We start from the raw sequence: 108,116 nt of genomic DNA on the forward strand, positions 1-108,116 counted from the left end.
GTGAATATCGAATATGAATTGCCGAAGGCAGCATGCACTGGCGAAGCAGGCATGCGGGTGAGGCATGGTCAAAATAGACATGATTTTTGAATCCGCCGGCTCATCTTGCTGGCGGTACCGACATCACGAGAGCGCCGTAAACTCTCGCCAGAGGGGCCCGGCACCAGAGGTTCGGTCGCGGCGGCCGGCAAACCGGGGCCGCGGGACCACGCTGTTTTTCCCTGAACGTCCGAAGATCGTCAAGAGGCGACGCAGCTTCAGCGCAGTCACACCAAATGTAGGTGCTGTCGCAGCGCCCGCCAATGGCGCAAGAGCATTGAGCCTGCGGCATTTTCGGCATGCCCGCGGAAACGCGGCCGATGCAAGGCAATGTTGAGATCGAAACAAGGAAAACTGGTGCTGCTAGAGAGATTTGAACTCTCGGCCTCTCCCTTACCAAGGCTAGGCACCAGCTTTCGCAACGCTATGAATTACATATATTTCCAGCGTCAGAATTGGTGGCGTGCACGTGTTTTGCACTATTCTCCAAGTCTGCGCTTTGTCTCCTTATCGATCTGCGGATAGTCCTTGAAAAGGTCGATACCCTTCTCCGGATCATAGCCAAGATCCTTTTGAGCCTGTTTAAAGGCCCGCTCTTTAATCTCGTCCTGCCCAAGCTTGTAGAAACTCAGCATCAGGCCGGCGTCCAACTTGATACCATGGTGATTGAGGGCAGCGCCAAAGGCTTCCGCAAACTCCTTGGGCTTGAACCAGTTTTTCTCTCCGAGCTGCAATACCCAGTCCCAGAGCGGACCGTCACCACGCTTCTCGGCGTAGTTTCCGTATATCTCGTAGCTGTAGCCCGCGTGGTGAACCATCCTGTTTTCATAGACCGTCCACTCGCTGTTCTTAAATACAACCTTCGTCATGCGTACTTTGCTCCGTTTTCCTTCTTCCCCCACTTCACCAGCCGCCTGGACCAGTAGGTCGGGTCTTGCCACCATTCGAGCGCGCGCCATGCCGACGGTACCGGCAGGGTGTTGATCGCCTCGATCAGCGGCTTCTGCGGCACGTGCGTGTAGTGGCGGCTCATGTCGTCCGCGGCGTGGCCGAGGATCTGGTCTTTGACGTGCGGATGGACGCCGGCGACGACCAGTTCCGTCGAGACCGTGTGGCGGGCCGTGTAGGGCGAGACGTCGGTGATGACGATACCCTGCTTTTTCAGGCGCTCGCGCGCTCCCCTGATTGCCGAGGAGAGCTGGCCACCGAATTCCTCTGTCGGCGGATACGGGTCGCCCTTGTGGGTGCGAAAGAGGATGCCGCCGCGCTTCACCAGGCTGTCGAACAGCGGTACGAGGAACTCGTGCAGGGGCACGCCGCGAGGCTCCCCCGTCTTGCTGTTCTTCAGGGTGATCCACCGCCCTTCAATGTCGACATCCTCGGCCTCGAGGGTGAAGAGCTCGATCGGGCGCATGCCGGTATAGAAGAGGGCGGTCATCAATTGAGCCGGAGCCGGGGACATGGCCCCGACGAACAGTGCGGCGCGATCGTAGGCGACGGGTCGTGTGCCCGCGCGCTCGCGCTTGAGGATGGCGACGTTGGTACCCTTCGGCTTGCGCGGCCGGCGCCACTGCCGGGGCTCTGCCCACTGGTTGGTCACCGCATAGGACCAGACCGCAATGAACGGCGTGTAGCATTGGCGGTTGCGCGTCTCGGCCGAGGCGGTTGGAAAGAGAATGCGGGCGGCGTTGTCGAGATCGGCCTGGCCGAGATCCTTGAGAAGCTTCCCTCGGAAGTGCGCGGCGATCCCGGAAACCTTCCCGGATCGCGAAACCTTGATCAGGAAGCGGGGCGACCCGCCGGCGTCCAGATAGGCGTTGGCTGCCTCTTCGAAGGTTACGAGGGCTTTCTTGCCGTGGATGCTCTCTTCGAGCATTCTGGCTTCGGCCTTGATGCGGATTTCCTCTGCGACTTTCTGGTCGCGTGTGCCAGTAGATTCGAAAAGGCTTTGTCCGCGGACCGTGCCGCGGATGTACCAGTAGTCCGATCCTTTTCGGCGGGTGAGCTTGAGGGGCATCTCAACACGTTCCAGATTGCGAGTATGTCGCTATCGCTGAAGAGCAGATCGCGGCCGACGATGCTACACAAACCTTCGCGGCGCGCAACCTTGGCGATGGCCTTCGTCGAGGCCCTCAGCTGGTCCGCCGCTTCCGCGAGGGTGTGAACATTCCCGATCGGTCCGGTTGACGCAGTCATCGGCCCCCTCCCTGCACCTCGATATTCAGGAGATGGGCGGCGAGGACGGCGCCGGCCGGGCAGGGTGTGGCCGCGATGATCCGGCCGTTCGATGTCTCGAAGACGGCGGAGCAGACGAAGGTCACGCGGGCATGCCGGCTCGCGATATCGATATCCATCTCAACCTCCACGCCGCCGCAGCACGGGCAGCGGCCGAGGTCGCGAAGCTTGGCGACATAAGCGTCAGTCACGGTCGAGGCCCTCCGATTTGCGGGAACCGGCGCGCTGGCGGACGACCAGCGCGATCCCTCCGGCAATGGTGACGATGAAGACGACGGCGAGGAGCGGGGAGGTCATAGCTTTCGCCCGGTCGCTGTGAAGACTTCGTCAATGTCTTCGATCGCCAAGTACCCGACACTACTGGCCTTTGCATGCAGCGCCGCCTGCAGGCGCTCGTTTTCGGCGGCGAGGTCGGAAGTCATTGTTGCTAACGAAACGACTTCGAAACGGCCATCGCTGAACTCGTACTCAGGACGAACCCAATAGGCGCCGTCTTGTAGCGATCGATAGATGGTTACCTTTTCGTTGTCCAAGTCGCCATCGACTTGCAGGCGACCACGGGCGATGACCTCGTACGTCGTGCCACGCTTCTTGTGCCGCACAACCTCCCGTTCCCCCACCGGCATGGCCGCAAGGGCGGTGGCGAGGGCAGTACGGATTGTTTCGTCGGGGATGCCAGGGCGCGAACGAGAGAGAACGCTATCGGCGCGGTCAACCATCTCATCAGTCACCATCTGACACGGGACAGCAGAAAGCGCTGCGACGAGGATGCGCTCCACCTGCATCTTGTTCAGACCCAACGCCGCCTTCCAGCCTGCATCGATCATTTCTAATGTCGGTCTCATGGTGTCACCTTTCGCAGGTTCTTCTCGCTGTCGACGAAGGCGCGGGCGGCGCGGAGGTGACCGACCGTGACGACCGGCTTCCATGTTTCTTCACCCGGGAAGCCGGTAGCATTGAACAAGAACGGATGATCGTCAGGGATGCGCAAGAACCCGTCCGGCAAACCGTCTGCCGTCGTAACCGATGCGAACGGCTCCATCAGCTTCACTGCTTCGGCGAGACGGGCTTCAGCGGCGATGGCGCGGGCGTGGAGGGCTAGCTTCTCGTCTGGACCTGCCTTGGTGGGGCGCTGGCCAAACTTACCTTTGCCCGTCTCGCTGGCGATATCCGCCATCCTGAGATCGGCGTAGAGGCGCATGGCGGTAGCGATATGCAGCGTATCCCGATGCCCGCTCGGCGCGATCTTCAGCGCGGAGAGGATGAGGTGATCGGCGACAAGCAGCCTGAGCTGATCGAGAGCGTATCTGAGGTTTCTCATGGCGCCACCTTCCGCAGGTTCTTCTCGCTGTAGATATGGCAGAAGGAGCCGCCGCCTTCGGCCTGGTGCTCGACGACGAATCGGATTGCGCCGTTCTTCATGGCGAAGACGGCGCGGACCTCGCCTCTGGCCGTGTAATCGCCGGTGTGCTTCTCGACCTGCTCGCAGATGGAGAATGTGGGCGGGATGCCATCATGCATGGCGGTCAGCATCTCGTCGAAGGCCTGCTGCCTGCCGCGCTCGAAGGCGCGATCGGTTTCCAGCCGGAGGCGCCGTGTCGTGTAGCGCGGCTTTTCCTCGTCTCCGAACCAGGCGACGAGGGCGGCAGTGAGCGCCTCGGAAATAACCCGGCGCGCGATCTCTGCGACCATTCTGGCATGCCCAAGGCGATAGTCCGGATCGGACCGCTTCCAGACAGTATGACATCCCGGCTCTCTTCTCTGATCGAGAATGTAGAATGCCGTGCCGTCGTAGAAGCCCTGAAGCGCCCACTCGGCCGCCTCCCTTGCGGTGGCAAAGGCCACGACCATCTCGTCGGTGCCTTCGAACTGCACGTTCGTTGCATTCGTCATCTCCGCCGCCTACCGTTCATCGCCAGACCCGCGGAGCGCGTCGCGCTGCGACCGGTCGTGCAGTTTCCTGAGGTTGGTGAGCGCGACTGCGGAGAGGTTTATGCCGAGTTCGTTGCAGGCGGCCGAGAGATACCAGAGGACATCGCCGACCTCCTTGATCAGCAGTTCCCGGCGTTCCGGTTCGAGATGGACGCGATCGGCGAAGGCCATAAGCCCGTCGTCGCGCATCGCCTTGCCGACGTGCTCGGCGAATTCGCCGGCCTCGCCGTTCATCTTCAGCGCGACATAGGCGAGGCCGAGCGGCGTTCCCCGGCCGGGATAGATGGCGCTTTTCGTGGCGATCCACTGGTAAAGATCGAGAACGTTATCGGTAAGATCAACGGCTTCATCGAAGACGCTCACGTCTCCGCTGTCGATCTGATTGATGCTCCTGGTCATCACTCTCTCCCTCAGGTCCGCATCGGCATCAGCACGATGAGGTTTTCAACATGGTCGCCGTCGGCGCGCAGCACGGCCGGGCTGCCGGCGTCGGTCATCGACATGGTCACCGTGCCGTCGGGCAGGTGGGTGAGTGCGTCGAGCACGTACTTGCCGTTGAAGCCGATCATGATTTCGGCCTGGCCTTCGTGCGGCAGGCTCTCTTCCGAGCTGCCGGCGTCCGGATTGGCCATGGAAAGCGTCAGTTGCCCGCCCGCGAAGGAAAACTTGATCGCCCGGCCGCGATCGGTCGCGACCGTGCCGACGCGGTCGACGGCGGCGCGCAGCTGCGGCCCCTCGATCTCGACCAGCACCGGCCCCTCGGCCGGGATCACCCGCCGGTATTCGGGATAGGTCCCGTCGATCAGCTTCGAGGTGACGGTGACGCCGGGAAGCTCGAAGCGGATATTCTCCTCCGAGCCGGAGACGGAAACGACCGCCTCCTTGCCGGCGCCGGCGATGATCTTCGAAAGGAGGGAAACGGTCTTGCGCGGGATGATGACGCCGGCAAGCTCGCCATCCGCGCCCTCGGCCGTGACGAAGCGCTTGGCGAGCCGGTGGCCGTCGGTCGCGACCAGCATCACTCCGGCCTCGGTGGCATGGAAGAAGATGCCGTTCAGATAATAGCGCGTCTCCTCGGTGGAGATCGCGAAGGCGACGGCGCCGATCGCCTCCAGCAGCGCCCTGGCCGGGATGTCGCGCCGCCAGGCGATGTTGCCGGCGGGCAGCGTCGGGAAATCGCCCTCCGGCAGGACCTGGAGCGAGAAGATCGAGCGGCCGGCCCGCAGCTTCACGGCGCCCATGGCAGGGTCTGCCGCGGTGATTGCGGCATCCGCGCCGTCCGGCAGCTTGCGGGCGATCTCGCGCAGCAGGTGCGCCTGCACAGTGAACGGGCGGAAATCCGCCGCGAGCTCGGCCGGGAAGGCGAGCGAGGCCTCGATATCCATGTCGGTCATCCTGAGGATCGGCTTTCCATCGCCGCCGCGCTCGAACAGCACGTTCTGCAGGATCGGGATGGTGCTGCGGCGCTCGACGATATCGGCGACGAAGGCGAGGGCACTGGTGAGCGCGGTCTTGCTGACGGTCAGCATGGGGATATCTCCAGATTTTTGCGCCAGTCGAAGAGGCCGAGCGCGCCTTTGACAGAGATGAAGGGAACTGCCCGCGGATTGGCGAGCACGAAGCCGTAAGGACCGAAGAACCAAGGGCTCGGGTGGTGGGTCACCACGTCGACGAGATCGGCAACGCCGATGATGCCGCCGCGCCGGATAGCATCGAAGGCAGGGATATCTTTGATGCCGAGCGACCATACGAACTGTCTGGTTTCGGCATATTCGGCCATCGTCATGCCTTTGGCAGCATGGATGCAGATCGGGCCGCGCAGGTTCGTCGACCACGAGCGGTTCTCGACTGGTTTCCCGGCGTGCAGGATTGCCCATGCCCATGGCTGGCGGATGGAAAGGGCGAGCTTTGGAAGGTCGTCCATCGCTATGCGGCTCCTCTGATGCCGAGCAGGCGGGCGATCGCCATGCGCCCGGCGCTGGTCGGTTTGATGTTCGGAAGTTTTCCGTTGATCAGGCCCTTGTCGCGCAGGGCCTCGACGACCTTCGTGGTGAAGCGGCGGTCGCCGATGACGACGTAGCCCGCCCGCCGGGACTGGTGCCGGTAGCGACCGATTCCGGTGAGCGCCGCCTGCTCGGTGAGCGTGAGGTGCTTTTCAGGGTCGATGACGGCCGGGTTTTCGGCGAGCGGGATCATGGCTCTTTCTCCCGTCAGCCCGTCACGCCGCCGGCCATTTCCGGCTTGCCGCAGTAGGCGGGCAGTTCGGTCGCGGTCGAGGCGGTCAGCAGATCCCGCTCGATCTGCTGGGTGACGTAGACATCCGGCCGATAGAGCTTGAAGGTCCAGACCACGCTGCCCGCCGACACGCGGTAGCGCAGGCGCACCGGGATGCGCGTCGTCTCGCCCATGAAGAAGGGCGGGATGGACAGGATGAAGAGGCCAGGCACGGAAATCTTGTTGCCCGCCGCGTCCTTGTGCTCCTCGTCCCAGGTGATCTCGCCTTCGCCGCTCTGCAGAACGACATTGTTCTTCACCCGGCTCGAGACATTCACCTGAAGTCCGCGCGAGAGCGCGACCATCTGGTTCGGCCAGGCCACCTTGAGGCCGAAGCGCTCCTTGAAGTCTTCATCTTCGGCGGTATCCGGCGAGGAGAGGTCGGGCAGGTGGTTTTCGATCCACTCGGCAAATTCGGACTGATTCATCGTCACGCCGTCCTGCGCGATCCATGCCTTCCATTCTTCCGAGAGCGGGAAGGCGTAGTGGATGCGGTGCTTGCCGTTGTCGGCGCGCGCCTTGTCTTCGAGGTCGTGATAGTCGATCACGGCGGTGAGCGAGGGCTTGCGCCAGTCGGTGTCGGCGAAGATCACGCTATTCCCCGTCTTGTGGCGGTCGACGAGGTCGATGAAGCTCTGCAGCGTCTGCACGTTTGCAGTGCCGCTCTTGCGGACGGGGTGCGTCCGGTATTCCTCGATCAGCGCCTTGACGCTGACCGCCTTGCCGGTCTTGCGGTCGATGAGGATAGGGAGTTCTTTCGGGAGGCCAAGGTCGGCTATCCCCTCGATATCGACCCTTGCCAGCGTCGTGCCGGCATCGTCGATGATCTTGCGCAGCGCTTCGATGTCGACCGCCGGCGCGAGCTGCGCGACTGTCGCTTCGAGTGTGGTTTCGTCCGTCTTCATGCTTCTCTTCCTTTTTCGGCTTGGGGAGGGGCTTACTGGCGGTGGGCCTCGATCGCCCGGGGCCCGCCGAACATGTCGTGCTGGGCGGGGTGCTCGGTCGAAAGCGCGCCGTCCTCGGTCGTCCAGAAGACGTCCATGCGGCGCGGTTCCTTCGGCAGGGTCGAGGCGATGTCGTTGGTGATCTGCACCATCATGTTCTCGACCGAGAACTTCATCTTGAGGGTCAGCGACCCGGAGAACTTCTTCTTCGGATTGTCTTCCGACAGGTGGTGCAGCTTGCCGATCACCTTGGCGATCTCGACATTGAGATCGGATTTCAGGTCGCCGTGCTCGAGCACGGCAATCAGGGTATCGGCATCGCGGATCAGTTTCATGCTCACAGGCGTGCTCCTTGGCTGGTTTCAGGTCTGGGTGGCTTGCGCGAGCGACAGGGATATTCGACCCTTGATCCAAGGGCTGTCGTCGCCTGTCCGGTTGCGGCAGTATTCGCGGAACCCAGGTGCGGCGAGGTTTTCCTTCTGTGTCCCCCATTTCAGGTTCGACGGTCGGTTGTTGGCGGAGTTCTCGTCGCCATGGATGCAGATGCTATCGGCGTGCGGGCGCGGGCCGTGGAAGCCTTCGCAGACAAGTTGATGAACTTTGTAGGTCTTGCCTTTGTAGACGACGATGAAGCGCGCATCTTCCTTGCTCCAGACGCCGAAATGAGGCTCCCCGCCATATTGGCGAACACCACCATTCGGCATCGACGCCATGTATGGGGCAACCATGACCCGGCCTTCACTGGACACGAGTAACTGCGGGGCCGACGGTACGATTTTCCATATCTCGCCAATCATCCGCGCCACTCCGGAGCGAATGGAATGTCGTCGTCGAGATCGCTGGAGAAGCTCGGGCCGGTCGCGCCGCCGGAAGGAGTGCGACTGCTTTCGCGCCCATAGTCCTCGGGGCTGCCGGCCGGCGGCGGGCGGTTGCCGCCGCCAGGCGAGCCGAGCAGCGTCAGGTTGCAGTGGAAGCCGTTCAGCACGACCTCGGTCGTGTAGCGGTCCTGGCCGCTCTGGTCCTGCCACTTGCGGGTCTGGAGCTGGCCTTCGAGATAGACCGCCGAACCCTTCTTCAGGTATTGCTCGGCGACCTTGGCCAGCCCCTCGACGAAGATGACGACCGAGTGCCACTCGGTCCGTTCCTTGCGGTCGCCGGTCACCTTGTCGCGCCACGTCTCGGAGGTGGCGACGCGCAGGTTCGCGATCGGCCGGCCGTCCTGGGTGCGGCGGATTTCCGGGTCGGCGCCGAGATGGCCGATCAGGATGACCTTGTTCACACTTCCCGCCATCAGCGTGCCTCCGTCTTGAAACCGGCGCAGTGGTTCACGGCGGTGATGATGAGACGGCGGGTGGCGTCGGCGTCGGCGTCTTCCCGCTCGCTGTTGACGTCGACGGTGAAGACGTGGTTGCCGCCGGCGTCGAGCACCGAGCCCATGTCGTCCGGATCGGGTGCTAACGGCAGCCTGTAGCCGCGCTCGCGCAGCTCGTTTGCATAGAGATCCGGCGAGACCAGATCGAAGAAACTACGCTCAGTCATGATCGGCTTCCTTCCGGATCGCGCGAGTGCGCTTGTTCCAGGCGCGGATCGCGGCGCGGCCGCCGGGCTCGTCCTCGTCGCCGTCATTGTCTTCAGGATATTGGGTCGGTCCCTTCGCGCTGCACGCGTTGCAGAAGACGTAGGCGGATGAGAAATCGCGGCGCTCGACGAAAGCGTCCGACTGGCCGCAGAATGGGCAGGGTTTGAGCTTCGGGAGACGCCTAGCCATGGGACACCCCCGAAGCCAAGCGGACACGTGACGCGGCAATGAACCGGCCGAAGGTGAGTTCCGACCAGCTGTCGCTCACCTCCAGCCATTTGCGGTACTTGGCGTTTGCGAAGGACGTTGCGGCGATCGTTTCGGCCGCGCCTTCAAAGGTCACTTCGAAAAGTCGCCACGGGTCGCGTATGGATTTCAGGTGATCCGCCAGCTCTCGGCGACCATCCTCGGTGACTTCGAAACAGGTCAGCGATCCACCGTTCGTTCCGGCCTCGCGCCAGAATGGCGATGCTGCCATGGCACGGCCTTCGTCGCAGTCGGAATCGATGAAGTACCGGTTGCGATAGGTTTCCTGCAGCGGGAAGATCGGACGGCCAAGTGCGTGGTCTATGGCGTCCATCATGCCGTCTTCGAGAAAGCGGTTGATGGAGGGATTAGCCATGGGAGACGTCCTCCTCTTCCGCTTCTTCCCAGTCGCAGCCGGTGACGAAATTGGCGTCGGCGAAATCCAGCGTGTCGAGCACGTGGAAGAGGGCGAGCGCGAGGCTCAGCGTCGTCTGCGGACCGGTGATCGCGCGCGGGTCGCCGGAGAGAACGGAGCGAGCGAGGCCGCGGGCGCCGTCGATGTCGATCGGGCCGCAGACCTGCAGGCCGGCCGCATCGACCAGCACCGGAGAGCCGGAGCGGAACTCCGCGATGAGCGCGTTATACTGCTTGTCGATGCCGACCTGCATGGAGCCGGCGTGTTTCGTGACCGCGATGCGGTGGCCGTTTTCGAACGGCGCGTGGGTGCCGGTGATTTCGATATGGGTGGTCATTTTCCCTTCCCTTCGCGGAATTCGGTCAGCGACACGTGGGCGGCGTGCACGGCGCTCGCCTCCATCCGCCGCTCGTAGCCGAGCAGGCGGTCGAACATGGCGATGAAGGCCTCCTCGGCCTTCATCGCCCCCCATGGGCGGATGGCGCCGGTGAGTTTTGGAGTGGGGGATTTCAGCGCCGGCAGCTTCGCCTTCACCCATGCGGCGCCGTTGCTGCCGAAGAGCGCCACCGCCTCGGCATACAGCATCCGCTCGTCCATGGCGGCGACGGTGGTGCGCATCCGCTTCGACCAGGCGGCAGGTGCCGGCAGGCCGGCGGCGGTGTAGATCGCCCAGTCCCAGCCGTCGCGGATGGCGCGATGCACCCGGTCGTAGGCCGCCGCCGCTTCTTCTCCGCCAGCCATGCGGATCGCCGTGCGTTCGAGGCTCTGCACCGGGCGCGTCTTGTCGCCGACGAAGGACTCGTGGCCATCGTGGAGAAGGAAGAGCGCGGCGAGCAGCTCGTCGCCGCCCTCGTTGAGGATCGCCTGTGCGCCCATGGCGCAATGCTGGGCGACCGAGTAGCCGCCGTGCGGGGTGCCGTTGAAGCGGGCGATGCGCGAGAGCCGCGCGGCCATGATGGAGAAGGAGACCTCCTCGGCCATCGGGGCGGCGAGGTCCATCAGGCTGCCGTCGGCGCGGAAGCTGTCGATGCGGGTGCGGCAGAGGCGAACCGTCATTCGGCGCTCCATGCCTGCAGCTGCGGGGCAGGGCGCACCGCCAGCCGGTTCACCGAAGCGAGCAGAGTGAAGCTGCCGGCGGCGAAGCAGAGGCCGGTCACTGCGGCGACGAGCATCATGTGGGAAAGCGAAACGGGCGCCGACCGCCGGGGAGGCTCGGCGATCGGCGCCGGCACGCGCGCGCCGAAGGGGGTGAAGTGATCGCCCCCTTGATCTTGCACGCGCTGCGCGCAAGGATGAACCCTTTCGGGGGCATCGTGCAGTGAGGGGGAAGTCCATGACGGACGAAGAGAGAAACGAGAAAGACAGGCTCGCGCAGGAACTGATCGAGGAGCTGCTTGGCCAGCAGTTTGCGGCGGAAGCTCTACTGACGCAATTGATCTGGAAATGGGCGCTTGGTCAGTCTCACCCTCCGACGGAGCTTGCAGCATTCTTCCGACCCGTCGAGGAGCAGATGCAAGCTCTAGAGCGAGCACATCCAACTCGGCGGATGAAAGCGGCGCGAGCGCGCACGCGAGAGATCGCCGAAGAGCTCGGGCGGCTTCTTCATCACGAAGCCTTGCGCCGAACAGGCGGGCAAGGTCAGGTCCAGTAGGCGTCGGGTGCATTTGCCTCTGCTCTCCGTTCTGTCCGGAAAGCCGCCGCGACCGGGGTTCGTCGCGGCGGCTCCTGGGTAGGTCATCCCGATTGGGTGCGGGACAGAGGAAGTGAAAGCATATCTTTCATTATTCCGCAAGAGGAAAGATATGCTTTCACTCTTGATAATGTTTAGGAGAACCGGAAATGGCCACACTGCTCGCACTGATTGCTGCGGCGTTTATTCTCAACGGCACGATGACATCGCTGGTAGCGGAGAGCGCGCTGCACCAGCTGCTGGCCGCAACCTACATCGTCGGCGGGTTCATCATGATGACCCTAGCCTTGGTCGCAGGGAGGGTCGCCAGGGTCGTTGAGGTGCTCGCCAAGGCGGCGCCGCACGCGCCTGAAACGGTGCAAGCGGATGAGCCTCAGACGATGACTATACCCGCCCGCCGCGCAAAGGCTCCCGACGATTCTGCTGCGAATAGTGGGGAGGGGCAGCAAATCAGGCATATGCTGATTTGTCGGAACTGCGGCCGCGAGAACCCTCCGACCTCGAAGCTTTGCTTTTGCGGCATGCCTCTCAATTCATAGGGGCGAGGTTGGCGGCGCTGAAACGCCCACCGCTCTACTTCCTCGCAATATGCCCGCAGACGCGACCGATGACCGTGAGTTTGGCCAATTCGACGGTAAATGTTTCCAAAGCCGGGTTGTCGGAGATGATGCGCACGAGTGCCGGTTCTGAGAACGGCACGCGTTGGAGGCGCTTGATCTGCGGTTCCGAATAGCCGTCGCTGATCGCATAGACCGTGTCCGTTACGAAATGGTTCTGTGACAAGTCGATCAGCACGCGGTCGCCGGGCAGGTAGGTCGGGGTCATCGAGTCTCCGACAACCTCCATGACGATCGTATGGTTCGGTGATGCCTTGATTTCTGTTCGCAGGTACGCCGATGGGAACACCCACTCTGCCACAATTCTGTGGCCCGATACCGTCCCGTTGGAAACCGGCAGGGAGATGATCTCGCCGACGGCCCCCTGGCCCGCGCCAAGCTTGCTATCGAGTTCCGGAAGTGCACCCTCCAAACCTGGCCTCCACTGCTCCCGGCTATAGCTCGGAATGTGGTCGATTTCGTCGGCTGCGGCGTCGGGGTCAAAGGAGGAGATGAGTGCCGGTTTGCTCGCTGAAAGCATGCTGCCGCGGTTATAGGCGAGCCAATCCAGACTGACGCCGGAAACCTTGCATATGGCTGCCATGCTGTCGATGCCGACTTCCTTGCCCAGTTCCCAATTGCCGACGGCGCCTCGGGTCACTCCTTTGGCTTCCTTGCTCAGAAGCTGAGCAAATTTCTCCTGTGACGACAGCTTGAGAACCTCGGTTCTGACGCGTCGTATTCGTTCGCCGCGTTCGGCGTCAATCTTTCTGGAAGAGGTCATTGTGGCACTATGCAACATGAAAGGCGACCTTTCATCGAAAGAGGTGCTTGCATAAGAACGAAAGATATGCTTTCAATTCACGCATGAACGAGGCATGTGAACGAGCAAAGCAGCAGGCTGGCGGCCCAAGCGCTCTCGCGAAAGCGATCGGTGGCGTTACGTCGCAAGCCGTCTCTCAGTGGCAACGGGTCCCCGCAAATCGGGTTCTCGATGTCGAGCGCGTTAGCGGCGTTTCCAGGCACGAGCTTCGCCCGGATATCTACGGGCCAGTGGGCCAGGAGGCTGCCGAATGAGCCGATCATACCGACACATGCTGGACGCGTGCGCCCCTTATGTGATGGCGGCGCCATCACTTGATATCCCGCGCGATCGTGGCATTGCGAAACAAGGCATGAAGCGACTGGCTCGCCCATTCATGGCTGCGCATGGCTTCTTCCGGCATCTTTCCGTCGGCTATCTTCGACGCCTCGGCGTGGAGAAGCACCGCGTCCGCCCGGCGTTCGAGATCGGCAAGGGACACGCGTTCCGAAAGGAGCGTTTGCAACATGGTTTCGAGGGCCTGGATGCGGCCGGCCAGCCGGGCACTCAGCTCAATGAAGGCTTCAACCGGCACGTAACCGTCTTCGTCTTCCGGGTTTGGCGTTTCGCTGTTCATTTTAACATGTCCTTTCGTCGTGTTTCCAAGGAGGCTGCCGAATGAGCCGATCAACCCTGCTGGGCATCCCCGCCAAGATGATGGAGCGCGTGCGTTTCGGTCTGGTCGGCTATTTTGAGTGCGAGCTTCGCATATTCGGCTTCGCCAAACGCTTTCGGATTGGTCAGCCGCTGCGAAAACCGCTCCCGGATCGCTACGAAAAACTGCGTACGGAAGGCGGGAGGCTCTTCGAACTGGATGCTGTAGGCGCCGAGAAGCTCGATCAGCATCGTTTCGAGGACCGTGCAGCGCACGAAGGTATCGTTGATCAGGTCTTTGTCGTCCCGGGTGAATGGCAAGGCCGAGGTCATAAAGGCGTCTCCAGTGCGGAACTTTTCGCAGCCTATCATCAAATGGCCATGACTCCATCGGACAGGCCTGCGTTGGTCTCGAAAACATGCTGCGGTCCCCCGTAGTTATCTGTCCCGCCCTTAAGCGGCGGGCTTCGCCCTTGCTGGCGGGCCCCTGTTGATGGGCTGACCCTACGCGCGGATGCCCGCGCCTTCACCGAATGATTTTCGATCTTTCATTCCTTGATTTTCAGGGAGGGTTTCGTGCGTGCAATTACCCACCACATCGCCACGGCGCTGAAGGACGCGACACGGCGTTCGATCAAGGCAGCCGGCGGGCCGGAAAGCTTCCAGCACGTCACACGTGTGCGGCAGGGGCGGCTTTCCTGCTACGGGCTGACCGGTGAGGACTACGAGGCGGATTTCATTCCGCTCGATGTCGCGCTCGAAGCCGATCTCGAGGCCGGCTCCCCGATCATCACCAGCGAACTCGCCCGCCTGCTCGGCTACCGGCTGGTGCCGGCCGAGGCGGAACCGAGAGTGTCAAGCCTCACCCACCGCGATGTCAGCCGGCTTTCGCTGGAGTTCGATGACGTGCGCCGCGCCGCCGCGGAGGCGCTCGAAGACGACCATGTCGACCATGGCGAACGCCGCGCGATCCGCCGGCAGGTCGACGAGCTGAAGAAGGCGCTCGCGGAATTCGAGGGAAAGCTGGGGGAGGGCGCATGAAGGCCCGTCCGGACCTGCACTTCGTCGAGGGTCTCGGCCTTGCCGAGATCGACAGCGCCGCGCCGATCGTCGTCGGCCGCGGCCACCCGACGGACCTTGCCGCACAGATCACCATCGAGCGCGGCGGCGACTGGCGCCGCCAAAACGGTCTGACGGTGCGGACCGCGAGCGAGGCCTGGCCGAAGGGAGCGGACAAATGAACTCGGTGACCGTCCGGCTCCAGTCCCGTGCGCTGGTCGAGGCCGCAAGGCAGCATGCGGAGCGTCTCGGCTGCTCGCCGCAGAAGCTGTGCCACGCGATCGTGGCGATCGCGCTGCGGTCCGACCTCGTCGATAGCATTCTCGACGGCGACGCGCCGGACGACATCTGTGGGCGAGGGGTCAACCCCTGTGCATGGCCGATGGGGACGAGCCAAAAGCGGGTGCTCGACCTCATAGCCTCCGGAGCGAACGAAGAGGGCAATTTCTGCGGCTCCTACGATGAGATCGGCGCCGCCACCGGCATGACCAGCAAGGGCGAGGTCGCGACCGTTCTGCGCAAGCTTCGCAGGCGCGGCGAGATCGAGCAGGTGCGCAAGGGCACCAACGGCAAGCCATCGATTTGGCGGATCAGGAGCGCCGGGGAATGAACGCGCCCGACTACCACGGGCGCGAAGCAGCGCCGACGGATCTCGAACCGAGAGTTTTCCTCGGTGGGCGGGTGACGCTCTATCCCGGAGACTGCATGGATGCTCTGGCCTCGCTACCGGAGAACAGCATCGACAGCGCGGTGATGGACCCGCCTTATCATCTGACGAGCATCGTCGATCGGTTCGGCAAGGATGGCGCGGCAGAAGCCAAGTCAGGTCGGACAGGCGCGTTCAAGCGCGCCTCTGCGGGGTTCATGGGCAAAGCGTGGGATGGAGGCGATATCGCCTTCCAGATCGAGACGTGGAGGCAAGTGCTCCGCGTGCTGAAACCCGGTGGATATATCCTCGCCTTTGCGTCAACGCGCGGGTTTTGGCGCATGTCTGTGGCGATCGAGGACGCCGGGTTCATTACGCACCCGCTGATCGCATGGGTCTTTGGTTCGGGTTTTCCAAAGGCGACCCGCCTCAAGGCCGACGGTTACGACGGCTGGCGCTACGGCGGGCAGGCGCTCAAGCCGGCGATAGAGCCAATCTACATGGGGCAGAAGCCCTTCAGTGAAAAGACTGGCACGGCGAATGTGCTGAAGCACGGCACTGGCGCCGTGAATATCGATGGCTGCCGAGTTCCGACTGACGAGACAATCACCGCCACTCGCAGCATTGCGCTGGGATCGTCTGGTGCTGGAGTCTTCGGGGCAGCGAAGGTTCCTGGCGTTTATGAACAGAAGGAAGGCGGTCGGTGGCCGGCAAACCTCATTCACGACGGCAGCGATGAGGTCGTCGCCGCATTCCCGCAGACAGAAAGTGGGACTGGAGCGATAAAGCGCGACACCGGAGCCGACCGCAACGGAAATACGGGCGTGGCCTACGGCTGTGAAAGCCGGCCGGCTGGCACTGAGATGATCGGCTACGGCGACGCCGGGAACGCGTCTCGCTTCTTCTATTCGGCCAAAGCCGACGCGGATGACCGAATAGGCTCCAGGCATCCGACCGTAAAGCCGGTTGACCTGATGCGCTACCTCGTCCGGCTGGTCACGCCTCCGGGCGGCACGGTCCTCGACTGCTTCGCCGGGACCGGGACGACCGGAGAGGCGGCATGGCGAGAAGGCTTCAATGCCGTCCTGATCGAGCGCGAGCCGGAATACCAAGCCGATATCGCAGAGAGGATGCGTCTCTGCCTCTCCGGAACTGACGAAAAGAAGCGGGAGATCATCAAGCGTCGCGGGCTTGTAGACGAGAACGCCGGGCCACTCTTCGGGAGTGTCAAATGACCCCCGACATCCGCCTCTACGTCGTCACCGACAACCCGCAGCTTGCGGCCGTCGAGCTCTTCGCGGTCGACCTGCCGTTCATCCCGGCCTGGGTGAAGATGGTGACGGCGCACGCCGACCTGATGGCGATCCCGACCGGTGCGCGGGTGATGCCGAGCTGGCACGGGAAGCGATCGCTCCTCGAGGACCTCTGGACCGAGGAGCGGGTGACCCGGCGCTTCCGCGACGGCTGGGACGAAAACCGTGCCGAGATCGCCGGCTGGCGGGCGCGGCGGCATGCGCATTTCCTCGCCACCTGCTGCGACCAGTCGGGCGCGCCTGTCGCGCAGGTCTCTTCCCGCCCGGCCGCGCCGCCGGCCGTCGCCGAATCGGCATCGCAGACCGCCGGCCAGACACCTGAACCCGGAAAGACGCCGGCCCCCAGAAAGACGAGGTGGACATGACCATGCTGCTTTTCGGCGAGGTCGAGATCGGCCCGGAACGCTTTGCCGCCATGGCGCCGCATCTTCGCAGCGAGGCGGTGCGGCTGCTCTCCGACGCCGGTTATGGCTGGAAGCGGATCTGCGCGGCGCTCGGGATCGACGCCGACACTTTCACCGCGCTCTACAAGTCGCGCCATGCCTTCCGCGTGGGCAAGCCGGACCGCGCCTTCCCGGCCGACGAGGACGGCGAGCGGAACCTCGTCGAGCAGGACACGCTGCAGGCGGCGATCCTCGCCGTGATCGCTGAGGAGGGCGGGCGCATCGCGCTTTCCTTCGCGGCACTCGCCGGGCGCATGGACGCGCCGAAGGAGCGGGTGATCTATGCCGTGCACCGGCTCGCCGCCAAGGGCCTGATCCAGAAGACCGGCGGCGGCGGACGCCGGGCCGTGGTCTGGTCGCTCACCCGCAAGGGCCAGCGGTTGGCGGCGGAAACAACGGGGGACGCGCCATGACCGGGAAGGACAATCAGCCGGCGATCCTCCTCGTCATTGCTCCTTATGTCGATCTCGGCCGGGAGCATGTGCGCAGCCATCTCGGCCTCGGGGCAGCACTCGCGCTCGGCCGGGTACGCGTCGTCACCGATCCGTGCGGCCTGCGCGGCTGGCGGATCGGAACGCTGGTCGAGGATAGCCTCTGGCCGACGCTGAGCCCGGATTGCCGGGCCGATTTCCGTGTCGCGCTCGACGTCTACATGTCCACCGGCCGGCTTCGCTACGCGACGGCGGACGACATGATCAAGCTGCTGGACGAGGTGCTGGCATGACACTCGTCTACGGGTCCGTTTGCTCCGGCATCGAAGCCGCAACGATGGCCTGGCATGTGCTTGGGTGGAAACCTGCGTTCTTCTCCGAGATCGAGGCCTTTCCGAGTGCGGTGCTTGCACATCACTACGGCTCCAACATGCCGGGCGAGCCGCTTTCGAAGAACGGAGTTCCAAACCATGGCGACTTCACGCAAATCACGGCAGATGCCGGGCCAGTCGATGTTCTTGTTGGAGGTACCCCCTGCCAAAGCTTCAGCGTCGCAGGAAAGCGCCTCGGACTGGATGATCCGCGCGGCAACCTCGCCCTCGAATATCTCGCACTGGCTCGCCGCCTGCACGCCCGCTGGTTCGTCTGGGAAAACGTCCCCGGCGTCGTTTCCTCTGTCACGGATGAAGAGGACGGTGAAGGCGGTGTTCGATCCGGACTTGAAGGCCGCGAAGCCGGAGACGAATGGGTTGAGGAAAGTGATTTTGCGACCTTTCTCTCATTCGTTCGGGAATGCGGGTATGGGTTCGCCTACCGGGTTCTTGACGCTCAATATGTCAGAGTGGACGGGTTTGGGCGGGCTGTTCCTCAAAGACGACGGCGTGTGTTCGTTGTCGGATATCTTGGAGACTGGCGACGTGCCGCGGCGGTATTACTTGAGCCCCAAGGCATGCGCGGGGATCCTGCGCCGCGCAGGGAAGCGGGGCAAGGAATTGCCCCTACAATTGCAAGCCGACCTACAGGCGGTGGCGGGCTCGGAACAGACTTCGACCTCGACGGAGGACTGATCAGCCGGGCCTTCGGCGGCGGCAATACCTCCGGACCTCTCGACGTCTCGACGGCCCTGACGGCCCTGACGGCCCACGGTCACAGGATCGATTTCGAAGTCGAGACATTTGTCGCGGAAGTGGCGCCTACGTTGAACGCGGGCGGTAATGACACTGGTGGCGAGCGGCAGCCGGGGACGACGGCCGACACCGCGACAATGCTCGTCGCGCATACGCTCTTGACTAAGGAAAACGACAGCCACGCTGCTGACCTCGACACCTATGTTGCGCACACCTTGAAGGCCGAAGGTTTCGACGCATCCGAAGACGGAACTGGAAGGGGTACACCGATCGTGCCTGCGGTGGCCGCGCCCTTGACGCTGGCCATTCGCGGTCGTGCTGGTGATCCAGACATCGAATGGCGGCAGGATGGTACCGCTAACGCCATTCTTACGCCTAACGGCGGGCGGGCGGGTGTAGGCGTCGGGGCCATAGCTTTTGCTCATCAGGCCGGCGGCAAGCAGACGACGCTCGGCTACAGCGACGACGGCAGCGTGCAAACGCTTTCTGCTCACCAGACGCCGGCCATAGCCCATCCGTGGGCCGTCCGCCGGCTGACGCCACGCGAGTGCGAGCGGCTGCAGGGCTTTCCCGACGATTTCACCGACGTGCCGTGGAACGGCAAGAAACATGCGGCCGACGGACCGCGCTACAAGGCGCTCGGAAATTCGATGGCGGTCAACGTCATGCGCTGGATCGGCCGTCGCATCGACCTCATGGAAAAGCTGGCCGCGGAGGGGAAGATATGACCCTACTCCGCAGCCTCCAGGCCGATCACCAGGCGCTTGCCCATGGCGGCGAGTGCGGCCGCGAGCATCGGCAGCTTGGTCGGCGTATCCGGATCGAGGATCCGGCGCACCTCCTTCTCGTCCCGGCCGAGCCGGCGGGCGAGCTCGGTGCGGGTGAGGCCCGCCTCGATGAATGTCTCGATCACCGCGATCTTCGCCGCGACCTCCGGGTCGGGCGAGATCATCTCGCCGCTCGCCTTCGCTTCCGGCAGGGGGCGCTTCATCTCCAGATAGGTGAGGAGCGCGACACCCAGCGCATCGGCCGCCATCTCCCGCGCGTCGGCCATGTCCTCGCCCTCGGTGATCGCCTCCGGCACGTCGTCGAAGGTCGCGACGAAGCCGCCCGGCCTTTCCGTCGGCTCGAAGCGGCAGGCATAAGCAAAGGTCTTCATTGTCTTCTCCGTTCCGGCCGCGATCGGCCTCTCTCTCATGCCAAGCAGCGGGGAGGGGCTCATTTGAGCCCCAGCCCCTTCCTGATCTTCGACGCCGTCTTCGGGTCTATCTCCCGGCTCGGGAGGGTCGTGAAACGGTCGCCTATGAAGACCGTTACATGCCCGCCCTTGCCCTTCGATTTGTTGACCCGGAAGGAGAGGCCAAGGGCTTTGGCTTCCTCTCTCAGCTCGGCGTTGAAGCGATCCCGCTTGTCCATGTCGATCTCCGTTTCAATGAAAACACTATCGGACATTTTTGTCCGAATGTCAACAGGCGTCGGACATTTTTGTCCGATTTCTTGGCCGTTGAAATTTGCCATGGCAGGGGGGCGCGCATGACCGACGCCCTCAAAGATTTCATCGAACGCGCCCGCGCGGTGTCCTTCGACAGGGCGCTCGGCCTCGTCGGCCTCGATGCGCCGGAGCGTGGGGAGTATCAGGGGCCGTGCCCGCAATGCGGCGGGGATGACCGGTTTTCCGTCAACCGGGCAAAGGGCGTGTGGAACTGCCGCCAGTGCGGCGGCGGGCGCGACGGCATCTCGCTCGTCGCGCACTGGAACCGGCTACCGCGCAAGGGCTACGGTTTTCTCGAAGCGTGCTCGCTGCTGCTCGACGAGGACATCCCGAAGGGCGGCGAGCGCGAGACGGCGGAACAGAAGGCCGAGCGCGAGGCGCGGATCGCTGAGGACGGGCAGCGTTTCGAGCGCGACCGCAAGAAGGACAATCCCTTCCGCGACCGCGACATCCGCAAGGCGCGCGGCATGTGGCAGAACGCCGTCGACTGCCTCGGCGCGACGGACGCCGCGCACGAAGGCCACCGCATCATCAGCGCCTACATGTTCGCCCGCTCCGGCTTCTGGATGCCGGGCGGGCTCTTCGAGAACGCCCGTTTCCTCGCCGCCTGCGGCTACTATCACGGCGAGGACAGGGCCGGGCGCTCCCTTTGCATCCATTCCGGGCCGGCCATGGTGCTGCCCTTCGTCGATCCGGCGGGGCGCGTCGTCGGCTCTCACCGGACATGGTTCGACCTCAAACGGCCGGAGGCGAAATACCGGCCGGTGCTCTGGGGTGTCTCGAAGGAAGGCAAGATGGCCGGGCTGAAGGACTGGGACGAGCCGACCGAGACGGCGATCGCCGCCGGGCATTTCGAGCGGCTGGCGACCAAGAAGATGCTGGGCGAGAAGAAGGGCGCGATGATCCCGCTCTGCGGCGATCCTTCAGCCGGACGCTGGGTCGTCGGCGAGGGGATCGAGAACGTCATGGCCTGGTGTTGCGCCGAGGGCGTGCGCGCCGACACCTTCTATTGTTCGGCCGGCGACCTCGGCAACCTCTCCGGCCCCCGCGACAGGGAGAGCGACTTCTTCCACCCTGAGATCCTAGACGAGGACGCGCGCGGGCGAAAGCGCCGCCGCAAGGTGCAGGGGCCCGTGCCGGACCCGCAGCAGACGGCGGAAGACGCGTTGCAGGTGCCCGACCACGTCGCCTTCGTCGGCCTCGTCGCCGACGGCGACAGCGAGCCCTATTTCACCGCCTCGGCCATGGCGCGGGCAGAAGCCCGCCTCGGCCGGGACGGGCGGACGATCGAGACTTGGTGGCCGCCGCGCGGCACGGACTGGGCGAAAGCGATCCTCGAAGCGATGCGGGAGGCGGACGATGCGTGAACCTCGCTTCTGGCTCTGGATAACGCCGGTCATCACCGGAGCCATCGTCGCCCGGATCAGCACCGAGACGTTCGGGGGCTGGCCCGGCTTGTCCGCGGCGTTTTCCGTGTCCCTTGCCGGATACGCCCTCTTCAATTTCATCCTCAATCGCCACTGGACCCGCAAATGACAGACACGAAGAAGAGCGGCGGCGTGCCGGAGGCTGTCCGGCGTCTGCTCGCGCAGGCACAAGGGGCGGGGGCGACGGGCTTTCCGAACCCGGACCCTTTGACCGTGGAAGAAGCGGAGCCCGATGAAGCTTCCCTCGAACTCTCTCCGGAGGAGCTGACCGAGGAGTGTGCTCGCGAGCCGGAGACGGACATCGGCAATGCCCGGCGAATGATCGCCCGGCATGGCGACGACATTCGCCACGTGACCCATGTCGGCTGGCACGGCTACACCGGAGGGCGCTGGCTCGAAGACGCATCCGGAGCGGTGGTGCGACGGCTCGCCCACAAGGTGGCCGAATGGATCGAGGAAGAGGCGATCCTGCTCGACTGCGACGACAAGGAGCGGGCGGCGATCGAGGCCGGCCGTCTGGCGCTCGAGCGGATGAAGGAGATGGGCAAGCCGCCGTCCGTGCGCGAGGAGGCCGACCAGGAGCGTCTCGCCGAGCTCGACCGGCTGATTGCCGAAGCGGCCGAGGCGGAAGTCGAGAAGGTGCGGCTCGGCCGCCCCAAGGCGGACTGGCCGGACGACTATCACGAACTGCACCGGACGCTGAAAGAGAAGGTCAAGAAGGGTGCCGCGGCCGAGCGCGAAAAGCGCAAGATGCTCGACGCGACCTCGGCATGGACGACGGAGCAATATGCCGAATATGCCCGGCTGCAGAAGGATGTCGAGGCGCTCGACAAGGCGGAAGGCAATCGCACGGGGCGAATGTCGTCCCGCCATGCATGGGCGAAGCGCAGCGCCTCGACCAGCGCGATCAACAACATGCTGACCGAGACCGCGCCTTACGTCTCCTGCGAGGTGAACGAACTCAACCGCGATCTCTACGCGATCAACTGCGAGTCGGGAACGCTGCGCTTCCACCAGGTGGAAGAGGACGGCAAGCGGCACTGGCGCGCGCGGCTCGACCCGCACCGTCCGCCCGACCTCATTTCGAAGCTCGCCAATGCGGTGGTGGACCGCGTGGCCGCCGCGCCGCAATTCGAGGCCTTCCTGAAACAGGTGATGCCGAACGTCGACCTTCGCCGGTTCCTGCAACGCTTCATGGGCTACTGCCTGCTCGGCAGCACGGCCGAACAGTGCCTGCTGTTCTTCTATGGTGCCGGCCGCAACGGCAAGTCGACCTTCGTCGACGTGATGATCGAGATCCTCGGCGACTACGCCGTTTCCATGTCGATCGACAGCTTCGCGGGCGACAAGCGCAGGGCTGGCGCCGAGGCAACGCCTGACCTCGCACGCCTTCCCGGCGCGCGCATGGTCGCGGCGTCGGAGCCGGAGATGGGGACGCACCTCAAGGACGCGCTCATCAAGACGCTGACCGGAGGCGAACCTATCCCGGTGCGACGGCTCAATCAGGACTTCTTCGAGCTGATCCCGCAGTTCAAGATCATTCTCTCCGGCAACCACAAGCCGATCATCCGGGACGATTCGGACGGCATCTGGCGGCGGGTGCTACTGGTTCCGTGGGAAATCCAGATCCCGGAGGCAGACGTCGACCGCGACCTGAAGCGCAAGCTCCTGAAGGAGCGCGCCGGCATCTTCGCATGGCTGGTGAAGGGCGCGCTCGACTATCTGGAAAACGGGCTCGGCGTCCCGGACGTCGTCAGGGCCGCCACCGCCGAGTATCGCGAGGAGAGCGATCCGATCGGCGCTTTCATCCGCAACGGCTGCCACGTGACCGGCACGGACGATGACCGGTCGAGCCCAGAGGACCTCTTCATCGGCTACTGCAATTTCGCCAAGCGGGAGGGCTTGTCGGAGTTCAAGCAGGCGACCTTCAACCGTCGCCTGCCGGACCAGCAGCGGAAGAGCTGGAAGGCCCCGGACGGCACAATGCGGCAGTTCCGCAAGGGCAAGAGCGGCAACACGATCTATTACGGCATCACCGTCAAGGCGGATTATATGGGCCGTCAGGGAGAGCCTCCGCCCGGCCGCTTCGACGACGAGCCGTTCCCGGAGGATTTCGGATGACAACGACCCGGACCCTTTGCCATGGTGCGTCCGCGCCGCGCCGCCGTCTTGCGCCCCTTCCTCCGAAGGGTTTGGGGTGGAAACGGGACGAAAGGGAAGCAGGCACAATCTGGCGCTTGTTTGCGTCCCTGTCAAAAGGTGCGGATTTTCAATCACTTATGACGCTAGGGAGGCTAGGGAGGCAAACCGCCGCCCTCGCATGGCGCGCGCACACGACAGCGGAAATGGAAAACCATGCGAGCGAGCCGGACAATATGAAATGAATTTCTGTTTGCGCGCGTCATGCGAGGGTCAAATTTATCTTCCCTAGCCTCCCTTCAATCCGGTCTTTTTGAAAACTCCAACAAAATCAAAGGCGGTTGAAAGCGGGTTTGGGACGCAAGCGGGAATATCAGGGAAGCAAGAGCCGAATTTGGGACGCAAAGGGTAGAGACGATGAAAACCGTGACAATCGAGGCCTTCCTGACCTGGGCCTTTACGCAGGAGCTCTGCAAGGTGGGCGGCGGAGACGGCCTGACGACGGTCGGGGCGTCGAACTGGTCGCTGACGCGGGATGTGGCGACGCTGGGCACGCTGATCGACCGCAGCCCGAACATCTATGGCGTGGTGCCCGGCTTCGTCGTCGACGGCGATCCGCATCCGGACGCTGTTGCGGCGGGCGAAGCGGTCCGTGGCCTCGCGCGCATCGGCTTCGAGATCCCGGAAGGCTGGGCGCCGTTCCCGGACTGGCCGGATGAGCACGGCCTCGTCGCACGCGAGGTGCGTCGCGTCGTCGACGAGGTGCGGGTGAAGGGCGACCGGCTCTCCGGTCGGCATCTCGTCGCGCTGGTCACGGGGGCGGCGATCCTCGGCCACGGCCCGGACTGGACGGCGGATTATCCCGGCCACCGCATGGTGATGAAGAACGGCCAGCCGGCATGGTTCGTCATGAAGAAGGCGAAGGACGCCTTCGGCCGCGTCTACGAATACGAGGCCGACGGGTTCAACCGCGTCAGTCAGCGACCGAGGAAGGGGGCATACCGGAGGTTCGAGCTGAAGAACATGATGAGGGGCACGGTGCTCGCCCGCCTCGACTGGCAGCTCTGGCAGGACGCGCTCGCGGTGCTCGCCGATGACCTGCAGGGGAGCCTTTCACACCACGCGATCGCGCCGTTTTCCGCCGACCGGCAGCCGTGGGCGAGGGTGAGAAAAGCGGTTGTTTCCGCATAAGTCATTGTAGCGGAAACGAAATCAGCCGTAGAGTTTGCTTTTGACGAGCGGCAGTTGTTTGACATAGCTTGACCACAGTGAAAAAGGTTCGGAAGGCCCGCTGGCGCAAACGCCCGGCGGGCTTTGCATTTGAGGGCGGGCGATGTCTCTGGTGCTCAAATGGCGGGACGTCTCGGGGATGCAACGCCTCGAGAACGCGATGGGCCGTTTGAGCGGCCCGCAACGGCATATGGCGCTTCAGCGGGCGGTCAATCATACCGGCGACAAGGCGCGCACGCAGGTGACGCGGGTTCTCGCCCGGCAGACAGGTCTGCCCTACGGCGTCATCAGGAAGGCGCTCAAGGTCAACAAGGCGGGCGGTGCCTCCATTTCCGACGGCGAGATTACCGTCAGGACGGACGCCAGTCTGGCCTACGTCATCACCTCGCGCGGCGGCGACATCTCGCTCAAGTATTTCAAGGCGCGTGAGACACGCGCAGGCGTGACCGCGGCGCCCTTTGGGCAACGGCAGTTGTTTCCGGGCACCTTCATCAAGGGTGGGCGGTTCCCGAACCGGGTGACCGCCAAGGGACTGAACGGCCACGTCTACAAGAGGACGGGCAAGGGACGCGGCCCGATCGAGCTGCAGGACTCGGGCGTCATCATCCCGGCCGAGATGGTATCGGGTGCATCGGCCGAAGCCTTCACCAACGTGGTCGAGGGCGAGCTTCCGAAGCGCACCATGCACGAGATCGAGCGTCTGGCCCCGGGCATCTTCGACTGACCCCACCCCCTAGGTTAGGGACCGTACCCCGCTCCCTCCCCCTGCGGGCGGAGAAGCGCCCGAGTTCTTGTCAGTCTGACGGGTCAGAAAGTTGGGTTAACGGGGTTAACGGGGTTAACGAGGCGGTTAACGCGGGTTATCGGATGGCGGATGTGATGTGGTCGATCGCGCGGATTGCTGCGCGGGACGGCGTTTCGAAGCCTGCCGTTTCGAAGACCGTAAAAAAGATGCTGGAGGCGAGGCCGGACATTCCAGTCGAGCGCGGAGCACAGGGTCAGGTCCTTGGCATCTCTCTCGCACACTATGACGAGTTCCGGCAACGGCATGTCAACCCGGCCAAGGCGACTGCCCCGCTCCGACCGATTGAGGGCAGTCTCGTCGATGGGCGCCGGCTAGCAGATCCACCACGTCTGGTGCCGGATCAGGACAGCTTCGAGGAGGCCCGGCGCCAGTCGGAATGGCTGAAGGTAGGCCGCGAGAAGATCCGGCACCAGGAGGACTGCGGACAGCTGGTGCGCCGCGACCGGCTTGAGGATGGGCACCGAGCCATCGGCGCCGAGCTGCTGTCGATCATTCGCCGCCTGCCGAACCGGGCTGACGACGTGGCGCTCGCGGTCTCGAAGGAGGGGGTGCACGGCGTGCGCGTCCTGTTGCGACAGATCGCTTTCGAGATCGGAAACCAGATGGCCGACAAGCTGGCCGAGCTCGCCGAGGCGGCACCCGAGCATGATCCGCTGATAGAGGACGAGGAAGCGTGACCATCCATCCCGGGGCTCTCAGGCTGGCGGCTTCGGTGCTTTCATCGGCGATCCGGCCGCAACCGCCCGTTCCTTTCGACCGCTGGCTTCCTCAAAACATCGTGCTGGTCGACGGCCCGAGGAAAGGCGAGTTCTGGTCGGCCGAGGATGCGCCCTATCTCGTCGAGATTGCGCAGTGTCTCAGCCAGGAGCATCCGTGCAATCTCGTGTCCGTGCGCAAGGCGCAGCAGACGGGCGTGACCATTCTGGCGCTCGCCTGGATGATCTACATCGCCGAGAACTGCCCCGATAATGCGCTCTACGGCGTTCCGGGCATCGACGCTCTGCAGGACATCAACTCCGGCAAGCTGCAGCCGCTCATCGACGAGTGGCAGCGCAAGACCGGAAAGCAGATCATATTCCCCACGACGAGTCGCTCTGGCGTCGGGTCGACGACATACGAGAAGAAGTTTCCGGGCGGGGCGATCTACCTCGCCAACGCCAACACCGTCATGGACCTCTCAGCCAAGACGACCCGCTACGGCGTCAAGGACGAGGTGTCCAAGTGGCAGCTGCTGCCGAACGGCGCTGATCCGGAAAACCTCTTCTTCGGCAGGTTCACGGCGTTCCGCCGGCAGAAGAGTTTCAAGATCCTCGAGCTGTCGACGCCGGAACTCGACAGCGGCGATGCGCTCGGCGAAGGACCCGGCCATTGCCGACTCGACCGGTCTTTCCGTCGGTCGGACCAAAGGTTCTGGCATGTCCGCTGTCCGGAGTGTGATACCGAGCAAGTGCAGGTTGATGCCAATCTGCTCATCGATCGCGGTCACCCGCACAAGACGGTGATGGCTTGCGTCAAGTGCGGGCATCACATCTCGGAAATGGAGCGGGTCCAGGCGGTTCGCGCCGGGCGGTACATACCCAGCCTGACGGGACCGGATCGCCATCCGGGCTTCCATGTCGACGCCTTCATGTCGCTGATGATGTCCTACGAGGCAATTGCCGAGGACAAGATCAGTTATGAGGCGAAGGGCGAGGCGGGCGCCAAGGACTATCATAACCTGGTGCTTGCCCTGCCATACCAGATGAAGGGCAATGCGCCCGATCATCAGCGATTGATGGAGCGGCGAGAGAACTACCCTGCCGGCACGATCCCGTCAGGCGGGCTCATCTTCGTCGCGGGCGCCGACGTACAGTCCTACGGCATCTATTGCGAGGGCGTGGTCTTTGGCGAAGACCGGCAGAGCTGGAACGTTTTCGCCGAGTTCTTCGAGGGGCCAACGGACAATCCGCAGACCGGGGCATGGGTACTTCTGGACGAATTCTGTTCGCAGGAATTCCCGGATGCCTTCGGCGTGCTACGCAAGATCGAGGCGCTCGCCGTCGACAGCGGCTACCGCACCAACCAGGTGCTGGAATTCTGCCGGCGCCGCCCCGATACCTACGCCATCAAGGGCCAGCCCGGTCGCGGTATCCCGGCGATCAGCGCGCCGGCAAAGAAGTCCGTCACCAAGCGCGGCAAACGCAAGCGCTACGGCTCGGCGATGAGCTGGAATGTCGGGACGTGGTCACTGAAGGCCGAGCTCTACGGCAACCTGCATAAGGTCGGACTACGATCCGGCGAGGCGGCCGATCCGCCGGGCTACTGCCACTTCCACATGGATCTCGGCGAAGAGTATTTCCAACAGCTGACGGCGGAGTACTTCCACCAGAAGCTGGTGAAGGGGAAGCTGCACGAGGAGTGGGCGCTCCGGCGCGAACATAACCATTTCCTCGACTGCCGCATCTATTCGATGGCCATGGCAGAGCACCTCGGCCTGTCCAGACTGACAAAAAGCCAATGGGCAGCGCTGAGAGCGAAGCGCGAACCGGAGACGGTCGCGGATCTGCTCTCCGCCGACAGCCAGGCCGTGATGGCAAGGCCGCAAGCGCCAGCCTCCGTCGATGACAGCGGCGAGGCAAAAGAGACGAAACAGCCTGAAAAGGCACGGGTCAACCGGTGGGCAAAGCGCAAATGACGGAAAAGACGAGGGTCAGGGTCAAGGCCGGGAGTTCGGCTGGGCCCACGGTCAGACCTGTCGGCCAGCCGTCGCAGCCGCGGCCTCGTGCTGCCTATATGCGCGATACCAAGTCCGGGGTGATCGCTTCGCGTCCTGCCTCGCTTCGCGAGCATCGTGACGAGGTGAGGCGTATTTATACGCGTGCCGCCGGTCTCGCGATGGACATGCTGCAGAATTCAGGACGGCTTCGCGGTGCGGCCGATCAGATCCTTGCCGATACCGTCGGCGTAGAACTGCAGCTCAACCCGAAGCCGCAGGTCGAGAGCCTCGGTTATTCGGCGGAAGAGATCACCGCGCTCGCCCGGGTCATGAAGCAGCACTGGAAAGTGCATTCCTGGAACCCGCTGGAATACGACTTTCGCGCCAAGGCGACGAATGCGCAGCATGTCGACATCGGCCTGCGCAACTGGATGGCTTTCGGAGAGAGCACCGGGATCTGCATCTACGTCCCGAAGGCACAGCGCCTGCCCGGTACGACGACAGGCTGGAAATTCCTGCTGATGTCGCCGAACAAGCTGACGCAGGACACCAGCGAGGTCGAGGGAATGTATCAGGGCGTCATTCACGACGCCCTCGGTCGACCGATCGCCTACCGTTTCGAAGAACGGCGCGACGGATTGCCCCAGAAGGTCACCTACGCGGCGCGCGACGCCGACGGGCGACAGCTCGTCATGCATGCCTTCGATCCGTTTTCTGCCGAGGACGTGCGCGGCCTGTCCCTGCTGGTGCCGAATTTCCGCAAGTACCTGATGGCGGAGAATGTCGACGACGCAAACGCCGAGATCCGGTTCCTTCAGACCGTCTATGCCGCGATCCTGAAAAGCGACAAGCCGAGCGCCGAAGCGTTCGAAGCCTTCGAGGCGATGACGGCCGCCGGGGCCGAAAATGTCGGTGAGTTCGCCGGCGATGTCGTCGATTACTTCCGGGCAAAGTTCGACCGGGCCGCAGAATCGGAAATTCGCATGGGTCCGGGCGCCGGAGTTTCGCATCTGGCTCCGGGCGAGGACCTGGAATTCAAGAATATCACGGCGCCGGGACCGGAGAACTCCGAGTTCATGGCCTCGCTGCACCGGGAAACGGCGCGCGGGCTCGGCATGAGCTATGGCGGCTATACGCTGGACTACACCAAGGCGACCTATGCCAGCACTAACATGGAGAATTCGGCGATCTGGCCGGTGACGCGGCGGCGAACCGACCGGATTGCGGCGCCGCACCAGCTGGTGCCCTATGCCAACGTGATCGACGAGGCCGTCGAAGAAGGGATTATCCCGATCAAGGGCGGTATTGAGGTCTATCGCGCCAATCGCGAGAAATTCCTCTGGGCGACCTGCAACGGCCCCGCCAAGCCGACGGCGGACGACGAAAAGCGTGCCAGAGCCGCGAGCGAGCGGATCGCCAACGGGAGTGGCGATCTCGAGGTGGAATGCGCAGAACTCGGCCTCGACCCGGAAGAGGTCTTCGAGAGCAGGCTTCGCTGGCACGAGAAGTACAAGGCGTCCGGAATGCCGTCACCGTTCGAGCGCGGGCAGGCCAGCAAGGCCGCGACCGCCGCGCAGGAAAACGCCAACCAGCAGGGAAACGCATGACGAATATGGTCAAGATCGACGGTGTCACCGTCGATGCGGACGATCCGTGCGCGCTATGGCAGGTGCTGTATTCCGCCAAGCTGAAGATGATATCCGGCGAGATCGTGCAGGAAATGACGATCCAGTCGCCGGTCACACGGGAGACGGTCGTCTTCTCACCCGGCAAGCTCGGAGCCCTCGACCAGGAATTGAACAGGCTCGCCGCAGCCTGCCAGGCCAAGACCAGTGGTCGCCGGCCGTCTCGCCGCTGGCAATTGAAGTTTTGAGGGTGTCGCCATGAGCTTTCGGTTTGCGCACGTGGCCCAGCGGCTGTTCGATACGCCGCTGATGTACGACCCGCGGAAGGCCGAGGCGTTCCTGCACGGGCTTGGGAGCCGGATCTCCGGCGATACGATCGTGATCACCAATCCGGAAGGAGCGATCGATCACATAGCCGGCGCCAACGGCCGACCGCTCGCAGGCAAGCTCGGCGGGCGCATCGAACGGGCCTATACGCGCAGCAACATGCTACCGTTCGACATGGTCGACAATGTCGCCATCATTCCGGTCGAAGGGAGCCTCGTGCACAAGGGAGGGTGGACTGGCAGCATGTCCGGCGAGACCTCCTATCAGGGGCTGCAGGCGCAGATCGCCATGGCGCGCAAGTCGAGCGCGGTGCGTGGCGTCGCGTTCGAATACGACAGTTACGGCGGCGAGGTGAACGGCGTTTTCGAGACGGCCTCCGGGATATCGCAGCTCTCGAAGGAGAAGCCGACGATCTCGATCCTGACGGACTGGGCCTATTCGGCCGGATACCTGCTCGCATCGCAAAGCCGTCAGATCGTCATGCCGCGTTACGGCGGGGCCGGGTCGATCGGGGTCATCATGATCCATGCCGACTATTCGCAGGCGCTCGACGACGCCGGCATCAGGCTGACGATCATCCGGTCAGGCAAGAAGAAGGCTGACGGCAATCCCTATGAGCCACTCAACGCCGAGATCGCCGGCAAATGGCAGGCGCAGGCCGACCTGATCCGGCAGGAGTTCGCCGGCGTCGTCGCGCAGGGCCGCAGTAACAGGATCACCAAAGCCAAGGCGCTCGCGACCGAGGCCGCCGTCTACGACGCCGGAGAGGCCGTCGCGATGGGGCTCGCCGATGCGATCGGCGATCCGGTCGAGGCCTTCGACGCCTTCGTCAGGGAAGTGAACCGGGGCTGACCGCCCGGCCATACCGCAGGAGACCATCATGGCAAGTCTGCTTGCTACCATCCGGGCCGCTGTGCGTCCCGGATCGCAACCCGATGCCCTCGACGCGATCGAGGGAGAACCGGATGCCTCGGCGTCCATCCTCGAAGAGCCTCATAGCGAGGCACAACACACCGGAGGTGACATGTCTGTGAACCAGACTGTGGCCGGTGCAGCGCAGGCTGCAACCGAAACCATCGCCGCCGTTGCCGCCGCATCCGGTGGTAACGACGGCTTCAAGGCAGCCGTGGATCGCTTCAGCGCGGTCCTCGGCGCAGACGGCATCAAGGGCGATGCCAGGCGAATGAGCGCCGCGCTCGACCTCGCCACGGCTTCGCCCGATATGGCCGCGGACGCTGTCGTCTCGTTCGTGACCGACAACGTCCCGGCCAGCACGACCGCGGCCGCGCCCGACGGGACTCCGGCAGCCGCCGAGGCCTCCGCGCCGCAGCAAAGGCCAGCAGCTGGCGCCTATGAGGCGCAGGTTCAGGCGGCTGCAAACCTCGCTATGGCGGGGAATCAGTCGCCGATGGCCGAAAGCGGGCTTCACAAGGCCGTCACTGCCCGCATCGAGGCCATGAAGTCGGCGCGCTGACCCGACCTGAACCAATAGGAGAATTGCGATGTCTCTCGGAGTATTCAAGGCCACGCGGCCGGTTCAGGTTTCTGACCTGGTGAAGCGTGAAATCGATATGGAACTGTGCCGCGAGCGGTTCACGCTTCTCGCCGGAGACGGGGCGGCGCGTAGCGTCGAGCTCGGCACGCCGCTCGGCAAGATCAGCGCGAGCGGGACGATCACAGCCACGCAGGCGGCGGTTGCCGGGAACACCGGCGATGGCACGCTGACGCTCGCCAACCCTGCATTTGCCGATGGTGCGAAGACCGGCGTCTACACCGTTACCTGCACCACTGGCGGGGCGGACGGAACGTCGAAGTTTCGCGTCGAAGATCCAGACGGCGTCCTTGTCGGCACTGCGACCGGCGGCGCTGCCTTCGACAAGGCGGTCAAGTTCACGATCGCCGGTGGCGCGACGGCATTCGTGGCCGGTGACGCCTTTACGGTCACTCTCGCCCGCGCAGCCGGCGCCAACGACGCGAAGGTGAAGGAATGGGACCCGGCGGCGACGGACGGTTCCGAAGTCATCTGGGGTTTTTCGCTGCGGTCCGTGACCGCCGCGGACGGTGTCGACAACACCACCGACGGCCTCGCCATTCGCCGCATGTCGGTCCTTCGCTCGCTGGCCATCAAGTGGCCTGCGGGAACGACCGATGCCCAGAAAGCCGCAGCGCTCTCCGACATCGAAGAACGTCTGGTGCTGGTCGCCCGCACCTGATCCACAATCGGAAGGGGCTATAGCCCCGCATGAAAGGTCATTGTCATGCCTGAAATTCTTCTCCCCTACACCGATGTGGAACTGACCGAGGAGGTCAACCGCATCCCCAACACCTACGGGCTGATCAACGCCCTCAATCTTGCCCCGTCCGAGACGAAGGGTTCCCGCTATGTGCGGATCGGCTATCGCGACGGACAGATCTACGTGCTGGCGGCCGAGCCGCGCGGTGCGCCCGGCGATGTCGGTGAGAACGACACCGAGAACTCGATCATCTTCGAGATCCCCCACTTCCCGCATATCGATTTCATCGGTCCCGACGACATCGACAATGTCCTCGAGATCGTCAACGGGCAGATCACCCCGGCATCGCTCGACCGGGAAGTCGCCCGCAAGCTCGACACCATTCGGCGCAAGCACGGCATCACGCGCGAGTATGTGCGGCTCGGCATGCTGAAGGGGCTCATCAAGGACGGCAAGGGCCGCACGCTCTACGACCTTTATGACGTCTTCGGGATCACGAAGAAGACGGTCGATTTCACGCTCGGCACGGCGGGCACCAACATCATGGACAAGTGCGAAGAGGTGCGCGACCACATCCAGACGAACCTGAAGGGCGAAACGAGCAACGGCATCGAGGTCATCGTTTCTCCGACATACTTCAGCAAGTTTGTTGCGCACCCGAATGTGGAGAAGTTCTGGCTGCAGGCGCAGAACTCCACCTACCATACGGAGATCACCCGCTCCAATCTCGGCGGTAACTGGGGCCGCAGCCTTCTGTTCGGCGAGATCCTCTGGCGTGAGTACAAAGGCTCTCTGCCGGTCAAGAGCGCATCCGGCGAAATCACGTCGGAACCGAATGTCGCGGCAAACATGGGCCACGCATTCCCGACGGGCACCCAGAACATGATGCGTACCTATGACGGCCCCGTCTACCACATCAACCGGCTGAACCAGCCCATCGACGGCACGGCCGAGCCGATCCTCGTCACGACGAAGGAACTGGCGCATGGCGCCGGCTACGAACTGAAGTCGCAGTCCAACATTCTGGCCATCTGCAAACAGCCGGAATGCCAGGTGGAAGTCACGACTTCGAACTGACGACAGACGTGACCGGTTTGGCCGGTCACGTCTGCCAAACGAGGAGTTGACACCGTGGACTTCAAGACCACCCGGGCGCGCCTACCGTCGATGACGCGGGAGGTGTTCGGGGAGCCGTGCACGATCATTCCGATGGCCGAAGGCCGTCTGAAGAGCGGACCGGACGGGACACGCACGCAGCAGAGCGGCGTTGCGGGGCGTTTCGACTTCAATCCGGAGGAATTCGCGCTCGGCGGCGGGCGGAGCACGGGAGAGCGGGCGAAGGTCGCGGGCGAAAGCGCGACGGTCAGCTTCGACCGTGCTGCACTCGCCTGGGTGCCGCAGTCTCCCGACCGGGTGTCGCGCGTTCGCGACGGCGTGACCGAGGTTTACGAGATCGTCCGGCCCGGTCGCGACGGCTCGAACGTCGTCATTTTCCATCTTTCGAGAGTGTCCTGATGGGTGTGGTTCGGCAGCTCATACAGATCGCGTTCACGGAAGCCGTGCGCGGGCGGACGATTGCCGGCGATGCCGTGCATGACAGCCTGATCAAGGCCCTGCCGCAGATCATGGACGGCGAGACGCACCCGGTCATTGCCGTGTCGATCGAGGATTGCGTGAGCGACAACGCAAGCGGGCTCTTTCGCACCGACACGTCGATGACGCTGATGCTGCAGCTGGCGATCGCGAAATCCGTGACCGTGCCGGTTACCATCGGTCAGGGCGAAAACGCCGTGACCACCGCGCTCGAGATCGGCGACACGGACGCGGCGCTGGAAGCCGCGCTCAACCTGCTCGACCGGCAGTGGCGGATCGCGCTCTCCGACCCGAACAACGCCTGGGCCGAACTCTTCCGGCTGCTGGTGCCGACGGTCGGCAAGGTGAGCGACATCCGGCTGACCGACCCTGAAACCGGCAGAAAGCACGCGGCGCGGATCGTCGAGATCGCGATCGAGCCGATCGCGGAACCCTACCCCGGGCAGGGCGACACGGAGATCGTGCGGCAGGGGCTTGAGCAGGTCGCGGCTGTTCCCGACTACGCGGACCTCGCGGCCATCTTTTCAGATTCGCTCGATGCCGGTGCGGATCTCTATCTCTGGCAGGTCGTGCAGGGGCGCCTGCTTTCGACCGCGCCGGTGCCGGCGCTGATCGGGGTCGGGACGCCCGACGACGGACAGGAAGTGCTGATCTCGGACGCGACGCTCGAGATCGGCGGCCAGATCGAAGGGCAGGCATGAGATGCACGACGATGACCTGGTGCGGATCATTCTGTCGCTGCGCAACGAGGTCCGCAGCCTCAGGCGCGCGGTTCAGGGCATGCAGCGCTTCGGGACCGTCCATTCCGTGGACGGAGACGAGCGGCGGGTGCAGTTGCGGCTCGCCGGCGAGGACGGATCGGAATTCCTCTCGCCGAAGCGGCCATGGGCGGATTTCGCCGGGGCCGAGAAATCGTGGCGGCCGCCGAGCGAAGGGCAACAGATGCTGATACTTTCGCCCTTCGGCGACATGCGGCAGGGGATCGCCGTGCCGCTCACCTTCTCCAATGCAAACCCGGCGCCGACCAGTGCGCTCGATGCCCGTATCCTTTCCGCCTTCGGAGACGGCCTGATCGGCTTCACCGCAGGCGGTGACGAGGCACAGGTCTTTGCCGGAAAGGTCGATCTCGGCGCGGCGGGCGGACAGCGCGTCGCCCGGGTCGGTGACAAGGTGCATGTGGCCACCGGCTCGTCCGCCGGCCTGTGGCCGATCGTCGAGGGTTCGGACAAGGTGTTTGCGGCATGACGCAGTTCGGCATGGACAGGCACAGCGGCCGGTGGATTTCCGGATGGGCATCGGTCGCGCAGGCGATCGAGGTTCTGCTGACCACCCGCTATTTCGAGCGGGTGCTGCGCGAATATGTCGGCTCGCCGCTTCCGGCGCTGCTCGGCGAGACGGCGAACCTCGAAACTGTCTCGAAATTTCGCTGGGCGATCGCAATCACGATCCTGCTTTTCGAGCCGCGCTTTCTGCCGACGCAGATCGCGATGACCGAACTCGACAGGCCCGGCAATTCCAGCTGGATCATCCGCGGCAAGTATCGGCCGCGGGCCCATCTCGGCGACCTCACGGAGGCCGGCGAGGTCACCCTCACCATCGGCGCCAGCGGCGCCGGCCAGATCGTAGCCGGATAGACATGGTCGACCTTTCACTTCTTCCCGCTCCGGCGATGATCGAAACGATCGACGCCGAGGCGATCATCACGCGCATGGCGACCGCTTTCACGGCGTGGGCGCTCGACGAGCACGGCGTCGACGTCTCGGGGATCGTCTCGCTGGAGGGCGAACCGCTCGCCGTCCAGATGCAGTTCTACGCCTATGAGGAAGCGCAACTGCGTGCCGCCTTCAACGACGTGCTGAAATCGACGCTGCTCGCATTCGCGGCCGGAACGGATCTCGACCACGTGGCCGCAGACCACGGCGTGACGCGCCTTGCGGGGGAGGGAGACGACCAGCTCCGCAGCCGCGTCATCCTCGCCGACCAGGGCAACTCGGCCGCCGGATCGGAAGAATGGTACGCGTTTCACGCCCGGTCTGCCTCTGTCGAGGTTGCCAATGTCGCGGTCTACCGCAAGGGCACCGGACCTGAAATCGAACTGGCGGTGCTTTCCACGGCCGCCGACGGTGTTGCGAGCGAGGACCTGCTTCTGGCGGTGCGCACTGTCGTCACCTCGCCATCCGTCCGGGCGCTCAACGACGTGGTGACGGTGGTCGCGGCGACGCGCGTCTTCGTCGACGTGACCGCCGACATCTGGCTTCTGCCCCAGACGCCGATGGCCGTGTTCGACGGCCTCGAAGCGGAGCTACGTGCGGCGCTCACATCAGAGGGCGGGATCGGCTTCGACGTCAACGAGGCCTGGATCAAGGCGAAGCTGATGCGGGCAGGGGTCGCGAATGTATCGCTCACGATCAGTGACATCGTCGTCGCCGACAACATCGCCGCAACGATCGGGACGGTGACGCTCACCTACAAGGGCCGGATGCGGTGACGGAAGACCTCCTGCCGGACAACCGCACGATCCTCGAGGAGGCGCTCGCGGTCGCCACCGACCCTCTTCCGGTCGTCTCCGGGACGATCGAGGGTGCCCGCGGCTATCGCTATGCCCGCCCGCTCAACGCCAGCGTGGCGCCGTGGCTCGTCTACGAATACGGGCTCGGCCCGATCTCGGAGTATTTCGCGACCGTCGAGGACCTGATCGACCTCGGCCGCGCCTGGCAGCGGATCAGGGGGACGCCTGCCGCCCTGAAGACGGCGCTGGGCTGGATCGGCTACGGCGCTCCCGTCGTCGAGGACCAGGTGACCGGCCGGCGCCGGTGGCACCTCTATCAGATCGGCATGGGAGCGCTTCCGGGTGCGGACGAAAGCCGCAAACTGGCGGATGCCGAGCATCTGGCGAGCATATCGGACCCGGCGCGCTCGGAAATGTTCCGCGGGTATCACGGCTATGACGTCCGGGCCATGGTCTGGGGCGGCAAGCGGTTCGGGGACGCCCTCCTCGGTGACAGTTCCGGCGTCCGGATCAACGGCGGTTCCGTCAAGTGGAGCCATGGACGGAGTCATGCCGTCGAGGTCGCCGGAGCGGTCACGGACTGGGCGTATTTCGGGTGGGACGATGCGCTTGCCGACACGGTGACGGCCTCCGGGACATGGTCTGACACGCTGAGCTGGGACACCCCCATGCTCTACTGGGACGGGACCGCTGCCGAGGCGGCCGTGAAGACATGGCTCATCCTTCAGCGGCAGGCGCATCTCGTCTTCCGCGACGGAAACGGTGCCGCAATCGGCTACGCCCGCGTGATCCGTGTCGCCACCGACAATTCGTCCGCAGCGCTCGCACCATCGGTCATCTACCAGGTCCGGACGGGTTTCGGCGACGGGGACGGGAAAACCGCCGCGTCGGTCGGGGTCATTTACGACCTCATCACCCGTGACGGCGTCAAGCCCGCGAAGAGCTGGCTTGTTCCCTCCGAGGTCGTGCCCGCGTCAGGGGTCGATGTCGGCTCCGGTGCCTTTGCCCACACATTCCAGCGGACCGTTCGCGAGACGGTCACGCTCACCCTCACCATTTCCTGAGAGCGGATCATGACCACGAACGTCTTCGACACCGTCGCCCACCCGGATCTGGCCAACGTCCATGACCGTAGCGGCGACCGTCCGGCCATAGACCGCGTCTACTTCGGGGAAGGGGACTTTTCCCAAGCCGCAGACCTCAACGAGGCCCTCTCGATCGAGGAGCGGAAGCGGGCCGCAATCGGCGACCTCATCGCCAAGGACGGCGATCGGCTGTCCGGCGGCGACATCATCGTCGATGTTGCCACGTCGACCGTTCAGATCTCGGCCGGTTCGCTCTATGTCCGCGGTGCTCCGCGCTCCGTCGACGAGGCCGTCCTTACCTCTGTCCCCATGACTGGCGACGTCGAGCTCGGCGTCCGTGTCGTGGTCACTCCGATCACGGCCGATGACGACGAAATCTTCTATGGACTTGTTCCGGGGGTGGAGAGCTACGGCGAGCCCGGTGCCGTGCGGACGACGATGTCGGTCACCTGGGCATTCGAGAGCGATGGTGGCGCAGGCGAATTCTACCGCTACGCCCTGCTTCGCGACGGTCAGGTCATTTCGCAGTCCGCGCCGCCGACCCTGACGGGCGTGCAGAAGCAGATCGGCGTCTACGACTACGATGCCCATGGCAACTACATCGTCCGTGGATGCTCGGTGAAGGCGCTCGGCCTCAACGGCACGAAGCGCATCTTCTCGATCGGCGCCGGCGTCTGCAACGTGCAGGGCGCCAAGGTGAACCGGGAGGCCGACAATCGCTTCGAGGTCGAGGAAGAACCCGACCTGGCAACCGTCGATCTCGAGCCGCACACCTTTCAGAGCGGCGGTACCGGGACGGCCGTAATCACGGTCCGGCATGGCCCGATTGCGGCGATCAACACGCTGACGGTCACCAAGGAAAAGACGGTGACCATCACCAAGGGAACCGCAGGGTCAATTGACGCTCTGCCGGATACAGGTGTTGTATCCATCCTCGAGGTGACGCAGGGCGCGACAACCTATGTCGTTACCTCGGACTACACCCGCAACGGAGACGCCGTTGATTGGTCCCCGGCTGGTGATGAGCCGGCGACCAGCTCAAGCTACACGGTGAAGTACCGCTATTATGACGCCGTCATCGCGGATAGCTTCACCAGCACGACAGTCACCGTTACCGGTGGCGTCGACAACACTGATGTCTTCCTCGGTTACACCTACAAGCTGCCGCGTCACGACAAGATCCTGATCCTATCCGACGGCAGCTTCAGCTACCTCAAGGGGCAGTCATCCCCGGAAAACCCTCATCCTCCGCATGAGCCGGAGGATGGCCTGGCACTCTGCACCGTCAAGAACGACTGGTACAACACACCGGAGATCGTCAATGACGGGGTCCGGGCGCTGGATTTCAGGCGGTTGAACCAGTTGCAGACCCGGCTCGAGCAGACGATCGACATGGTGCTGCTGGAGCGGCTGAAATCCGACGCCAATGCGCGCGCCGCCGGGCCGACGCTCGGGATCTTCACCGATCCGTTCTGGGACGACAGCCGGCGCGATCTCGGCGAGACACAGGACGCCGCGTGCTTCGACGGGACCTTGCAGATCGCTATTACCCCGGACGTTCGGTCCATTCGACTGCCGTCGATCGGCATGCTCGACTATGCCGAAGCGACGGTGATCAACCAGAGCCTCTACACGGCCTGCATGAAGATCAACCCGTACATGAACTTCTCGCCGGTCCCGCCGTCGATCACGATCGAGCCGTCGAGCGACTTCTGGACGGAAACGGCAACCGTCACTCTGTCGGATGTAACGCAGGTATTCGGTAGCGGAAACAAGACAAGGATACGGTCTTCGGTGACGTCCGAAACCGTAGCCGACACGGCAATCGCCTATCTTCGACAGATCCCGATCACGTTCACGGTTTCCGGTCTTGGGGCGGGCGAGGCGCTCGCAAGCCTCAGCTTCGACGGGGTCGACGTCAATCCGGGCGGGATCGTCGCCAATGCCGAAGGGGTGGCAACCGGTTCCTTCGTCATCCCGGCCCATGTCGCGGCCGGCACGAAGACGGTGCGGGCATCGGGTGCCGCGGGCCTGGCATGTTCTACCACCTTCCGGGGCGAGGGTCGGCTAGAGACGACGACACAGCAGACCACGACCGTGTTGGAGAGATTCTCCACTGTGGTTGTCCGCCGCCCAGTCATGCGGGAAAGCTCAGAGCGGAATAGCGACCCGCAGGCGCAGAGCTTCGCTCTGCAGACCGGCCGCTTCATCACCTCGCTCGATCTCCGCTTCTGCAAGATCGGCAATCGGGCGAACCCTGTCGACATCGACATTGTGACCATGGAGAACGGGTTGCCGACGCAAACCGCCGTCGCAACTGCTCGTCTCTCCATGTTCGGTGTCGTCGCCAACACCTGGACACGGATCAGGTTCGATCATCCGGTCTATATCCCGGCTGACACCTATGTCGCCTTCGTGGTGCGCACCGACGATGGTGAACACTCGGTTTCCATCGCCAATCTCGGTGATTTCGATGCCGCCAATCAGCGGTGGGTATCTGCCCAGCCCTATGTCGTAGGGGATCGTTTCGACGGCTCCAACAACTACTCCTGGCTCGTCCATCCGGATAGCGACATCACCTTCCGCGCCAACGCAGCTGCGTTCGGGCCGGCGTCGAAGACGATCCTGCTCGGCACATTTGCGGTCACAAACCTCTCGGATGTGCTGATCCTGGCGGATGTCATCCTGCCGGAGGCATCCTGTTCCGTCGTGTTCAAGGTGAAGATTGGGTCGGCAACATACACGCTTTCGGCAGAGCAGACGCTCGAATTGACGTCCTTCTTCACCGGGGCCGTCACCGTGAGCGCGGTGCTGACCGGAGACGCAAGGGTATCGCCGGTCCTCTCGCGCGACATCAACATCGTCTTCGGCACCATGAAGGCATCCGGCCGCTATGTCGGGCTCGGTTTCACCATGGGCGATCCGGTGCAACTGGATATCGTCTTCTCCGGGCTCCTGCCATCCGGCTCGGCCGTCAGTGTCGCTGCTGACGGGAATGACGACGTCTGGACGGCGGCGACGCTCACCACCTCAGTCCCGATCGATGACGGCTTCACCGAATACACCTATCGCATCCCGGCTCATTCGGCGCCTGACGGCGGGCGGGTTCGGATCGACATCACCGGCACGCCCGCGGCTCGTCCTGCGGTCTCCGATCTCCGCGCATTCACTTTCTGAGGACAGCGATGACTATCGATCTCGATACCGTCAATCAGCATTATCCGCTGCCGAACAGTGAGAACCCGACGGCCTATGACGTCGAGCGGATCATTTCCGCTCTCAACCTGATCGATACCGATGTCGCCCAGCTGTTCGCGCTCGTTCTCCTGAAGGCGAGCCTGAATTCTCCCTCACTGACCGGTGTGCCGACTGCACCGACCCAGCCGGCCGGAACGAACAATAACTCGATCGCAACGACGGGCCATGTACAACTGGCCCTCAATGCATTCCTCACGGACGCGGCCGGTGCACTGGAGACGATCAATGCGCTGGAGGCGGCGCTGGGCGATGCTGATCTGGCGACGGCGCTCCTCGACGAGCTCGCCCTGAAGGCCCCGCTTGCCTCGCCGGCGCTGACGGGCATACCGACCGCGCCGACCGCAGGATCCGAAGATAACAGCACGCAGATCGCGACAACCGCCTTTGTGCAGGCGGTGAAGGAACTTATCCAGGGAGCAGTTCCGCCCGGTTTGAACACACTTGCGAAGATCGCCTTGGCGATCGGAAATGATGCCTCCTACTCGACGACGATTTCTAATGCGCTTGCGACGAAAGCCCCGCTTGCGAGCCCTGCACTGACCGGAACGCCGACGGCGCCGACGGCAGCGCTCGGTGATGTAACAACAAAGATCTCTACCACTGCCTTCGTTCAGGCTGCAATCGATGACCTCAGCACGGATATCGCCACGCTTCTACTTGCCAAGGCGCCGCTCGCGAGCCCTGCACTGACCGGAACGCCGACGGCGCCGACGCCGGCCGCCGGGAACAACACGGCACAAATCGCGACGTCCGCCTTCGTACAGGCGGCGATCAGTGCGCTCAACGCTGCTCTGACGTCGTCACTCGCGGGGAAGGTGGCAAAGTCCGGCGACACGATGACGGGGAATCTCACTGTCCAGAAAGGCGGTCCCGTAATATCCGTCAACCGTACGGATGATACTGGTGCCAATTCCTATGGGTTCATCGGGGAGGACGGGTACGCTGACTGGTACTGGATGAACCCAGGGAGTACGGACACATCATTTCCTAACGGCATGGTGCTCGCCAGGCGCAATGCTGTGGGTTCGCATGTAGACCGCCCGTTTGCTGTAGATTATGGCACCGGCGAGGTCCAACTGGGAACGTCGTCGCAGTTCGCAACTGCCCTCGGCGGCTTCAAGTGGAAGGTCGCTATTGCTACAGCGGCAGCTACCGATTTGAATACCCTGGTTGAGGGCGGCGTCTACCGCGTTGAGAACCCGACGAATGCACCGTACACATTCGGGGCCGCAAACCATGCTTATGTCGAGGTGATTGCGTACTCATCCGCCTACTCTATCCAGAGACTGATGCTTGTGCTTGGCGGCACTGCCCGCCCTGCTGTGTGGCTGCGCAAGATGGTCGCAAGTACGTGGGGGGATTGGGCACCCGAAGGCGGCTTCATCACTCCAGCGCACTTCGGCGCTATTCCGTCCGTGCGTCCGGCCTTGGCTACTAATGACGATAGCTTCAGGCTCCAGCAGTGGTGGTCGAGCCCGTATCCGAAAAAGCTTGATGGGTGGTATCGGGCCAACGCAACGACTATTACCCGCACGCTCACTGCATCGGACAGCGGCTTCTATCTTGAGGGTTGCGGGGCCCAGGGCGGTCTTCGCCTTGATGGTGGCGCGAGGTTCGAGGTCGTCGGTGCAGACCTCTCCAACCCATACGGCTTGAAGTTCGATACTGTCACAATCAAGGACTTGTCCTTCCTCGTCAACAGTACGGTGACGGTGGCCCTCAGTATCGCGTTCGCAGCGGGTGACAGCGGCTCGCCGCTTCCGAGCCTGCATATGAGCAACGTGCATTTCGTACCGTCAGGCAGCACGGTTGGGCCGACTGATGCCATGCTGCTGCTGCGCAACGTCCGAGAAGGCCATATCGAGAATGTGTCCGGTGAAGGCAAGTACGGCGCTTTTACCGGCGACTTCATTCGATGTGAGGCAGACGCATCGTCAACGCCTGTCGAGATGACCTTCGTGAACGTGCGGGGTTGCCACTTCAGCCGCGGTTTCGTCATCGTCAGGGCCTCTGGTGCGGTGGCAAACGACGACATCCAGGGACATCATTGGACCCATTGCACACTTCTTGCGGTAGATCGCGGCTGGGAGATCGACGGCGGAGCGGAGGGTTTCGGTGAGTGGTTTACGATTACACACTGCCACGCCTACTTCCGGGAGATCGCCGTCTACGGGATCAGCGCCGGAAACATGAAGGTCACCAGCAATTACTTCCTTGCCTATGGCTCTCTCTCTCCAGTCCAGGGGGTCGCAATCACCGGGACGTCCATAGTCTCGGTCTGCTCCATCAAGGACAATACGATCAAAATGGATGTCGCCAGCGGCGGGACGAAATACTCGCTCAATATTCCGACCATGTCCGGTGCTCGTGGCGGGAACATCGTAATCGGGGCGGCCACTCTGGCCGCTCCCAACGTCACCTTGAATGGAGGCGTCTGACAGGCGTCAGGGCTTGACCCCGAATGCCTTCACGTGGGCAAAGGACGGATATTCCCGGTTCCACGTTTCGAGGATTTCCGGCGGTACGACACTTTCCGGCGGAACGATCATGCACCTCAAGCCGTAATCAGAGGATGCCACAGAGAGGCCGGCATCCTCGAAGATGAGGCGCAGAGCTTCCTTCGAAAACCGGAAGAAGTCGCTCGGGTGCCCATGGAGCGGATAGCATTGATGGGTCACAATGAAAAAGCAGCCTCCGGGAGCGAGGATGCGAGCGACCTCCTTTGCGGCAATCCACGGTCGCTCCAGGTGCTCAAATACTGCGTCGGCGATGAAGCACTCAAACCGACCGGACCATTCTGACGGGAGAGCATGGATGTCTCCGATGACGTCAACATCAAGCCCATCCCGGATGTCGAGGCGAAGATAATCGGCGTCCGGAACCCATGGGAAGGAGTCTCGCCGGTGCGTCTTTCGAGACGGGTCGGTGCGTCGCGTTCCTACTTCGAGGACCGCCTTCGGCCTATGGGTCGCGATGTGCCGGCGAAAATGACCGGCGACGTCTGTCTCCGGTTCGAATGGATCAGGCCGCAGTGGCTTCTGTATAACGATCTGCTTTTCTTTTCGTGCTGATTTCCAAAGCATGAAGCCCCTCCTGGTCACCGAGTGAGAATACACACGGACGAGATGATCGTCATCCTGCGATAGTTGTTTGCACAGCGTTTCGACCGTTCGTTGCGGACGGCTCAATCCCTCACCGACCCGCCATTCGAGGCGGTTTTTTTGTTGCCCCGACGCCCTTGGGCAAGGCCACCTTCATCCATGAGGACTGACCCATGACCGAACCGATTTTCGGCATCACGATCGCGCGCGATGCCAACGAGGCCGCGACGCCCTCGAAGGCCCAGATGAGCGTGATCGGCATCTGCATGCCGATCACCAAGGCGACCGCGGCGCTCGATGCCGACTTCACAGCGGCGTTTCCGCTCGACAAGCTGGTGCGGATGAACTCCAACGACGCCGCGCTGCTCGCGCTCTGCGACCCGGACGGTGCCTTCATCGACGCCGTGCAGGGCATCAATGCGCAGCTCGGCTCCTACCAGATGGCGGCCGAACTGGTGGTGAAGCGCGTTGCCGAGGGCCTCGACGCGGACGAGACGATGGCGAACATCGTCGGCAGTTCGGCGACGGGCACGGGCATCCACGCCTTCCTCAATGCCGGCGCCGAGGTGGGTGTCTATCCGCGGATCATCATCTGCCCCGGCCATACCTCGGCGCAGGATACGCCGGCGACCGCCAATCCCGTCGCGGCGGCACTTCCCGCCGTCTGCGAGCAGATCCTCGCCGTCGCGATCGTCGACGGTCCGTCGACGCTTGCAGGCTTCACCGACTGGGTGGAGACGCTCTCCTCGAAGCGGCTGATCCCGGTAGCGGGCGGCGTCTACGCGGAAAACAGCGCCGGGGCTGCGGTGCTGCGCGCGGCCTCGCCGCGCATTGCCGGCGTCGCCGTTCGCCGCGACTACGAGAACGGCGGATCGCCCTTCCGCAGCTGGGCCAATCAGGCGATCTACGGCATCACCGCGCCGGAACGGAAGCTGCGCTTCTCGCTGACCGACGGTACGACCGAGGGCCAGCAAATCCTCGCCGCCAAAGGCGGGATCATCGTGCGCGGCGAATCGGGCGACGACTTCGCGATCGCCGACGGCGGCTTCGTCTATATCGGCACGGACAACCTCTCGGCCGAGACGATCTGGGACCAGTATCACAAGGTGCGTGGCCGCGACTTCATCGAGCTCACGGTGCTCAGGACGATCCGCCAGTATCTCGGGCGGTTCAACCTCACCACCCAGACCATCCAGAGCGTGGTCAACACGATCGCCGCGATCTGCGACCAGCGGCAGTCGGCGGGCGACATTCTCGGCTCTCGCAGCCGCTTCGACCCCGACAAGAACAACCCGGCCGATCTCCGCGCGGGGCATATCTACGTCGACCTGCAGTTCGAAGAGGCGCCGGTGTTCAGGCGGCTCTCGGTCACCTCGCGGCCCTATGCGGCTGCGCTGACGGCGACGATCAACGAGATCATCGCCCGCCAGGACATTCTCTAACGGCCGGTCAGAAAAGGACGATTTGTCATGGCAGAGAAACTCATCCTGCTCGAGCAGGCGAACATCTTCCTCGGCGACGCCAACCCCGAGGACAGCAACCACATCAAGCTCTCCTCCGTCGCCCTGCCGGCGCTCGAGCGGATCACCGCGAGCCATCTCGGCGGCGGTGCGGTCGCGGAGGTCAACTGGAGCATGAATGCATTCCGGGCGCTGGAGCCGAGCTTCAAGCTCGCCGGCTATGCAAAATCCTCGTACCAGCAGATCGCAACGGGCTCGATGGAGCGCTACACGATCTACGGCGCGCTGCGGAACAAGGAGACCGGCAAGGTGCTGCAGGCAAAATCCGTGGTGCGCGGCATCATCGGACGGCTTGCGCCGGATGCCTTCGACCGGGCCTCGGCCTTCGGCCATGATCACGGCGTGACCGAGGTGACGCATTACGAACTGCATGTCGACGGCGAGGAGTGGTTCTATCTCGACTACTTCACGAGCGTCGTCCGGCAGTTCGGCAATGACCAGACGCAGGCGGCCCGCGTCGCGCTGGGGATCGAGTGATGGCGCCGCGCAAGCGTGACGATCCGCTGGGCGAGGCGCTGGCCGGCGGCAGCGCCGGCCGGGACGCCGCGGACGATGAGACCGGGGAAGCTCCCGCACTGAAGCCGGTGATGGTGGACCTCGACCAGTTCACCACCTCGCCAGCGGAGGCGGCTGCCTTTCGCGCCGCCGCCGCTCCTTCCGCCATCGCGGAGGAGGACGGGCCGAACGTCAGCTATACGCAAGAAGCTGGGACGCGCATCTACACGCTTCTTCACCCGCCGACCGTGAATGGCGTTCTTCTTCGGCAAGTCGAGATGCGCCAGCCCGAGCAGGGGGACATCGACGACTTCTTCTCCGGCGAACTCTCCGGAAACCGGGCGATGATCTGCCGGCTGACCAGCCTGCACCCGGCCGTGTTCCGGCGCCTCAAATGGCCGGACGCGGAGGCGATCCACCAGCTCTATCGCGACATCGTGCCGGGCTTCATAGCCGGCGAGGAGTAATCCATGTCCCGCCTTTCCGCCTCGCTGGTGGTCGATCTCGTCGACAAGACGGGGGCGAAGACCCAGACAATCATCGGCAACATGAACCGGCTGAAGCGCGCCGAGCGCGACTACATGCTGGCAGACCGGGGGCTCCGGCTCTCCAATCGCGACCGGGCGATGGAACGGCTGATGATGGAGCAGGAGGCGGCGGCCGAGGCGCGGCGCCAGCGCATGACGCTCCTGGCGAGCCGGGTCGGCACCGCCGTCGCGCTCGGCGGGATCGTGGCGGCGAAGGCCTACACGAATTTCGCGGACCTCGAGCGGCGGGTGAACCGCATCGTCATCAATGCCGACAAGGGGGCGGGTGCGATCGAGCCGACGATCAAGACGCTGCAGGGCATCGCGGAGGCGACGCGGACGAGCTTCGACGACGTGGTCGGCGGGCTGGAGGCGCTGGTCGCCTCCGGCCGCAGCCTCGACGAATCGCTTGCCTTCCTGCCGGTGGTAGCGGTGACCGCGCAGGCCTCGGGCGCGGCGATGAACGATGTCGCCCTCAGCGCCGATGCGCTGGCCGGGTCCCTGAAAATCAATGCCGAGGAGATGCAGCGGGCCTTCGACATTCTCGTCGCGGGCGGCAAGGCCGGAAAGTTCGAGCTCAAGGACATGGCGCAGTATCTTCCTTCGCTGCTGCCGGCGTTTTCGGCCATGGGGTACAAGGGAACCGAAGGGCTGCAGAAGATCGTCGCCATGCTGCAGGTCATGCGCAACCAGGCCGGCTCCTCGAGCGAGGCCGCGACCTATCTCGGCAATGTGCTCAACAAGGTCTATTCCGAGGAGACGGCGAAGAAGTTCAAGGACATGGGCGTCGACCTGCCGCGGGCGCTGGAAAAGGCGAAGAAGGAAGGGAGAGACGTTCTCGACGTCTTCCTCGACATGACGACAATCGCGACGAAGGGCGACCTTTCCAAGCTGCCGAAGCTCTTCACTGACGCCGAATACCAGAAGGGGGTTCGGGCGCTGATCACGCAGCGGACGGAATTCGAGGCGCTGGTGAAGAGCTTCGCTTCGGTGGACGGGACGGCACTCAAGGACTTCAACCAGATTGCCGAAGACTCCGCGTCGAAGATCCAGAAGATGACCAATATGTGGGACCAGCTGATGACGCGGCTCGGTTCCGGCGTTGCGTCCGTCGCCAATCCGGCTCTCGAAAGCTTGACGCAGACGATCGACGAGGCCGAGGCGCGTGCCATCGCGCTCAAGGGCATGGATGGCGAGCAGCGCGCCTGGCAGAAGGGCGACTTCTTCCGGGACTATCGAAAACTCTTCCCCGGTGCTTCGAGCCGCGAGGTCAACATTGCCTACAATGATGCGCTGGTGAAGGTCGGCCGGGGGACGGCGGCAAGCCCGTTCGACGGGCTGAAGTCCGAGGCCGGGCGGCGGGCGGGCGGCGCGCTCGCCGGACGCTATCCGTCACGCGGTTCCTATGGGCCCGGCTTCGTGCCGGAAGGGCTCGGCGCCGATCCGGCGACCGGGGCCATTCCCGTTCCCTTCGGGCGGCCGGGACCCGCGCCGGCCGGCGACCGGTCGATCACCGGGCAGTATCCTTCGCGCGGGGTCTACGATCCGGCGGCCGTCGAGGCGGCAAAGGCGAGTGCGCCCGACCCGGCGCTCGACGGCTTCCTGAAGTTCCATGGTCTGGTCGAGGCCGGCGCGGACGCTTCCGACAAGATCGCCGAAGGCGGCGGACGGGCGGGCGAGAAGGCGGCGCAGACGATGCAAGCCTCGGCCGGGCCGATCGGCACGGCGATCGCCCAGAGCTTCCTCGCCAAGGTGCAGGGATCGCTCGGCGCGATCCTCGCCAATGCCGGCGGCGGGCGGCCGACGGGACAGGTCGTGAAGGAACAGATCAACGGACAGTTCGTGGACCCCTGACATGCTCATGCAGATCGGCCCTGTGGCCTTCGACCTCCGCTTCAACCTCGACGGGCTGACGCGGGAGACGCTTCGCGACTATGCCGAAAAGCCGGTGGTGGGCGCCATGCCGCCGCTGGAAGACATGGGCGACGGGGTGGAGCGCATGGCGCTGGCCGGTCGGCTGGTGCCGCAGAAGCTAGGCCGGCTCTCCTCGCTCGACGTGTTGCGGAACGCGCAGGCGAGCGGTCTGCCGCAGCTGCTGGTGCGCGGCGACGGGCGCGTGTTCGGCTGGTACGTGATCGTGCGGATCAGCGACGGCCACAGCTACCTCGACGCGCGCGGCGTCGGCCAGATGGTGGACATGACCATCGACCTCGCCAAGGCCGCCCAGCCGGGCGCCGAGGGCTATTTCTCCGCACTCTGGAGCATTCTTTCATGAGCGAGACCGAGACGATCACCGTTGGCCGCGAGGGCCTGACGCTTTCCGGCCTGCTGGCGCGACACTACCGCGCCGTTATCCCTGGCGCCTGCGAAAAGGTGTGGGCGCTCAACCAGGACCTCGCGAAGCTCGGCGCCGAGCTTCCGGTCGGTACCGTCGTCACGGTTCCGGTCCGGTCGACCCTCGACGCGGGGCGTTCGGCGACGCCCGTGACCGGGCTCTTCGACTGATGGCCGGCATCATCGCGCGGCGCGCGCACTTTCTCGTTTCGGTCGACGGGCGGGCGGTGACGCGGAACTTCCTGCCGATCCTCCTTTCGGTGTCGATCACCAAGGGGACCGACCAGACCGCCGACAGCGTGCGCTTCGACCTCGACGATCGCGGCGGCACGCTGCGCTGGCCGGAGACAGGGACGCCCGTGCATGTCGAGCTCGGCCGGGAGGGCGGGGCGATCCGCACCTTCGACGGGGAGGTGGACACTCCGAGCTGGGCATTGAGCCGGACGGGCGGGGCGGTGCTTTCCGTTTCCGCGCGTTCCGTCTCGCTGCGCGGCAAGGCCAAGCAGCCGGCCGAGAAGCACTGGGAGAAGAAGCCGCTCTCCGCCATCCTCGAGGAGGCGGGGAAGGAGGCCGGTGTCACCATGTCCGTGCATGGCGATTTCGCCTCGGTCGTCCCGGACTGGGAGGCGATGGACGCGGAGAGCTTCATTTCTTTCGGCGAGCGGCTGGCGCGCGAGCACGGCGCGATCTTTCGTATCGAGGGGAGCCGCGGGGTGTTCGTTCCCTACGGCTCTTCCGTCTCCGGCGCGGGGCTCTCGACCATCACGGTGACGCGGGAGCGGCTGATCTCTGCTTCCGGCTTCTCTCCGGTGACCGATCGCCCGCGCATCAAGCAAAAGGTCGAAACCTATTACGACCTCGACGAGGCGAAGCGGCTCGCCGAGCGCTATGCGAGCGGCGACAGCGTGGAGGCCGACGACCAGACCGGGTTTTCCGCCGCCGACAAGGAGACGGCGAAGCGGCGGGCGAAAGCCGGATCGAAGAAGGCGAACCGCGACAAGGGCTCGGGCAGCGTCACGATCGACGGCGATGCGACGGGCCAGCCCGGCGGCAAGGCGATCCTCTCCGGCCTCCGGGCAGGGGTCGACGGGACCTATACCATCACTTCGGTGACGGACGAGCTTTCGCGCTCTTCCGGCTACACGACGGCGCTTTCGCTCGGCGAGCCCTCCGGTAGTGCCGGCATGGATGCGCGCTGACGGCGGCGCCGGCGGCCCCGCATCCGGGGACGTCTCTCTTTAACCAAAAGGACATCAATCATGGATCGCGCGATTTTCTTCGCGGCGCTGCGGCGTCGCGGATCGGGTGTCTTCGGCACATCGATCTCACAGCAGCAGGTAAACGGCATCACGGGAATTCTCGATGCCTTCGCAACGCACGGTGACGGCCGCGACAAGACGCTCGCCTATGCGCTGGCAACCGCTTACCACGAGACCGGCCGTCGCATGGTTCCGGTGCGCGAAGGCTTCGCCAAGGATGACGCAACTGCCCGCAGGATCGTCGCCAAGCGAGCCTATGGCAAGCCTGCCGGCAAATACAGGCATGTCTACTACGGGCGAGGTCAGGTCCAGATCACCTGGCTCGACAACTATGACGAATCGTCGGCGGACGCCGGATATGATCTCGTCGCCTATCCCGACAAGATGCTGGACCCCGTCATTTCGTCGCGCATCCTCGTCAAGGGCCTTTGCGACGGCCGCTGGAACAACAGCAAATGCCACAAGGGAAGGGGGATTGCCTTCTATCTCCCCGATAATGGCCCCGATGATCTCAAGAACGCGCGTCGAACGGTCAATATCACCGACAAGTGGCAGGAGATCGCCGGCTACTACAAGGCCTTTCTCGCCGCGATCCGGGAGGCCGGTGGCGTCAGCAGTCCGGCCGTGCCCTTCCCGAAACCTGCCATGCCGAAACCCGTCGCGCCCGCTCCCCTGCCTGTCCCGGCACCGCCGGCCCCGACCACGCCCGCCGTCATCGACCGGCAGGCCGGCAAGGCCGACTGGATCACCGCCCTCGTCAACGCCATCGCGGCACTCCTGAAAGGACCGAAGAAATGAAGAAGCTCTGGGAAAGTGTCATCCGGTTCCGCACCTGGATCGTCAACCTGGTCCTTGCGCTCGCCGTGATCCTGCCGGACCTCCTGAACTCGCCCGAGATCCTCGCCGTGGTGCCGGCGGAATATCAGCGCTGGATCGTCGCGCTCGCCTTCCTGATCAACATCTGGCTCCGTCCGCGGCCGGCCGTCATCAAGACCGACCTCGAGGCGAGCGTCAGCCGGAGCAGGCGGCGATGAGTGCGGTCATCGCGCTCATCCTCAATGCGCTGACCGGCGGGCTGCTGAAAGCCTGGCAGGCCAAGCTCTCGGCCGATAGCGACGAGAAGCGGGCGATCGCCGATGCGGCGATCGCCGACATCAAGGCGCAGAGCGAGGCGAAGCGCAATCAGGCTGACGTCATCAAGACAGGGATGGGCTATCCGGTCTTCTGGATTGCGTGGGCCATCGCCGCGATACCGACTGCCGCATGGCACGGATGGGGGATGCTCGATAGCCTGGTCTATGCCGGCACGGTCCTTCCTGATGTAGCGACCCTGCCGCCCCAGCTCAAAGAATATGCCGACAAGGTCTGGGACAGCATCTTCTATTCCGGTGCCGCCGTCGGCTCCGCGCACCTGATCGCCTCCGCCATCAGGGGACGTCGGTAGGCTTGGGCCGGGTGCCGTTCCAACATTCGGGATCATATCCGAGTTCGCACCTGTCCCGATAGACATTGTCCGCTCGCGGGCACCCTTCGGCGCGGGCGATCATGATCCTGAGTTCCGGCAGGCTGACGTCTCCGGCTCGCTCGATCATCGCCGCGGAATCGTATCGCCGTTCCAACCCGCAGCGCTGGCAAGAGACGACGACTTTACCTCCGGCAATATCCGACAGGTAGGGGGATGAGTATCGGCGGACCTTGGCCATGGCTAATCTCCGCGACCAGCCCCCTCGGTCGATTTCATTTATTTCTGGATTTTGCCGCTGACGTCTAAATGGCGTGCCGCGGCCGCGACGTCAACACCGACCACGGGGAGCCAGGATGCCCGAGAAATTCTCAACCCTCACCGAAATGCTCAACTCGTGGGTCGGCGGCGCCGGGACCACGATGATCGGCGCGCTGATCGGACGGCTCATGTGGCATACGAACGAGGTCAAGAAGGACAGGCGCAAATTCTTCGGGAAAGAACTGCTTTGGGAACTGCCGATCGCGATCGGAATGGCAATCATCGGCGAGGGCTTGTCTCGGTATCTCGGCCTTGCTCAGCCTGTCTCTACCGGCCTGATCGCGGCACTCGCCTACCTCGGCCCGCGTGGGGCCGAGGTTCTCCTCATGAAGTGGTCTCCCAGATGGGTGGGGAAGTGATCGTCAGAAACGACCGGCTGGAGCCGGGCCTCTACTGACAGCCCTTGCTCTTTCTTGCCGATTCTATCGCCTGGACCTTGCCCTTGGTCACGGCGACCTGCCCTTCCTTGTCGCCGCCAAAGGTGCTGGACATAGGAACGCCAATCAGGAACACGCCGAAAGCGTCGCCCGTCGCAGCATCGTTCTGGGCTTTTGAAACTGCCGCAAGGTTCTGCTGTTCCTTCACCTGTTCCTGGGCGAGTTGCTCGCATGAGAGGTTCGTGTAGGCCGACATCGGGATGTCGACGGGCACGATGGCATCCGGACGTTTCGCACAACCCGCCAGAGCGGCCGCAAAGGCCGCCAATATCGCTATCTTCTTCATGTATTTCCCCCAGTTGATTGGGCGAAGTTACGTTGCGGTATTTTCCGGCGCAACAGGGATAGGTTCGCCTGACAGAACATCTCTGGGGATATCTCAGAGATTGTGCCGGCCTCGCGGGAGCAATCGATCAGGGAATTCAAAGCGCCAGCCAGATGCTGATGCCAATGCCGACGAGCTGCGAAACCATCATCAGGATTATCAGCACGGCGAGCGCGTATCTCAGCATTGTGTTGGGCCTCTCGCGCCTTGAGCTCGAAACCTATCCGTTTTGAGACACCTTACTTACGGGAAAGATCGCGTGGCCGTCGCCTTGCCGAGTTCCTTGCCCTTGGCGTCCAGTGCCTTGATGGTGAATCGATACTTGTGCCTGGTAGGCGGGCACGGTCCCTTGTAGCGGAAGGCGCCGTAGGGGATCGCTGACTGTCCCGAGTATTCCACCTTGCCGCCGCCATGATTGTAACCGGGTGTGTCGAGATCGGTCATCTTGAAGCTCAGCTTCGCTGTCCCCTGCGGAACACCGGTCACCTTGAACGGCGGTGAGTTTGTATCGAAACACTTCTTCGTCTGACCCCAGTCGAAGCTGGCCGACATGCCGGCGGCGGCCGGCGATGCGATGGCAATCGTTGCGACAATCGAAATCCAGAAACGCATTGCTTTCCTCTCCAATATTCGGCGCTGCAGATTTGCCTGTTCCAGCGAGAGTTGCAATAGGTCCCCGGGCTGCCTACTCTTGCCCGCACCACGGTTGGCGCTTGCCTTCCCATGGGCGGGCGAGTTCTTCCTCGATGAGGATTTCCCCGACGTCTCGACCGTCGACGGTGAGGCGAGCCAGCGTCCGGCCGTAGCGATCCTTCATCCGGCCGTTGTCACTGCGAACGACGATCACCGGTCGGCCGGCGAGCAATGCGTCCAGCCGCCTCTTGGCCACCTCCGCCAGACGCCGCTCGGCATCGCAGGCGGCGTGCCGCAGTTCCGGGGCATCTATGTTGAAGATGCGGATCTTCTCTCCGTCGATGACGACCGTATCGCCGTCGACGACGTGGGTGGCGGAGAGCGCGGAGGATGCCGCCAGCGAGAGAGTGATTGCGATAAGCAACTTGCGCATGGCCGCTCCGATTCGATGACTCTCATGCATTTCAACTGAAGCACATGAACGAACTGCGAACAAACTGCACGCATTCTGCACGGGCATTCCGTGCAATTCGCGATATGTTCCGTTCAATCACGGCGTTTTGCGCAGCGACCGAACCTTGATGGTCGCAGGCAATATATTGAATTTTCGTGGGAAAACTGGTGCTGCTAGAGAGATTTGAACTCTCGGCCTCTCCCTTACCAAGGGAGTGCTCTACCCCTGAGCTATAGCAGCTTGCAGTGTCGGGCGCGGTGCGCCGTTCGAAGCGTGCGGGCCTATTGCCACAGGTTTTCGACGAGCGCAAGCCGCAAATTCGAACTTCCGTGCAAGATTTCCGGGCGTGCGGCGCGAACCCTTTTGGAACCTCGGGTTTTCCGCTATCAAGCGGCAATGATGAAGGAAACGACCGAATCGAGGGCAGGAGCCGAAGTGCAGGCCGCCGGCGAAGTATCGCAGGCGCATGGCGTGCCAAAGGCCTCTTCCGCATCGCGGGCGGACGAACGCAAGGCGCGCGCTGCCGAAAAGCTCAAGGAAAATCTGCGCCGTCGCAAGCAGCAACTTCGCGCCCGGCGGGCCGGTGCGGCCGACGAGACGGAAGGCTTGCCTGCCGCAAAATCGACCAAAGACGATGTTTAGTGCGTGCCGGACCGCGTCGGCCTCCCGGCCGAATTGAACGCGGTCTTCTTTTCGTCTAAAGAGCGACGCTCTCGCGAAGGCGGGAACGGAATAACGAGAGAAAGGCGGGCGGGGCCCGTAGGTTCATATGGATCGTATCAGGATTGTCGGCGGTAACGCGCTCAATGGGGTCATCCCGATTTCCGGCGCGAAAAACGCCGCACTGCCGCTGATCATCGCCTCGCTGCTGACGAGCGACACGCTGACGCTCGAAAACGTGCCGCATCTGGCCGACGTCGAGCTTCTGTTGCGTATCCTCGGCAATCACGGCGTCGATGTCTCTGTCAACGGCCGCCGTGAACACCAGAACGGCTCTTATTCCCGCACCATCCATTTCACCTGCCGCACGATCGTCGACACGACGGCTCCCTACGAGCTCGTCTCCAAGATGCGTGCGAGTTTCTGGGTCATCGGTCCGCTGCTTGCCCGCGAGGGCCGTGCGCGCGTATCGCTGCCCGGCGGCTGCGCGATCGGCACGCGCCCCGTCGACCTCTTCATCGAGGGGCTCACGGCGCTCGGCGCGATCATCGAGATCGATGGCGGTTACGTCGAAGCGCGGGCGCCGAAGGGTGGCCTGGTCGGCGGCACCTACACCTTCCCCAAGGTCTCGGTCGGCGCGACGCACGTCATGCTGATGGCCGCTTCGCTCGCCCGCGGCAAAACCGTCATCAACAATGCCGCCCGCGAGCCCGAAATCGTCGATCTCGCCGCCTGCCTGAATGCCATGGGCGCGAAGATCTCCGGCGCCGGCACCTCTACCATCGTCATTGAAGGTGTGCAGGCGCTTTCAGGCGCCCGTCACCGCGTGCTCCCGGACCGTATCGAGACCGGAACCTACGCCATGGCCGTCGCCATGACCGGCGGTGATGTCGTGCTCGAAGGCACCGACGCGGCCTTGCTCGATACCGCGCTCGAGGCCATCCGCCGGGCCGGTGCGACCGTTACGCCTGTGGAGAACGGCATCCGCGTGGTGCGCAACGGTAGCGACATCCGCCCGGTCGATATCGTCACCGAACCTTTCCCCGGCTTCCCGACGGACCTGCAGGCGCAGTTCATGGGGTTGATGACACGGGCAAACGGCGTCTCGCACGTCACCGAGACGATCTTCGAAAACCGGTTCATGCACGTCCAGGAACTCGCGCGTCTCGGCGCCAAGATCACGCTCTCCGGTCAGACGGCCAGGATCGATGGCGTGAGTCGCCTGCGCGGCGCGCCCGTCATGGCGACCGATCTGCGTGCCTCGGTGTCGCTGGTCATCGCCGGCCTCGCCGCCGAGGGCGAGACACTCGTCTCCCGTGTCTATCACCTCGACCGCGGCTTCGAACGGCTGGAGGAAAAGCTCGGCCGTTGCGGCGCCATCGTCGAGCGTATCAGCGACTAAAGCCTTGAAAAACCGCCTGCAGACAGCGCTCCGGGCGTTGCCTCTTGCATTGCGGCTTCCTATGTCGGAAGGGAAGATGGCAGGGCCGGATCGTTTCCGGCCCACACGGGAATCGGTGCTATGACGGACCTCAAGCTTCTCGCTCTCGACAGTGATGACCTCGCCGTGATCTCGGCGCATATGCAGGATGCGGTTTTCAAGGTCGGCGACATCGCCTATCTGCCGCGCACGCGCCAGTTCACGCTGGTCGCCAATCGTTTCGTCTGGGAGCAGGCGGAGCGCAAGCGCAGGAGTTTCGAGCGCAGGCGGACAATCCTGACCTTCAAGCGGGTCGAGGCGGTGCGCTCGACCGGGATAGACCGGACGAGGGCCGACGATGTCCACTCGCTTCTTGCGGTTCGCTTCCGGCAGGAAGGCGAAGGGCCGGGCGGAGTCCTCGAACTGGTGCTCGCCGGCGGCGGCACGATTGCCCTTGAAGTCGAATGTATCGAAGGGCAGCTTGCAGATACCGGCGCGGCATGGGAAACCACCCGCATGCCCGGTCATCCGGGTTGATGTCGGGCTCGATGGCGGGTCGAGGAGAGGGGTAGCAGGACGTGGCAATCTGGCTTGAACAAGGAGCCGAGGATTTCGAGGAACGGTTCGCCGCCTTCCTCACGACGAAGCGGGAGGTCTCCGCCGACGTCAACGACGTGGTGCACGCCATCATCGAGGACGTCAGGGCGCGTGGCGACGCCGCACTCGCGGAATATTCGCTCCGCTTCGACGGCGTCGATTTCTCCCGCATCGGCATGCGCGTCACCGAGGACGAGATCACCGCGGCGATCGCCAAGGTCGAGCCGGAGGTGATGGATGCGCTGAAGCTTGCCGCCGAGCGCATCGAGCGTCACCACGCCCGCCAGCTGCCGAAGGACGATATCTACGAGGACACGCTCGGCGTGGGGCTGGGGTCGCGCTGGACGGCGATCGAGGCCGTCGGGCTGTACGTCCCGGGCGGAACGGCGAGCTATCCGAGCTCGGTCCTGATGAACGCCCTGCCGGCGAAAGTTGCCGGTGTCGAACGGATCGTCATTACGGTGCCGGCAACCGGCGGCGACATCAACCCGACGGTACTTGCCGCGGCACAGATCGCGGGCGTGAGGGAGATCTATCGCATCGGTGGGGCGCAGGCCGTCGCGGCACTTGCCTATGGCACCGAAACGATCGCCCCCGTTGCCAAGATCGTCGGCCCGGGCAACGCCTATGTGGCGGCGGCCAAGCGACAGGTCTTCGGGACCGTCGGCATCGACATGATCGCCGGCCCCTCCGAGGTGCTGGTGATCGCCGACGCCAACAACGACCCCGATTGGCTCGCCGCCGACCTGCTCGCCCAGGCCGAGCATGACCGCGGCGCCCAGTCGATCCTGATCACCGACGATCTGCCGCTCGCCAAGGCCGTCGAGGCGGCCGTCGAGCGGCAACTGAAATCGCTCTCCCGTTCGGAGACGGCCGCCGCGAGCTGGGCGGATTTCGGTGCCATCATCCTCGTGCCGGACCTGAAGGCTGCCCTGCCGCTCGCCAACCGCATCGCGGCGGAGCATCTCGAACTCGCCGTCGATGACCCCGACGCGCTGATGGCCGGCGTGCGCAACGCGGGTGCGATCTTCCTCGGGCGCCACACGCCGGAAGTGATCGGCGACTATGTCGGCGGTTCGAACCACGTCCTGCCGACCGCCCGTTCGGCGCGGTTCTCCTCGGGGCTCTCCGTGCTCGACTTCGTCAAGCGCACGTCGATCCTCAGGCTCGGCCCCGGCCAGTTGCGTAGCCTGGCGCCAGCGGCGATCGCGCTTGCCCGCAGCGAAGGGCTCGACGCGCATGCGCGATCGGTCGCGATCCGGCTCAATCTCGAAGGCTGAGCGATGGCGAAGAGCGACTACCGGCTCTGCGACGTGATCCTCGACGAAACGATCGGGCGCTCGACGCCCGATGTCGAGCATGAGCGGGCGGTCGCCATCTTCGATCTCATCGAGGAGAATTCCTTCGAGCCGGTCGGCCATCCGGGCGGCCCCTACAAGCTTTACCTGTCGCTCGTCGACAGCAAGCTCGTCTTCTCCATCAAGACGGAGAAGGAGGAGGCGGTGGCGACCCATATCCTCTCGCTCACGCCGTTCCGGCGGATCATCCGCGACTACTTCATGATCTGCGAGAGCTATTACGAGGCGATCCGTTCCTCGACCCCGAGCCAGATCGAGGCGATCGACATGGGCCGCCGTGGCGTCCACAATGAGGGATCGCAGACCCTGATGGATCGGCTGTCCGGCAAGATCCGGATCGATTTCGATACGGCCCGCCGGCTCTTCACCTTGGTCTGCGTTCTCTATTGGCGCGGGTAAGCCCAATGACAGGCGCGGAGGAGACGAGCAAAGGGCTGAGGATGCCTGGCGCCATCCTCTTCATCTGCGGCATGAACGCGATCCGTTCGCCGATGGCGGAGCTGATTGCCCGCAAGCTCCTGCCGCAGGGTGTCTACGTGGCGTCGGCCGGTGTACGGTCGGGGGAGCGCGATCCCTTCGTCGACGTGGTGCTGGAGGAAATCGGTCTCTCGCTCGGACGGCGCCAGCCGCAGACACTCGACGATCTGGAAGATGATTTCTTCGATCTCGTCGTCACGCTCGCTCCCGAGGCGCATCACGCGGCGCTCGAACTCACCCGCTCGTCGGCAGTCGAAGTGGTTTACTGGCCGATGCCGGACCCAACGGTTGCGACCGGCACGCGCGAGCAGATTCTCGGCGCCTATCGCGAGGTGCGCGACCGCATCGAGCGGCGAATTCGCGAGGAGCTCGTTGCGGCCGGATCGCGGTGAATGAGCACCTATTGAAACAAATTGCGAAAGCGCGATCTACAAGGTTCACAAAACGGTGGTGATTGTGTAGTTTCCGCGCACATTTCAGGGCCGCAGACGGCCCGAAGCAACAGACAGAAAGACAACCCCTCAATGGCAAAAGAAGAAGTCCTCGAATTTCCCGGTATCGTCACCGAATTGCTGCCCAACGCCACCTTCCGCGTGAAGCTCGAAAACGAGCACGAGATCATCGCCCACACGGCCGGCCGCATGCGCAAGAACCGCATCCGCGTTCTCGCCGGCGACAAGGTGCTCGTCGAGATGACCCCTTACGACCTCACCAAGGGCCGCATCACCTACCGCTTCAAGTAAGCTGTCGACTTTACGCAGGCAGACGCCCGAGGACCCATGGACCCGACACAGAAGCTGATACTGGCCTCAGGTTCCCCGCGCCGCGTCGACCTCCTGATGCAGGCCGGCATCGAACCTGCGCGGCTGATGCCGATGGATCTCGACGAAACGCCGAAGAAGGCGGAGCACCCCCGCTCGCTGGCGCGCAGGCTGTCGACCGAGAAGGCGCGTGCCGCCCATGACGCGGTCAAGGGCGATTTCTACTGGGACGGAGCCTACATCCTCGCCGCCGACACGGTCGTCGCCGTCGGCCGCCGCATCCTGCCCAAGGCGGAATTCATCGAGGAAGCCTCTTCCTGCCTGCATCTGCTCTCCGGTCGCGGCCACTGGGTCTTCACCGGGGTGTGCCTCATCACGCCGGATGGCGCGGTCCGTCACAAGGTGGTCGAGACCAAGGTCCGCTTCAAGCGGCTGTCGACCGCCGAGATCGAGGCCTATCTCGCCTCCGGCCAGTGGCGCGGCAAGGCCGGGGCCTACGCCGTGCAGGGCCTGGCCGGCTGCTTCGTGCAGAAGCTCGTCGGCTCCTATACCAATGTCGTCGGGCTTCCGCTCTTCGAGACCACGCAGCTTCTGGCGGGCGAAGGTTTCGACGTCCAGGCCGCCTGGGCGGAGGGCTGAGCGATGGCGGAAGACACGTCGACCGGCAAAGGCAAGGTTGCGCCCTTGCGCAAGACACGGCCCTGCCCGGAATGCGGCCGTCCCTCGACCCGCGAGAGCTATCCCTTCTGTTCGGAGCGTTGCCGCTCGCTCGACCTTTCCCGCTGGCTCAAGGGCAGCTATGCGATCCCCGTCGCCGAGGATGAATCCCGGGCGGACGACGAAAACCGTGACTGAAATCGTGCCGGTCCGGCGGCGAAGCCTTTAGAATTGCTTGATTTTCCGCGTTTGTAGCGAACTCGTCAAAAAAGTGCCGATTGGTGCTGGACATGGCCGAACAAGATGCTATAACCGCGCTCGCTCTGGGGGACAAAACGCCCCCGCCGGTTCTCAAAAGGATCGGACGGCTTGCAAGTCGAGCCTGATGCCCGGATAGCTCAGTTGGTAGAGCAGCGGATTGAAAATCCGCGTGTCGGTGGTTCAAATCCGCCTCCGGGCACCATTTTTCTTCTGTAAATAGACATCATCACAATCGCCTCGCACCCGACATCGCCCTATCGGGCTCCCTGAATTTGTACTGTAGTAACGTCTTAAAGAAAGACTTATCGTATCGGCCTCGTTTCGCAGGAGGTTTCGATGATCAGGTTCTTTCCCTCGGCGTGGATACTTGCCATTGCGGTCCTTGCCGGCGCCGGGAGTGTTCCGGCCGCGGATGCCGGCGACCGGACGCCCGGAGCGCCACTGCTTGCCTTCTATTCGACCGACCAGAGGCCGATCCAGACCTGTGCCGATGGCAGCGTGTCTGCCCGCGGCTGCCCGCCGGCGGGAATCGAGGTTGCGACCGGCAGTGAATGCCCGGCCGCCAGCGGCGAATACTGCAGTGATGAAACGCCCTATTGCTGCGGCACGCCCGGCAACTACTACTGCGCGACCGACGTGAACCACTGCTAGGATCGGTCGACCCGGGCGTCCCCATATCATCGAGATTTGGTATCAGTCCTCCCGCATGGCGCGGGCGATCTGGTCGGCGAGCGGCTTCGTCAGATAGGAAAGTGCCGTGCGCTCGCCGGTTTCGATGAAGGCCTCGACCGGCATTCCCGATTGCAGGACGAGGTTGCCGAGCTTGGCGATTTCCTCCCGCGACATATCGATGCGCACCGTGTACCAGGTCTCGCCGGTCTCCTTGCTGGCACTCAGATTGGCGCCGATCGTCTCGACCGTCCCGAAGATTTCGGGCGTCGTGCGCTGGCTGAAGGCGGAAAAGCGCAGGACCGCCTGCTGGCCTGCATGCAGCTGGTCGATGTCGGCCGGACGCACGCGCGCTTCGACGACCAGCGTGTCGTTCACCGGCACGATCTGCATGATTGTTTCGCCCGGTGCGATCACGCCGCCGATCGTATGCACCGCAAGCTCGTGCACGAGGCCTGCCTGCGGCGCGAGGATATCCACGCGCTTCAGTTCGTCGAGGGCAGCCACCCGCTGTTCGGCGAGTTCGGCAAGCTTGTTCTCGATATCCCTGAGTTCCGTCAGCACCTCGGCGCGCCGGTCCTGGTCGAGCTGCAGGATCTGCAGCTCGGTTTCGGTGATGCGGGTCGCCGCGCGCGCGATCTCCGAGGTGAGCTGCCCGCGTTCGCCGGCAAGCTGCGCCTTCACGCGCTGGAGCGCCGCGACCTGTGAGAAGGGGGTCAGCTGCTTTTCGTGCAGCGTGACGACGCCCGCTAGCTCCTCCTCGATGAGCTTCAACTCGTCGTCCTTGGCGGCACGGCGGGCGACGAGCCCTTCCGATTCCTGCCGGATCTGGTCGATGCGCTCGCGAAGCTGGGCCTTCTGCCCCTCGATCGTGCGCTTGCGGGCCTTGAAAAGCGCCTCCTCGGCGTTCACGTAGTCGGCGACCTCCGGCTCGGACAGCCGCGCCTTCAACTCGTCGGGCACCGTGACCTCCGCCGCTTCGTCGCGTTCGGCGGCAAGCCGCATGCGGCGCGCGGTCAGCTGGTCGATCTGCTTGGTGATCACCGCCAGGTTGGCCCGCGTGATCGTGGCGTCGAGGCGGATGAGGAGGTCGCCGGCGGCGACCCGAGAGCCGTTCTTGACGCGGATCTCGCCGACAATGCCGCCGCTGCGGTGCTGCACCAGCTTGACGTTGCCTTCGACGACGACCATGCCCGGCGCGACCACCGCGCCCGCGAGCTTGCTGGTTGCGGCCCAGCCGCCGATCCCGAGAACGAGCACGGCGATCGCCGCCACGGCGACCGTCATGGAACGGGCGATGGAGCGGGAGGCCCGGCTCTTGCGCGGACTGTCTGTCATGAATTCTCCGAAACGGCGCGGACCGTCGTCTTGCGCAAGACTTCGTCGCGCGGGCCGAAGGCGACCATGCGACCCTCGTTGAGAACGAGGACATGATCGACGGCGGCAAGCGCACTCGGGCGGTGGGCGATGACGATCACGACCGAGCCCGCCTTGCGGGCGGCGATGATGGCATTGGTGAGAGCGGCTTCCCCTTCAGCATCGAGGCTGGCATTCGGCTCATCGAGGACGATGAGGAACGGCGCGCCGTAGAGGGCGCGGGCAAGTCCGACGCGCTGTCGTTGACCGGCCGACAGGATCGCGCCGCCGGCGCCGATGCGGGTGTCGTAGCCGTCCGGCATCGAAAGGATCAGGCTGTGCGCGCCAGCCATCGTCGCCGCCTCGATGATCGCCTCCGGCCTTGCCTGGGGCGAAAACCGCGCGATGTTCTCGGCGATGGTGCCGTCGAAGAGTTCGACGTCTTGCGGCAGATAGCCGATCGCCGAGCCGAGCGCCTCGGGATCCCACTGGGCGAGTTCGGCTCCGTCGAGCCGTACCGTTCCGCGGGCCGCCGGCCACACGCCGACGAGAATGCGCGCCAGCGTCGACTTGCCCGAGCCGCTCGGTCCGATGATCCCGAGGCCCTGGCCGGCCTTGAGCTCGAAGCCGACATCCCGGACGATGATCGCGGTCGTGCCCGGCGCAACCGCAGTGATCGCGACCGCCGCGATCGTTTGCCGCGGCACAGGCAGGGCCATCGGAACGCTGCCGGTTCTCAGCTTCTCGAGGACTTCCTCAAGCCGCCGACGCGCCTGGCGGGCGTTCACGAAGCCGCGCCACTGGCCGATCACCAGCTCGATGGGGGCCAGCGCCCGGGAGGTGAGGATGGAGGCGGCGATCATCGCGCCGGGAGAGGCGAGTTGCCAGATCGCCAGCCAGGCCCCGAGCGCCAGAACGCCCGACTGGAGTGCGAGGCGGAAGATCTTGGAAGCCGCGGAGAAGCTGCTGGTGACGTCGCCGGCACGTCGCTGTTTTTCGATGAAGTCGGCGTTGGTCGCATCCCAGCGGGTGGCATAGGCTTCGCGCATGCCCATCGCCTGCAGCACCTCGGCGTTGCGCCGTCCGGCTTCCAGGTAGTCGGAGCGTCTTGCCGCAAGCAGGGAGAGGAGCCGCATCGGTTCCCGCAACATCACTTCGCTGGTGAGGGTCAGCGCGATCAGCACGATGGCACCCGCGACGGCGAGCCAGCCGAAATACGGATGGAAGAGGAAGAGGATGACGAGATAGAGCGGCAACCACGGCAGGTCGGCGATCGCGATCGGGCCCTGGCCACTCATGAAGCCGCGCAACTGATCGAGATCGCGCAGCGGTTGCGGCACGCTTTCCTTCTTCGAAAGCCGAAGCGGCAGCTTGAGGACGGCGTCGAAGGCAGGTCGGCCGAGCTGTTCTTCGAGCCGCTGTCCGATCTGTGTGAGGATACGCGAACGAATGACCTCGAACAGGGCCTGGAACACGTAGAGCGCGACGGCGAGCATCGACAGCGCCACCAGCGTCGGCACGCTGCGGCTCGCCAGAACCCGGTCGTAGACCTGCATCATGAAGAGCGGCCCGGTGAGCATCAGGATGTTGGTCACGGCACTGAGGGCGACGATGCCGGCGAAGGCGGCTCTGGTTTGCCTCAAGGCCGCGGCAACCAGGGGGCGTCGCGTCTCTTGCAATGTGGCAGTCAAATCATCCCCCTGGCACTCTCAGGAAATCGCTGGCGTTCCCGCCGTCCGCTGCGGCAAGCTTCAGCAGAGTCTCGCGGAGATTGCAATGGCTTCCGGCGGCCTCCCGCGGGCAACGCCACTTCCCCCATGCTGCGAAAATCGGGCGGAATTCAGATGGCCGGGCCCGCGTCCCCGTAACGTATCGGCGCGGTGCCGGCGTCCGCCTCCCGCCGGAGAAGAAAGAAGAACGGTTGTTCCATGCCGCGCATGTCCATCAGGCCGAGGACACGGACTGCATCGATGCGCCGGAAACAGTCGATCACCGGAAGCGAGTCATAGACCATCGCGGCGCTGACGACGCCGCGGAAAGCGAGACTCCGCAGCCGTGCGGCCGGCCGACGGGTCGACAGGAGATGGCCGAAACGACGGAAGAGCTGCACCGGGATCGGACCGAGCCACAGACGCGGGTGACGCTGAAGACGCCGGAGAGGAATACGGGCGGGATCGAGTGCAAAGAGCTTGCCACTCCGGCGACGGAAAAGCAGAGGGTCGACATCTTCGGACGAGCGGAAATCCTTGCCGTACCAGGAAAGTGCCTCGAGCACGCCGTCGAGCGGATGGCCTGTCGGCAGATCCCGACCGCGCCAGCGCCCCAGCATTCCCGCCTCCTCCACGGCCTCCAATCCATCGAAGTGGCCGAGCGCCAGCCGTGTCGAGATCGCATGATCCTCCCACTCGGCGAGCCAGGCGGGCGCTGCCGGTCCGGATGCCGGAGCATCGGAAATCTCGGCAACGCCATAATCGCGAGTCTGCCTTCCGCTCGCCATCGCCGGGTGCCAGCCGTCAATCCGTATGTAGCCTGTCATGGCGCGTCTCCTTGACGCTCATGCGTCGTCAGGCTTGCGCGCATATTCCGTCGCGAGATCGATGTTGACTTTCTCGACGCCCGGAACAGAAAGGGCGATTTCGACGGCGCGGTCGATTTCCTCGGGCCAGGTGACACCGCCGGAGAGAAAGATCGTACTTCCGGCGGCGGTTACCGAGATATCACTCGCGTCAACGCCTTCGCTGACGGCGAGCAGCCGCGCCACCGCCGTCTCCACCGGTTCGTGATCACTGAATTCGACCTCCACCTCCGGCTTCCCTCCGAAAAAACGCTGCGGTTTGAAAACCATGTCGCGCCTCCTGTCATCCTTCCGAGCCACTTGACGGAGAACGCGCGGGGCACGCGTTTGTTCAACCGTGGTCAGTAGCCGCCGATGACCGGCAGGATCTCTCCGGTGATGTAGCTTGAGCACTGCGGGGAGGCGAGGAAGACATAGGCCGGTGCCAACTCTTCCGGTTGCGCCGGACGTTTCATCGGCACTTTGGAACCAAACTGCGAGACCTGCTCGGCCTGCTTGTCGGACGGATTGAGCGGCGTCCAGACCGGGCCGGGCGCCACGGCGTTCACGCGTATGCCACGGCTTACCAGGTTGGAGGCGAGAGCGCGGGTAAAGGAGTGGATTCCGCCCTTGGTCATCGAATAATCGAGAAGTGCCGCACTACCCATGAGCCCCACGACGGAGCCGGTGTTGATGATCGACGAGCCTTCCTTGAGGTGTGGCACCGCCGCCTTGGCCATGTAAAAGTAGCCGTAGAGGCTGGTCTTGATCGTCATGTCGAAATGTTCGATCGAGAGATCTTCGATCGTCTTCGAGTGCACCTGGAAGGCGGCGTTGTTGACGAGAACGTCGATCTTACCGAATGTCCTGACGGTGTGGTCGATTACCTGCCGGCAATAGTCCGGATCGCGGACGTCTCCGCGGCTGACGAGGCAGCGACGCCCTTCCGCTTCGACCGCGCGGCGTGTCTCATCCGCATCGCGGTCCTCGGCCAGATGCGAGATCGTCACATCGGCGCCTTCGCGGGCGAAGAGAATTGCGACGGCTCGGCCGATACCCGAGTCGCCGCCCGTGATCACCGCGACCATGCCGTCGAGCTTGCCCGAGCCCTTGTAGAAGGGAGCGTCGTACATCGGCGGCGGATCGAGACGGTATTCCATGCCCGGTTTGGGTTCGTGTTGCGGCGGAAATGGCGGTTCGGGATAGCGCCGTGCTCCCGCCTGGACCGCGCGGACTCCATCTTTCGACTTGCCTTGGCTCGCATCGGCGCTTGCAACCTCCTCCTGGATCTCGCGTTGTTCATCCGCTGTTCTGGTTCCGTCGCCGGAGAGTTTGTCCATTGCTCTGCCCTTCCTTGATCGTCGGGAGTTTCCGGATATCGGCGGCTCGGTCGAACGATCGCCTCTCTGTGCGACCCAACCATGCATCGGGTGCGATTGTTCCGAAACTTGGCCGTGTGGCGGTTGGCAGTGGCAGGAACCTGCGTTATCACTAATGTTCGAGGCTGGAGAAAGGGCGAGGATGTCATGGTGTACGATGTTGCTTACGTTTCCCCGGGGAACTCTGGCACGATCTAGGGCTTCAGGCGGGTTATCCCGATTCTTTCCGACCACGTCGCTCGGCATCTATCTCATGGCGATGGCGGCGCTTACGATTCTGCCGTTCCTCGGTTTCGTGGTTTTCCTGCTGGTGCAACTCGAGAACGGCGAGCGGGCGACATTGCGCCGTGAGACGGCCCAAGATGCTCAGGTGATCGGTCGCAGCGTCGAACGCCGGCTCCAGGAGATGGCCACCACGCTGCGGTTGCTATCGACCTCACCCGAATTGAAGTCGGGCGACCTCGTCGCCTTTCAGGACCGAACCGCATCGAGCCTGCGGGCGAGCTCGCTCTATCTCCTGCTCGTGGACCGGCAGGGCGAGCAGCTCATGAATACGCGCGTACCGCCGGGTAAGCCGCTGCAACGAATGTCCAATGTGCCAGCCTTGCAGTCCGCGCTCTCGTCGGGACAGATCGAGGTTTCCGATATCTTCTTCGGCGCGACGAGCCAGCGGTGGGTGTTCAACGTCACCACGCCGCTGACGCGGGACCAGTCGCCGAATGCCGCGGCGATGATCCTCGCCCAGGACGCCGGCGACCTGTCCAGCATGACGGCGACGGACGCGCTGCCGCCCGGCTGGTCCGCGGCGATCATCGATGCAAACGGCGATGTGGTGGTGTCGAGCGGGCCGGATAATCAGCCTTCGGGAACCCCGTTTCCGAAAGAGATGGTGGACGTAATGACGGGGGGCAATGACAGCGCCGTCGTTCCGGAGTCCGATCCGCAGACCCTGGTCGGGTACTACCGAATTCCCGGCTGGAGCTGGCGAACCGTGACCTGGGGGCCGATCTCCTCCGCGCAAGAAACTCTCATGAGCACCTGGCGCCGCCTCTTCTTCGGCAGCTCGATCCTGTTGGTCCTCAGTCTGTTGGTGGCCTGGGCGGTGGCGCAGCAGCTGCGCCGGTCGGTGAGGCAGATCACCGCGATGGCCGAGCAGATCGGTGAAGGAGAAATCGTCTCTCCGGTGGTGACGAAGATCACCGAGGCGAACCAGGTCGCCATAGCACTCTCCAACGCATCCTTCGACCGGCGCCAGGCGGAGGATCGCGTTCATCTGGTTCTCAATGAGCTGGTCCACCGCACGACGAACATCCTCACTCTGGTGCAGTCCATGATGCGCCAAATCTCCCGGAAGAGCAGCAACATGGAGGAGTTTCAGGCGGCCATCGGTGGCCGTCTCTCCGGCCTTGCTCGCTCCATCGAGGCGCTTGCGCGCGAACAATGGGTCGGCATTCCGCTTTCGCAACTCGTCAACCTTCAGCTCTCCACTGTTGCTGGCTCGTGCGACCGTGTAACCCTGGTGGGTAGGGATTTCACTCTGAATACCCAGGCGGTGCAGAATCTCGGCCTCGTATTCTACGAACTCGGGACGAACTCGGTGAAGTACGGGGCGCTCTCGACGCCGAGCGGCCGGATTCTCGTGAAGTGGCACATCGCCGAAGGTGACCTCGGGCCGATGCTCGAAATCTGCTGGGCGGAGAGCGGTGGGCCTCCCGTGGAGGAGCCACATCGCCGCGGCTTCGGCACGACGATCATCGAGCGCCACGCCGCCAGCGCTTTCGGCGGCAAGGTGGAACTTCACTATCGCCGCGATGGCATGACCTGGATCCTGAAAGCTCCATTCCGCGCCTTCGAGATCGAGAACGACCAGTCCGGGCACTGAGGGACTGCGTGTCGTGCCGCGCCTATTCCTGCGACCGGCCGATGACGACCGCACCGATGATCAGTGCCGCACCGGCGATCATCCACCCCGTCGGAATCTCGTGCAGCCACACATAAGCGCCGATGAGACCGAAGACGGGTACCAGCGTCAGCCAGAGGCCTGCGGCGGCCGGCGAGAGATATCGTAGGCCGACGAGATAGAGCCAGAAGGCAAGGGCATACTGGATGACGCCCGAGAACGCCGCATAGGCGAGCACCCCGGGTGAAAGCGCAATGAGGGTCTGCCGTTCCAGACCGGCGCTTTGCACGATCAGAAAGACACCGATTGCGAAGGCCAAGCCGACGATCTGCTGGGCTGAAGCGAGGGTAGCCGCGGGAAAATCTCCGGTCACCCTTGATGACAACACCACGTAACTTGCGGCAAATAGCGTCGCCAGGACAATCAGACTGTCTCCGGCCGAGCTTGTCTGCCCACGCTCGATGAGTGCCTCCCCGGATACCAGTAGCAGGCCGACGACTGCGAGCCCGATGCAGCCGATGAGCGCGGGTGACGGGCGTTGGCGCAGAAGCAGCCAGGCGACCAACACGATCAACACCGGCTCGGACGCACTGATCACCGATGCGCTGTTGGCGGAGGTGAGCGAAAGGCCGACCAGTCCGATCGTATAGGTGAGCCCCGGTTCAAGGATGCCGATCAAGGCGGCCTGTCCGATTCCATTCGAGCGGTATCGCCAGGGTGCGTTCGGGATGGCGAGAAGCAGAAGTGCGGCAACGCTGGCCGTCAGTTGAACCACCAGCAGCGCACTCGATGACATGGTGTCGAGAAGGTCGCGGGACATGACGGTCGCAAAGCCCCAGCAAGCGGCCGATCCGATCATCGCGGAGACGGCGATCCAGCGGCGTTTGCCCGCAACCGCGAGCGGGGTTGCAAGCGTTTCGCTCATCCGAACAATTCCTCCCATCGCTCTTCGACCGGGCAGTGCTCGGGCACACAAGTGTCCTCGTCGCACATCCGGCAATAGCGGTAGCCGTGTTCCTTCTTCGTCAGGAGGCCGCGCAGCATCTTGTCGACACAGTGGCCGAGCACCTCCGCCTCCGCGTCGGAAAGATGGGCGAGCGCCCGCTCGAGCACGCGGTCCCGCTGCCGCAAGGCGACGAGCCGGCGCTTGGCTCCTTCCCGCGTGAGACGGAGCACCACGGTCCGGGAATCCTGGCCCACCTCGCGCCGGACGAGTTCTTCCTTCTGTAGCCGGTCGACCAGACGTACAGCGCCGCTGTGAGTAAGGTGCAGGGCCGTTGCCAGTTCGCCGATCTGAACCCCCGGATGGGCGCCGAGCATGATCAGCGCTGCCGCCGTTTCGCCTGTGGTTCTAAGCGCCTCGTCGACGGCCTCGCGCATCTCGTCCGCGAGGATGATCGCCAGTGCGCCGAGCATGTTCGATACCTTGGTCATCTATCAATGATATGTATGTTTTGATCATATATCAAGCGTTCTCTGACGGTACGGCGAGGAATTGTTATCTCCACCTTAATGCCACGTATATAAGTGATATTCACACCCGCATTGCAGGTGTGTGGCGAAATTGCTACTTGACGTTTAAAAATATATGAGCAAGTCATCTATATATCCAAGGGGCCTACTGGGGGACGATATGCTCATTGATCTGGATACATACTCTCGAACACTTTCTTTGCACGAATTGCTCGACCATGCCCAAAGGCACGAGCCGGATACGAGTTTCGGTGCCGACATCGATGCCGCCAACGCCGAATTGCTCGACTCGCTGAAATGCCGTGAAGACCGTTGCGCGGCCTTTCTGAACTGGGCGTCGCGCCACCAGCCATGTCTCTTCGGCAGGCTTGGTGCACGCGGCATGCAGGGCATCGGTATCGATGTTTGCTGGATCGACGAGGCCGAGATCGCCTGCGGTGACGATCATGTTCGCGACAAGATCCAGAGGGCCAGGCGGGCCTGGAAGGCGAACGCCGCGGAGGGATTGGCGCACGGTTTCCTGATTATGTTCAACGGCCCGCGTCTCGCGTTCCTTAAGCCGGGTCCGTCACTATTGGCGATCTGCGAGCGGATCGCCAATCTCTATCTCGTCGAGCACGCTCCTATCGAGCGGGATGTGATCTACACGGAGTCCCTGCCGCTGCGCGACGGAGGCGTCGCTCTCTTCAAGGCTGGCATCAATATCTTCTACCCGTCGGCTCATCGTACCCGTAACCATGATCGAAGGGTCCCAGGTGGGCTGATGATCTCGGTCAACAGCCCCGGTCATTGGGCAAATTCTTTGGTGAAGCGCGGGCTTTCAGGGTCGCTGACGGAGGCGATCGACAGGGTCATGGAGACTGCGATCCGGTCGATCGGCAATGGCGGTATTGGTCACGGAACCATGCCGAGTTGCAGCTGGCACAATCGTGAAGACGATCCTCGCGCGCTCGAAGAACGGCGGAAGCTGCCGAAGTTGCCGCGTTACGTCCCGGACGACTATTCGCAGCGCGTCTATGGGGCACTCTATCACACCGACGTGCTGGTGCCGACCGAGGTCACTCTCGACGGAACGATCGATCCCGACATCCCCGCCTGCGAACATTGGCGGCACCTCATCCTCGACTACATTTCGGAGGCGGAGTGCGCGCCTGGCCACGTCAACTATGCGCTCTTCCACGGGCATCCGATCCTCGAGGAGGCGATGTTTCACAATCCCTGGCCACCGCGCCGGGCGATCAACGCGCCTCTGGCGGATTATTGAGACGAGGGCGTCACCGCGGGGTGATGGCGATCACGATGCCGCTGCCCGGGCGCGGGCGGCATCGAGCACCGCCCGCACTTCGTCGGCCATCACCGCCTCCCGGGCATACCCGGCCGACGGCGTGAGCCCCGGGTCTTCCGCGCCGTCGAGCGGCATGTCCTCCTGCTCAAGGTAGCGGATGATCTGCGCTCCGGCCGGCTCCTTCATCAATAAGGAAAGGATAGTGACCAGAAGCTCGCGATGGGCGTTAAGACGCCCTTCGATATCCTGCCGTGTCAGTTCTTTCATGGCTCTTGCGGTCTCCTACACCAATTCGTTGCTTTGCCGCAGAAGGAACAAATTGCGAGGGCAATGATTTCACGTGTTGAACGGAGTATCAACGACCATGAAGAAGACGATAATTCTTGCCTTCGGACTCGCATTCCTCGCCGCTTGCAGCGACGAGAACAAACAGTCGACGACGACCGAACAGGCGCCTGCGACTGAGCAGACGGCTCCGGCCGCACCGGCAGCACCGGCCGCCCCTGCCGACCAGACTACCACTCCGCCGCCATCGACTGGCACTGATGGTCAGACCCAGGGCCAGCCAACGCCCAGCAAGTAATGTCCTTCCTGTTTCTTGGAAAGACTGACTCCCGTCGCCTCCATCAGGGCGACGGGAACCCACGGAAGGGGATCACATGCCCCAGCAGCGCGCTTTCTGGAAAGGCTACCTCAAGCTTTCGCTCGTGACCTGTCGGGTGACGATGACGCCGGCGGTCACGGCCGCGGCCAAGCTGCGTTTCCGGAATGTCGACCGTCGTACCGGCCACCAGGTCGTCAGCGAATATGTCGATGCGGAGAACGGCAAGCCAGTCGAGGAGGAGGATCAGCTGAAGGGCTTTCCGCGCGGCGAGGGCGACTACGTCCTTTTCGAGGATGAGGAACTTGATGATGTCGCGCTGGAAAGTACACGGACGATCGACATCGAACAGTTCGTGCCGGCCTCGTCCATCGGCTGGATCTGGTATGACAAGCCGCACTACCTCGCGCCCGCCGATGAGGTGAGCGAGGAAGCGTTCTCCGTGATCCGCGAGGCAACGGCGAAGACCGGAACGGCGGGGATCGCTCGCCTCGTTCTCAATAGGCGGGAGCATCCCGTACTTCTGCTGCCGCGGGGCAAGGGCATGATCGTCTGGACGCTGCGTTTCGGCGACGAAGTGCGCGATGCGGAGAACCTGTTCTCCGCCGCCGGCAAGGCGAAGCCGTCGGGGAAAGCCCTGTCGATGATGCGCAAGGTGATCGCCGAGCGGATGGAAAAATGGAGCCCCGAGATGGTGACCGACCCCGTGGAGGCACGTCTGCACGACATCATCCGTGCGCGTCGGAAGGGAAAAAAGAAAGCGCCGCAGCCGCAGAAGAGGGAGCCGGCGCCGGAAAGCAACGTCATCGACATCATGAGCGCCCTGCGCAAGAGCCTCTCATCCGAGCGCCGCTCCCCGCGCCGCTGACGCGCACGATCACCCGGGGTCGCATTCTCCATGCGGGGACCGACGGGACCTTAGCGCCGACGCGCCGGCTCTACGGGTTTGAGCACGGCCTCGGCGGCGCGGAAATCCTTCCACGGATCGGCAGAAAGTTGCGAGAGGCGCGCCGATGCATTGTTGACGGTGAAATGGGCCGGACCGATGGCCGGCGTCAGTTCCTCCCAGTCGAGCGGCATCGACACGGGGGCGCCTTCGCGGGCACGGGAAGAATAGGGGGCGACGGCCGTGGCGCCCCGACCGTTGCGCAGGTAATCGACCAGGATCTTGCCCTTGCGCTTCGCCTTGGAGACCGTCGCGACGTAGTTCTCCGGCGAATCCGCCGCCATGGCCTCCGCGACCGCCTTCATGGCCGCCTTCACGTCGGGCCACTCGGTCTTCGGTTTCAGCGGTGCGACGATGTGCAGGCCCTTGCCGCCCGACGTCTTGACGAAGCCGGTGAGACCGATGTCGGCGAAGCGCGCGCGCACCTCTCGCGCCGCCTCGATGACGCGCTCCCAGGAGACGTCCGGGCCCGGATCGAGGTCCATGTTCACCATGTCCGGCTTTTCCCACGCGTCGAGCGTCGATCCCCAGGGGTGGATTTCCAGGACGCCGCCCTGTACCAGCCCGAGCAGCCCGTCGAGATCCTCGATGGCAACGTAGTGCTCGTCGCCGCTTTCCTTCGGATCGTCGACCTGCCGGATCTCCTTGCGCATGCCGCGCCACACGTGTTTCTGGAAGAAGCAGGAGCCGGAGATGCCTTCCGGGCATCGCAGAAGCGCCAGTGGACGATGGACGATGAAGGGCGCCATAAAGGGCCAGACTTGCAGGTAGTAGTCGGCGAGGCCGGCCTTGGTGACGCCAGCCTCCGGCCAATAGATGCGGTCGGCATGGGTGAGTGCCACGCTGCGCTTGGGCGGCGTATCCTTCGCGTTCTCGGCTGTCGTTTCCTGCACCACCTCGCGCGCCGCCTTGTCTTCCCGCAGACCGCGGAAGGAAGCATGCCGCAGATGGGCATCCGCCGTCCAGCCGCGGAACTCGATTTCGGCGACGAGCTCCGGCCGCACGAAGACGACATCGCGGCGTTCCGTCGCGGAGAGACGTCCCGTGAAAGGCGACTCCTCCTGCTGGAGGGCACTCAAGGTGCGGTAGAGCTGCTTGGCCACGGTGGCGCTGTAGCCGGTGCCGACGCGGCCGGCATGGGAGAGACGGCCCTTCTCGTCGTAGTGCCCCATGACCAGCGATCCGATCGCCCCTCGGGTAACCGAGGAGGGGACGTAGCCGCCGATCACGAGCTCCTGACGTGCCGAGCACTTCGATTTGACCCAGTCGCGCCCGCGTCCCGACCGATAGGGGGCATCCGCACGCTTCGAGACGATGCCCTCCAGGCTGAGCCGGCAGGCATGACGCAGCACCATCTCGCCGCTCTCGGCGAAGTCCTCGCTGTAGCGCAAGGTCTGGGCATCGGCAGGAAGCACCAGCCGCAGCAGCGACTTGCGGTCCGTGAGCTTTGCGCCCCGGAGATCCGCGCCGTCGAGATAGAGGAGGTCGAAGAGATAGAGGAGAAAGCGGTCGGAGCGACCTTCGCTCAGATCGGCCTGGAGCTGCGAGAAGCTGCTTGCGCCGGCCTGGCCCTCGACCACTACCTCCCCGTCCAGGATTGCGCTTTTCACGGGAAGCGCCTCGAGCTCGGCGACAAGAGGCCGTCCGAAGCGGTCGGTCCAGTCGAGGCCGCTGCGCGTCAGCAGTCGCACCTTGCCGCCTTCGAACCTCGCCTGCAGGCGATAGCCGTCGAACTTCACCTCATGAAGCCAGTGTTTGCCCTTCGGCGCTGCCTTGACAAGGGTTGCAAGCTCGGGATCGATGAAGTCGGGTATGGGGGCCTTCCGCGATCCCTTGACCGCCGCTGGATCGATCACCGCCTCCGCTGCCGCCTGCACGTTCTTTCCCTTGCCGCGCGCCTTCGATGGTTTCCCGGGCGGGTCTCCGGCCCCATCGACATCGCGGCCGGAGACCACTGACAGCGGTTGTTCCTCGATGATGTCCGGATCGCTTTCCTCGCGCGCAGCTTCGTCCTCGCCCTTGATGAGCAGCCAGTTCTCGCGCTTTTCGCCGTTGGCGGCCATGCGGACGAGGTGCCATCGGCCGCTGAGCTTCTCCCCGTCGAGCTCGAATTCGAGATGGCCCTTGCGATAGGCCTTGTGCATGTCGCCGAGCGGTTGCCATGTCCCGCGGTCCCAGATGATGACATTGCCGGCGCCGTAATGCCCCTTCGGGATGCTGCCTTCGAACCCGCCGTATTCGATCGGATGATCCTCGACATGAACGGCGAGTCGCTTCTCCCCCGGCACGAGGCTTGGGCCGCGGGTGACGGCCCAGCTCTTGAGGACACCGTCCATCTCCAGGCGGAAGTCGTAATGCAGGCGCCGGGCGGCGTGTTTCTGGATCACGAAGCTGTTGCCGGAGACGGCGCGCTCGCCTCCCCGTGGTTCGGGAGACCCGTGGAAATTCCGTTTCTTGCGATAGGTCTGCAGGGACACGGGATCAGCCTGCCTTTCTGCGCTGCCCGGCCTCGCGTCCGGTGGCTTTCGTCTTGCCGCGTTTCCTGTCCGCATGCTCGGCCCCTGCACTGCGCCGCAATGCTTCCATCAGGTCGGTGACCTTCCCCGTCTCGACCTTTCGGAGCTTCTTCGGCCGGCGACCGGCGAGTTTCGCCTTGACGAGTTCGGCAACCGCCTGTTCGTAGCGGTCGTCGAACGCGGAGGGCTCGAACCGTCCCATCTTCGTCTCGATGATGTGGCGGGCGAGATCGAGCATCTCTCCCGAAACGCGGATGTCGGAAATCTCCTCGAAGATCTCCGTGTCGCTACGGACCTCATAGTCGAAATTGAGGGTGGTTGCGATCATGCCTTCCCCATGCGGCCGAACGAGCAGCGTCCGCACCCGCCGGAAGAGCACGGTCCGCGCGAGACCGGCCACCTTCTCCTCCTCCATGGCGTCGCGGATGAGCGCATAGGCATCCGCGGCATCCTCGTCGGCCGGTGCCACGAAATAGGGCCTTTCGAAGAAGGTCGTGTCGACGTCGTTGCAGGCGATGAATGCCTGCATCTCCAGACGCTTGTCGCTCTCCGGCACCGCGGCCTTGACCTCCTCCGGATCGAGGATCACGAAGTCTCCGTCCGGCGTCTCATAGCCCTTGACGATATCCTCGTCCTCGACCGGCTTGCCGTTTTCGCCGTCGACAAACCGCCGGCGCACGCGGTGGCCGGTCTCACGATTGATGATATGGAAAGATATGCGCTCTCCTTCGGACGCAGCGCCGTGGAGCGTCACCGAGCAAATCAGTTCCCCGACCGAAAGATGGCCTCTCCAGATCGCGCGTGCCGCCAAGACAAATCCTCCGTCTCGATAGGGGCGAAATGCAGGTTTGCCGCTTTTGTTCCTGCCCGAGCCGCATCCGCTCCGGGGTCGACGGGAAGGCGGTTTCCGCCGGAAGGACTTTGTTAACCTTAGAGCAACCAATTAACCATAAAGATTGGAGGATACGTCGGAATGGGATTCCGCCGGCCGTGAATCCCTTCGAGGCATGACGCCAGCCCGTCGTACCGGTCTCGGTCCGGTATGTCTTTTTCATTGAAGCAGTTCAGGGAACAGTCTTCGGTGGCTGCCGGGCGAGAGCCCGCTCTTCCGCGACGTGGCGTGAGTCCGCAGATACGCAAGACATCCCGGGACCATTTCAGCCCGTCCGGCTCCACGCCGGACCTCAGTGAGGAACATTGTCTTGGCGCAGGTTTCGCCGGCAGATCGGACAGCGGGAGCGCAGGGCGGCAGCCTGCGCGACAGGTTGCGCTTTGCCGGACTTGAACAGGCCGACTGCGAGCATCTGAGGCGGCATCGCCCGCTGCTCGACGAAAGCATGAAGAAGGGGCTTCGCGACGTCTTCCAGCGTTACCAGACGTTTCCGGATGCGGCCCGGAATTTCACGAGCGAGCGGCAGCTCGAACGCCTGCATGATCTCCTTGCCTCCCACTGGGATGTTCTGACGGATGCCCGCTTCGACGGGCTCTATGCGGAACGCGTCAAGGTCCTCTCCGACAGCGAAAGCAAGATGGGGCTCGATCCCCGCTGGCACGTCGCCGGCCACGCCGTCGTGCTCGAACACCTGGTCGGCGGCGTTCTCGAGGAGATAGCAGGCTCGGGTTTCATGCCGTCCGGTCGCAGGCGCGCCCGTGATCTCGCCGAACTCGTCGATGTGCTGGTGCGTGTCGTCATGGTCGATGTCGAGATCGCCGTCTCGTTGCGCTTCAACGAACTGCGGCTTCGTCACCATCGCGAGCTCACCGAGCTGCGCGAACGCGAGCGCGCCGATGTCGACGCGATCTTCGGTCCGACCATCCGGGCCTTCGCTGATCGGGATCTCGATCAGCGCGTCTCGGGCGAGGTGCCGGAGGCCTACGAGGGCCTGGCCCGTGACCTCAATACGGCGTTGGAGCAGGTGCAGGCGGCGATGATCGCCTCGGAGGAGAGGGCGCGGGCTGCCGAGGGTGCGCTTGCGTCGGTCGTGTCTGCCTCATCCGACTTCGCCGGGCGTGCGGGACAGCATTCGGACGAACTGCGGGACGCGGGAGCGGCGCTCGGGGCGCTGCTGGACGAAGCCCGCATCACCGCCGAACAGACGAAGGCTGTGGAAACGGCGGTCGCCGCGGCCCGTCGTTCCGTCGACGGCAGCGGCGAGGTCGCGGGACGCGCCATTGCCGCGATGGCGGACATCGAGACATCGGCCGAACACATCGGCCGCATCATTGGGGCAATCGACGAGATTGCCTTCCAGACCAATCTTCTGGCGCTCAATGCCGGGATCGAGGCGGCGCGCGCCGGCGACAGCGGACGCGGCTTTGCCGTCGTCGCCCAGGAGGTCCGCGCGCTTGCGCAGCGCTCCGCCGAGGCCGCCCGCGAGATCAAGACACTGGTCGCCACCACCAAGGCGCAGGTTGATGCGGGCGTGAAGATCGTCGCCCATACGCAGGACGCCATTGGTTCCATTGCCGGTGAAGTCGGCGGGATCAGCGAAACGGTCGGGGAGATCGCCCGCCGGTCGACCGCGCAGGCGGACGGCCTTCAGGGCCTTACCGGCAACGTCTCCGGTCTCGTCGGCGAGGTGAATGTCAGCGCCGAGCTTGCCCGTCGTTCGAGCGACGGCGCGGATGACCTGCACAATTTGATCGTCGAACTCGGACGAACGGTCCGCGAGTTCCACTACGAGCGTCGGCGCCGCAACCCGGCAATCGTTTCGCAGGAGAGGCGCGGGCCAACGGATGGTGTCGCGCCGGGCCGCCCGGCGGCGAACGAGGATATCGACGAGGCGGAGACTGCATATGGACTCGATGTCCCGATGCGGATCGGTAGCTGGGGAGGTTGAGGGGATTGTTTACCACCTTCCATTACACAAGGGGAATTCGGACGGGCGAAAGGGCCCGCTGGGTGTCGGGTTCGGCGCCTGTCGGCGGGTTTCCCAGGCGGGATGTCGGCCGCTCTGAAAGACGAGGAAAGAACTGATGGCAACACGGAAAGGCGCAAACAAGAGCTTGAAGCTGGCCGAGGTGCTGGACCTCAACGAGGCTTCGGCCCTGAAGAGCAGTCTGATGGACCTGCGCGGCAGCGGGCTCGAGATCGATGCATCGCAAGTCAAGCGCGTCGGAGCGCAGTGCGTGCAGGTGCTGATGGCGGGAGCGAATGCCTGGGATGCGGACAAGAAGCCTTTCACTTTCGTGAAGGCGTCGGAGACCTTCCTGAAGACCCTTCAATTGATTGGCGTGAATGCAGATCACCTGCTCGCTGAGGAGATTCGGCAATGAAGAAGAAAGTACTGACGGTGGATGACTCCAGGACCATCCGCAACATGCTGCTCGTGACGCTCAACAATGCCGGCTTCGAAACCGTGCAGGCGGAAGACGGCGTCGAAGGCCTCGAAATCCTGGAAGAGGCCAACCCCGACGTGATCGTCACCGATATCAACATGCCGCGCCTTGATGGCTTTGGTTTCATCGAGGGCGTTCGTCGTAACGAGAAATATCGTGCGGTGCCGATCCTGGTGCTTACGACCGAAAGCGACGCGGAGAAGAAGAACCGTGCACGTCAGGCCGGAGCCACCGGCTGGATCGTGAAGCCGTTCGATCCCACCAAGCTGATCGATGCGATTGAACGTGTAACTGCCTAAGCGGGAATTCCTCCTATGGATATGAACGAAATCAAAGAGATCTTCTTCCAGGAATGCGAGGAGCAGCTCGCGGAACTGGAGTCTGGTCTTCTCAAGATGAATGACGGGGACCGCGACCCGGAAACGGTCAACGCCGTGTTCCGCGCCGTGCACTCGATCAAGGGCGGTGCCGGTGCCTTCGGTCTGGATGATCTGGTGGCCTTCGCGCACGTCTTTGAGACCACTCTTGATTGCGTTCGATCCAACAAGCTCGAGCCGACGCACGAGGTGCTGAAGGTGATGCTGCGGGCCGCTGATGTGCTTGCCGACCTCACCAACGCAGCCCGCGACGGCGGTAGCGTCGACGGCGCGCGCAGCGCCGGCCTCGTCCGCGAACTCGAAGCCCTCGCCAATGGCGAAGCACCGCCTGCTGTGGCCCCGGTCGTCGCAGCGTCGGCACCGGCTCCCGTCGCCGCGGCGCCGACCGATGACAGCGGATTCCAGCCGATCCCGTTCTCCTTCGATGCCTTCGACGATGAACCGGCACTGCCGCGCTTCGCGATTACGTTCAAACCGCGTCGCGATCTCTATTCCAAGGGCAACGACGCGGCCCTGCTGCTGCGCGATCTCTCCCGCCTCGGCGAGATGAGCATCCATTGCGACATGGATGCTCTGCCGCTGCTCGACGAAATGGATCCGGAAGAGGCCTATTTCAGCTGGAACATCGAGCTCTCGACCGACAAGGGCGAAGATGCGATCCGGACCGTCTTCGAATTTGCCGAATGGGACTGCGACCTCGAGGTGAAGGCGCAGGCGGAAGCGGTTGCCCCGACGGGCGAAGAGCCTCCGATGGTTCCGGTTCCCTTCGATCTCTCGCTGCTGGACGAAGGCGGCGCCTCGGAGACGAACGCTCCCGATGGGGATGCGGGCGCGGCCGTTGCCGCAGCAGAAACCGCCTCCAACGTCATGCGATTGGCAGGCGCCGCGGCCCGACAGGAGAAGAAGGAAACCGCGGCCGCCGCACCTGCCGCCGCAGCCGCAGCCGCAGCCGCGAACGCGGCGCAGAATGCTGCAGCTGGGCAGACGATCCGCGTCGACCTCGACCGCGTCGACCGCCTCATCAACCTGGTCGGCGAGCTCGTTATCAACCAGGCCATGCTCTCGCAGAGCGTGATCGAGAACGACGCCAACGGCACCTCGACGATCAACATGGGTCTCGAAGAGCTGCAGCAGCTCACCCGTGAGATCCAGGACTCGGTCATGGCGATCCGTGCGCAGCCGGTAAAGCCGGTCTTCCAGCGCATGTCGCGTATCGTCCGCGAAGTGGCCGACATGGTCGGCAAGCAGATCCGCTTGATCACCGAAGGGGAAAACACCGAGGTCGACAAGACGGTCATCGACAAGCTTGCCGAGCCGCTGACCCACATGATCCGCAATGCCGTCGACCACGGCATCGAGACGCCGGAGAAGCGCGTTGCCGCGGGCAAGAACCCGGAAGGTACGGTCAAACTGACCGCGAAGCATCGTTCCGGTCGTATCGTCATCGAACTGGTGGACGATGGCGCCGGCATCAACCGCGAGCGGGTTCGCCAGAAGGCGATCGACAACGACCTGATCGCCGCCGATGCCAATCTCTCTGATGAGGAAATCGACAACCTGATCTTCATGCCGGGCTTCTCGACCGCGGACAAGATCTCCGACATTTCCGGCCGCGGCGTCGGCATGGACGTCGTGAAACGCTCGATCCAGGCTCTCGGAGGCCGTATCTCCATCAGCTCGAAGCCGGGCCATGGCTCCACCTTCACCATGAGCCTGCCGCTGACGCTGGCCGTCCTCGACGGCATGGTCGTCACGGTTGCCGGCCAGACGCTGGTGGTGCCACTGACGGCGATCGTCGAAACCCTCCAGCCGGAGGCGCAGAATATCCATTCCTTCGGGTCCAATCAGCGCCTGATTTCCATCCGCAACAGCTTCTGCCCGCTGGTGGACGTCGGCCGCATTCTTAATTTCCGCGGTACCCAGGCCAATCCGGTCGAAGGTGTCGCCCTTCTGGTGGAATCGGAAGGCGGCGGTCAGCGCGCACTGATGGTCGACGCCATTCAGGGACAGCGTCAGGTCGTCATCAAGTCTCTCGAAGCGAACTACACGCACGTCCCGGGCATCGCCGCAGCCACCATCCTCGGTGACGGCCGGGTTGCCCTCATCCTCGACGTCGACGCCGTCGTCGCCGCTTCCCGCGGACAATCCCTCAAACCGGAAATGTCTTTAGCAGTCGCAGGTTAGTTTCATGTCGTATGCGATCAAAAATCTTGTCCAAGGTAGCCGGGAGCTCATCGCCTTCCGCATCGGCGATCAGGAATTTTGCGTAGACATCATGTCGGTGCGCGAGATCCGTGGCTGGACGCAGGCCACGCCGCTCCCGCACGCGCCGCCGTTCGTCATGGGCGTCATCAACCTGCGCGGGGCAGTGCTGCCGATCGTCGATCTTTCGTTCCGGCTCGGCCTCGGGCAGGCGGACCCGACTGCACGGCACGTGATCATCGTTGCACAGGTCCGCAACAAAACGGTCGGGCTGCTGGTCGAAGCCGTGTCCGACATCCTGACCGTCACCGACGAGAACATTCAGCCGACGCCTGAGATCTCGACCGATCATGAGAAGCAGTATGCTCGCGGAATTCTCGCGATCGACAAGCGCATGATCTGCCTGATCGAGCTGGAAGGCCTCTTCCCGGAAACCGAAAGCGAGGCTGCATGATTCCCGCGAGTGCCGCATTCCACAGACCATCCGACGACGAGATTCTCGCCAGCGGAGAATATCCACTGACCCGGCGTGACCTGAACGAGATCGCGGCGATGATCTACGCCGATGCCGGGATCGCTCTCAACGATTCGAAGGCCTCGCTCGTCTATTCGCGTCTGTCGAAGCACATCCGCAATCTCGGCCTCAGTGGCTTCCGCGAGTATTGCGCGTTGGTGTCCTCCCCCGAAGGTGCGCACGAGCGCCGGGAGATGCTGTCGCACCTGACGACCAATTTCACGCGGTTCTTCCGCGAGAACCATCACTTCGAGCATCTGCGTGACGAAGTTTTGCCGGGCCTGATAGCCCGCGCCAAGGCGGGCGGCCGCGTCCGCATCTGGTCGGCCGCGAGCTCGGACGGCCAGGAGCCCTATTCGATCGCCCTCACGGTGTTTCAGGCCTTCCCGAACGTGCTCGACTACGACTTCAAGATCCTCGCGACCGATATCGATCCGAAGATCCTCGCGATCGCCCGTCAGGGCGCCTACGATGAGCAGGCTTTGGAGACCGTCTCGCCGAACATGCGCAAGCAGTGGTTCAAGGAGGTTGAAATCGGCGGACGTCGCAAGTTCCAGGTGGACGACCGCCTGAAGCGCCTGATCACCTACAACGAACTGAACCTGATGGCTCAGTGGCCTTTCAAGGGCAAGTTCGACGTCATTTTCTGCCGCAACGTTGTGATTTACTTCGACGAACCGACGCAGATGCGCATATGGTCGCGCTTCGCCGACCTCCTGCCGGAGGGAGGATATCTCTATATCGGCCACTCCGAACGCGTTTCCGGCGATGCCAAGGCCTATTTCGACAACACCGGCATCACCACCTACCGCTTCATCGGAAAGACGGGAGGGCGCAAGCTGTGAGTGCACCCGCCCGCGTTCTCGTCGTCGACGACAGCCCGACCATGCGGGGGCTGATCAGCGCGATCCTCAATTCCGATCCGGACGTTGACGTCGTCGGCCAGGCGGGAGACGCCATGGAGGCGCGTGCCGCGATCAAGCAGCTCAATCCGGACGTTGTCACGCTCGACATCGAGATGCCGAACATGAACGGCCTCGAGTTCCTGGAAAAGATCATGACGCTGCGGCCGATGCCGGTGATCATGGTTTCGACCATGACCCACAGGGGGGCCGAAGCCACTCTTGCCGCACTGGAGATCGGAGCCTTCGATTGCGTCGGCAAGCCGATGCCGGGTGAGGCCAATCCCTTCGGCGACCTGGCGGAGAAAGTGAAGGCCGCCGCCCGTTCGCAGCATCGCTACAATCGTGCACCGCGGAGCGAACCGCCTGCGAGCCGCACCGTCCCGACGTCGGATTTCCGTGTCGGCCGCAAGATCGTTGCGATCGGGTCGTCGACCGGCGGCGTCGAAGCGCTGATCACTGTCCTCCAGAAATTTCCGCGCAACTGCCCGCCGACGGTCATCACGCAGCACATGCCGCCGACCTTCACGAAGAGCTTCGCGGAACGGCTGAACCGCCTTTGCGAGCCGGTGGTCGAAGAGGCGACCGACGGTGCCCGCCTGGAGATCGGCAAGGTCTATCTCGCGCCGGGCGGCGAGCGCCACCTTCAGGTCGCGAATGTGGCCGCTCCCTGCTGCCGTCTCGTGGAACGGCCTCCGGTGAACGGTCATCGTCCCTCGGTCGACGTCCTTTTCGATTCGGTCGCCGAGCTCGCCGGCCGTAGCGCGGTCGGCGTCATCCTGACCGGGATGGGCCGGGACGGCGCTGCAGGTCTCCTCAAGATGCGTCATGCAGGTGCACGCACCATCGGACAGGACGAAAAGTCCTGCGTCGTCTACGGCATGCCGAGGGTCGCCCACGAACTCGGTGCCGTCGAACGCCAACTGCCGCTTGCGGCGATCGGCGAAGAAATTCTCAAACTTACTGCTGCCCGGAAAGAAGGTATCGAACATGTCACTAGCTGAAAAAATCAAAGTTCTGATCGTCGACGATCAGGTAACGAGCCGTCTGCTGTTGAGCGATGCCCTGACGCAGCTCGGTTTCAAGCAGATCACGGCCGCCGGTGATGGCGAGCAGGGAATGAAGATCATGGAGCAGCAGCCCCATCATCTCGTCATCTCCGACTTCAACATGCCGAAGATGGACGGTCTCGGCCTGCTGCACGCCGTGCGCAGCAATCCGAACACGAAGAAGGCGGCGTTCATCATCCTGACGGCTCAGGGTGACCGTGCGCTCGTTCAGAAGGCTGCTCAGCTCGGCGCGAACAACGTTCTCGCCAAGCCCTTTACCATCGAGAAGATGAAGGCTGCGATCGAGGCGGTCTTCGGAGCCCTGAAATGACAGACGACAGTGCAGCTAGGCGCGTTCACATTATTCAGGGCGAATACAAGGTCGTATCCGATCCGAATATTGTGCTCTCCACCATTCTTGGTTCGTGCGTAGCTGCATGTCTGCGGGATCCGTTTGCAGGCGTGGGGGGAATGAACCACTTCCTGCTGCCGGGTTCGGCGACCGCGGGGGCGGGAGGCGGCGACGCCACCCGTTACGGGGTCCATCTGATGGAGCTTCTCATCAACGGTCTGCTGAAACAGGGTGCGCGGCGTGATCGCATCGAGGCGAAGGTCTTCGGGGGTGCGAAGACCATTGCGACGTTCTCGAATGTCGGTGAACAGAACGCGGCCTTTGCCATGCAGTTCCTGAAGGACGAAGGTATCAAGGTCGTCGGCTCCTCAACGGGCGGGGAGCACGGCCGCAAGCTCGAATTCTGGCCGGTAAGCGGAAGAGCCAGGCAGTATCCGCTGACCGGCGCCGAGACCCAGAGGACCGTCGCACTCGAGCAGAAGCCGGTCTTCACGCCGAAGGCTGTGGAAAGCTCCATCGAGTTCTTCTGAATACCGCCGGCACGAAAAGGAATACAGGGGGACAAAGATCGTGGAAGAAGCATTGCCGCAAGTCCTGATGCGGGTCGTCACCGAACTGCACGACGTGGCGTATCTCATCGAACGCATAGAACCGCAGCTTCTGGAACTCGGCGGCGCGCAGGTGCTCGAGCATCCGGACGCGCTCAAGGTGCTGCAGGGAATCGATCTCGCGGTGCAAAAGACCCGCGGGCTCGCCGAATTCATCGACACGATCACCGGGTCGATCCCCGACGGCTGGGTGGTCGACATGACGACGGCGCTCAGTCTGGTGAAGCTTGCCGAAATGCAGAAGGCGCTGGGGGCCGGCATTCGTCACGGTCATTCGCAGCCTCTCGGCAAGGCGGCGGGGGATTTCGACTTTTTCTGACGTCCACGCGGCGATTGGTCGCTGCCCCGCACAGGAACGAATTTCGAGGCCGCTCGTTCGCGAGCGGCCTTTTCGTCACGGCGCGAAACGCTCGCACAAGTTTCAGTTCCTAATGTCTCGCAAGAGGGCAATGCGTCCCAGTTCCTTCAGTTGATGGCGCGAGACAGAATGAATCTGTTAAATCAATCACTTCAGATATTCAAGAATCTGGCGTCGCTTGGCCAGACCAAGCTGCTGACCCTTGCCGGGGTCGGTGCCGTTTCGATCGCAATCATCATCGCTGCCGCACTTTTCGTGAACAAGCCGGCTTACGAGACGCTCTACACCGGCCTCGAGGCCACCGATCTCAATCAGGTGAGCATCGCGCTCGCAGAAGCCGGTATCGACTTCGAGGTCGGTACCGACGGCCAGTCGATCAGGGTTCCTGCCGGCATGACCAGCAAGGCGCGGCTGCTGCTCGCAGAGCACGGCCTGCCCAACAGCGCCAATGCTGGCTATGAGCTGTTCGACAATGTCGGTTCTCTCGGCCTCACCTCGTTCATGCAGGAAGTGACCCGCGTGCGCGCGCTGGAGGGCGAAGTTGCCCGCACCATCCAGCAGATCAACGGCATTGCCGCCGCGCGGGTTCACATCGTGCTTCCGGACGTCGGCAATTTCCGCCGCGGGGAGCAGAAGCCGACGGCGTCGGTGATGATCCGCGCCGGCAACGAAGCCGGCCGCAAGGCCGCTGCTTCGATCCGCCACCTCGTCGCCTCCGCCGTGCCGGGCCTCGACGTCGAGGACGTGACAATTCTCGATTCGACTGGCCAGCTTCTCGCCTCGGGTGACGAGATGGGCGGTCCGGCCAACCGTTCGATCGGCGTCGTGCAGACGGTTCAGCAGGAGATCGAGTCGAACATCGACAAGGCGCTCGCACCCTTCCTCGGCATGGACAACTTCCGCTCGAGCGTCACCGCCCAGATCAACACCGACACGCAGCAGATCCAGGAGACTATCTACGATCCCGAATCCCGCGTCGAACGCTCGGTGCGGGTCGTGAAGGAGAACCAGAAGTCGCAGCAGCGCCAGTCGGATAGCGCTGCGACCGTGGAACAGAACCTTCCCCAGGCCGATGTCCAGGGCGCCGCCGGCGGACCGGAGTCGTCCGACCAGCAGGACAAGAAGGAAGAGCAGACCAACTACGAGATCAATAGCAAGACCGTGGCGACCGTCCGTAACAGCTACACGATCGAGAAGGTGTCGGTGGCTGTGGTCGTCAACAAGGGGCGTGTCGCCAAAATGATCGGCGAGCCGGCCGACCAGGCGAAGGTCGACGCCTACCTCGCGGAGATGCAGAAGATCGTCAGCTCCGCGGCCGGTCTGGACACCGCTCGCGGCGACGTGGTCACCCTGACGGCGATGGATTTCCTGGAAAACCAGCTTCTCGAAGAATCGGCCACCGGCCCCGGCATCATGGAAATGCTGAGCCGCAACATCGGCGGCATCATCAACTCGCTCGCCTTCGTTGCCGTAGCCTTCCTGATTGTCTGGATGGGCATTCGTCCGATGATCCGCTCGGTCGGCGGCGGCGCTACGGCACTCGCGGGCGCCAGCGAGGAGGCAGCCGGCCTCGAACTGCCCGACTTTTCGCCGGCGGTCGGCGGCGGTGCACTCATGGACGGCTTCGGCGCCGACTTCGGCTTCGACAGCACCGACGATCTGCTCACCATGGGCGACGATCCGAACGGTGGCTTCAACCGCCGCGTCAAGGAAGGTCCCGAGCGGCGTCTCTCCCGCATGGTCGAGATCAGCGAAGAGCGCGCCGCCAAGATCCTTCGCAAGTGGGCCGTCGACAAGGCCGCCTGACGAACCGAAAAATCGGGACGAAATCAGCCGCGCCGGCACCCGGCGCGGCTTTGCCGTACCATCTTCCGCCGACGGCGCGCGATTTGTGACGGTTTGTATATGCGATCGTCGTTAAGTTGGGGAATCGCTGCGCGCGCGTTTGGGTCTGGCGGGATTTATCTTCTATCATTGCCGTGATTCGTCGGCTTGACGAATCATCTATGCGAATCACCGGGAGAGGGCGGCCTTCCGGAGATAGAGGGGGCGTACATCGAGGCCGTTTCATCCCGGAAAGGGGGAAACACAATGGACACGGAGTTGGTTAGGGAGGTTCGGAAGGAGCAAGACCGAACCATGTCCACCATGGACGACCCGACCAGACCTCAAACCAGGGAGCAGCTTCTTCGGAGGCTGATGTCGGTTGCGCAAGGCGGTAGCATCGGGCGCAGTCTGCATCTCCTGGCGGATTACGTCGGGGCGAACCATTTCCTGCTCGCCCGCTTTGATCTCGTCCAGGAGCAGGGTCTCGATTTCGTCGTCTGCTCCAACTGGCCATTCGACCTGGTGCGCCGTCTGGAGCGCGAGTTCGCTCTAAGCTATTCCCGCACCACCGAACTCGAGAAATGCCTCTCGTTGCTGCAGCCGCGATTTGCGCTTCTTCCCGACGACGCCGACGCTCCGCGGGGGTTGAGCCGGGAATACTGTGCGCTGACCTTCAATGTGGGCCGCACGCGGTTGTCGCTGATGTTCCTTTACGAGGACACGATCGTGCTGTCGCCGGAGAGGCTGCGAGAGGTCGGTCTGCTGTGCGGCTATTGCGTAAGTCTCTCCGCCGGAAAAGGGCAGAGGGCGGATCGTGAATTCGAGCTGACGGAACGGGAAATCGAATGCCTCTTCTGGATCGCCGAAGGCAAGACCAGCGACGAGATCGCCACCATTCTCGGGATCTCGCGCAATACGATCAACAATTACATCACCAGCGTGATGCGCAAGACGGCGACCAAGACGCGGTCCGAGGCGATCGCCTATGCCGTGCGCAACAATCTCGTATAGGGGCGGGCCGATGAAATACTCTCAAGACCCGCTCCCCGCCGGCAAGACGCAGACCGGACACGCGCGACAGATCAACGTGCGCGCGGAAATATTCCCGAAGCTCGTCGCGCTGCAGAAGAGCCTCGGCGCCAACGGTTTCGCCGTCCTGAAGATCGCCGGCTCCGGCGTACCCGGCAAGCGCAAGCTCGTCGCCCAGATCGACAATTGGTCGACCATGATCCCGGCGGGCCTCGACGTCTTCCTCGCACATTACGGCGAGACCCTGCTTTCACATCTCGAAAGCTCTCTGCTGCCGCTCAGCTGGAGCGCCGCCGATGACTCGAGCTTTGCCGACACGTCGGATTTCTCCGTCTTCATGGAGCGATTGCAGGCGCGCGTGCTGTCTTATTCGGGGATTGCCTTCCCCGTGCGGCTGGGCGCCTCGGGCAACGGCTATGTTCTTTTTGCGATCGCCGGGGGCGTCGATATCGCGGGGGAGCGGATCATCGACGTTCATTCCCGCGCCTGCAAGATCATGACCGACCTCCTGTCGCTGGACGAGCGGCGCACGCAACCTGCCGAGACGCTGAGCGATCGCGAGATCGCCTGCCTGCAACTCGCCGGCGACGGTCGCATCAGCGAAGAGATCGCCGATGCGCTCCGCCTCTCCGTGCACACCGTCAACGCCTATCTCGGTTCGGCGACCATCAAGCTCGATTCCGTCAATCGCATCCAGGCGATCGCAAAGGCGATTCGGCTCGGCTACATCACCTAGCAGTGCGCTCGGGTTGGTCTGTTCTCGAGACGACTCAGGTGTAGTGTGGCGAGACACCGGTGTGGCTGAAACGGGCCTCCTGCAGACTGTCGCGCAGCAGGCGCGTGTTCTCGTCCGGACTGGCGAGAGGGTTATGGAATGCCACATGGCAGATTTCCAGGCCGGCGTGCTCGCGAGTCAGTGTCAACTGCGCGTATACGGTGACGTCGCGCGGTTTTATCTCCAGGTCGAGGACCACTTCCGGCGGTCCGCCCCATTCCAGCCGATACTCCCCGCCGGCGCCGAAATTCACGGTTCCCGGGTGAAAATAGAGTTCGGCTGCCGACGAGACCAGGTCGGAGATGTTGCCATAGAGCTCGAAGCGCAGCAGTGAGATCAGGTCGGCAGCGTCGAGCAGCCGAAGTTCCGATGCAACAGGGCTGATCGCTTCTGCGACGATCCGTTCACGCTGGCTGGTGTAGGGGCATTTCTTCATCGCGATTAGCGTACCCGCTTTTTCCTGGCCTGCGCGGCGTAGACCCGGTGAACGAGCTCCGCGACGGCCTTGTAGAATATCGACGGAATGACACTATCGATCGAGACTTGCGCAAACATGGAGCGAGCAAGCGGCGGGTCCTCGAAAATGGGGATATCGTTTGCCCGGGCGATCTCGCGAATCTTGAGGGCGACGAGGTCCTGACCCTTGGCGATGACGACCGGAGCGTCGTTCTCCTCGCGCACATATCGCAAGGCCACCGCATAGTGAGTCGGGTTTGTGATCACGAGCGTCGCGCGCGGCACGTTGGCGATCATGCGGCGGCGCGCACGGTCGCGGGCAATCGAGCGCTGTCGCGATTTCACGATCGGGTCGCCCTGCGATTGCTTCAGCTCGTCCTTGACCTCCTGCTTGGTCATCTTGAGCTGGGTGAACCAGTGGTAGCGCGTCCAGGCATAGTCGCTGATCGCCAGGATCGCCGTCGCAAGCACGATGACGATCATCATCTTCTTCAGGATCGCCGCGAATTTCACCAGAATCACCTGCGGATCGGAGAACATCGCGTCGAGGGCGCCGAAATACTCGGTGCGCAGTGCCATTACCATGATCGCCGAGACGATGACGATCTTGAAGACGGATTTCCCGAATTCGACGAAGCCGCGCAGGCTGAACAGGCGCTCCCATCCCTTGGCCGGCGAGATCCGCGACATCTGTGGGCGAATACGTTCGAGCACGAACGAGGGCATGTTCTGAACGACGTTCGACGTGATGCCGAAGACCATGAAGAGCGCCATCGCCGGGAAGAGCAGGGCACCGGCTTCCCAACCGAGATGGACGAAGAGCGAGACGACGTCGGTTGCGGTGAAGACGCGCCACTGGTCCGGTTGTTCGAAAAGGTCCCGCAGTGTCTCACCGAGTCGCCCCATGGCCTGCGGCAGGAAGAAAACCGAATAAAGGTAGAAGGCGAGAGCCGACGCAAAGATCGGGATTTCGCGTGAGGAAGGCACATTGCCTTTTTCCGCGGCGTCCCGCCGCTTCTTCTCGGTCGGGGCTTCTGTCTTGCTGTCTTTGTCCTGTTCGTCAGACAAGCCCGGTGTCCTTGTTCGTCATTGCCCGTCGAGGCGGCGTCGGGTCGCCGAACGCGCGCTGATCGGGATAGACGACGCTAGCCGCCCGCCCGGTCCCGTTCAATCGGGCCGGGGCGGACAGCCCGGCTTTTCAACAGCAAGGCCGCATCAGGCGGCCTGCGGGGCATCACCTTCGGCTTCCTTGAGCTGGATCTGACCGGAATTGGCGAGCCGGATGGCCTCCTGTGCCACAGCGCGGCGAGCGATTGCGATTTCCCGCGGATTGATGCCGGTGGTGCCCGTCGCCAGGTCGGATTCGATCATGCGCCGTTGACGCGGGCTGATCGCGGACAGCACGCATTCGCGAATTTCCATCGAGGCGCCGCGCAGCGCCATGGTGAGCACGTCTCCGGAGACGTCGTTGAGAAGCAGCACGCGGCTGCGCTGTGGCATGGCGAGCAGATCCTCGAAGAGGAAGATCTTCGGCCGTACCTTCTCGACTGCCGACTTGCTGATTGTCTCCAGCGAGTTGAGCAGCGTGTCGACCTGCGGCTTGTCGAGCTCGTTCATCAGGTCCGCGACCTTTGCCGAGCCCACCGAATTGCGCTCCGCCGCGATCTCGGCGATCAATTCCTGCACGCGGTTCTCGATGATCTGTGCCGCTTTCTGGCTGACGTTCTTCAGGTTGACGGTGCGGTTCATGACGTCGGCGCGACGGCTCTCCGGCAACTTCAGGAGCACCTTGGCGCCGAAGGAGGACGGCAGCATCGACAGGATGTAGGCGACCGTCTGCGGATGCTCGCGCATCAGGAACTTGGCGATGAAATCGGGATCGGCATCCTGCAACTGGTCCCAGATCGACTCCTCGTAGGTCTGGAACGCCGTGCGCCGTCCGAGCAGGCCATCCACCTCTTCCGGCGTCAGTCCCTCTTCGAGGATGCTCTCGATGGCCTTCGCGTTGTCCATCAGGCCGGCACCTTCGGTGAAAAGGTCCTCGAACTCGTTGACCAGTTGGTTGAGTTCGTCCGGCGGAATGGAGCGCAGCGTCTGGGCGGATGCAATGATGGTCTGCAGTTCGGCCTGGGTGAAGTACTTCAGCAGCTTGCCGGCGACGCCCTTGCCCATCGCCAGCAGCACGGCCGCAGCCTTGTCCGCTTGGGAAAGGGGTGTTCCAGGTAGGTTGCTGCCGAAGTCGTCAAAGTCCATCATGGTCTTTTTCCTCTCTGGCCCGTCATGGGTCAGGGCGTCTTGCTACCCATTACTTCGATCAGCTTGACGCCGAAGCGGGTATCGTCGTTTTCGAGCACGGTGATTTCGCCGCGTGCGATGCGTCGGCCGTTCACCGTGATGTCGACAGGTTCGCCAATCTTCTTGTCCAGCGTGATGATCGCCCCTTCCTCGAGGTTCATGAGGCCGGAGACGGGCATCTTGCTCGCGCCCAGGATGACCTCGACATCGATGGGGATATCCATGATGAGGTTGAGGTTGCCCGTCAGGGCACTGCCGGGTTGCGATGAGGATACCGCTGGGGTCTCGTCGAAGCCGCCGCCGAATGCATCGCCGCCGAAAGCGTCGGTGCCGAAGTCGCTCACTGTAGCCGGGGCGGCGGCAGAAAAGCCGCCGAGGTCCGGTTCGAATGCGGAAAGATCCGCCGTGTCCATCGGCGAGGCGGAAAAGTCGCTGCCGAAGTCGGGCAGCGTGCCTTCCGAATCACTCTTCAGGACGCCGCGCAGGTCGTCGACCGCCTGGTCGAAGGCGTCGTCAGACGTCACCATGGACAGCGCGTCTTCATCGGGTACGGGTGTTTTCTTAGTAGCCATGCAGTCATAATTCCTGTCGAAACTTGCCTCAGCCTGCCTTGGTGAAGCGTTGATGTGCTAGCCCATGAGATGTCTCAGGATTTCGTCTTCGCTGCTGACGTTGTCCTTGACGCGTACCGTGTAGTGTTCTCCCGCCCGCCCGAACTCGCAGCGATAGAGATTCTTGCCGTTGGCGCTGACGTCGACCATGACGTCGCCGCGATCGTGAAAGGCGATGACGTCGCCCACCGCCAGGCGGGAGATCGTGTCGAGGGACAACGGCTGAAGCAGAATTCGCGCCTGTAATTTCACCTGAGAGCGGCGAACCTGCTCGGCCATCTGTTCGGCCCATTCCTTGCGGCTCTGGCCCGCCTGGTTTCTCGACTTCGGCACCGTGACCACGGTCTTCAGCAGGGCTTTTTGCGGGATCACGACGTAGAATTCGGAGGCGACGGGGCCGAGTTCGACGCCCATCTTTACCACCGCGCCGTACTCGTCGACGTGATCTTCCTCCAGCTTCGGACGGTCTTCGGTGTTGTGCGGGCGTCCGAGTTGCGGCTCGAAGGAGCCTGGCACGTCGATGCCCGAACGCAGAACACTGGCGATCTTGCCGGTCACCATGACGGACAAGTCGAGCTCTATACGCGAAAGAGGACGCCGGATCGGCTCCTCGATCGTTTCTGGAAGAGCCCCCAGCAGGTTCTCCATCAGCGTGATGATGAAGGCGTTGTCGCAACCGATGACGAAGTTGGGGCTCCAGTTGCGCAGTGATCCGTCCGCCAGCGCAACGTTGTCGCCGAGTTCGGCGATGAGTTCGCTCATCACGCCGGCCTCGTGACCGTTGTAATGGACCTCGACCTGCAGACCGGTTTCGCTCTGGAATACGTCCGGCAGGAACTCGGTGAAGAGGTGGCCAAAATCGCTGCAGAGTTTTTCGACGGTCTTCCGGTCGCCCAGTCCCCCGGTGAGGCGCGCGAGTAGAGCCTTGTCCATCACCGACTCCGGCTTGTTCTCGGTCATCGCCATTGTCATGCCGCCGCCTTGTTTTCGCCGCCGGGATTCATCATTTCCTGCTCGACCGCATCGATGGACGGACGCTCATGCGAGGAGATGGTCTTGCGACCGTATTCGAGTGCGACCTGCGGCACGGAACCGTTCATGTAGGCGAGCAGCGTCTGCTTGACGATGATGTAGAGGCGGTGCTGCTTGGTGCGCACCGACTTGATCTGTGCAGCCAGCGGGCCGCAGACGCAGTAGGAGAGGATGATCCCGAGCATGGTGCCGACGAGTGCGGCGCCGATCAGCCCGCCGAGGACTTCCGGCGATTCGTTGATTTTCCCCATCGCCTTGATGACGCCGAGAACCGCCGCGACGATACCGATGGCCGGGAAGCTGTCGCCCATGACCGAGATGGAGTTGTAAGGCTTCATCTTGTCGGTGAGGATCGTATTGATTTCCTCGTCCATCAGCGCTTCGATCTCATGGGAGCGGGCGTTCCCGATGATGATGAGGCGGACGTAGTCGCAGACGAAGGCGGTGAGTTCCTTGTTCTTCAGCACGGAAGGCGCCGCCTGGAAGATCGACGATTCGTCGGGGTTGTCGATATGGGCTTCGATCTCGTTGCGGGACTTGGTTCTCAGGTCGCGCATCAGGGAATAGAGAACCCCGAGCACGTCGAGATAGTCCCTTTCTTTCGGAACCGCGTTCTTCAGAACTTCGGCAACGGCTTTTCCGGAGTCTTTCACCACTTTGATGGGGTTGGCCATGATGAAGCCGCCGAGACCCGCGCCGCCGATGATCATGAGTTCGAAGGGCTGTATGAGGACGTCGACATGTCCGCCCATGGCCATGTAGCCGCCGAGGATACAGCCTAAACTGATAACAAGTCCGATTATGATGCTCATGTCGCGCCCGCGGTGACAGTTATTTTCAGGTCTAGCGATACGGACCTTGCCTTGCGTGAGGCTGAATGCCGCGGGCTTCACGGTTTGTGAACCTAGAGAAAGCTTCGCGCAAGCCTTTTGCCGCAAGAAGGGCGATAACGGACGCCTGACCCGATTGTCCACCAGAGGCGGAAAAGACCGTGACGACGACTTATGCGAGCTACCAGCTGATTACCCGTGACCTTACGGGTTCCCTTGAACGCGTGGCAAAGGCCCCCGACGTCTCAAGGGAGACGGAATACTATCTTTCAAAGATCGGCGACGTGAAGTCCATCGACGATTTCATGGCCGACAGCCGCCTCTACAACTATGCCCTGAAGGCGCACGGCCTCGAAGATATGGCCTACGCAAAGGCATTTATCCGCAAGGTCCTGACCGAGGGTATCGCCGACAAGGAATCCTTCGCCAACCAGCTTGCCGACAGCCGCTATTCGGAGCTTGTGAAGTCGCTGAACTTTGCCGAACAGGGCGAGGCTGCGACCGCGTTCACCAGGGCCCAGCAAGGGGTTGTCGACAGGTACATGCGTCAGACGCTCGAAGAGCAGGCCGGTGCCGACAACACCGGCGTGCGGCTCGCTCTCTATTTCGAGCGCACTGCGCCGAACATCACCTCGGCGATGGACATTCTCGCCGACGACGCGCTCTCGCAGGTGGTCCGCACGGCCCTCGGCCTGCCCGAGGAGTTTGCAGGCTCGGATATCGACCAGCAAGCCGCCACCATCGGTCGCATGATCGACGTCGAGGATTTCCAGGATCCGGAAAAAACGGGGCTGTTCCTCGAGCGGTTCACCGCGATGTGGGAACTGCAGCACCCGTCCGAAAACTACGATCCGCTCGCGGTTTTCGGTTCCTCTTCAGGTTACGGCATCTCGGCCGATCTTCTCATCTCCATCAACTCTCTCAAGCTCGGAGGCAGCTAAGTGCAATCGGGACTCTACGTTGCCCTGTCGTCGCAGGTCGCCCTCGAGCGGCGTCTCACGACCATTGCCGACAACATCGCCAACGTGAACACGGTCGGCTTTCGTGGCACAGAGGTCAAATTCGACGAAGTCCTCAGCCGGACCCACAATGATCTCAACGCGAAGATCGCCTTCGTATCGCAGGGAAACGACTATCTCTCGACGCGCGCAGGAGAGTTGCAGCACACCGGCAACGAACTCGACTTCGCCATCAAGGGTGACGCCTGGTTTGCGATCGACACGCCGGCAGGGCAGGTCCTGACACGCGACGGGCGATTTACCATCAAGGAGACGGGGGAACTCGTATCCCTGCGCGGCTATCCGGTGCTCGACGCCGGCGGCACCCCGATCCAGCTCAACCGCGCCGGCGGACCCCCAACAGTCGGCCAGGACGGGAAGATTTTGCAGGACGGTCGCCAGGTCGCGGTCCTCGGCGTCTTCTCCGCCGATATCGCCAAGGGGTTCGTCCGCTACGAAAACAGCGGCATCACCACGGTCGACCAGCCGCAACCCGTCATCGACAACAGCCAGATTTCCGTGGTGCAGGGCTACCTCGAAAATTCCAACGTCAACGGCATCAGCGAAATTACCCAGCTCATCCAGGTCAACCGTGCGTTCGAGAGCGTCAGCTCGCTGATGCGTGACAGCGAGAGCTCGCTGAACGATGCGATCAAGACGCTCGGCGGATCGAGCTGAGGTCGCTGAGCCATGTCTGATCCCGCCTCCGCCGAGTTCGCCCTTTCCGGCAAGCTGACCCAGCTCGCAGCGCTGGCCGTCCGCTACGCAGACCCCGCATTCTCCGTGACGCACGGAGGCCGCGTCCGCACGATCGCAGCCGGCCATTACACGGTGGCGGGCCTTTCGCGGCACGTCAGGCTCGGCGAATTTGTCGCCCACCGTAGCCCGACGGGTATCCACCTCGGGGAAGTGGTGCGAGTGGAGCCCGATGTCGCCTATGTCTGCCCGATCGAGCCGGGCGAACCGATCGGCATCCATGATCTCGTCATTCGCAAGGGCGCCTTCCGGATTGCCCCCGATGATAGTTGGTGCGGCCGCACGATCAACGCGCTGGGCGAGCCGATCGACGGTCGCGGGCCGCTCGCCCCCGGCCTTCTGCGCCGTCCGGTCTCCAACAGCGCTCCGCCGTCCATGGCGCGTCGGCGGGTGGAGCAGGGCTTTCGCACCGGCGTGCGGGCGATCGACATCTTCTCGCCGTTGTGCTTCGGCCAGCGCCTCGGGATCTTCGCAGGCTCCGGCGTCGGCAAATCGACGCTGCTGTCGATGCTGGCGCGGGCCGACGCCTTCGACAAGGTCGTCATCGCACTCGTCGGCGAGCGTGGACGCGAAGTGCGCGAGTTTATCGAGGATACGCTCGGTCCGAACATGAAGAAGTCGGTCGCGGTCGTTGCCACCAGCGACGAAAGCCCGATGCTGCGCAAGATGGCGCCGCTCGCCGCCATGACGATTGCCGAACACTTCCGCGACCGCGGTGAGAATGTCCTTTTCATCGTCGACAGCGTTACCCGCTTCGCCCATGCAATCCGCGAGGTGGCGATGGCCGCCGGCGAACCACCTGTGGCGCGCGGCTATCCCGCGTCGGTCTTCACCGAGCTGCCGCGCCTCCTTGAGCGGGCGGGCCCCGGCACCGAGGGGTCCGGGACGATTACCGCGATCATTTCGATCCTTGTTGACGGTGACAACCACAACGACCCGATCGCCGACTCGACGCGCGGCATTCTCGACGGTCACGTCGTCCTCGATCGTTCGCTCGCCGAAGAGGGACGCTATCCGCCGATCAATCCGCTCTCCTCGATCTCGCGTCTTGCGCGCAAGGCCTGGAGCGAGGATCAGGAAAAGCTGGTCTCCCGCCTGAAGACGCTCATCCACCGGTTCGAGGAGACCCGTGACCTGCGCCTGATCGGGGGATATCGCGCAGGCAGCGATCCTGATCTCGACATGGCGATCAAGCAGGTACCGGTGATCTATGAGGTGCTGAAGCAGACCCCCGGAGATAAGCCGACGATCGACGCCTACGCCGATCTTGCCAATGCATTAAAGCAGGCCGCGACGCAGCCGTTGCCAGCCGCCGCCGGAAAACTGAGGGGATAGCCGTGACCGAATTCGATACCGACGAACGGACGGAGCCGTTGAAGTCGCAGACCTCGCGGACCATGTCGACGACGGACCGTGTTCTCGCTGTCACGGGGGTCGCACTCGCCTGTGCGGCGGCGTTCTTCCCCTGGTATGTCTTCTTCAATGAAGAGAAATTCGGTATTCGCGTCGCGGAGATCGATCATACCCGTGATCTGCCGGAAACGCCCGGGCGCAACGTCTTCAGTGTCTCGCCGCTTGCGATGGTGGACAAGGACGATGGCGGACCGAAGGTCGCCTGGCCGAAGACCGATCCGCTGGTGACGGCGACGGTTTCCAAGATCGGCAAGGAAGACGCGGCTGGCAAGGAACTGAAAGAGCAGCAGCCGTTCCCCGGCAAGAGTGGTTTCCGCCTGCTGCATGTCGCCAACGGCCGGGCCCTGATCGAGGACAATTCCGGCATGTACATCGTGCGCGTCGGCTCGATTCTCCCCGACAACAGCCGTGTTGCGACGCTGGAACAACGCGACGGCAAGTGGGTGATCGTCAGCTCTACCGGTGCCGTCTACGAGCCGGATTGACGTTCGTCTACCCGTAAGTCCCACGCAAGATTACGTGCGTAGGTTCACATCCAGAAAATGACGGAGTGAAGCCTATGCAGCCTATCCAGTTGTTCGCTTTGGCCTCCAGGCAAGCCGAATGGCTTTCCATTCGCCAGGAGGTCGTGGCCAGCAACATTGCCAACGCCAACACCCCCGAGTACCGCTCCAGGGAGGTTACCCCTTTCAGTGCGGTGCTCGACGAGACGGTGCCGCGCTTGGCGAGGACTCATCCCGCCCATCTCGCTGCGAGCGCGTATGGCGACGACGTGGAAGTTCGTGAAGCTGACCTCAACGAGGAAATCGGCGTCCTCGAGTCCGGCAACAGTGTTGCGCTCGCGGACGAACTCAGCAAGGCAGGCGAAATCGGCCGCCAGCATCAGCTCAACACGGCTCTCGTCACGTCCTTTCATCGCATGATGCTGATGACTGTTAAGAGGTAAGCCATGGATCCGTTGTCAGCTGCCCTCAAGATCGCCGGCAGTGGACTGGAAGCCCAGTCCACCCGTCTGCGTGTCGTCTCCGAGAACATAGCCAACGCACGCTCGACCGGCGATACGCCCGGTGCGGAGCCCTATCGGCGCAAGACGGTCACTTTCGGGGCTGAGCTCGACAAGGTGAGCGGCGCCGATCTTGTGGCGGTGAAGAGGCTTGGCGAAGACGATTCGGATTTCATCGAGGAATTCGATCCGGGCAATCCTGCCGCAGACGAGCGCGGCTACGTCAAGATGCCGAACGTCAACGTCCTGATCGAAATGGCCGACATGCGTGAGGCCAACCGCACCTACGAGGCGAACCTGCAGACGGTCAAGCAGACGCGCGACCTGATCTCCTCGACCATCAACCTCCTGAAAGCTTCGCAATGATTGAGAAGACTGAAGACGTAACTTCCCTTTCCCGTTCCTCTGGACTTGGTTTCTTTTCGGGCGAGTCCGTTAGCACGTCCACCGGACAGGCGGATGGTGTCACTCCTGGAGCCGCCACGGGACTGAGTTTTGCTGGTGTGCTGGGGAGCTTGGCGACCGATGCCGTCAATAACTTGAAGCAGGCGGAAGTGACTTCGTTCGAAGGCATCAAGGGCACGGCCAACACCCGTGAGGTCGTCGATGCCGTGCTGGCCGCGGAACAGTCGCTGCAGACGGCGATCGCCCTGCGCGACAAGATCGTCACGGCCTATCTCGAAATCACCAAGATGCAGATCTAGCGGACCAAGGACGGACATATGAGAGCGCTCGCCATCGCGGCCACCGGCATGGATGCACAGCAGACCAATCTTGAGGTCATCGCCAACAACATCGCCAACATCAACACGACCGGCTACAAGCGCGCTCGGGCCGAGTTCGCCGACCTTCTGTATCAGACGGAGCGCACCCAGGGCGTAGCCAACCGCGCCAACCAGGCCATCGTGCCGGAAGGCGCAAATATCGGCCTCGGCGTGCAAACCGCTGCGGTTCGCAATATCCATACGCAGGGCGAGCTCGCGCAGACCTCGAACGAACTGGACGTAGCGCTGGTCGGTCGCGGCTGGTTCCAGATCGAGGCGCCCGATGGCACGATCCTCTACAGTCGTTCGGGAGCCTTCAATACCAATGCCGACGGCCAGCTGGTCACCATCGACGGTTATGCCGTCTCGCCGGCGATCACCGTTCCGGAAAACGCCAGCGAAGTGGTCATCAGCCGTACCGGCATGGTTTCCGCGCGCGTCGGCAACAGCAACGACTTCACGGAGCTCGGGCAGCTCACGATTGCCAACTTCGTCAACGAAGCGGGCCTGAAGCCGCTCGGCGACAACCTTTTCGCGCAGACTGCGGCCTCCGGCGAGCCGATCGTCGGTGCGCCCGAAGATCCGGGCTTCGCCTACCTGAAACAGGGCTATCTCGAGTCCTCGAACGTCGATTCGGTCAGGGAGATCACCGACATGATCTCCGCCCAGCGCGCCTATGAGATGAACTCGAAAGTCATCCAGACCGCAGACGAGATGGCCCAGATAGTCAGCAAGAACCTGAAGTAGGCGGGAGGCAGGCAAACATGAGGTTTCGCCGGATCACCAGATACGCACGAGCGATGGCGCAGTCGGTGCTTGTCGCGTCCTTCGTGCTCGGCCAGACTCCGCCGGCCGCGGCGAAGGACGGCTATGCGGTGGTACCGATGCAGACCATCTATCCCGGCGAGACGATCTCCGTTTCGCAGGTCGAGGAAGTGAAAGTCACGAATCCCAACCTCGCCGGGGGGTATGCGAGTTCCGTCGACCAGGTGGTCGGCATGGTCACCAAGCGAACCCTCTTGCAGGGCCGGACGATCCCCTTGTCCGGGCTGCGCGAAGCCTATGCGATCAAGCGCGGCAGCAGTGTCCGCCTGACCTTCGCACTCGGCAACATGCTGATTTCGGCCTCTGGAACGCCACTGACGGATGCCGGCGTCGGCGATGTCATCAAGGTTCGCAACATTGATTCCGGTGCGATCGTCAGCGGCACGGTAATGGCGGATGGTACGGTACAGGTGATGGCGAAATGAACTTGCTACGGAAAGGCGCGCTGGCCCTGCTCAGCTTGGTTCTCGGCTTGACTTGCGTCTCCGGCGCCGACGCGGCGACCGCCTCGCGGATAAAGGACATCGCCTCCCTGCAGTCGGGACGTGACAACCAGCTGATCGGCTACGGTCTCGTGGTCGGGCTGCAGGGGACCGGCGACAGCCTGCGGTCCTCGCCGTTCACCGAACAGTCGCTGAGGGCCATGCTGCAGAACCTCGGCATATCGACGCAGGGCGGCCAGTCGAACGCCAAGAACATTGCAGCGGTCATGGTAACGGCCACGCTTCCGCCCTTCGCGAGCCCCGGCAGCCGGATCGACGCGACCGTAAGCTCCCTCGGCGACGCGTCTTCGCTGCGGGGCGGCACGCTCGTAATGACTTCGCTTACCGGTGCCGACGGCCAGATCTACGCCGTCTCGCAAGGTTCGGTCATCGTGTCGGGTTTCAACGCGCAGGGGCAGGCTGCGAGCGTCACCGAAGGTGTCACGACGTCGGGCCGCGTGCCGAACGGCGCGATCATCGAGCGCGAGCTTCCGTCGAAGTTCAAGGATTCAGTCAATCTCGTCTTGCAACTGAGAAATCCTGACTTCACCACGGCGATCCGGATTTCCGAGACGGTGAACGCCTATGCGGGATCGCGCTACGGCGGACCCATTGCTGAAGCGCGCGATTCCCAGGAAGTCGTCGTCCAGAAGCCGCGTCAGGCAGACCTCGCCCGGTTGATGGCAGAGATCGAAAATCTCGTCGTCGAAACGGATTCACCCGCCAAGGTCGTCATCAACGAACGCACCGGCACCATCGTGATCGGCGCCGAAGTCCGCGTCTCGAAGGTCGCCGTGAGCTACGGGACCCTTACTGTCCAGGTTACGGAAACCCCGCAGATCATACAGCCGCTGCCGTTCTCGCGTGGCCAGACGGCGGTGCAACCGCAGACGGATATCCTTGCCCAGAAGGACGGAGGCCCGATCGCCATCGTCGACGGTCCGGACCTGCGGACCCTCGTCAGCGGATTGAACAATATCGGCGTCAAGCCTGACGGCATCATCGCGATCCTTCAGGGGATCAAGTCGGCCGGCGCCCTTCAGGCGGAGCTCGTCCTGCAATGATGGAAAGCATCGATCGTAAGAACCGTTACTCGCTGACCGGAACTGTCGCATTGGCGGCCTTCCTGACCGTGGCGCCGCAAGGCGTCGTTCTTGCCGAGGATGTCGCCACACTCTCGCCGCCGGCCGGCGGCGCGACGCAGCAGGAAGTCCAGCAATTCTGCACCAGCATCGCCGACCCGGCGCGCGATCAGCGCTATCTGCTCCAGAAGCAGGAGCTCGAGAAGCTGCAGGCCGATGTCGACCGGCGGATCGGCATCCTCGAAGACCGCAAGGCAGAATACGAGGACTGGCTGAAGCGCCGAAATGATTTCATGAAGCAGGCCGAGGTCAATCTCATCGAGATATACAAGAACATGAAGGCGGATGCGGCAGCTCCCCAGCTGGAAAAGATCGATCCTGTTCTGGCCGCCGCGATCGTGATGAAGCTGCCGGCGCGTCAGTCGAGCCAGATCCTCAGCGAGATGAACGCCGAGAAGGCTGCCATCGTTGCAGGGGTGATGTCGAGCGCCGCTGATCCTACCACCTCGAGGGACCCCTCATGACGAAGCGTTTTTCGGCCGTTCTGGCTGTTTTGTTCCTGGCCGGTTGCCAGAGCCAGACGTTGAAAGAGATCGGCAACGCGCCGTCGATGAGCCCGATCGGCAGTGGCCTGCGCTACAGCCAGACGCCGCAGATGGCGCTCTATCCGAAGCAGCCACGCCAGATGGCGAGCGGCTATTCGCTCTGGAGCGACTCCCAGGCGGCACTCTTCAAGGATTCGCGCGCGATCAACGTCGGCGACATCCTGACGGTGAACATCCAGATCAACGACAAGGCCTCGTTCAACAACGAAACGGACCGTAGCCGTACCAATTCGAGCGGCATGAAGTGGTCGACCCAGGCTGACCTCTTCGGCTGGACGCCGCCGGTCACGACCGGCGATCTGTCGTCCGGTTCCGATACCAGCACGGCCGGCAAGGGCTCGACGGAACGGTCGGAGAAGCTGACGCTCCTCGTTGCCGCCGTCGTCACCGGGATCCTCGAAAACGGAAACCTGTTGATCAGCGGCTCGCAGGAGGTGCGCGTCAACCACGAGATCCGTATCCTCAACGTCGCCGGTATCGTCCGGCCGCAGGATGTCGATGCGGACAACACCATTTCCTACGACCGCATCGCCGAAGCCCGGATCTCCTATGGCGGGCGTGGCCGCCTGACCGAGGTACAGCAGCCGCCGGTCGGCCAGCAGGTCGTCGATCTGTTCTCGCCGATCTGAGGTCGGCGAGGCAGCGAACTGGAGCGGACGCGGGGACAATGGAAGAAGCGGAAGAAACCGAAGCGAAGAAGAAGTCGCCGCTCATGCTGATGCTTGCCGCGGTCGCGGCACTGACGGTTGTCGGCGGCGGCGGCGGCTGGCTGGTCGGCACCATGATCGCTCCCAACATCAAGGCCGCGCAGGAGGCTGAGGCGGGGACGGAGGAGGCGAAGGCGGACGCCCACGGAGGCAAGGCCGAGGAGGGCCTCGCCCGCATCGCGACCGAGGCGAACGGAGTCGTCCAACTCGAGCCGATCACCACCAACCTCGCCTATCCCTCCGAGAGCTGGATCCGCCTCGAAGTCGCGCTGATGTTCAAGGGAACGCCCGACGCGGCGCTCGCCGAACAGATCCATCAGGACATCCTCGCCTATGTGCGCACGGTCTCGCTGCAGCAGGTGGAAGGCCCTCGGGGTTTTCAGTATCTGCGGGATGACATCGCGGAGCGTGTTGACCTTCGCTCGGAAGGGCGGGTATCGAAAGTGATGTTCAGGACCTTTGTGATCGAATGATTCGATTCGTCTTCTTGCTTGCCGTCATGATGACGGTGCCGGAACTTGCGCACGCCCAGCAGTTTCCGACCAACCTGCTGAACGCGCCGATCGATGGGTCGGTCGCGGCGTGGATCATCCGCACCTTCGGACTGCTGACGGTCCTTTCCGTCGCCCCCGGCATCCTGATCATGGTCACGAGCTTCCCCCGCTTCGTGATCGCCTTCTCGATCCTGCGCTCCGGAATGGGGCTCGCGACGACCCCCTCCAACATGATCCTGACGAGCATGGCGCTGTTCATGACCTTCTACGTCATGGCGCCGACGATGGATCGCTCGTGGCGCGATGGGGTCCAGCCGCTGCTCGACAACCAGGTGACCGAGGCTGAAGCCGTCCAGCGCATCGCCGAACCGTTCCGCACATTTATGGCCGCGAACACGCGCGACAAGGACCTGAAGCTCTTCGTCGACATCGCCAACGAACGGGGTCAGACGGCGATCACCGGCGACAAGGTCGATTACCGCGTCCTCGTACCCGCCTTCATGCTGTCGGAGATCCGTCGCGGCTTCGAGATTGGTTTCCTGATCGTGCTGCCGTTCCTCGTCATCGACATGATCGTTGCCACCATCACGATGGCGATGGGCATGATGATGCTGCCGCCGACCTCGATTTCGTTGCCGTTCAAGATTCTCTTCTTCGTTCTGATCGACGGCTGGAATCTCCTGGTGGGCAGTCTCGTCAGGTCGTTTTCCTAGCTGTTTTTCCTGTCGTTCCGGCATTCTGGTGTCGGACTTGTGCAGGGCCGAGGTTAACGAACCCGGCCGCCGCCATGGCGATTTTTCAAGAAATAACATATATTTTACAAATGCTTGTGCGAAATATGCCGCCAAGTGTGGGAAAAGTGCCCTATAACGATTTCTTAACCAGTCGGGTTCAGGCGACGTTAAAATCCGTGCTGTTTGATGCTGCTCCAGAGACGGATTAATTCAAACGAAAATTAATTGACATGACGTCGTCCGCCTCTGCCGGTAGGTAATCCGGCATGTCCCTCCAATGTATTTAGTTTCCAAGGGGACACCTGTATGAGCAGTATTCTTACCAACGGCAGTGCAATGGCTGCACTGTCCACCCTCCGTTCCATTTCTGCCAGCCTGGACGACACCCAGTCCCGCATTTCCTCGGGTCTGCGCGTCGGCGGTGCTGCGGATAACGCCGCCTACTGGTCGATCGCGACCACCATGCGGTCCGACAACGCTTCGCTTTCGTCCGTTCAGGATGCCCTCGGTCTCGGCGCTGCCAAGGTCGATACGGCCTATTCCGGCATGAACGCTGCGATCGAAGTCGTCAAGGAAATCAAGGCCAAGCTGACCGCCGCCACCGAAGACGGTGTCGACAAGACCAAGATCCAGGAAGAAATCTCGCAGCTCCAGGACCAGCTCGGCTCGATCGCCGAAGCTGCTTCTTTCTCGGGTGAGAACTGGCTGCAGGCCAAGCTCACCGGCGGCTTGGCTTCCGACACCGACAAGGGCGTTGTCGCGTCCTTCGTCCGCGACTCTTCGGGCGCCGTATCGGTCAAGAAGGTCGACTACACGCTGAGCGCGTCGAACGTTCTGTTCGACACCAACGGCAACACCGGCATTCTCGACCAGACCACCAACATTGCCGGTGACGGCGTTGTCGTCAACGTTAACGATGGTGGTGTGACCACGTCGCACAACCTGAAGTCCTATACGACGGCACAGGTCAGCGCGGCTGTCACGGGTGCTGGCGGCGCCTTCGACGCCGGTGGCGACATCGCGTGGACGGTCGCCGGTGACGGCGCTGGCGCCGGCGTGGGCTACGTCAAGATCGGTGACGATACCTGGGTTGCCGCAACGGAACAGGATGCAGCCGCCAACGCCACCCAGGAAGTCTTCGCGACCGACGCGACGAACTTCGAATGGCAGATCAACACCGCCGATGTCGCGGCTTCGACCGCCATGTCAGTTTCGGCCTTCACGATCGACAACACCACGACCGCGACCGAGCTTTCGGGTCTGCTGTCGATGGTCGACACCGCTCTGAAGTCGATGACCAGCGCAGCCTCTCAGCTCGGTTCGCTGAACTCCAGAATCGGTATCCAGGAGGAGTTCATCTCCAATCTGACCGATTCGATCGACAAGGGCATCGGCCGTCTCGTCGACGCCGATCTGAACGAGGAATCGACCCGTCTGAAGGCACTGCAGACCCAGCAGCAGCTCGCCATCCAGTCGCTGTCGATCGCCAACTCGTCGTCGCAGAACGTCTTGTCGCTCTTCCGCTAAGCGGCAGCGATTGCAGGAGTTTTTCTGCATTTTTCAGAAGCTTGGACATGCCGCACCTTCCCGGTGCGGCATGTTTTTTGTCAACTGGCGTTTAGCAGTTGTTAACTATGTTTAAGCTAGATGGAAGCATCGCAACGACGGGTTAACACTCCCTAATAACCTGTTAGCAGGCATGATGCTGACCGTCGTTCCCGGCGCGACCGGAATGTCCCTTTTCATAGACCGCCAACCAAGGGGCAACTTTCTCAATGACCAGCATTCTTACCAACGTTGCGGCGATGGCCGCCCTCCAAACCCTTCGTTCCATCGATTCCGACATGGAGCAGACCCAGGCGCGTGTTTCCTCGGGTCTTCGCGTCGGCGGCGCTTCGGATAATGCTGCCTACTGGTCGATTGCGACCACCATGCGTTCGGACAATATGGCTCTGTCGGCGGTTCAGGACGCCCTCGGTCTCGGCGCCGCCAAGATCGACACGGCCTATTCCGGCATGAACTCGGCCATCGAAGTCGTCAAGGAAATCAAGGCGAAGCTGACTGCCGCCAGCGAAGACGGCGTCGACAAGACCAAGATCCAGGAAGAAATCTCGCAGCTTCAGGACCAGCTGCGCAGCATTGGCGAAGCCGCTTCCTTCTCGGGTGAGAACTGGCTTCAGGCGAAGCTTACGGGCGCCTTGTCGTCTGACATCAACAAGAGCGTCGTCGCTTCCTTCGTCCGCGATTCCTCGGGCGCCGTCTCGGTCAAGAAGGTCGACTATACGCTCGACAGCACCAACGTGCTCTTCGACACCAACGGCAACACCGGCATCCTCGACCAGACCACCAACATCGCCGGCGACGGCGTGGTCGTCAACGTGAACATCGCTGGTGTCACCGGATCCTACAACGTCATCAAGTATACGACGGCTCAGGTCAGCACGGCCGTTACAGGTGCGGGCGGTGCCTTCGACGTGGGCGGGAGCATTGCCTGGACGGTAGCGGGTGACGGTGCCGGCGCCGGTTTGGGCTTCGTCAAGATCGGTGACGATACCTGGGTCGCCGCAACGGAACAGGATGCAGCCGCCAACTCCACGCAGGAAGTCTTCGCCACCGACGCGTCGACCTTCGAGTGGCAGATCGATACCACTGCCGCCGCTGCGTCCACCGCGATGTCGGTCGATACCTTCGCGATCGATAACACCACGACGAGCACCCAGATTGCAGGTCTTCTGTCCATGGTCGACACTGCTCTCGAAACCATGACCAGCGCCGCCGCCCAACTCGGCTCGATCAGCATGCGCATCGAGATGCAGCAGGGCTTTGTCGCCAGCCTGACGGACTCCATCGACAAGGGTGTCGGCCGTCTCGTCGATGCCGATATGAACGAAGAATCGACCCGCCTGAAGGCACTACAGACCCAGCAGCAGCTCGCCGTCCAGTCGCTGTCGATCGCCAATACGGCCTCGCAGAACATCCTGACCCTCTTCCGTCAGTAAGCTCAAGCGGGCGGTCTTCGCGCCGCCTTAGGAACGTCAAGGTGAAAGGCCGCGCTCGAAGGAGCGCGGCCTTTCACATTTGGGCACGCTTTAAGAAAATAGTAACTTCAGTTAAGCAAGTATTACAAAGTATCGTGAGTTTTTTATTCGATTTTTCTTGCCAGTTTCACTTCCCGTTAACTACGTCCGCGTAGCCTACAACCATCGAACGGGAGGTTGGCCGCAGGTGCTGCGATGTCGACATGCATGACGCAAAACACCCGTTCCCGGTGGATTTCCGGAATGTCCCTGTCCAATTTCTAGTCGCCAAGGGGCACAACTTAAATGACCAGCATTCTTACCAACGTCGCGGCTATGGCCGCACTTTCGACCCTTCGTTCCATCGAGTCCGGTCTCGAACAGACCCAGGCCGCCGTGTCTTCGGGCCTGCGCGTCGGCTCTGCTTCCGACAACGCTGCCTACTGGTCGATCGCAACCACAATGCGGTCCGACAATATGGCCCTGTCGGCGGTCGAAGACGCCCTCGGTCTCGGCGCTGCCAAGGTCGATACGGCCTATTCCGGCATGAACTCCGCGATTGAAGTCGTCAAGGAAATCAAAGCCAAGCTGACCGCCGCCACCGAAGACGGTGTCGACAAGACCAAGATCCAGGAAGAAATCACCCAGCTCCAGGATCAGCTGACCTCGATTGCTGAAGCGGCTTCCTTCTCGGGTGAGAACTGGCTGCAGGCCAAGCTCACCGGCGGCTTGGCTTCCGACATCAACAAGAGCGTTGTCGCGTCCTTCGTCCGCGATTCCTCGGGTGCCGTATCGGTCAAGAAGGTCGACTATACGCTGACCGCTTCGAACGTCCTGTTCGACACCAACGGCAACACCGGTATTCTCGACCAGACCACCAACATTGCCGGTGACGGCGTTGTCGTCAACGTTAACGACGGTGGTGTGACCACGTCCCACAACCTGAATTCCTACACGACGGCGCAGGTCAGCGCGGCCGTCACGGGTGCGGGCGGTGCCTTCGACGCCGGCGGCAGCATCGCGTGGACGGTCGCCGGTGACGGTCTCGGTGCTGGTGTCGGTTACGTGATGATCGGCTCGGATACGTGGGTTGCCGCGACGGAACAGAGTGCACTTGCCAACGCGACCCAGGAAGTCTTCGCGACCGACGCGTCGACCTTCGAATGGCAGATCAACACGGCCGATACCGCCGCTTCGACGGCCATGTCGGTCGACAGCTTCACGATCACCAACACCACAACCAAGACCGAGCTCGCCGGCCTTCTGTCGATGGTCGACACTGCTCTGAAGTCGATGACCAGTGCCGCTGCCCAGCTCGGCTCGATCGGCATGCGTATCGACATGCAGCAGGAATTCGTCGCCAGCCTGACGGACTCCATCGACAAGGGCGTCGGCCGCCTCGTCGACGCCGACCTGAACGAGGAATCGACCCGCCTCAAGGCACTGCAGACCCAGCAGCAGCTCGCCGTCCAGTCGCTGTCGATCGCCAACTCCTCGTCTCAGAACATCCTGACCCTCTTCCGCTGATCGCGGAAAGGTTTGGTCGAACAGACTGGCCGCGCCCCTCGGGGCGCGGCCTTTTGCGTTTCGACCTTGTGCGAGGCTTGCCGCCTTTTCGTTTTCGCGGCCCTTCGGCTCTACAACCCTTGCTAATCATATTAAGTCTTTGTTAAATGTCCCTGTTAACGATTTGTTAACAGGTGACGGGGTGGCCCCGGGTCAGGAGCCGCCAGCATGATGCCCGCCTGTCGCCGCCGGCTTGGCGCCGGATGTCCCATGATGCGAACAGGGCACCCTTATGACCAGTATTCTGACCAATGCTGCCGCCATGGCGGCACTTCAGACTCTCCGTGCGATCGACAACAATATGGAGACGACGCAACGGCGTGTGTCCTCCGGTTATCGCGTGGAGACTGCTGCCGACAACGCGGCCTACTGGTCCATTGCCACGACGATGCGGTCGGACAATTCTTCGCTCTCTACGGTGTCGGACGCTCTCGGGCTCGGTGCAGCGACCGTGGACACGGCCTATACGGCGCTCGACAACGTCATTCATGTCATGAGTGAGATCAAAGCGAAGCTCGTTGCGGCCAGGGAA

The 108,116-nt window shown here is 63.2% G+C and carries 132 protein-coding genes, 2 tRNA genes and 1 pseudogene (1 of these 135 running past the window's edge); 88 read left to right on the forward strand and 47 right to left on the reverse strand.

Going from position 1 to position 108,116, the window contains the following annotated elements:
• Positions 1-518: 518 nt before the first annotated feature.
• The 20 genes from EUU22_RS18865 to EUU22_RS18960 all read right to left on the reverse strand — a co-directional run bounded on the left by EUU22_RS18865 (position 519) and on the right by EUU22_RS18960 (position 10,941).
• Positions 519-908 carry a hypothetical protein gene (locus EUU22_RS18865; protein WP_129333519.1) on the reverse strand — a complete coding sequence of 130 codons (390 nt, stop codon included), beginning with the start codon at positions 906-908 and terminating at the stop codon, positions 519-521.
• Positions 905-2,056 (reverse strand): tyrosine-type recombinase/integrase, encoded by a 1,152-nt coding sequence (locus tag EUU22_RS18870; protein ID WP_129333520.1) that lies wholly within the window; start codon positions 2,054-2,056, stop codon positions 905-907. The genes EUU22_RS18865 and EUU22_RS18870 overlap by 4 nt, the downstream gene beginning before the upstream one ends.
• A gap of 175 nt (positions 2,057-2,231) precedes the next feature.
• Positions 2,232-2,465: a hypothetical protein gene (locus EUU22_RS18875; RefSeq protein WP_129333521.1), complete on the reverse strand. Its 234-nt coding sequence runs from the start codon at positions 2,463-2,465 to the stop codon at positions 2,232-2,234.
• A gap of 102 nt (positions 2,466-2,567) precedes the next feature.
• A complete protein-coding gene (locus EUU22_RS25635) occupies positions 2,568-3,101 on the reverse strand; it encodes a hypothetical protein (protein WP_205687917.1) in 534 nt (177 codons plus the stop codon).
• 14 nt (positions 3,102-3,115) lie between these two features.
• Complete coding sequence (locus EUU22_RS18885) at positions 3,116-3,595, reverse strand: hypothetical protein (RefSeq protein WP_129333522.1); 480 nt, start codon at positions 3,593-3,595, stop codon at positions 3,116-3,118.
• Positions 3,592-4,167 (reverse strand): hypothetical protein, encoded by a 576-nt coding sequence (locus EUU22_RS18890; RefSeq protein WP_129333523.1) that lies wholly within the window; start codon positions 4,165-4,167, stop codon positions 3,592-3,594. Before EUU22_RS18890 ends, EUU22_RS18885 begins: the two co-directional genes overlap by 4 nt.
• Before the next feature lie 9 nt (positions 4,168-4,176).
• Positions 4,177-4,605: a nucleoside triphosphate pyrophosphohydrolase family protein gene (locus tag EUU22_RS18895; RefSeq protein WP_129333524.1), complete on the reverse strand. Its 429-nt coding sequence runs from the start codon at positions 4,603-4,605 to the stop codon at positions 4,177-4,179.
• Between the two features lie 11 nt (positions 4,606-4,616).
• The gene (dnaN, locus tag EUU22_RS18900; RefSeq protein WP_129333525.1) at positions 4,617-5,735 is read right to left on the reverse strand and encodes a DNA polymerase III subunit beta; all 1,119 of its coding nucleotides are present in this window, start codon (positions 5,733-5,735) and stop codon (positions 4,617-4,619) included.
• Positions 5,729-6,130, reverse strand: a complete 402-nt coding sequence (locus tag EUU22_RS18905; protein ID WP_129333526.1) for an ASCH domain-containing protein — start codon at positions 6,128-6,130, stop codon at positions 5,729-5,731. The genes dnaN and EUU22_RS18905 overlap by 7 nt, the downstream gene beginning before the upstream one ends.
• A 2-nt stretch (positions 6,131-6,132) precedes the next feature.
• Positions 6,133-6,402 (reverse strand): hypothetical protein, encoded by a 270-nt coding sequence (locus EUU22_RS18910; RefSeq protein ID WP_129333527.1) that lies wholly within the window; start codon positions 6,400-6,402, stop codon positions 6,133-6,135.
• Positions 6,403-6,416: 14 nt separating this feature from the next.
• Complete coding sequence (locus tag EUU22_RS18915; protein WP_129333528.1) at positions 6,417-7,385, reverse strand: DUF2303 family protein; 969 nt, start codon at positions 7,383-7,385, stop codon at positions 6,417-6,419.
• 32 nt (positions 7,386-7,417) lie between these two features.
• Positions 7,418-7,759 carry a YfdP family phage-associated protein gene (locus tag EUU22_RS18920; protein WP_129333761.1) on the reverse strand — a complete coding sequence of 114 codons (342 nt, stop codon included), beginning with the start codon at positions 7,757-7,759 and terminating at the stop codon, positions 7,418-7,420.
• A gap of 27 nt (positions 7,760-7,786) precedes the next feature.
• Positions 7,787-8,221 carry an HNH endonuclease signature motif containing protein gene (locus EUU22_RS18925; protein WP_129333529.1) on the reverse strand — a complete coding sequence of 145 codons (435 nt, stop codon included), beginning with the start codon at positions 8,219-8,221 and terminating at the stop codon, positions 7,787-7,789.
• On the reverse strand, positions 8,218-8,715 hold the full coding sequence (gene ssb / locus EUU22_RS18930; RefSeq protein ID WP_165351217.1) for a single-stranded DNA-binding protein: 498 nt from the start codon (positions 8,713-8,715) through the stop codon (positions 8,218-8,220). Before ssb ends, EUU22_RS18925 begins: the two co-directional genes overlap by 4 nt.
• A complete protein-coding gene (locus EUU22_RS18935) occupies positions 8,715-8,963 on the reverse strand; it encodes a hypothetical protein (protein WP_129333531.1) in 249 nt (82 codons plus the stop codon). The genes ssb and EUU22_RS18935 overlap by 1 nt, the downstream gene beginning before the upstream one ends.
• Positions 8,956-9,192: a Lar family restriction alleviation protein gene (locus tag EUU22_RS18940; protein ID WP_129333532.1), complete on the reverse strand. Its 237-nt coding sequence runs from the start codon at positions 9,190-9,192 to the stop codon at positions 8,956-8,958. Before EUU22_RS18940 ends, EUU22_RS18935 begins: the two co-directional genes overlap by 8 nt.
• Positions 9,185-9,625, reverse strand: coding sequence for a hypothetical protein (locus EUU22_RS18945; protein WP_129333533.1), 441 nt, complete (start codon positions 9,623-9,625; stop codon positions 9,185-9,187). Before EUU22_RS18945 ends, EUU22_RS18940 begins: the two co-directional genes overlap by 8 nt.
• Positions 9,618-10,001, reverse strand: coding sequence for a hypothetical protein (locus EUU22_RS18950; protein WP_129333534.1), 384 nt, complete (start codon positions 9,999-10,001; stop codon positions 9,618-9,620). Before EUU22_RS18950 ends, EUU22_RS18945 begins: the two co-directional genes overlap by 8 nt.
• On the reverse strand, positions 9,998-10,720 hold the full coding sequence (locus EUU22_RS18955) for a hypothetical protein (RefSeq protein WP_205687918.1): 723 nt from the start codon (positions 10,718-10,720) through the stop codon (positions 9,998-10,000). The genes EUU22_RS18950 and EUU22_RS18955 overlap by 4 nt, the downstream gene beginning before the upstream one ends.
• The gene (locus EUU22_RS18960; protein WP_129333535.1) at positions 10,717-10,941 is read right to left on the reverse strand and encodes a hypothetical protein; all 225 of its coding nucleotides are present in this window, start codon (positions 10,939-10,941) and stop codon (positions 10,717-10,719) included. The genes EUU22_RS18955 and EUU22_RS18960 overlap by 4 nt, the downstream gene beginning before the upstream one ends.
• Before the next feature lie 56 nt (positions 10,942-10,997).
• Here EUU22_RS18960 and EUU22_RS18965 point away from each other — a divergent pair, with 56 nt between their 5' ends.
• Both EUU22_RS18965 and EUU22_RS18970 read left to right on the forward strand, forming a co-directional pair.
• Positions 10,998-11,315 carry a hypothetical protein gene (locus EUU22_RS18965; RefSeq protein ID WP_129333536.1) on the forward strand — a complete coding sequence of 106 codons (318 nt, stop codon included), beginning with the start codon at positions 10,998-11,000 and terminating at the stop codon, positions 11,313-11,315.
• Positions 11,316-11,503: 188 nt separating this feature from the next.
• Positions 11,504-11,893, forward strand: a complete 390-nt coding sequence (locus EUU22_RS18970; protein ID WP_129333537.1) for a zinc ribbon domain-containing protein — start codon at positions 11,504-11,506, stop codon at positions 11,891-11,893.
• A 34-nt stretch (positions 11,894-11,927) separates the two neighbouring features.
• Here EUU22_RS18970 and EUU22_RS18975 read toward each other — a convergent pair whose 3' ends face one another.
• Complete coding sequence (locus EUU22_RS18975) at positions 11,928-12,734, reverse strand: XRE family transcriptional regulator (RefSeq protein WP_129333538.1); 807 nt, start codon at positions 12,732-12,734, stop codon at positions 11,928-11,930.
• An 83-nt stretch (positions 12,735-12,817) separates the two neighbouring features.
• Here EUU22_RS18975 and EUU22_RS18980 point away from each other — a divergent pair, with 83 nt between their 5' ends.
• Positions 12,818-13,027 (forward strand): transcriptional regulator, encoded by a 210-nt coding sequence (locus EUU22_RS18980; RefSeq protein WP_129333539.1) that lies wholly within the window; start codon positions 12,818-12,820, stop codon positions 13,025-13,027.
• Positions 13,028-13,083: 56 nt separating this feature from the next.
• Here the strand turns inward: EUU22_RS18980 and EUU22_RS18985 are convergent, their stop codons facing one another.
• Both EUU22_RS18985 and EUU22_RS18990 read right to left on the reverse strand, forming a co-directional pair.
• Positions 13,084-13,389, reverse strand: coding sequence for a hypothetical protein (locus EUU22_RS18985; RefSeq protein ID WP_129333540.1), 306 nt, complete (start codon positions 13,387-13,389; stop codon positions 13,084-13,086).
• Between the two features lie 50 nt (positions 13,390-13,439).
• Positions 13,440-13,739 carry a hypothetical protein gene (locus EUU22_RS18990; RefSeq protein WP_129333541.1) on the reverse strand — a complete coding sequence of 100 codons (300 nt, stop codon included), beginning with the start codon at positions 13,737-13,739 and terminating at the stop codon, positions 13,440-13,442.
• A gap of 243 nt (positions 13,740-13,982) precedes the next feature.
• Between EUU22_RS18990 and EUU22_RS18995 the strand changes: the two genes are divergently transcribed.
• The 8 genes from EUU22_RS18995 to EUU22_RS19030 all read left to right on the forward strand — a co-directional run bounded on the left by EUU22_RS18995 (position 13,983) and on the right by EUU22_RS19030 (position 19,153).
• On the forward strand, positions 13,983-14,447 hold the full coding sequence (locus tag EUU22_RS18995; protein WP_129333542.1) for a phage regulatory CII family protein: 465 nt from the start codon (positions 13,983-13,985) through the stop codon (positions 14,445-14,447).
• On the forward strand, positions 14,444-14,647 hold the full coding sequence (locus tag EUU22_RS19000) for a hypothetical protein (protein ID WP_129333543.1): 204 nt from the start codon (positions 14,444-14,446) through the stop codon (positions 14,645-14,647). The genes EUU22_RS18995 and EUU22_RS19000 overlap by 4 nt, the downstream gene beginning before the upstream one ends.
• Positions 14,644-15,075, forward strand: coding sequence for a LexA family protein (locus tag EUU22_RS19005; protein WP_129333544.1), 432 nt, complete (start codon positions 14,644-14,646; stop codon positions 15,073-15,075). Before EUU22_RS19000 ends, EUU22_RS19005 begins: the two co-directional genes overlap by 4 nt.
• A 95-nt stretch (positions 15,076-15,170) precedes the next feature.
• Positions 15,171-16,346, forward strand: coding sequence for a DNA methyltransferase (locus EUU22_RS19010; protein ID WP_165351218.1), 1,176 nt, complete (start codon positions 15,171-15,173; stop codon positions 16,344-16,346).
• Positions 16,343-16,789 (forward strand): hypothetical protein, encoded by a 447-nt coding sequence (locus tag EUU22_RS19015; RefSeq protein ID WP_129333546.1) that lies wholly within the window; start codon positions 16,343-16,345, stop codon positions 16,787-16,789. Before EUU22_RS19010 ends, EUU22_RS19015 begins: the two co-directional genes overlap by 4 nt.
• A complete protein-coding gene (locus EUU22_RS19020) occupies positions 16,786-17,280 on the forward strand; it encodes a winged helix DNA-binding protein (RefSeq protein ID WP_129333547.1) in 495 nt (164 codons plus the stop codon). Before EUU22_RS19015 ends, EUU22_RS19020 begins: the two co-directional genes overlap by 4 nt.
• Entirely contained in the window at positions 17,277-17,591 is a 315-nt protein-coding gene (locus tag EUU22_RS19025) for a hypothetical protein (protein ID WP_129333548.1), read from the forward strand. Before EUU22_RS19020 ends, EUU22_RS19025 begins: the two co-directional genes overlap by 4 nt.
• Positions 17,588-19,153 carry a DNA cytosine methyltransferase gene (locus EUU22_RS19030; protein ID WP_129333549.1) on the forward strand — a complete coding sequence of 522 codons (1,566 nt, stop codon included), beginning with the start codon at positions 17,588-17,590 and terminating at the stop codon, positions 19,151-19,153. The genes EUU22_RS19025 and EUU22_RS19030 overlap by 4 nt, the downstream gene beginning before the upstream one ends.
• A gap of 2 nt (positions 19,154-19,155) precedes the next feature.
• Here EUU22_RS19030 and EUU22_RS19035 read toward each other — a convergent pair whose 3' ends face one another.
• Positions 19,156-19,584, reverse strand: coding sequence for a type II toxin-antitoxin system HicB family antitoxin (locus EUU22_RS19035; protein WP_129333550.1), 429 nt, complete (start codon positions 19,582-19,584; stop codon positions 19,156-19,158).
• Positions 19,585-19,643: 59 nt separating this feature from the next.
• Positions 19,644-19,943 carry a hypothetical protein gene (locus EUU22_RS19040; protein ID WP_129333551.1) on the reverse strand — a complete coding sequence of 100 codons (300 nt, stop codon included), beginning with the start codon at positions 19,941-19,943 and terminating at the stop codon, positions 19,644-19,646.
• Between the two features lie 15 nt (positions 19,944-19,958).
• Between EUU22_RS19040 and EUU22_RS19045 the strand changes: the two genes are divergently transcribed.
• The 21 genes from EUU22_RS19045 (at position 19,959) to EUU22_RS19140 (ending at position 43,282) form a co-directional block, all read left to right on the forward strand.
• Complete coding sequence (locus EUU22_RS19045) at positions 19,959-21,284, forward strand: primase-helicase zinc-binding domain-containing protein (RefSeq protein ID WP_129333552.1); 1,326 nt, start codon at positions 19,959-19,961, stop codon at positions 21,282-21,284.
• Complete coding sequence (locus EUU22_RS25345; protein WP_165351219.1) at positions 21,277-21,453, forward strand: hypothetical protein; 177 nt, start codon at positions 21,277-21,279, stop codon at positions 21,451-21,453. The genes EUU22_RS19045 and EUU22_RS25345 overlap by 8 nt, the downstream gene beginning before the upstream one ends.
• Positions 21,450-23,465, forward strand: a complete 2,016-nt coding sequence (locus EUU22_RS19050) for a phage/plasmid primase, P4 family (protein WP_129333553.1) — start codon at positions 21,450-21,452, stop codon at positions 23,463-23,465. The genes EUU22_RS25345 and EUU22_RS19050 overlap by 4 nt, the downstream gene beginning before the upstream one ends.
• 435 nt (positions 23,466-23,900) lie before the next feature.
• On the forward strand, positions 23,901-24,674 hold the full coding sequence (locus EUU22_RS19055; RefSeq protein WP_129333554.1) for a hypothetical protein: 774 nt from the start codon (positions 23,901-23,903) through the stop codon (positions 24,672-24,674).
• A 142-nt stretch (positions 24,675-24,816) separates the two neighbouring features.
• On the forward strand, positions 24,817-25,437 hold the full coding sequence (locus EUU22_RS19060; protein WP_129333555.1) for a phage tail protein: 621 nt from the start codon (positions 24,817-24,819) through the stop codon (positions 25,435-25,437).
• 143 nt (positions 25,438-25,580) lie between these two features.
• Positions 25,581-26,195 carry a hypothetical protein gene (locus tag EUU22_RS19065; RefSeq protein WP_129333556.1) on the forward strand — a complete coding sequence of 205 codons (615 nt, stop codon included), beginning with the start codon at positions 25,581-25,583 and terminating at the stop codon, positions 26,193-26,195.
• Positions 26,192-28,192: a terminase gpA endonuclease subunit gene (locus tag EUU22_RS19070; protein ID WP_129333557.1), complete on the forward strand. Its 2,001-nt coding sequence runs from the start codon at positions 26,192-26,194 to the stop codon at positions 28,190-28,192. The genes EUU22_RS19065 and EUU22_RS19070 overlap by 4 nt, the downstream gene beginning before the upstream one ends.
• Before the next feature lie 98 nt (positions 28,193-28,290).
• Positions 28,291-29,820, forward strand: a complete 1,530-nt coding sequence (locus EUU22_RS19075; protein ID WP_245485131.1) for a phage portal protein — start codon at positions 28,291-28,293, stop codon at positions 29,818-29,820.
• Positions 29,817-30,086 (forward strand): hypothetical protein, encoded by a 270-nt coding sequence (locus EUU22_RS19080; RefSeq protein ID WP_129333559.1) that lies wholly within the window; start codon positions 29,817-29,819, stop codon positions 30,084-30,086. Before EUU22_RS19075 ends, EUU22_RS19080 begins: the two co-directional genes overlap by 4 nt.
• Before the next feature lie 10 nt (positions 30,087-30,096).
• Positions 30,097-31,017, forward strand: coding sequence for a S49 family peptidase (locus EUU22_RS19085; protein ID WP_129333560.1), 921 nt, complete (start codon positions 30,097-30,099; stop codon positions 31,015-31,017).
• A 28-nt stretch (positions 31,018-31,045) separates the two neighbouring features.
• Positions 31,046-31,639: a hypothetical protein gene (locus EUU22_RS19090; protein WP_129333561.1), complete on the forward strand. Its 594-nt coding sequence runs from the start codon at positions 31,046-31,048 to the stop codon at positions 31,637-31,639.
• A gap of 28 nt (positions 31,640-31,667) precedes the next feature.
• Positions 31,668-32,378 (forward strand): head decoration protein, encoded by a 711-nt coding sequence (locus EUU22_RS19095; RefSeq protein ID WP_129333562.1) that lies wholly within the window; start codon positions 31,668-31,670, stop codon positions 32,376-32,378.
• 45 nt (positions 32,379-32,423) lie between these two features.
• Positions 32,424-33,476: a major capsid protein gene (locus EUU22_RS19100; RefSeq protein WP_129333563.1), complete on the forward strand. Its 1,053-nt coding sequence runs from the start codon at positions 32,424-32,426 to the stop codon at positions 33,474-33,476.
• 54 nt (positions 33,477-33,530) lie between these two features.
• Positions 33,531-33,914 (forward strand): hypothetical protein, encoded by a 384-nt coding sequence (locus EUU22_RS19105; protein WP_129333564.1) that lies wholly within the window; start codon positions 33,531-33,533, stop codon positions 33,912-33,914.
• A complete protein-coding gene (locus EUU22_RS19110) occupies positions 33,914-34,693 on the forward strand; it encodes a hypothetical protein (RefSeq protein ID WP_129333565.1) in 780 nt (259 codons plus the stop codon). The genes EUU22_RS19105 and EUU22_RS19110 overlap by 1 nt, the downstream gene beginning before the upstream one ends.
• Before the next feature lies 1 nt (position 34,694).
• Entirely contained in the window at positions 34,695-35,237 is a 543-nt protein-coding gene (locus EUU22_RS19115; protein ID WP_129333566.1) for a phage baseplate assembly protein V, read from the forward strand.
• Positions 35,234-35,626, forward strand: a complete 393-nt coding sequence (locus EUU22_RS19120; RefSeq protein WP_129333567.1) for a GPW/gp25 family protein — start codon at positions 35,234-35,236, stop codon at positions 35,624-35,626. The genes EUU22_RS19115 and EUU22_RS19120 overlap by 4 nt, the downstream gene beginning before the upstream one ends.
• 2 nt (positions 35,627-35,628) lie before the next feature.
• Entirely contained in the window at positions 35,629-36,480 is an 852-nt protein-coding gene (locus EUU22_RS19125; RefSeq protein WP_129333568.1) for a baseplate J/gp47 family protein, read from the forward strand.
• On the forward strand, positions 36,477-37,565 hold the full coding sequence (locus EUU22_RS19130; protein ID WP_129333569.1) for a phage tail protein: 1,089 nt from the start codon (positions 36,477-36,479) through the stop codon (positions 37,563-37,565). Before EUU22_RS19125 ends, EUU22_RS19130 begins: the two co-directional genes overlap by 4 nt.
• A gap of 9 nt (positions 37,566-37,574) precedes the next feature.
• Entirely contained in the window at positions 37,575-40,763 is a 3,189-nt protein-coding gene (locus EUU22_RS19135; RefSeq protein ID WP_129333570.1) for a DUF4815 domain-containing protein, read from the forward strand.
• Between the two features lie 8 nt (positions 40,764-40,771).
• Positions 40,772-43,282: a pyocin knob domain-containing protein gene (locus EUU22_RS19140; RefSeq protein WP_129333571.1), complete on the forward strand. Its 2,511-nt coding sequence runs from the start codon at positions 40,772-40,774 to the stop codon at positions 43,280-43,282.
• Positions 43,283-43,288: 6 nt separating this feature from the next.
• On the opposite strand, the gene EUU22_RS19145 is transcribed toward EUU22_RS19140, so the two are convergent.
• Positions 43,289-44,032, reverse strand: coding sequence for a class I SAM-dependent methyltransferase (locus tag EUU22_RS19145; RefSeq protein ID WP_245485134.1), 744 nt, complete (start codon positions 44,030-44,032; stop codon positions 43,289-43,291).
• Between the two features lie 86 nt (positions 44,033-44,118).
• Here EUU22_RS19145 and EUU22_RS19150 point away from each other — a divergent pair, with 86 nt between their 5' ends.
• The 10 genes from EUU22_RS19150 to EUU22_RS19195 are packed head-to-tail and all read left to right on the forward strand — an operon-like array spanning position 44,119 to position 51,524.
• Positions 44,119-45,387 (forward strand): phage tail sheath protein, encoded by a 1,269-nt coding sequence (locus EUU22_RS19150; RefSeq protein WP_129333572.1) that lies wholly within the window; start codon positions 44,119-44,121, stop codon positions 45,385-45,387.
• 27 nt (positions 45,388-45,414) lie between these two features.
• On the forward strand, positions 45,415-45,942 hold the full coding sequence (locus EUU22_RS19155; protein ID WP_129333573.1) for a phage major tail tube protein: 528 nt from the start codon (positions 45,415-45,417) through the stop codon (positions 45,940-45,942).
• Positions 45,942-46,427 (forward strand): phage tail assembly protein, encoded by a 486-nt coding sequence (locus EUU22_RS19160; protein ID WP_129333574.1) that lies wholly within the window; start codon positions 45,942-45,944, stop codon positions 46,425-46,427. Before EUU22_RS19155 ends, EUU22_RS19160 begins: the two co-directional genes overlap by 1 nt.
• A gap of 3 nt (positions 46,428-46,430) precedes the next feature.
• Positions 46,431-48,341 (forward strand): phage tail tape measure protein, encoded by a 1,911-nt coding sequence (locus EUU22_RS19165; RefSeq protein WP_129333575.1) that lies wholly within the window; start codon positions 46,431-46,433, stop codon positions 48,339-48,341.
• A gap of 7 nt (positions 48,342-48,348) precedes the next feature.
• Positions 48,349-48,762: a phage tail protein gene (locus EUU22_RS19170; RefSeq protein ID WP_165351220.1), complete on the forward strand. Its 414-nt coding sequence runs from the start codon at positions 48,349-48,351 to the stop codon at positions 48,760-48,762.
• Positions 48,759-48,992 (forward strand): tail protein X, encoded by a 234-nt coding sequence (locus EUU22_RS19175; RefSeq protein WP_129333577.1) that lies wholly within the window; start codon positions 48,759-48,761, stop codon positions 48,990-48,992. The genes EUU22_RS19170 and EUU22_RS19175 overlap by 4 nt, the downstream gene beginning before the upstream one ends.
• Positions 48,992-50,020 (forward strand): phage late control D family protein, encoded by a 1,029-nt coding sequence (locus EUU22_RS19180; protein WP_129333578.1) that lies wholly within the window; start codon positions 48,992-48,994, stop codon positions 50,018-50,020. The genes EUU22_RS19175 and EUU22_RS19180 overlap by 1 nt, the downstream gene beginning before the upstream one ends.
• A 60-nt stretch (positions 50,021-50,080) precedes the next feature.
• Positions 50,081-50,878, forward strand: a complete 798-nt coding sequence (locus tag EUU22_RS19185) for a glycoside hydrolase family 19 protein (protein WP_129333579.1) — start codon at positions 50,081-50,083, stop codon at positions 50,876-50,878.
• On the forward strand, positions 50,875-51,114 hold the full coding sequence (locus EUU22_RS19190) for a hypothetical protein (RefSeq protein ID WP_129333580.1): 240 nt from the start codon (positions 50,875-50,877) through the stop codon (positions 51,112-51,114). The genes EUU22_RS19185 and EUU22_RS19190 overlap by 4 nt, the downstream gene beginning before the upstream one ends.
• A complete protein-coding gene (locus EUU22_RS19195) occupies positions 51,111-51,524 on the forward strand; it encodes a hypothetical protein (RefSeq protein WP_129333581.1) in 414 nt (137 codons plus the stop codon). The genes EUU22_RS19190 and EUU22_RS19195 overlap by 4 nt, the downstream gene beginning before the upstream one ends.
• Here the strand turns inward: EUU22_RS19195 and EUU22_RS19200 are convergent.
• On the reverse strand, positions 51,508-51,783 hold the full coding sequence (locus EUU22_RS19200; protein WP_129333582.1) for a hypothetical protein: 276 nt from the start codon (positions 51,781-51,783) through the stop codon (positions 51,508-51,510). The genes EUU22_RS19195 and EUU22_RS19200 overlap by 17 nt on opposite strands.
• A gap of 115 nt (positions 51,784-51,898) precedes the next feature.
• On the opposite strand from EUU22_RS19200, the gene EUU22_RS19205 reads away from it, so the two are divergent.
• Positions 51,899-52,222 (forward strand): phage holin family protein, encoded by a 324-nt coding sequence (locus EUU22_RS19205; RefSeq protein WP_129333583.1) that lies wholly within the window; start codon positions 51,899-51,901, stop codon positions 52,220-52,222.
• Between the two features lie 31 nt (positions 52,223-52,253).
• Here EUU22_RS19205 and EUU22_RS19210 read toward each other — a convergent pair whose 3' ends face one another.
• From EUU22_RS19210 to EUU22_RS19225, 4 genes are all read right to left on the reverse strand, one after another.
• Positions 52,254-52,586 carry a hypothetical protein gene (locus EUU22_RS19210; protein WP_129333584.1) on the reverse strand — a complete coding sequence of 111 codons (333 nt, stop codon included), beginning with the start codon at positions 52,584-52,586 and terminating at the stop codon, positions 52,254-52,256.
• Between the two features lie 282 nt (positions 52,587-52,868).
• Entirely contained in the window at positions 52,869-53,237 is a 369-nt protein-coding gene (locus tag EUU22_RS19215) for a YbhB/YbcL family Raf kinase inhibitor-like protein (protein ID WP_129333585.1), read from the reverse strand.
• A gap of 73 nt (positions 53,238-53,310) precedes the next feature.
• Entirely contained in the window at positions 53,311-53,691 is a 381-nt protein-coding gene (locus EUU22_RS19220) for a thermonuclease family protein (protein WP_165351221.1), read from the reverse strand.
• 186 nt (positions 53,692-53,877) lie between these two features.
• A tRNA-Thr gene (locus tag EUU22_RS19225) sits at positions 53,878-53,952 on the reverse strand.
• A 156-nt stretch (positions 53,953-54,108) separates the two neighbouring features.
• On the opposite strand from EUU22_RS19225, the gene EUU22_RS19230 reads away from it, so the two are divergent.
• The 11 genes from EUU22_RS19230 (at position 54,109) to EUU22_RS19280 (ending at position 60,554) form a co-directional block, all read left to right on the forward strand.
• Positions 54,109-54,354 carry a hypothetical protein gene (locus EUU22_RS19230; RefSeq protein WP_165351222.1) on the forward strand — a complete coding sequence of 82 codons (246 nt, stop codon included), beginning with the start codon at positions 54,109-54,111 and terminating at the stop codon, positions 54,352-54,354.
• A gap of 127 nt (positions 54,355-54,481) precedes the next feature.
• Positions 54,482-55,774, forward strand: coding sequence for a UDP-N-acetylglucosamine 1-carboxyvinyltransferase (murA, locus tag EUU22_RS19235; RefSeq protein WP_129333588.1), 1,293 nt, complete (start codon positions 54,482-54,484; stop codon positions 55,772-55,774).
• A gap of 120 nt (positions 55,775-55,894) precedes the next feature.
• On the forward strand, positions 55,895-56,329 hold the full coding sequence (locus EUU22_RS19240; RefSeq protein ID WP_129333589.1) for a DUF2948 family protein: 435 nt from the start codon (positions 55,895-55,897) through the stop codon (positions 56,327-56,329).
• Between the two features lie 41 nt (positions 56,330-56,370).
• Positions 56,371-57,669 (forward strand): histidinol dehydrogenase, encoded by a 1,299-nt coding sequence (gene hisD, locus EUU22_RS19245; protein ID WP_129333590.1) that lies wholly within the window; start codon positions 56,371-56,373, stop codon positions 57,667-57,669.
• A gap of 3 nt (positions 57,670-57,672) precedes the next feature.
• The gene (locus tag EUU22_RS19250; RefSeq protein ID WP_129333591.1) at positions 57,673-58,146 is read left to right on the forward strand and encodes a UPF0262 family protein; all 474 of its coding nucleotides are present in this window, start codon (positions 57,673-57,675) and stop codon (positions 58,144-58,146) included.
• Between the two features lie 5 nt (positions 58,147-58,151).
• Complete coding sequence (locus EUU22_RS19255; RefSeq protein ID WP_165351223.1) at positions 58,152-58,616, forward strand: arsenate-mycothiol transferase ArsC; 465 nt, start codon at positions 58,152-58,154, stop codon at positions 58,614-58,616.
• A gap of 132 nt (positions 58,617-58,748) precedes the next feature.
• Positions 58,749-58,967 carry a translation initiation factor IF-1 gene (gene infA / locus EUU22_RS19260; protein ID WP_007759621.1) on the forward strand — a complete coding sequence of 73 codons (219 nt, stop codon included), beginning with the start codon at positions 58,749-58,751 and terminating at the stop codon, positions 58,965-58,967.
• Between the two features lie 36 nt (positions 58,968-59,003).
• Positions 59,004-59,624 carry a Maf-like protein gene (locus EUU22_RS19265; RefSeq protein ID WP_129333593.1) on the forward strand — a complete coding sequence of 207 codons (621 nt, stop codon included), beginning with the start codon at positions 59,004-59,006 and terminating at the stop codon, positions 59,622-59,624.
• A 3-nt stretch (positions 59,625-59,627) separates the two neighbouring features.
• Positions 59,628-59,840: a DNA gyrase inhibitor YacG gene (gene yacG, locus EUU22_RS19270; RefSeq protein ID WP_129333594.1), complete on the forward strand. Its 213-nt coding sequence runs from the start codon at positions 59,628-59,630 to the stop codon at positions 59,838-59,840.
• Positions 59,841-60,029: 189 nt separating this feature from the next.
• Positions 60,030-60,105: transfer RNA gene (locus tag EUU22_RS19275), tRNA-Phe, on the forward strand.
• Positions 60,106-60,239: 134 nt separating this feature from the next.
• A complete protein-coding gene (locus tag EUU22_RS19280; RefSeq protein ID WP_129333595.1) occupies positions 60,240-60,554 on the forward strand; it encodes a hypothetical protein in 315 nt (104 codons plus the stop codon).
• Positions 60,555-60,596: 42 nt separating this feature from the next.
• Here EUU22_RS19280 and EUU22_RS19285 read toward each other — a convergent pair whose 3' ends face one another.
• The 5 genes from EUU22_RS19285 to EUU22_RS19305 form a co-directional block, all read right to left on the reverse strand.
• Entirely contained in the window at positions 60,597-61,910 is a 1,314-nt protein-coding gene (locus EUU22_RS19285) for an HlyD family type I secretion periplasmic adaptor subunit (RefSeq protein WP_205687919.1), read from the reverse strand.
• On the reverse strand, positions 61,907-63,571 hold the full coding sequence (locus EUU22_RS19290) for a type I secretion system permease/ATPase (RefSeq protein WP_245485137.1): 1,665 nt from the start codon (positions 63,569-63,571) through the stop codon (positions 61,907-61,909). The genes EUU22_RS19285 and EUU22_RS19290 overlap by 4 nt, the downstream gene beginning before the upstream one ends.
• Before the next feature lie 197 nt (positions 63,572-63,768).
• A complete protein-coding gene (locus EUU22_RS19295; protein ID WP_205687920.1) occupies positions 63,769-64,464 on the reverse strand; it encodes a DUF4334 domain-containing protein in 696 nt (231 codons plus the stop codon).
• An 18-nt stretch (positions 64,465-64,482) separates the two neighbouring features.
• Positions 64,483-64,773, reverse strand: a complete 291-nt coding sequence (locus EUU22_RS19300) for a BON domain-containing protein (protein ID WP_129333596.1) — start codon at positions 64,771-64,773, stop codon at positions 64,483-64,485.
• A 71-nt stretch (positions 64,774-64,844) separates the two neighbouring features.
• Positions 64,845-65,822 (reverse strand): SDR family oxidoreductase, encoded by a 978-nt coding sequence (locus EUU22_RS19305; RefSeq protein WP_129333597.1) that lies wholly within the window; start codon positions 65,820-65,822, stop codon positions 64,845-64,847.
• Between the two features lie 292 nt (positions 65,823-66,114).
• On the opposite strand from EUU22_RS19305, the gene EUU22_RS19310 reads away from it, so the two are divergent.
• Positions 66,115-67,743, forward strand: coding sequence for a sensor histidine kinase (locus EUU22_RS19310; protein WP_245485139.1), 1,629 nt, complete (start codon positions 66,115-66,117; stop codon positions 67,741-67,743).
• 22 nt (positions 67,744-67,765) lie between these two features.
• On the opposite strand, the gene EUU22_RS19315 is transcribed toward EUU22_RS19310, so the two are convergent.
• Positions 67,766-68,686 carry a DMT family transporter gene (locus tag EUU22_RS19315; protein ID WP_165351224.1) on the reverse strand — a complete coding sequence of 307 codons (921 nt, stop codon included), beginning with the start codon at positions 68,684-68,686 and terminating at the stop codon, positions 67,766-67,768.
• Entirely contained in the window at positions 68,683-69,195 is a 513-nt protein-coding gene (locus EUU22_RS19320; RefSeq protein ID WP_129333599.1) for a MarR family winged helix-turn-helix transcriptional regulator, read from the reverse strand. The genes EUU22_RS19315 and EUU22_RS19320 overlap by 4 nt, the downstream gene beginning before the upstream one ends.
• 238 nt (positions 69,196-69,433) lie before the next feature.
• Here EUU22_RS19320 and EUU22_RS19325 point away from each other — a divergent pair, with 238 nt between their 5' ends.
• Positions 69,434-70,498, forward strand: a complete 1,065-nt coding sequence (locus tag EUU22_RS19325; RefSeq protein WP_205687921.1) for a hypothetical protein — start codon at positions 69,434-69,436, stop codon at positions 70,496-70,498.
• Between the two features lie 30 nt (positions 70,499-70,528).
• Here the strand turns inward: EUU22_RS19325 and EUU22_RS19330 are convergent, their stop codons facing one another.
• Positions 70,529-70,786: a hypothetical protein gene (locus EUU22_RS19330; protein WP_129333601.1), complete on the reverse strand. Its 258-nt coding sequence runs from the start codon at positions 70,784-70,786 to the stop codon at positions 70,529-70,531.
• 392 nt (positions 70,787-71,178) lie between these two features.
• Here EUU22_RS19330 and ku (EUU22_RS19340) point away from each other — a divergent pair, with 392 nt between their 5' ends.
• Entirely contained in the window at positions 71,179-71,988 is an 810-nt protein-coding gene (ku, locus tag EUU22_RS19340) for a non-homologous end joining protein Ku (RefSeq protein ID WP_129333603.1), read from the forward strand.
• Positions 71,989-72,038: 50 nt separating this feature from the next.
• On the opposite strand, the gene ligD is transcribed toward ku (EUU22_RS19340), so the two are convergent.
• Together ligD and ku (EUU22_RS19350) are read right to left on the reverse strand one after the other, a co-directional pair.
• A complete protein-coding gene (gene ligD / locus EUU22_RS19345) occupies positions 72,039-74,543 on the reverse strand; it encodes a DNA ligase D (protein WP_129333604.1) in 2,505 nt (834 codons plus the stop codon).
• A 100-nt stretch (positions 74,544-74,643) separates the two neighbouring features.
• A pseudogene (ku, locus tag EUU22_RS19350) lies at positions 74,644-75,525 on the reverse strand (non-homologous end joining protein Ku); the annotation flags it as partial.
• A gap of 259 nt (positions 75,526-75,784) precedes the next feature.
• On the opposite strand from ku (EUU22_RS19350), the gene EUU22_RS19355 reads away from it, so the two are divergent.
• From EUU22_RS19355 to visR, 13 genes are all read left to right on the forward strand, one after another.
• Positions 75,785-77,422 carry a globin-coupled sensor protein gene (locus EUU22_RS19355; RefSeq protein ID WP_129333606.1) on the forward strand — a complete coding sequence of 546 codons (1,638 nt, stop codon included), beginning with the start codon at positions 75,785-75,787 and terminating at the stop codon, positions 77,420-77,422.
• A gap of 136 nt (positions 77,423-77,558) precedes the next feature.
• Positions 77,559-77,858 (forward strand): STAS domain-containing protein, encoded by a 300-nt coding sequence (locus EUU22_RS19360; protein WP_129333607.1) that lies wholly within the window; start codon positions 77,559-77,561, stop codon positions 77,856-77,858.
• Positions 77,855-78,220: a chemotaxis response regulator CheY1 gene (gene cheY1 / locus EUU22_RS19365; protein WP_112688919.1), complete on the forward strand. Its 366-nt coding sequence runs from the start codon at positions 77,855-77,857 to the stop codon at positions 78,218-78,220. Before EUU22_RS19360 ends, cheY1 begins: the two co-directional genes overlap by 4 nt.
• Positions 78,221-78,235: 15 nt before the next feature.
• Positions 78,236-80,482 (forward strand): chemotaxis protein CheA, encoded by a 2,247-nt coding sequence (locus EUU22_RS19370; protein WP_129333608.1) that lies wholly within the window; start codon positions 78,236-78,238, stop codon positions 80,480-80,482.
• Positions 80,483-80,486: 4 nt separating this feature from the next.
• Positions 80,487-80,954 (forward strand): chemotaxis protein CheW, encoded by a 468-nt coding sequence (locus EUU22_RS19375; RefSeq protein WP_129333609.1) that lies wholly within the window; start codon positions 80,487-80,489, stop codon positions 80,952-80,954.
• Positions 80,951-81,859 carry a protein-glutamate O-methyltransferase CheR gene (gene cheR / locus EUU22_RS19380; protein WP_129333610.1) on the forward strand — a complete coding sequence of 303 codons (909 nt, stop codon included), beginning with the start codon at positions 80,951-80,953 and terminating at the stop codon, positions 81,857-81,859. The genes EUU22_RS19375 and cheR overlap by 4 nt, the downstream gene beginning before the upstream one ends.
• Positions 81,856-82,920 (forward strand): protein-glutamate O-methylesterase CheB, encoded by a 1,065-nt coding sequence (cheB, locus tag EUU22_RS19385; RefSeq protein WP_129333611.1) that lies wholly within the window; start codon positions 81,856-81,858, stop codon positions 82,918-82,920. The genes cheR and cheB overlap by 4 nt, the downstream gene beginning before the upstream one ends.
• On the forward strand, positions 82,907-83,296 hold the full coding sequence (locus EUU22_RS19390) for a response regulator (RefSeq protein ID WP_112688929.1): 390 nt from the start codon (positions 82,907-82,909) through the stop codon (positions 83,294-83,296). The genes cheB and EUU22_RS19390 overlap by 14 nt, the downstream gene beginning before the upstream one ends.
• Entirely contained in the window at positions 83,293-83,847 is a 555-nt protein-coding gene (cheD, locus tag EUU22_RS19395) for a chemoreceptor glutamine deamidase CheD (RefSeq protein ID WP_114362497.1), read from the forward strand. The genes EUU22_RS19390 and cheD overlap by 4 nt, the downstream gene beginning before the upstream one ends.
• A 40-nt stretch (positions 83,848-83,887) precedes the next feature.
• Positions 83,888-84,244: a chemotaxis protein CheT gene (cheT, locus tag EUU22_RS19400; RefSeq protein WP_425359237.1), complete on the forward strand. Its 357-nt coding sequence runs from the start codon at positions 83,888-83,890 to the stop codon at positions 84,242-84,244.
• Positions 84,245-84,412: 168 nt separating this feature from the next.
• On the forward strand, positions 84,413-86,089 hold the full coding sequence (gene fliF / locus EUU22_RS19405; RefSeq protein ID WP_165351225.1) for a flagellar basal-body MS-ring/collar protein FliF: 1,677 nt from the start codon (positions 84,413-84,415) through the stop codon (positions 86,087-86,089).
• A gap of 285 nt (positions 86,090-86,374) precedes the next feature.
• Complete coding sequence (gene visN, locus EUU22_RS19410; protein ID WP_129333613.1) at positions 86,375-87,121, forward strand: transcriptional regulator VisN; 747 nt, start codon at positions 86,375-86,377, stop codon at positions 87,119-87,121.
• 10 nt (positions 87,122-87,131) lie between these two features.
• On the forward strand, positions 87,132-87,875 hold the full coding sequence (visR, locus tag EUU22_RS19415) for a transcriptional regulator VisR (protein WP_129333614.1): 744 nt from the start codon (positions 87,132-87,134) through the stop codon (positions 87,873-87,875).
• 34 nt (positions 87,876-87,909) lie between these two features.
• Here the strand turns inward: visR and EUU22_RS19420 are convergent, their stop codons facing one another.
• The 6 genes from EUU22_RS19420 to motA all read right to left on the reverse strand — a co-directional run bounded on the left by EUU22_RS19420 (position 87,910) and on the right by motA (position 93,120).
• Entirely contained in the window at positions 87,910-88,350 is a 441-nt protein-coding gene (locus EUU22_RS19420) for a BspJ family T4SS effector nucleomodulin (RefSeq protein WP_129333615.1), read from the reverse strand.
• A gap of 5 nt (positions 88,351-88,355) precedes the next feature.
• A complete protein-coding gene (gene flhB, locus EUU22_RS19425; RefSeq protein ID WP_129333616.1) occupies positions 88,356-89,438 on the reverse strand; it encodes a flagellar biosynthesis protein FlhB in 1,083 nt (360 codons plus the stop codon).
• Between the two features lie 147 nt (positions 89,439-89,585).
• The gene (fliG, locus tag EUU22_RS19430; protein WP_129333617.1) at positions 89,586-90,626 is read right to left on the reverse strand and encodes a flagellar motor switch protein FliG; all 1,041 of its coding nucleotides are present in this window, start codon (positions 90,624-90,626) and stop codon (positions 89,586-89,588) included.
• A gap of 29 nt (positions 90,627-90,655) precedes the next feature.
• A complete protein-coding gene (gene fliN / locus EUU22_RS19435) occupies positions 90,656-91,237 on the reverse strand; it encodes a flagellar motor switch protein FliN (protein WP_129333618.1) in 582 nt (193 codons plus the stop codon).
• Positions 91,238-91,294: 57 nt separating this feature from the next.
• Positions 91,295-92,248 carry a FliM/FliN family flagellar motor switch protein gene (locus EUU22_RS19440; protein WP_129333619.1) on the reverse strand — a complete coding sequence of 318 codons (954 nt, stop codon included), beginning with the start codon at positions 92,246-92,248 and terminating at the stop codon, positions 91,295-91,297.
• Positions 92,245-93,120, reverse strand: coding sequence for a flagellar motor stator protein MotA (motA, locus tag EUU22_RS19445; protein ID WP_129333620.1), 876 nt, complete (start codon positions 93,118-93,120; stop codon positions 92,245-92,247). Before motA ends, EUU22_RS19440 begins: the two co-directional genes overlap by 4 nt.
• Positions 93,121-93,299: 179 nt before the next feature.
• Between motA and EUU22_RS19450 the strand changes: the two genes are divergently transcribed.
• The 18 genes from EUU22_RS19450 to EUU22_RS19535 form a co-directional block, all read left to right on the forward strand.
• Entirely contained in the window at positions 93,300-94,079 is a 780-nt protein-coding gene (locus EUU22_RS19450; protein ID WP_129333621.1) for a DUF1217 domain-containing protein, read from the forward strand.
• Positions 94,080-94,814, forward strand: coding sequence for a flagellar basal-body rod protein FlgF (gene flgF / locus EUU22_RS19455; RefSeq protein ID WP_129333622.1), 735 nt, complete (start codon positions 94,080-94,082; stop codon positions 94,812-94,814).
• A 12-nt stretch (positions 94,815-94,826) separates the two neighbouring features.
• Positions 94,827-96,227 carry a flagellar protein export ATPase FliI gene (gene fliI / locus EUU22_RS19460; protein ID WP_129333623.1) on the forward strand — a complete coding sequence of 467 codons (1,401 nt, stop codon included), beginning with the start codon at positions 94,827-94,829 and terminating at the stop codon, positions 96,225-96,227.
• A gap of 2 nt (positions 96,228-96,229) precedes the next feature.
• Positions 96,230-96,790, forward strand: a complete 561-nt coding sequence (locus EUU22_RS19465; RefSeq protein ID WP_129333624.1) for a flagellar protein — start codon at positions 96,230-96,232, stop codon at positions 96,788-96,790.
• A gap of 74 nt (positions 96,791-96,864) precedes the next feature.
• A complete protein-coding gene (gene flgB / locus EUU22_RS19470; protein WP_129333625.1) occupies positions 96,865-97,251 on the forward strand; it encodes a flagellar basal body rod protein FlgB in 387 nt (128 codons plus the stop codon).
• Between the two features lie 3 nt (positions 97,252-97,254).
• A complete protein-coding gene (gene flgC / locus EUU22_RS19475) occupies positions 97,255-97,674 on the forward strand; it encodes a flagellar basal body rod protein FlgC (RefSeq protein ID WP_129333626.1) in 420 nt (139 codons plus the stop codon).
• Positions 97,671-98,012: a flagellar hook-basal body complex protein FliE gene (gene fliE / locus EUU22_RS19480; RefSeq protein ID WP_129333627.1), complete on the forward strand. Its 342-nt coding sequence runs from the start codon at positions 97,671-97,673 to the stop codon at positions 98,010-98,012. The genes flgC and fliE overlap by 4 nt, the downstream gene beginning before the upstream one ends.
• A gap of 18 nt (positions 98,013-98,030) precedes the next feature.
• A complete protein-coding gene (flgG, locus tag EUU22_RS19485) occupies positions 98,031-98,819 on the forward strand; it encodes a flagellar basal-body rod protein FlgG (RefSeq protein ID WP_129333628.1) in 789 nt (262 codons plus the stop codon).
• 17 nt (positions 98,820-98,836) lie between these two features.
• Positions 98,837-99,322 carry a flagellar basal body P-ring formation chaperone FlgA gene (gene flgA / locus EUU22_RS19490; protein WP_129333629.1) on the forward strand — a complete coding sequence of 162 codons (486 nt, stop codon included), beginning with the start codon at positions 98,837-98,839 and terminating at the stop codon, positions 99,320-99,322.
• 26 nt (positions 99,323-99,348) lie between these two features.
• A complete protein-coding gene (locus tag EUU22_RS19495; RefSeq protein ID WP_439329170.1) occupies positions 99,349-100,443 on the forward strand; it encodes a flagellar basal body P-ring protein FlgI in 1,095 nt (364 codons plus the stop codon).
• Entirely contained in the window at positions 100,440-100,985 is a 546-nt protein-coding gene (locus EUU22_RS19500; RefSeq protein ID WP_129333631.1) for a MotE family protein, read from the forward strand. Before EUU22_RS19495 ends, EUU22_RS19500 begins: the two co-directional genes overlap by 4 nt.
• Positions 100,982-101,695, forward strand: coding sequence for a flagellar basal body L-ring protein FlgH (gene flgH / locus EUU22_RS19505; RefSeq protein ID WP_129333632.1), 714 nt, complete (start codon positions 100,982-100,984; stop codon positions 101,693-101,695). The genes EUU22_RS19500 and flgH overlap by 4 nt, the downstream gene beginning before the upstream one ends.
• 38 nt (positions 101,696-101,733) lie before the next feature.
• Positions 101,734-102,246: a flagellar basal body-associated FliL family protein gene (locus EUU22_RS19510; RefSeq protein ID WP_129333633.1), complete on the forward strand. Its 513-nt coding sequence runs from the start codon at positions 101,734-101,736 to the stop codon at positions 102,244-102,246.
• Complete coding sequence (gene fliP / locus EUU22_RS19515; RefSeq protein ID WP_129333634.1) at positions 102,243-102,980, forward strand: flagellar type III secretion system pore protein FliP; 738 nt, start codon at positions 102,243-102,245, stop codon at positions 102,978-102,980. The genes EUU22_RS19510 and fliP overlap by 4 nt, the downstream gene beginning before the upstream one ends.
• A gap of 327 nt (positions 102,981-103,307) precedes the next feature.
• On the forward strand, positions 103,308-104,528 hold the full coding sequence (locus EUU22_RS19520; RefSeq protein ID WP_129333635.1) for a flagellin N-terminal helical domain-containing protein: 1,221 nt from the start codon (positions 103,308-103,310) through the stop codon (positions 104,526-104,528).
• 248 nt (positions 104,529-104,776) lie between these two features.
• Complete coding sequence (locus EUU22_RS19525) at positions 104,777-106,000, forward strand: flagellin N-terminal helical domain-containing protein (RefSeq protein ID WP_129333636.1); 1,224 nt, start codon at positions 104,777-104,779, stop codon at positions 105,998-106,000.
• 324 nt (positions 106,001-106,324) lie between these two features.
• Positions 106,325-107,545, forward strand: coding sequence for a flagellin N-terminal helical domain-containing protein (locus EUU22_RS19530; RefSeq protein WP_129333637.1), 1,221 nt, complete (start codon positions 106,325-106,327; stop codon positions 107,543-107,545).
• A gap of 271 nt (positions 107,546-107,816) precedes the next feature.
• Positions 107,817-108,116, forward strand: partial view of a flagellin N-terminal helical domain-containing protein gene (locus tag EUU22_RS19535; RefSeq protein WP_129333638.1) — the 5' end (the start) only. The gene runs 666 nt beyond the window's last position; 300 of the gene's 966 nt are visible here — the first part of the coding sequence; it begins with the start codon at positions 107,817-107,819; the stop codon falls past the right edge of the window.

Source organism: Ciceribacter ferrooxidans (assembly GCF_004137355.1).
GTDB lineage: Bacteria > Pseudomonadota > Alphaproteobacteria > Rhizobiales > Rhizobiaceae > Allorhizobium > Allorhizobium ferrooxidans.

Bases quoted from the DNA above. Each gene is read 5' to 3' on its own strand.
- visR (WP_129333614.1), top strand. From the start codon at position 87,132: ATGAAATACTCTCAAGACCCGCTCCCCGCCGGCAAGACGCAGACCGGA.
- cheY1 (WP_112688919.1), top strand. From the start codon at position 77,855: ATGAAGAAGAAAGTACTGACGGTGGATGACTCCAGGACCATCCGCAAC.
- EUU22_RS19060 (WP_129333555.1), top strand. From the start codon at position 24,817: ATGTCTCTGGTGCTCAAATGGCGGGACGTCTCGGGGATGCAACGCCTC.
- EUU22_RS19110 (WP_129333565.1), top strand. From the start codon at position 33,914: ATGGGTGTGGTTCGGCAGCTCATACAGATCGCGTTCACGGAAGCCGTG.
- EUU22_RS19180 (WP_129333578.1), top strand. From the start codon at position 48,992: ATGGCCGGCATCATCGCGCGGCGCGCGCACTTTCTCGTTTCGGTCGAC.
- EUU22_RS18955 (WP_205687918.1), bottom strand. From the start codon at position 10,720: ATGACGGTTCGCCTCTGCCGCACCCGCATCGACAGCTTCCGCGCCGAC.
- EUU22_RS18965 (WP_129333536.1), top strand. From the start codon at position 10,998: ATGACGGACGAAGAGAGAAACGAGAAAGACAGGCTCGCGCAGGAACTG.
- fliE (WP_129333627.1), top strand. From the start codon at position 97,671: ATGATTGAGAAGACTGAAGACGTAACTTCCCTTTCCCGTTCCTCTGGA.
- flgC (WP_129333626.1), top strand. From the start codon at position 97,255: ATGGATCCGTTGTCAGCTGCCCTCAAGATCGCCGGCAGTGGACTGGAA.
- EUU22_RS25345 (WP_165351219.1), top strand. From the start codon at position 21,277: ATGCGTGAACCTCGCTTCTGGCTCTGGATAACGCCGGTCATCACCGGA.
- EUU22_RS19305 (WP_129333597.1), bottom strand. From the start codon at position 65,822: ATGGACAAACTCTCCGGCGACGGAACCAGAACAGCGGATGAACAACGC.
- EUU22_RS18990 (WP_129333541.1), bottom strand. From the start codon at position 13,739: ATGACCTCGGCCTTGCCATTCACCCGGGACGACAAAGACCTGATCAAC.
- EUU22_RS19005 (WP_129333544.1), top strand. From the start codon at position 14,644: ATGAACTCGGTGACCGTCCGGCTCCAGTCCCGTGCGCTGGTCGAGGCC.
- fliF (WP_165351225.1), top strand. From the start codon at position 84,413: ATGAATCTGTTAAATCAATCACTTCAGATATTCAAGAATCTGGCGTCG.
- EUU22_RS18935 (WP_129333531.1), bottom strand. From the start codon at position 8,963: ATGACTGAGCGTAGTTTCTTCGATCTGGTCTCGCCGGATCTCTATGCA.
- motA (WP_129333620.1), bottom strand. From the start codon at position 93,120: ATGAGCATCATAATCGGACTTGTTATCAGTTTAGGCTGTATCCTCGGC.
- EUU22_RS18890 (WP_129333523.1), bottom strand. From the start codon at position 4,167: ATGACGAATGCAACGAACGTGCAGTTCGAAGGCACCGACGAGATGGTC.
- EUU22_RS18970 (WP_129333537.1), top strand. From the start codon at position 11,504: ATGGCCACACTGCTCGCACTGATTGCTGCGGCGTTTATTCTCAACGGC.
- EUU22_RS18975 (WP_129333538.1), bottom strand. From the start codon at position 12,734: ATGACCTCTTCCAGAAAGATTGACGCCGAACGCGGCGAACGAATACGA.
- EUU22_RS19155 (WP_129333573.1), top strand. From the start codon at position 45,415: ATGGCAGAGAAACTCATCCTGCTCGAGCAGGCGAACATCTTCCTCGGC.
- EUU22_RS19280 (WP_129333595.1), top strand. From the start codon at position 60,240: ATGATCAGGTTCTTTCCCTCGGCGTGGATACTTGCCATTGCGGTCCTT.
- EUU22_RS19215 (WP_129333585.1), bottom strand. From the start codon at position 53,237: ATGCGTTTCTGGATTTCGATTGTCGCAACGATTGCCATCGCATCGCCG.
- EUU22_RS19085 (WP_129333560.1), top strand. From the start codon at position 30,097: ATGAGCTTTCGGTTTGCGCACGTGGCCCAGCGGCTGTTCGATACGCCG.
- EUU22_RS19295 (WP_205687920.1), bottom strand. From the start codon at position 64,464: ATGACAGGCTACATACGGATTGACGGCTGGCACCCGGCGATGGCGAGC.
- EUU22_RS18895 (WP_129333524.1), bottom strand. From the start codon at position 4,605: ATGACCAGGAGCATCAATCAGATCGACAGCGGAGACGTGAGCGTCTTC.
- EUU22_RS19330 (WP_129333601.1), bottom strand. From the start codon at position 70,786: ATGAAAGAACTGACACGGCAGGATATCGAAGGGCGTCTTAACGCCCAT.
- EUU22_RS18980 (WP_129333539.1), top strand. From the start codon at position 12,818: ATGAACGAGGCATGTGAACGAGCAAAGCAGCAGGCTGGCGGCCCAAGC.
- EUU22_RS19205 (WP_129333583.1), top strand. From the start codon at position 51,899: ATGCCCGAGAAATTCTCAACCCTCACCGAAATGCTCAACTCGTGGGTC.
- EUU22_RS19015 (WP_129333546.1), top strand. From the start codon at position 16,343: ATGACCCCCGACATCCGCCTCTACGTCGTCACCGACAACCCGCAGCTT.
- EUU22_RS19030 (WP_129333549.1), top strand. From the start codon at position 17,588: ATGACACTCGTCTACGGGTCCGTTTGCTCCGGCATCGAAGCCGCAACG.
- EUU22_RS18950 (WP_129333534.1), bottom strand. From the start codon at position 10,001: ATGACCACCCATATCGAAATCACCGGCACCCACGCGCCGTTCGAAAAC.
- EUU22_RS19440 (WP_129333619.1), bottom strand. From the start codon at position 92,248: ATGACAATGGCGATGACCGAGAACAAGCCGGAGTCGGTGATGGACAAG.
- EUU22_RS19050 (WP_129333553.1), top strand. From the start codon at position 21,450: ATGACAGACACGAAGAAGAGCGGCGGCGTGCCGGAGGCTGTCCGGCGT.
- fliG (WP_129333617.1), bottom strand. From the start codon at position 90,626: ATGATGGACTTTGACGACTTCGGCAGCAACCTACCTGGAACACCCCTT.
- ku (WP_129333603.1), top strand. From the start codon at position 71,179: ATGCCCCAGCAGCGCGCTTTCTGGAAAGGCTACCTCAAGCTTTCGCTC.
- EUU22_RS19530 (WP_129333637.1), top strand. From the start codon at position 106,325: ATGACCAGCATTCTTACCAACGTCGCGGCTATGGCCGCACTTTCGACC.
- EUU22_RS19360 (WP_129333607.1), top strand. From the start codon at position 77,559: ATGGCAACACGGAAAGGCGCAAACAAGAGCTTGAAGCTGGCCGAGGTG.
- EUU22_RS19375 (WP_129333609.1), top strand. From the start codon at position 80,487: ATGTCGTATGCGATCAAAAATCTTGTCCAAGGTAGCCGGGAGCTCATC.
- EUU22_RS19520 (WP_129333635.1), top strand. From the start codon at position 103,308: ATGAGCAGTATTCTTACCAACGGCAGTGCAATGGCTGCACTGTCCACC.
- EUU22_RS19025 (WP_129333548.1), top strand. From the start codon at position 17,277: ATGACCGGGAAGGACAATCAGCCGGCGATCCTCCTCGTCATTGCTCCT.
- EUU22_RS19020 (WP_129333547.1), top strand. From the start codon at position 16,786: ATGACCATGCTGCTTTTCGGCGAGGTCGAGATCGGCCCGGAACGCTTT.
- EUU22_RS18905 (WP_129333526.1), bottom strand. From the start codon at position 6,130: ATGGACGACCTTCCAAAGCTCGCCCTTTCCATCCGCCAGCCATGGGCA.
- EUU22_RS25635 (WP_205687917.1), bottom strand. From the start codon at position 3,101: ATGATCGATGCAGGCTGGAAGGCGGCGTTGGGTCTGAACAAGATGCAG.
- EUU22_RS19255 (WP_165351223.1), top strand. From the start codon at position 58,152: ATGACAGGCGCGGAGGAGACGAGCAAAGGGCTGAGGATGCCTGGCGCC.
- EUU22_RS19390 (WP_112688929.1), top strand. From the start codon at position 82,907: ATGTCACTAGCTGAAAAAATCAAAGTTCTGATCGTCGACGATCAGGTA.
- EUU22_RS19045 (WP_129333552.1), top strand. From the start codon at position 19,959: ATGACCGACGCCCTCAAAGATTTCATCGAACGCGCCCGCGCGGTGTCC.
- EUU22_RS19075 (WP_245485131.1), top strand. From the start codon at position 28,291: ATGCGCGATACCAAGTCCGGGGTGATCGCTTCGCGTCCTGCCTCGCTT.
- EUU22_RS18925 (WP_129333529.1), bottom strand. From the start codon at position 8,221: ATGATTGGCGAGATATGGAAAATCGTACCGTCGGCCCCGCAGTTACTC.
- EUU22_RS19160 (WP_129333574.1), top strand. From the start codon at position 45,942: ATGGCGCCGCGCAAGCGTGACGATCCGCTGGGCGAGGCGCTGGCCGGC.
- EUU22_RS19125 (WP_129333568.1), top strand. From the start codon at position 35,629: ATGGTCGACCTTTCACTTCTTCCCGCTCCGGCGATGATCGAAACGATC.
- EUU22_RS18985 (WP_129333540.1), bottom strand. From the start codon at position 13,389: ATGAACAGCGAAACGCCAAACCCGGAAGACGAAGACGGTTACGTGCCG.
- EUU22_RS19265 (WP_129333593.1), top strand. From the start codon at position 59,004: ATGGACCCGACACAGAAGCTGATACTGGCCTCAGGTTCCCCGCGCCGC.
- EUU22_RS19300 (WP_129333596.1), bottom strand. From the start codon at position 64,773: ATGGTTTTCAAACCGCAGCGTTTTTTCGGAGGGAAGCCGGAGGTGGAG.
- flgB (WP_129333625.1), top strand. From the start codon at position 96,865: ATGCAGCCTATCCAGTTGTTCGCTTTGGCCTCCAGGCAAGCCGAATGG.
- yacG (WP_129333594.1), top strand. From the start codon at position 59,628: ATGGCGGAAGACACGTCGACCGGCAAAGGCAAGGTTGCGCCCTTGCGC.
- EUU22_RS19000 (WP_129333543.1), top strand. From the start codon at position 14,444: ATGAAGGCCCGTCCGGACCTGCACTTCGTCGAGGGTCTCGGCCTTGCC.
- infA (WP_007759621.1), top strand. From the start codon at position 58,749: ATGGCAAAAGAAGAAGTCCTCGAATTTCCCGGTATCGTCACCGAATTG.
- EUU22_RS19175 (WP_129333577.1), top strand. From the start codon at position 48,759: ATGAGCGAGACCGAGACGATCACCGTTGGCCGCGAGGGCCTGACGCTT.
- EUU22_RS19190 (WP_129333580.1), top strand. From the start codon at position 50,875: ATGAAGAAGCTCTGGGAAAGTGTCATCCGGTTCCGCACCTGGATCGTC.
- fliP (WP_129333634.1), top strand. From the start codon at position 102,243: ATGATTCGATTCGTCTTCTTGCTTGCCGTCATGATGACGGTGCCGGAA.
- EUU22_RS19220 (WP_165351221.1), bottom strand. From the start codon at position 53,691: ATGCGCAAGTTGCTTATCGCAATCACTCTCTCGCTGGCGGCATCCTCC.
- flgG (WP_129333628.1), top strand. From the start codon at position 98,031: ATGAGAGCGCTCGCCATCGCGGCCACCGGCATGGATGCACAGCAGACC.
- EUU22_RS19090 (WP_129333561.1), top strand. From the start codon at position 31,046: ATGGCAAGTCTGCTTGCTACCATCCGGGCCGCTGTGCGTCCCGGATCG.
- EUU22_RS19170 (WP_165351220.1), top strand. From the start codon at position 48,349: ATGCAGATCGGCCCTGTGGCCTTCGACCTCCGCTTCAACCTCGACGGG.
- visN (WP_129333613.1), top strand. From the start codon at position 86,375: ATGGACACGGAGTTGGTTAGGGAGGTTCGGAAGGAGCAAGACCGAACC.
- murA (WP_129333588.1), top strand. From the start codon at position 54,482: ATGGATCGTATCAGGATTGTCGGCGGTAACGCGCTCAATGGGGTCATC.
- EUU22_RS19200 (WP_129333582.1), bottom strand. From the start codon at position 51,783: ATGGCCAAGGTCCGCCGATACTCATCCCCCTACCTGTCGGATATTGCC.
- fliN (WP_129333618.1), bottom strand. From the start codon at position 91,237: ATGGCTACTAAGAAAACACCCGTACCCGATGAAGACGCGCTGTCCATG.
- cheR (WP_129333610.1), top strand. From the start codon at position 80,951: ATGATTCCCGCGAGTGCCGCATTCCACAGACCATCCGACGACGAGATT.
- EUU22_RS18870 (WP_129333520.1), bottom strand. From the start codon at position 2,056: ATGCCCCTCAAGCTCACCCGCCGAAAAGGATCGGACTACTGGTACATC.
- flgA (WP_129333629.1), top strand. From the start codon at position 98,837: ATGAGGTTTCGCCGGATCACCAGATACGCACGAGCGATGGCGCAGTCG.
- EUU22_RS19510 (WP_129333633.1), top strand. From the start codon at position 101,734: ATGGAAGAAGCGGAAGAAACCGAAGCGAAGAAGAAGTCGCCGCTCATG.
- EUU22_RS19055 (WP_129333554.1), top strand. From the start codon at position 23,901: ATGAAAACCGTGACAATCGAGGCCTTCCTGACCTGGGCCTTTACGCAG.
- EUU22_RS19080 (WP_129333559.1), top strand. From the start codon at position 29,817: ATGACGAATATGGTCAAGATCGACGGTGTCACCGTCGATGCGGACGAT.
- ssb (WP_165351217.1), bottom strand. From the start codon at position 8,715: ATGGCGGGAAGTGTGAACAAGGTCATCCTGATCGGCCATCTCGGCGCC.
- fliI (WP_129333623.1), top strand. From the start codon at position 94,827: ATGTCTGATCCCGCCTCCGCCGAGTTCGCCCTTTCCGGCAAGCTGACC.
- EUU22_RS19250 (WP_129333591.1), top strand. From the start codon at position 57,673: ATGGCGAAGAGCGACTACCGGCTCTGCGACGTGATCCTCGACGAAACG.
- EUU22_RS19120 (WP_129333567.1), top strand. From the start codon at position 35,234: ATGACGCAGTTCGGCATGGACAGGCACAGCGGCCGGTGGATTTCCGGA.
- EUU22_RS19150 (WP_129333572.1), top strand. From the start codon at position 44,119: ATGACCGAACCGATTTTCGGCATCACGATCGCGCGCGATGCCAACGAG.
- EUU22_RS19165 (WP_129333575.1), top strand. From the start codon at position 46,431: ATGTCCCGCCTTTCCGCCTCGCTGGTGGTCGATCTCGTCGACAAGACG.
- EUU22_RS19140 (WP_129333571.1), top strand. From the start codon at position 40,772: ATGACTATCGATCTCGATACCGTCAATCAGCATTATCCGCTGCCGAAC.
- EUU22_RS19320 (WP_129333599.1), bottom strand. From the start codon at position 69,195: ATGACCAAGGTATCGAACATGCTCGGCGCACTGGCGATCATCCTCGCG.
- EUU22_RS18885 (WP_129333522.1), bottom strand. From the start codon at position 3,595: ATGAGAAACCTCAGATACGCTCTCGATCAGCTCAGGCTGCTTGTCGCC.
- EUU22_RS19240 (WP_129333589.1), top strand. From the start codon at position 55,895: ATGACGGACCTCAAGCTTCTCGCTCTCGACAGTGATGACCTCGCCGTG.
- EUU22_RS19135 (WP_129333570.1), top strand. From the start codon at position 37,575: ATGACCACGAACGTCTTCGACACCGTCGCCCACCCGGATCTGGCCAAC.
- EUU22_RS19210 (WP_129333584.1), bottom strand. From the start codon at position 52,586: ATGAAGAAGATAGCGATATTGGCGGCCTTTGCGGCCGCTCTGGCGGGT.
- EUU22_RS19195 (WP_129333581.1), top strand. From the start codon at position 51,111: ATGAGTGCGGTCATCGCGCTCATCCTCAATGCGCTGACCGGCGGGCTG.
- EUU22_RS19315 (WP_165351224.1), bottom strand. From the start codon at position 68,686: ATGAGCGAAACGCTTGCAACCCCGCTCGCGGTTGCGGGCAAACGCCGC.
- EUU22_RS19095 (WP_129333562.1), top strand. From the start codon at position 31,668: ATGTCTCTCGGAGTATTCAAGGCCACGCGGCCGGTTCAGGTTTCTGAC.
- EUU22_RS19370 (WP_129333608.1), top strand. From the start codon at position 78,236: ATGGATATGAACGAAATCAAAGAGATCTTCTTCCAGGAATGCGAGGAG.
- EUU22_RS19420 (WP_129333615.1), bottom strand. From the start codon at position 88,350: ATGAAGAAATGCCCCTACACCAGCCAGCGTGAACGGATCGTCGCAGAA.
- EUU22_RS19285 (WP_205687919.1), bottom strand. From the start codon at position 61,910: ATGACAGACAGTCCGCGCAAGAGCCGGGCCTCCCGCTCCATCGCCCGT.
- EUU22_RS19310 (WP_245485139.1), top strand. From the start codon at position 66,115: ATGGCGATGGCGGCGCTTACGATTCTGCCGTTCCTCGGTTTCGTGGTT.
- EUU22_RS19230 (WP_165351222.1), top strand. From the start codon at position 54,109: ATGATGAAGGAAACGACCGAATCGAGGGCAGGAGCCGAAGTGCAGGCC.
- dnaN (WP_129333525.1), bottom strand. From the start codon at position 5,735: ATGCTGACCGTCAGCAAGACCGCGCTCACCAGTGCCCTCGCCTTCGTC.
- EUU22_RS18920 (WP_129333761.1), bottom strand. From the start codon at position 7,759: ATGAAACTGATCCGCGATGCCGATACCCTGATTGCCGTGCTCGAGCAC.
- EUU22_RS19010 (WP_165351218.1), top strand. From the start codon at position 15,171: ATGGATGCTCTGGCCTCGCTACCGGAGAACAGCATCGACAGCGCGGTG.
- EUU22_RS19185 (WP_129333579.1), top strand. From the start codon at position 50,081: ATGGATCGCGCGATTTTCTTCGCGGCGCTGCGGCGTCGCGGATCGGGT.
- EUU22_RS18910 (WP_129333527.1), bottom strand. From the start codon at position 6,402: ATGATCCCGCTCGCCGAAAACCCGGCCGTCATCGACCCTGAAAAGCAC.
- EUU22_RS19525 (WP_129333636.1), top strand. From the start codon at position 104,777: ATGACCAGCATTCTTACCAACGTTGCGGCGATGGCCGCCCTCCAAACC.
- EUU22_RS19040 (WP_129333551.1), bottom strand. From the start codon at position 19,943: ATGGCAAATTTCAACGGCCAAGAAATCGGACAAAAATGTCCGACGCCT.
- EUU22_RS18915 (WP_129333528.1), bottom strand. From the start codon at position 7,385: ATGAAGACGGACGAAACCACACTCGAAGCGACAGTCGCGCAGCTCGCG.
- EUU22_RS19100 (WP_129333563.1), top strand. From the start codon at position 32,424: ATGCCTGAAATTCTTCTCCCCTACACCGATGTGGAACTGACCGAGGAG.
- EUU22_RS19115 (WP_129333566.1), top strand. From the start codon at position 34,695: ATGCACGACGATGACCTGGTGCGGATCATTCTGTCGCTGCGCAACGAG.
- EUU22_RS18945 (WP_129333533.1), bottom strand. From the start codon at position 9,625: ATGGCTAATCCCTCCATCAACCGCTTTCTCGAAGACGGCATGATGGAC.
- EUU22_RS18865 (WP_129333519.1), bottom strand. From the start codon at position 908: ATGACGAAGGTTGTATTTAAGAACAGCGAGTGGACGGTCTATGAAAAC.
- EUU22_RS18940 (WP_129333532.1), bottom strand. From the start codon at position 9,192: ATGGCTAGGCGTCTCCCGAAGCTCAAACCCTGCCCATTCTGCGGCCAG.
- EUU22_RS19065 (WP_129333556.1), top strand. From the start codon at position 25,581: ATGGCGGATGTGATGTGGTCGATCGCGCGGATTGCTGCGCGGGACGGC.
- EUU22_RS19035 (WP_129333550.1), bottom strand. From the start codon at position 19,584: ATGAAGACCTTTGCTTATGCCTGCCGCTTCGAGCCGACGGAAAGGCCG.
- EUU22_RS19500 (WP_129333631.1), top strand. From the start codon at position 100,440: ATGATGGAAAGCATCGATCGTAAGAACCGTTACTCGCTGACCGGAACT.
- flgH (WP_129333632.1), top strand. From the start codon at position 100,982: ATGACGAAGCGTTTTTCGGCCGTTCTGGCTGTTTTGTTCCTGGCCGGT.
- cheD (WP_114362497.1), top strand. From the start codon at position 83,293: ATGACAGACGACAGTGCAGCTAGGCGCGTTCACATTATTCAGGGCGAA.